We start from the raw sequence: 115343 nt of genomic DNA, 5'->3' as shown, positions 1-115343 counted from the left end.
TCCGGTCTGCATCGCCAGATTTTCAAGCTTGCGTAATGTGCCTGTAACAGAGGCATAGAAAATAGATTTTGGTCACGTTTGTCAAAAAGTGTTGCAGTTTGATTCACTGGAAATGTGATCGATATCACATTAACCCCGTGTAGCGAACGGAACCCCGCAACCGTTTACGTGTCGCGTTCAGCAGGGAAAGTTATTGATGTAGGGAAAGGATGTAGCGGCGCGATTTATCGCGTTGTTTTGATGTCGCACCGTGCCCACAGCAACTTTGCGCACTACATTGCGCCGCTACGGCACGGTGAAGTTTATGGCAATGTCACGCGCACCTGCAGGCCGGCAATCTGGCCCTGCGGATCGTGGCGGTTCGACAGCGCAACCTGCATCTGATGTTTCTGCGCTACGCTGCGCACAATCGACAAGCCCAGTCCGCTGCCTTGCGCCTGCACATCCGGCGAACGGGTGAAGCGGTCAAAGGCGCGCTCGATAAAGGATTCCGCCATGCCGGGACCGTTATCGACGATATCCACCACGGTGTGATTGCCGACGCGATGCAGCAGCACATCGACCAAACTGCCTTCCGGCGTATGCAGCATCGCATTGCCAATCAGGTTATCGAACAGGCTGCGCAGATCGGAGCGGCTGGCGTGCAGGCGATAGTGTGTGGTGCCGTTGAAGCCGATATCGATGCCGCGCTTATCCGCCACCACCATCAGCTGCTCAATGCTCTCTTTTAGCAGGTCGTCCAGTTCGATGCTTTCCACTGTGGCGACCACCGATTGATCTTCCTGACGCGAGATATTCAGCAGCTGCGTCACCAGATGGCGCGTACGTGTCACGCCCGCTTCCAGCTGGTCAAACTGGCGGCTGGCTTCACCGGGTTGAATATGTTGCCGCAGATTCTCCAGTTGCAAAGTCACGGCGGTGACCGGCGTGCGCAGCTCATGCGCCGCATCTTCAAGGAACTGGCGCTGCGATGACCATGCCGCGCGCAGTCTATCCAGCAAGGCGTTGTAAGCTGCCACCAGCGGCAGCACTTCATCCGGTAAACCATCAGGTGAAACGCTATGCGGATGCAGGGTTTCCTGCGCTGCGATATGGCGCGATGCCACGCGTAAATCGCGCGTAATAGCGCGCACCACCAGCCATATCACAATCAGTGAGAGCGGCATCATCAGCACCAGCGGAATGATGGCGGAGAGCGCTCGCTTGACCATGATACTTTTCATGTAGCCGATATTGTGTAGTACCTGAATGTTGCCAATTTCACTGCCCAGCTCGCCGGGTCGCGTATAGACACGCCATTCGCAGTCGTCGCCACAGTCTCCGACTTTCAAATCGGTCCAGCCTTTTTTCAACTGCAATGGCGCATGCAGGCCCGGCCAGGAGCTGGCGCGCAGATGATTGCTTTCGTCCCAAAGCTGGACGATATAGGTGCTTTTCAGTTTCTCTTCATGCATCACCATCGGCATTAGGGCCGGCATACGTTGGCTGCTGGCCCACGCATCGGCGATCTTGGCGAGCTGGTCGTCTTTCATGGTGCCCATCATGTCGCCGTAGCAGTGATAGAAATACCAGGTGACGCCGCCAATCATCGCCAGATGCAGAATCACCAGCGTGGCGAGCAGCTTGTTACGCAGCGAGCGCATAAAGGTGAAAGGTTTCATATTGCCGGTACCCGCCAGCCAAGTCCGCGTACGTTGCGGATCACTTCGTTATCCAGTTTGCGACGCATTCCGTGGATCAGCACATCCACCGCGTTGCTGCTGACCTCTTCGCCCCAGCCGTAAATGCGGTTTTCTAACTGTTCGCGCGAAAGAATGGCGCCCGGCCGCTCCAGCAAGGCGTAGAGCAGGGCATATTCACGTGCGGTGAGCTGTTCGCGCTGGCCTTTGTACAGCACCTCGCGCGTCATGATGTCGATCTGCACATCGCCGCTGCCGAGCAGAGAATCTGCTGCACCGTGGCGACGGCGGGTAATGGCGCGCATACGCGCCAGCACTTCTTGCAGATCAAAGGGTTTCAGCAAATAGTCGTCGGCGCCGCTGTCCAATCCCTGAATGCGTTGCTGCACGGTATCGCGGGCGGTGAGCACCAGCACTGGCGTCATGTCGCCGCGCGTGCGCGCACGACGCAGCACCTGCAGGCCATCTTCACGCGGTAAGCCCAGATCCAGTAACACGCAGGTATAGCCGCCTTCGGCCCAGGCATTGCTGGCATACACGCCGTCGCGTACCCAATCCACCGACCAACCTGCCGCTTCCAGCGCTTGCTGCAGATTGGCGCCAATCATTTCGTCATCTTCTACCAGCAGCACACGCATGATGCCCTCCAACTTAACTGAACGCAGTGTAGCGACAGATAATTAGGCCAGAATTATACCCGTTTTCCCGCTTGCTAATTCTGCGCTAATTTTCTGCTAATTAAGGGATAAATTTAACGCGCTATTGTGGCGGCACTGGACATATTGCCAACGCAGGAGAATCCCATGAATCAGCGCGAATTTATCCGTAGTTTGCTGGACTGGATAGAGAATAACTTAGGGCACGATCTGCATCTGGATGAAGTCGCACGCCGCTCGGGATACTCCCGCTGGCATCTGCAACGTCTGTTCCGTCAGCACACCGGCTTTTCACTGGCCGAGTACATTCGCCAGCGCCGGTTAACCGAATCTGCGCTGACGCTGATTAACAGCGATGAGGCGATTTTGCAGGTGGCGATGAGTTACGGCTTCGATACGCAGCAGGCTTATACTCGCACCTTCAAAAACTACTTCATGGTGACGCCAGGCCAGCTGCGCCGCCAGCGTCGCGTTGAGCCGGATCGTTTATTGTTCCCATTGGCGATGGCGAGTTGATGTATGCCTATGCGCATCATTCGTAGCGGCGCAATTTATTGCGCAATATCTGGATGGGCTCGTTGCCATCATTGATAAGCGCGATGAATCGCGCCGCTACGAAATGTACGCTGATGGACTAATGACGCCTTTTGCTTTTAAGCTGCTGTTCTCACTCTCTTAACTGCCAGAGAACATGGATAACAGCGACAATCTCTCCGCCATGATGCTGTTTGCACGCGTCGTGGAACGGCAAAGCTTTAGCGAAGCCGCACGCACCCTAGGCGTCTCCAAATCCCACGTCAGCCGTGAAGTGGCGCGGCTGGAAGTGCGCCTCGGCATCAAGCTGTTGCAGCGCACCACGCGCAAAGTGGTGCTGACGGAGCTCGGCCAGGCTTACTATCCGTTCTGCGTGCGCATGCTGGAAGAGATGCATCGCGCCGACGCCTTTGTGCAGCAGGTACATCAACTTCCCGCAGGCAACGTGCGCTTGCAGGCGCCGATCACCTACGGCTGTCAGTGCGTGGTGCCGACGCTGAATGACTTTATTCGCCGCCATATTCACATCAACGTCGATCTCGACCTCACCACCAGCGATGACCCGCAACCCAGCGCCGACGTGGCGATTGTGATCCGCGCGCGTGCGCCCGACGCGGCCAACTATCGTGAACTCGCTAGCATTGATTGGGGCTTGTACGCCACGCCAGATTATCTGGCGGCGCATGCGCCCATCGATCATCCCGACCGCCTGATGCGCCACGACTTGCTGCTGTTTCACGGCCCCGCGCACACCGCCGCGCTGCCGTTTCGCCGTGATAAACAGCGCCTGGCGCTGGATGTGCACAGCCGTTTCCGCGCCAACAACAGCATGGCGCTGCTTAATGCCGCACTGGCAGGCACCGGCATCGCTTATCTGCCCGCTTATATGACGCAAGATGCCTTAGCGCGCGGCGAAATCCAGCAGGTGCTATCAGATTGGCAAATGGATCGCCTGCACAGCTATCTGTTGCTGAAAGAGCAGCCGCAACCCTCTTCGCCGGTCACCATGCTGTGCGATGCGTTAATCAACACCCTTGGCACAGCGTAATTGTTGTTATCTGGCAACAATGCTGCGCCGCCTGGCAATTATCCGCGCTAATCTGTTTTCTGCGCAACGTCACTGTTAGCCTGCTAAAAAAGCAAAAAACAGGGATATCACCATGCAGCAACCTCCACTCGCGTTAGCGCCCGAACAGCAACACTGGAAGCGAAATTTGTGTGTCTGCGTGCTGGGTTCGTTCAGCACCATTGTGGCGATGACGCTGCTGTTGCCGTTTCTGCCGCTCTATGTGCAGCAACTTGGCGTGCAGGAACCGGCGGCGATTGCGCGCTGGTCGGGTGCGGCCTACGGCGCCACCTTCCTCAGCGCCGCCCTGACCGCGCCGTTATGGGGCAAACTGGCCGATCGCTATGGCCGCAAACTGATGCTGATCCGCGCCAGCCTCGGCATGGCGATTGCCATGTCGCTGATTGGTATGGCCACCGCGCCGTGGCAGCTGGTGGCGCTGCGTTTGCTGGCGGGTTTGCTCGGCGGCTACGCCTCGGGATCGACCATTCTGGTGGCGGCGCAAACGCCGAAAGAACAAACCGGCTGGGCGCTCGGCGTGTTGTCATCCGGCATTATGGCCGGCAACGTGGTGGGGCCGCTGCTGGGCGGCGTATTGCCGCCGCTGATTGGCATTCGTCACACCTTCTGGCTGACCGGCGCGGTGATTTTCCTCGCCTTCCTCGCAACCACCTTTTTGCTGAAAGAGGTGCCGCGCTCCTCTGGCAAGAAAACCCCACAGAAGATTGCTGACGATGCGAAGTCACTCAATTTGCCGGTGGTGCGGCTAATGTGGCTGTCGGGCATGCTGCTGATTTTCGCCAATATGTCGATTGAGCCGATCATCACGCTGTATATCGGCCAGTTTGTTAACGGCGATCACGCCATCACCGTCACCGCCGGATTGGTGATGGCCGCCGCCGCGCTCGGCAGTATTATTTCCGCGCCACGTCTGGGACGGCTGGCCGATCGCGTCGGGCATGGTCGTGTGCTGGTGTATGGGCTGATAGTCTGCGCGCTGCTGCTGATCCCGCAGGCGTTTATCCGCGAAGCGTGGCAATTAGTGGTGCTGCGTTTTCTGATGGGTATGGCGCTGGGTGGATTGATGCCGTGCGTCACCGCGCTGATTCGTCACAGCGTGCCGCAGTCGCAGGTGGGCAAGATGCTGGGTTATTCAACCTCGGCGCAGTATGTCGGTCAGGTTTCAGGTCCGCTGTTCGGCGGCTTTATTGGCGGCGCGTTTGGTATGCGTCCGGTGTTTCTGGCGACCTGTGTGATCATGGCGCTGTGCGCGCTGTTAAATGCCCGGGTGCTGCGCAAGCGTTAAAGTTAAAACCCGCACATACCGTAGCGGCGCAATTTATTGCGCAATGCCTGGATGGGCGTCGAGCCGCCATTGGTATGCGCGATGAATCGCGCCGCTACGAAGTGTGCAATAACGAAACATCGAGCATAAAAAAGGCGGACTTCACAGTCCGCCTTTTCATTACTTCAACACCTCAACGCGAAAACTTACTTCGCATCAGGCAGTGCATAAGCAATCACATAATCGCCCAGCTTGGTGCCAAACGAACCGTGACCACCGGCAGCGATAACAACGTACTGCTTGCCATCCACTTCATAGGTCATCGGCGTTGCCTGGCCGCCTGCTGGCAGACGTGCCTGCCACAGCATTTCACCGGTGTTGGTGTCGAACGCACGCAGGTAGTTATCTGCGGTAGCACCAATGAAGAACACGTTACCGGCGGTGGTGATTGGGCCGCCCAGCATTGGCATACCCATTTTGAACGGCAGCGGCACTGGCGCGCTATCGCGAACCGTACCAATGCGTTTTTTCCACACGGTTTCGTTGGTCTTCAGATCAACTGCGGAGACATAGCCCCACGCCGGTTGTTTACATGGCAGACCAAACGGTGACAGGAACGGATTCAGCTCCACGCCGTACGGTACGCCGTACTGTGGCTGGATACCGGTTTCGGTACCTGAACCGCCTTTGTCGTCAGCCGGTGGCTCGATCGGGTTGCCCGGACCGCGCGGAACCAGCTTGGACACAAACGGCAGCGCCATTGGGTTAGCAATCGCAATCTGACGATGTGGGTCAACTGCGATACCGCCCCATTCGAACATGCCAAGGTTGCCTGGGAACACCAGCGTTCCTTGCTCAGACGGCGGGGTGAACGGACCTTCATAGCGCAGACGCTTGAAGATCACGCGGCACACCAGCTGGTCGTACAGGGTCGCGCCCCACATGTCCTTGTCCGTCAGATTCTGTTTCGGACGGAAGGTCAGTTCGGAGTACGGCTGAGTAGGCGCAACGTGGTCACCTTTGGCGGCGCCCTGTGGAACCGGAGTTTCCGGCGCAGGGACAACCGGCTCACCGGTACGACGATCCAGAACAAAGATGTTACCGGTTTTCGCCGGTGCATAAATCACCGGTACGGTTTTGCCATCTTTAGTCGTGATATCGGCCAGCGTCGGCTGCGACGGCAGGTCCATATCCCACAGATCGTGATGCACGGTCTGATACGACCACACCAGTTTACCGGTGGTGGCGTTCAGCGCCAGTACGCTGCTTGCATAACGCTCCTGCTCTGGTGTGCGGTTGCCGCCCCAGATATCTGGCGTTGACACACCCATCGGCAGGTAAACGATATCCAGTTTCGGATCGTACACCGCCGGTGCCCATGAGTTCGGTGAATTCATGGTGAAGCTGTGTTCGTCCGCTGGAATCGCGTTTGGATCTTTGGCACCCGGATCGAACACCCACAGCAGTTTACCGGTGTTAACGTCGAAGCCACGGATGGCGCCTGACGGCTCACGGGTAGAGTAGTTATCGGTGACCGCACCCGCGACCACGATGGTGGTGTCGGTGATGACCGGCGGCGACGTCGGCTCATACTGGCCTGGCGTCAATACCGGCTGCTTGTGCTGCAGATCCAGTTCACCGTTGTTGCCAAAGGCAGCACAACGTTCACCGGTTTCCGCATCCAGCGCGAACATGCGGCCATCATTCACCGGCAGGTAAATGCGGCGTGAGCACAGCGCAGGTTGAGCATTGGCCGCATCGGCCGCAGCAGGCACTTCGTGGTAAGAAACGCCACGGCAGGTCACGTGCTGGAAGGTTGGATTCGGCTTCAGGCCCGGATCAAATTTCCACTTCTGCTTACCGGTTTTGGCATCCAGCGCAAACAGAATCTGGTGCGGTGAGCAGAGATACAGGGTGTCACGGATTTTGATTGGCGTGACTTCATCGGTGATTTCGCCCGGATCGTTTGGCGTCTTCAAATCGCCGGTCTGGAACTGCCAGGCAACCTGCAGCTCTTTAACGTTACCGGTGTTGATCTGCTTCAGCGGGGAGAAGCGGGTGCCTTGCTGGTCACGCGCATACGCCGGCCAGTCAGCATCAGCGATGTTGCTTAGCGGCTGTGCCTGCGGAGCATTGGCTGCTGCCGCTGGAATTTCACCGTTCAGCTCTTGCGGATCGTGGAATACCGCCCACGCCAGCACCAGCACGCTGGCAAGCAGCGCCACTGACAGCAGCGCCAGAGCGCCTTTGCCGGCATTATTCAGACCGCGATATACAAACGGCAGAATCAGCCAGATGCCGAAGATCACCAGCACATCGGTACGCGGTGCCAGCGCCCAGAAGTCGAAACCGACTTCCCACACGCCCCACACCAGCGTTGCCAACAGCAGCAATGCGTACAGCAGTAATGCTGAGCCGCTACGGCGCCACAGCAGAATAGCGGTGATCAACATGACCACACCGCCAATAACGTAGTACCAGGAACCACCAATGGCGGCTAACCAAACGCCACCAACCAGCATAAACGCGCCCGTCAGCAGTGCAAACAGCACTGTGAGAAAACGGATTACGCCAAAAGATGAGGAAGCTTTCCCCATAATATTGACCTCTTTCTTTGCCATTAAAAACTAAAAAGGAAACAACGCGTTGGGTTGCTTCCCGACATAGAGTACGAAATAACGAAACGGTTCGAGCGACGCTTTCCGTGCGGCGAGATGTTCCCTTTGCGTTAAATTTTATCTTAAAAACGTTAAAGGGTTTGATATTTTTAGTGCTTTGCACTCGTTGAAGGGAAGTACTGCGACATTTTATGAGGGAATAAAGGTGTTATGTCCGGTTAGATCGGGCCACAACACCTAAGAGCAACACATTGTGTAAACGTTTACCCTTCAAACAGCGTGCTGCTGGTGCGTTGTTCCTGCCAGCCGCTCAAATTAAGTTGCGCATAGTGCTCAGCGGGCAACGTTAACTGTGGCGTGCGTAATATTACTTCCACTTCTCTTTCACGACAGGATTCCAGCAGAAAAGGAAAGCTGAACTTGAGATAATTATCGTGAAAAAACTCGTCGGTCAGCGCAATACCGCAAAATGGAAACGCAGCGATATTCTTCCAGCAGGTGCCGGGCGGTGCCAAATCATAGAGCCAAAATGAGAAACGCTCTGCGGCCCTACGTAAAGCACTATCTTGCTGAACTAAATCGGCATAATTGATTGCCAGCTGTACATTCTCATCCTGCAGGCTGGAATAAATTTCCGGATCCTGTAAAAAACGCACAAGGTTATTTCCCGTTAACGGGATGATTATTAATTCGGGTGTATCCGGCAACTGATTATGCAGCGAAATTATGTTGCGTCCATTAAGTATTGCTGTGTTTTCCTGTTCGCAATGCATAAAGGGGGCTGAATAACACACGCCAGCTAGCGCCCCGTCGAAGCGATGGATGCGCTCAGTAACATAAGGATTATAAGAACTGTTTTCCATTTATCTCTGTGAATAAATTAATTAACTGGAGCGTCTTAATTATTATAAGGACGGCGGGATAATGAAATCTAAACACAGTCAATATAGATCGTTTTGTTTATCAAGATCACCTTTTTTTAACTGTCACTGATAGAGAGATATTAGGCGCTGAGCAGGATGAATTAATCGGCTATTGCCATATTGGGAAACTTTTGGATATTTTCATCTCATAACCATCAGCCTGCTAATATTAAGAGCTCCATGCTTAGCTAATTTTTGGATAAGCTTCTGTTTTTAAACAGCACGGCTAGCCATTGCCTGGCTCAGTAAGATGCCGCACTCTGTGGCCTGAAAAAATAAAGCGGAAGCCGCAACGTGGCTTTTCACCAGGTTAGTGCAACGACGCTAACCGATGTAATTGTTTAGGATGGGATAAAACTATGGGTTCTCCAGTCTCCGCAGCAGAGGATTCATTGCTGCGGCACAGGTCGTTTGTCGCCTTTTGGCTGGCGCGCACCTGTTCATCGTTTGGTTTTCAAATGTTTTCGGTCGCGGTCAGCTGGCAAATCTACGCGCTGACCCACAGCGCGATGGCGCTCGGCATGATCGGTCTGATGCAGTTTCTGCCTTCTGTACTGCTGGCGCTGCCCGCCGGGCATCTGGCCGATCAGCTTGACCGTCGTCGTATCGTATTGCTCGGACAATTTATTGAGTGGCTGGCGCTGCTGGGGCTGGTTGCGCTCACGCTGATGAACTGGGCGGGCAAGATCGAGATTTGGGGATTGGTGTTTCTAATCTCCGTCGCCAAGGCGCTTGAGTGGCCAGCGATTACCTCGATGCTGCCGGCGCTGGTGCCGCCGCCGATTCTGGCGCGCGCCATGGCCGCCAGTTCGGTGGGCGGACAGGCGGCGGTGATTATCGGCCCAACGCTCGGTGGCTTCCTTTATGTCGCCGGTCCGGAAGTGGTGTATGGCGTCTCGGCGCTGTTCTATCTGTTCTCCATCGTGCTGGTGAGCCGACTGCGCTATGAGCGGCCGCCGCAGGCGCGCTTGCCGATGAATCTGCCGAACCTGTTTGCCGGCGTGCGCTTTATCCGCGATCGCAAAGATGTGCTCGGCGTGATTTCACTCGATCTGTTTGCCGTGCTGCTGGGCGGCGCCACCGCGCTGCTGCCGATCTTCGCGCAAGATATCCTGCATACCGGGCCGTGGGGCTTGGGCATCCTGCGCGGCGCGCCGTCGGTCGGTGCGCTGCTGGTTGGCGTGTGGCTGAGTCGTCACAAGCTGGAAAAGAACGTCGGCATGATCATGTTCGGCTCGGTGGCCGGTTTTGGCGTGGCGACGCTGGTGTTCGCGCTCTCCACGCAGCTGTGGCTGTCGGTGATCGCGCTGGCGGCATTGGGCGGCTTCGATATGGTCAGTATGGTGATTCGCGGCGCGCTGGTGCAACTCGATACGCCGGATGACATGCGTGGCCGCGTGAATGCGGTCAACGCCATCTTCATTAATACCTCGAATCAGCTCGGCGAGTTTGAGTCAGGTTTACTGGCGGCATGGATGGGCGCAGTGCCCGCGGCGGCGATTGGTGGCATCGGCACGCTGATCGTGGTGGGCGTGTGGATGACGATTTTCCCGCATCTGCGTAAGCGGCAGAAGCTGGAAAACGAAACCGTTACCTAACTTCAACATCGCGCGATGAATCGCGCCGCTACGGATTGTAGCGGCGCAATTTATTGCGCGTGTCTTACGCGGTTGCTGCTTTCCCCAGGTTGGCGTCAAATTTTTTCCAACTCTCCGTCATATCCACCACGGTTTTCGATTTTCGCGCTTCATCGATTTTGATCGCAGTGAGGCCCGCTTCCAATGCGTCCACCACTGAAACCTTCAGCGGCGTTCCCTGTGTAATGTGTTTCACAATCTCTTCGGCCATCAGCGCATCTGCGCCGTAATGGCCGTCATAGGCATTGCCGTCATACTCGGTATCCACTTCGCGCGCACCGGTGCGCGCGTTGTGCACGCGGAAGTAGTTACGCACGAAGTCACCTTCGGCCATGCCATCGGTGCCCATCACGCAGAAGCGGCGGAACTCATCCGGTACATTAAGGTTGGCGTGGAAGGCGAGGGTCGCGCCACCGGCATACTCAATCAGCGCGGTTTGGTAATCGACGATGTCGGCATCGCCGTCAAACACCGCATCGGTACTCGACCAGCCGCTCGGTTTAACGTGATACACCTCTGACTGCGCTGTTACCGCACCTTTAGGCGCGTGCTGCGGGGTGAAGTTTTTGCGTCCGCCAAAGCTGGCAACACGTACCGGACGCTCGCCGACCAAACCCTGGTAAAGATCGATATCGTGGCAGCATTTTTCCAGAATATACGGGCCGGCGTACTTCTCCAGACGACGCCAGTCGCGCTGGAAGAACGCACCGTGATACGGCTTGATGTGTTCGGTGGCTTCAATTGAGGTGATTTCGCCGAGGCGATTTTCATCACGCGCGGTGAGCAGGTCGCGATAGAGCGGCGAGTAGCGCAATACCAAGCCGACCAGAATGCGCTCGTGACCATATTGCTGCACCAGCTGCGCCATCGCCATGGTTTGCTCTTCGTTGATCACCACCGGCTTCTCGGTGAACACCGTGTAGCCCGCCGCTAAGCCCTGACGAATGTGTTCAAGGTGCATAAAGTTCGGCGAACCCACCAGCAGCAGATCAAAGCCGCCGTGTTGCAGCAGCGCATCCACGCTAGCAAACGTGGTGCCCGCGTCGATGCCAAAGCTGTGCAGATTCGGTAATCCCGCCGGAGCCGGATCGACATAACCCACCACGGAAAACGCTGTGTCGGCTTTGTTGAACTCTTTCACCACATGGGAAAGCCGAAAGCCCAGACCAATAATGCCCACTTTCATGTTGTACCCCTGAAGCCCGTTGCCTTTGAGCCGCCCGACCTGTCAGGCTGCTGATAATCTGACCGCTAACTTATTACGACAGAAAAACTAATGTCAATCCGTGTGGCGGATCTCAATTGGTGAAAAAAATGTTATTTATATGATTTATATCTATTTTAATTAACTATACGGATTGCCTATTTATTTATTATTGCGATTTAAGTTTTTTTCCCCTATCTTTCGCACATCTATAAGCGTCATACCGTTTCGGGCTGGCAGGAGGAAGCGCGTGCAATCACTAATGCTGGGGATTGATGGCGGTGGTACGCACTGTCGTGGACGCCTGACCGACAGCGCCGGACGCCTGCTGGCGGAAGCCAAAGGCGGTCCCGCTAACGTCTGGTCGCAGTTTGATGCCGCCATCGTGGCCATTGAGCAGGTCATTAACGATCTATTTACGCAGGCGAATTTACCCGCTGAAGCGCGCGACCGCACGGTGATCGTCGCCGGTTTGGCGGGCGCGAACGTCGCCTCGGTGCAAAGCCGTCTCGCCAGCTGGCAGCCACGCTGTCAGGCGCGCTATCTGTTTACCGATGTCGAAATCGCCTGTGCCGGTGCGCACGCCGGTGCGCCAGGCGCGGTGTTTATTATTGGCACTGGCAGCCAGGGCGCGGCCTGGGATGGCACGCACTTCACGCTGCTCGGCGGCTGGGGTTTTGCCCTGTCAGATGCCGGTTCGGGTGCGATTCTCGGCCAACGCGCGCTACGGCTGGCGCTGCTGGCGCACGAAGAGATTGTGCCCGCCTCGGCGTTAACGCAGCGCATCATGGCAAGCTATCAAAACAGTCCGGAACAGCTGCTGATGTGGTCGAAACAGGCGACACCCGCTGATTGGGGCCGCGTGGTGCCTGAGGTGTTCGCTGCCGCGCAGCAGGGCGATGTGCACGGCACAGCGCTGGTGCAGCAATCCGCCGCGGATATCGTGCAGATGGTGCAGCCGCTGCTGGCGCGCAGCCACGGCAAGCTGGCTTTGATGGGCGGATTAGCCGCGCCCATTCAGGCGTGGCTACCGGCGGATATCGCCGCGCTGCTGGTGCCGCCGCAGGGCGATGCGCTGAGCGGTGCGCTTCGCCTTGCCACGCAGTTTAGCCTGACACTTCCCGCTTAACTTCAGATAAAGAGGCTCATGAGCGCTCCCAACGTAACCGCGCGCATTCTGCGGCTGATTGTCGAAAATGCGCCTATTAGTCAATCCGATCTCAAAGTGCGCAGCGGCCTGAGCATGTCGACGGTATCGCAAGCCACCAATCGTCTGCTGACCGGCGGCATCGTGCAGGAGCTGGGGCTACGTCGCGTCTCGATGGGACGGCCCAAAACGCTGCTCGGCCTCAATCCGGATCACGCCAGCGTGGTGGGGATTCAGCTTAATGCCGAACGTAACCTGATGGTGCTGACCGATCTCAGCGGCAACATCATCGGCGAGCAGCAAATTCCTTCCGGCGCGATGACGCCCAAACAGCTCGGCGATGCGCTGGCGAAGTTTTTGCGTGGCGTTGAGGGCAAAAAGGTTGGGGCGATTGGTCTGGCGCTGTCGGGTTTGGTCGATGCCAGCAATGGCGTTTGCGTGCTGTCACGCGCGCTGGGCTGGGATAACGTGCCGATTGCCCGTCTGCTGGAAGAGCGCTTCTCGCTGCCGGTATTTATTGAAAATGACGCCAACGCGCTGGCGATGGCGGCGCTGGTGTTTGGTCAGCTCGGTCATGCGCAGTCGGCGGTGATAGCTACGTTCGGCAAAGGCATCGGCGCGGGGATTCTGCTCGATCGCCAGCTTTATCGTGGTCGTCACGGCAAAGCAGGGGAGATTGGCGTGTCGCTGCTGGGCGATGGTTCTGAGCGTCTGCTGGAGGATGTGGCGTCGTCGCAGGCGATTCTGCAGCGCGTGGCGGCCACCACCAAAGAAGAGGTGCCGCATACGCTGCGCGATCTCGATGCACGTCCAACGGCGGAGGTGCTGAGCGCGCTGGCCGAGGCCGGGCAGCATTTGGGGATGTCGCTGGCGAATCTGTCGGTGGCTTACGATCCGGACGTGGTGTATCTGGCGATGGAGCCGCAAATGGCTTCGCGCATTCTGCTCGACCACGTTACGCAGAGTTTTCAGACCTACCGTTTGAAGCTGACGCCGCACATGACGCCGCTGCAGTTCCTTACGGAATCCAACCGCATGTGGGCGCAGGGCGCTGCCGGGTTTGCGGTGAATAAGCTGCTGGATTTGTTGGCCGCACAGGCTGATGAAGAGATCGCACCGCAATAATGAATAACGCGATAAATCCCCGCCCATTCTGTCGCGGCGCGATTTATCGCGCCGCGACGAAAAGATGCGGCTTTTACCTTATCTGAGTCGCAAACCCTGCTCATCAAACAATAAACAGTGCTCGGCACGCAGCTGATAACTTAGCCGCTCGCCCATCGCGTGTTCCGCCACGTTACGCTCCTCAATCACCAGCAGCTTCTCTTCGCCGATGTCGAGATAGAGATAATTGGTGTGTCCCAGCATCTCGCTAAACGACAACTCGCCACTGAAACTCAGGACATCCTCATTGCTGCTCACTGGCTGGAAATGCTCTGGACGTACGCCCAGCGTGATTTTCTGCCCTTCGCGGCACGACGCGGCGATCGGCAGCGTAAGCTGATTAATGCCCAACGCCGGCACCCGCAGTTGCACCGCGCCCGGCGCGATCGCGGCCACTTCGGCAGTGAGGAAATTCATCTTCGGCGAGCCAATAAACCCGGCGACAAACAGGTTGTCGGGATCGCGATACAGCGCCATCGGTGCGCCGACTTGCTCAATGCGGCCCTGACGCAGCACCACGATGCGATCCGCCAGCGTCATCGCCTCCAGCTGATCGTGCGTCACGTAGATCATGGTGTTGCCCAGCGAAGCGTGCAGGCGAGCAATCTCAATGCGCATCTGCAAACGCAGCTCGGCATCGAGGTTCGACAGCGGCTCATCAAACAGAAAAATGCGCGGATGGCGGATTATCGCGCGGCCAATCGCCACACGTTGCCGCTGTCCGCCGGACAGCGCGCGCGGTAAGCGGTCAAGAAATTCTGTCAGATGCAGGCGCGCCGCAGTCTGTTTGATCGCCTGCTCAATTTCCGCTTTCGGGCGCTTCATCACTTCCAGCGGATAGGCCAGATTGCCGCGCACCGTCATGTTCGGGTAGAGCGCATAGGACTGAAACACCATGGCGATGCCGCGCTCGGTGGCGTGCTGATCGGTCATATCGGCGCCTTCAATCAGCAACTTACCGTCGGTGATCTCCTCCAGCCCGGCAATCATGCGCAGCAGCGTAGATTTCCCGCAGCCGGAAGGACCGACAAACACCACGAATTCGCCGCTGTTAATGGTGAGATCGATGCCATGAATCACGTTTACATTTTCGTAGGACTTTTTAACGTTTTGCAGATGCAGGCTGGTCATGCGATGCCTCGACTCAGAGAAGTTGGCCCATATAAATGGCGTTGCTGCGCACAATCGGCGTGAAGCCAAGGCGCTGATAAAAGCCGCACACCTGCTCGTTCTGCAGGCTGACGCCGAGATAAACGCCCGGCACGCCCGCGGCACGCAGATCGTGTAGCAGCTGTTCAATCAGCTTGCGCCCCCAGCCACCTTGCTGCGCGGCGGGTAACAAATTGATGTGCAGATGCGCAGGCCATTGCGTCACCAGCTGATCCGCTGCCGCATCGGGCTGATGAATCGCTTCCAGCACTTTGCTGTCGAGCGGCGCCTGCGGCGCGTAATCGCGATACTGCTGTTGCAGCTGTGGCCACCAATCAGTATTCAACTTTGCTTCGAAGGCGCGCGTATCGGGCGCGGCGACCACGTAGCCGACTACCTCGCCGTGCTGTTCCAGCACATAAGCAAATTCGGGCGCAAAGCGCGCGTAGGGAATGACAAAGCGCAGGCCGGGCAGCACGGGATCGGAGTAGAGCGCGCTGGCATCGGTGCCGGCATTGGCGGTCTCTAAGCAGATGCGCGACAAGGCGGGAAAATCTGCCTCGCTGGCGCGACGAATAACACCTTCAGCCGTCATGGTGGAGCCTCTGTGGTCAGGAGATGAACAGATTTTACGGTAAAGAAAGCCGACTTAGTTTTCAAGGTGTAATAATTGCGCTGGCGCACAAAGCTGATGCGAACTATAACCACAAAGCATGACTGGGCGGCTGACAAACTCACGCGCAACGCCGGTATGAGCGCTGGTTGAAAGCACATTGCCTTTCGCTTATCTATTGCTGTGATGATAACTATAGGATTTTCGTATGCTCTATCAGTGAGTTAATGCGTCTCTCTTGGCTGAGTGATTTATACCGATGCTCAGGCTTTACTGTGCGGCGCTGTCCGGTTTGCGCGCTGAATCGCAGCATCCTCTGCTGTTCTGGCGGCTTTTCTTCTTACTCTTTGCACTGTATCACAGAGCAAAAATTCCGCAGGGGTGATGTTTGACTTTCTTTTGTGCATAAAGTAAGTATGAATTATGTGCGTTGTCGCTGCTGAATCAACCTGCCGGGAATCGCAGGTGTCGAGATGAAGGGATGCCAGTCATCTGTTGGAGAAACCGAGCATGATGTGTGATTCAACCAATCGTCCTTCCCGTTTGCAAAGTTCACTGCGCACGGTGTCGCGTCTGGTCTCCGCCGGGATTCTGCTCGGTGCGACCATGGCAGCCGCGCAGGCCGTTACCCTGAATGAGTGGGACATTTACAACTATCCGCAGCAGACCGAAGCGGTGGATGAAGCGGTAAAAGCGTTCCAGCAAAAGAATCCGGGCATTGTGATTCAGCGTTCGGTGCACTCCTTCGAAGACACGCGCATTCCGCTTAAGCTGGCGCTGACCGCCGGTGACGGCCCGCAAATCGCCCAGGTGAATCAGGGCGGCGGCGATATGGGCTCGCTGGTGAAAGACAAGCTGCTGTGGCCGCTGGATGATTACGCCAAAACTTACGGCTGGACCACGCGCTTCCCGGATTCGATCCTGAAGCGTAACCGTTGGTCAGATAAACAAGATTTCGGCAGCGGCAAACTCTACGGCGTAGCGAGCCTCGGCGAGATGGTGGGTTTGTACTACAACAAAGCGCTGCTGGATAAAGCCGGTGTCGCGGTACCTAAAACCCTGCCGGAACTCGAACAGGCGATGGAGAAACTCAAAGCCGCCGGCACACCGCCGATGATGCTCGGCCTGCTCGACGGCAACATGGGCCAGCAGCTGCTCAGCACCTTGTGGGAAGCGCAGATTGAGAGCAGTGACCGGAAAAAACTCGACGATCTGATTTACGACGTGGGCGGCACGTTTAAAGACGACAAGCTGGTGAAAGCCGCCAACCTGATGAAAGGCTGGAACGACAAAGGCTATCTGTTCCCCGGCTTCCAGGGCATTGGGCACGACGATGCGGCGACCCTGTTCCAGAATGGTCAGGCAGCGTTTCTGGTGAGCGGAACCTGGTATCTCGGCCAGTTTAAAGACAACAAAGATCTGCACTTCGCTGCGATGCCAGCGGGCGAGGGCGTGCAGCATCCGCTGATGGTGGGTGGCACCGATCTGGCGTTCTCTATCACCAGCACCGCCAAAGACAAAGCGCAGCAGGATGCCGCAGCGAAGTTCATCGATTACATCGTCTCAGATGAGATGGCGAACCGCTGGCTAAAAGTGGGCTTCCTGCCGGCCGGCACCAGCAAAAATGCGCAGATTCCGGCGGATAACCCGCTGCTGGCAGAAGCGTATCAGGTGTGGGTGACGCTAAATGACAACGATGGTCTCGGCCATTATCTCGACTGGGCCACGCCAACCATGAACGCCGAGCTGAATCAGAATGTGCAGCTGCTGCTGGCGGGACGTCAAACCGCCGACCAGATGGTGATCAACTTCGATAACAACTATCAACGTTACCTGAAAACCCTCAAGCACTGATGACGTACGGCCCGGCATAAGTGGCCGGGCCGCGAACAGGCCCGCAAGCGAGTACGGTTATGCTGAATAAATCTGCCTGGCGCAATGCGCTCTATCTTCTGCCCGCGGTGCTGGTGTATGCGGTGTTTCTGCTGATGCCGCTGTTGGCCTCGTTAGGGATCAGCTTCACCGAATGGGACGGCACCTCGTGGCCGATTTTCATCGGCATGGGTAACTATCTGCGCATGTTCCAGGATCCGGTGTTCTGGGTGGCGCTCGGCAATAATGCCTTGCTGATGCTGTTCTACACGCTGTTTCCGATTGGCGTTGGACTGCTGCTGTGCAGCTTCCTGTATGAGACGCGTAATAACAAAGAGCGCAGCGTGCTGCGTATTCTCTTCTTCCTGCCGTACATCATGCCGATGGCGGTGCTTGGCGTGGTGTGGCGCTGGCTGTATAACCCGGCGTTTGGCCCTATCGATCAGTTCCTGCGCGCCGTGGGTTTGCCGCAGCTGGCGAAGTCGTGGCTGGGCGATTTTACCTGGGCGCTACCCGCGGTCGGCTTTGTCGCCACCTGGTACTTCTTCGGTTTCTGCCTGGTGCTGTTTATGGCGGGCTTGCAACGCATGGATCCGTCGCTGTTGGAAGCGGCCGATCTCGATGGTTCATCACGCCGCCAGAAATTTATGCGCATTACGCTGCCGTCGCTGCGTCCGGAACTGCGTATCGCGCTGCTGCTGACGGTGATCGCCAGCTTGAAAGCTTTCGATCTGGTTTACGTGATGACGCAAGGCGGGCCGGGCACGTCCACTATGGTGACCAACATCTTTATGTATAAGCAGGGCTTTGACCTGCACTACTTCGGCTATGCCTCCGCCGTGGCGGTGTTCAGTATGCTGATTGTGTTAATGATCAACGGCTTAATTCATCTATGTCTACGGGAGCGTCACTGATGCGCGGCACGCCAACTGTCTCACGCGCGCTGATCTGGATTGTCGCGCTGATGACCATCCTGCCGTTTTTAATGGCGCTGATGACCTCGTTCAAAACCCAGATGGAGCTATTTCAGGGCGTGTTTACCTTGCCCTCGTCGCTCAATTTCAAAAACTACATCACCGCGTGGCAGCAGGGACATTTCAACGTCTACTTCATGAATTCGGTGCTGGTGGTGATTCCGGTAGTGATCTGCAGCATCCTGCTCGGCATTCTGGCGGGATTCGGTTTTGCCTGGCTGAAGATCCCCGGCAAAACGGTGGTTGCCGCGCTGCTGGGCCTTGGCATGGTGCTACCAAGTGAAGCCTTTATTATTCCGCTCTATCACGAGCTGCGCTGGATGGGCCTCACCAACACCTATCTGGCGCTGATTCTGCCGCAAATTGCCTTGTCGCTGCCGTTTACCACGCTGATGATTGCCACCGCGTTGCAGCAGGTGCCGCGCGAGCTGGTGGAAGCGGCGGTGATGGATGGTGCATCACGCCGCAAAATTCTCTGGGGCCTGCTGGTGCCGGCGATTTGGCCAACGCTGTCCACGCTGGCGCTGCTGCTGTTTATCTGGACGTGGAACGAGTTCCTTATCCCGCTGATTCTGGTGAATAAAGATGAGCTGCGCACCTTGCCGATCGGCATGATGTTTTTCCAGAATAAAAACACCATCGATATTCCGGTGCTGATGGCGGGCGCGATGATTGTCATCCTGCCGCTGGTGGCGGTGTTCCTGGTGTTCCAGCGCAAATTTATCAGCGGCGTCACCGAAGGCGCGGTGAAATAACCATCTTGTCCACCAGCAAAAGGTTTTGGTCATGCGGCGCGTGCTGCAATAGCGCATCGCCGCTATTCAGGAGAACCGCATGCACGTTTCACTGGCTGATTTCTATCCCATCGCCGATGGCGAAACGCTGGATACACACTGCTTCCAGCGTGCACTCAATCATCTGGCAACGCGCGGCGGCGGCACCTTATCAGTGCCGCCTGGCCGCTATCATCTCGGCACGCTAACGCTGGGTTCCAACATTAATCTGCATCTCGAAGCGGGCGCCACGTTGCTCGCCAGCTCACGCGTTGAGGATTATCAGCAGCAGCTGGCACAGAGCCAGGCTGAACTGTCGCAGCATGTGCTGCTGTACGCCGTCGGGCAGCGCAATATCAGCATCAGTGGCAAAGGGGTGATCGACGGTAACGGCGATACGTGGTTTGCTGCGGAAAAGGACGAGCAGGGTTATCGCCTGCCGCGTGCGCAGCGCCCGCGCATCGTGGTGTTTGAGGATTGCGAGCAGGTGACGCTGCAAGATTTCACCATCATCCAGGCGCCGATGTGGACGGTACATCTGGTGAGTTGCCTCCATGTACATGTCGACCATCTCACCATCAATAACAGCATGAGCATGCCGAACACCGATGCGCTGGATATCGACAGCTGTGAAGCGGTGTTTGTCAGCAACAGCTACCTGAGCGCGGCCGATGATGCCATCTGCATCAAAACCAGCCAAAAACCCGCGCATCTGCGACGTGCCGCGCGACAAATCATGATCAGCAACTGCCTGCTGCGCTCATACAGCTGCGCGTTCAAAATCGGCACCGAAACCTTCGATGATGTGGAAGATGTCACCGTCTCCGGCTGCACCCTCTTTGATTCCAACCGCGCGATTGGCTTGCTGTCGCGCGATGGCGGCCAGTTCCGCCGTTTGCTGTTCAGCAATATCACGCTGGCCTGCCGTCACGCGCCGCCGTGCCATTGGGGTAAAGCCGATGCGCTGTTTGTTTCAGTGCGCGCACGCGATCCGGCGATAGCGCCGGGCAGCATTGAGCAACTGCAATTCAGCAACGTCAGCGGTGTGATGGAAGGAGCAATTAACCTGCATGCGGAACAACCGGGACAGATTCGTGATGTGATGCTGGCGAATGTGCAGCTGCGGCAAGTGCTAGCAGCAGCTGCGGATCAAGGGCATTACGATGTGCGCCCGCCGTGTAATCCCGAATCGCCGACCGGCATGGGTTTGGACAATGCGTACAAACTGGATAGCGCATCGGGCTTAGCGTACGGTGTTGCCGCCTATCCGGATGGCTTGCCGGGCGTGTTTGCGCGCGGCGTGGAGAATCTGCAGTTGCATAACGTGGTGATTACGCGCCCGCAGCCGTTGCCCCACGGCTGGCATGCGGAAACAGTGCAGATTCTTTAGGGCACGCCTGGATGTTACAACGCAGCAGCGATAGCCGCGCCCAGCTCCTCGATTGACGCGCGGCCGTCGAGGTCGCGCGTCAGGCTGTTGCCCGCCGCCAGCGTAAGCTCGATGGCATCCAACACCGCTGCGCCCGCTTCGGCGTAATCGAGGTGCTCCAGCATCATCGCGCCACTCCAAATCTGACCAATCGGGTTGTTCACGCCTTTACCGGCGATGTCGGGTGCCGATTCAAAGGCGCTGTAATTAATGCGTTGATTTTGATTATTTGTAATCATATTTGATGCTTTGTGAGCAACTTCAAACAAATTAAGCCCTGTTTAGCCTATAAAACGCCTCTAATATGCGTAAATTCATTCTTATTTGAGCGAAATGAATCATAAGCATAAGTGGGGTGGCGAAGTGCGTAGACACGGTGAATAACAACATCGGCCACCTCATCAACGGGACGCGTGAAGCCCAGCGCGTTCCACGACCCTACGTTATCGATGAGGCTGAAATGAAACAATTTTCTACAGAAGGGATGGTGATTATTGTCGGGATTGTCATTGCGTACATCCTGTTCACCACCTGGCTCACCTGGCGTCTGCGCAGTAAAAACAGCGGCGACTTTATGGCTGGCTCCAATGTGATGCCGGCATTTGTGGTGGGCGTGATGCTGATGTCGGAATACATCGGCGCCAAATCCACCATCGGTACGGCTCAGGCAGCTTTCGAAGATGGCTTTGCCGCTTCATGGTCGGTGATTGGTGCCGCTATCGGTTTCCCGCTGTTTGGTTTTTTGCTGGTAAAGCGCATCTACAATACCGGCAAAATCACCATCTCTGCGGCGATCGCTGAACGTTATGGCAACTCCACCAAAAACATCATCTCGCTAATCATGATCTATGCGCTATTGCTGGTTAACGTCGGTAACTACGTGAGCGGTGCGGCGGCGATCTCCACGGTGCTCAACCTCGATCTCACTACCGCTGCGGTGATCACCGCGATCGTCAGTACGTTCTATTTTATGTTCGGCGGCATGAAAGGCATCGCCTGGGTCACGCTGCTGCACAGCGGACTGAAATATATCGGTATTCTGATCATTCTCGGCGTGGCCCTGCACATGACCGGCGGCGTCAGCCCAATGATTAAAGAGATGCCGCATTTCTACTGGACGTGGGACGGCAACGTTGGCGGCAGCACTATTTTCGCCTGGATGATCGGTACTATCGGCTCGATCTTCTGTACTCAGTTTGTGATTCAGGCGATTGCCTCGACCAAAAGTGCCGAGTCCGCCAAACGTGCAACCTGGGTGGCGTTCTTCTTCTGCATGCCGATTGCCATTGCTATCGCGCTGATTGGCGTGGCGGCGAAATACCTGCATCCCGATATTAAAAGTCTCTACGCGCTGCCGGTGTTCCTGCAGGACATGAGTCCCTGGCTGGCGGGGATTGTCACCACCTCACTCGTGGCGTCGATCTTTGTCAGCGTCAGCACCGTAGCGCTGGCGATTGCCTCGCTGGTGGTAAAAGATTTCTACGTGCCCTATCGCAATCCGACGCCGGAGCGTGAGTTCCGCATGACGCGCTGGCTGTCGCTGCTGATCGGTTTCCTGCCGCTGATTTTCGTGCTGTTCGTGCCGGAAGTGTTGAAGCTCTCCTTCTTCACCCGCGCTATTCGGCTGTCGATTTCAGTGGTGGCAATCATCGCCTTTTACCTGCCGTTCTTTAAAAGCACGCGCGGCGCCAATGCAGGCCTGATTGGTGCGTGCGTCATGACGTCAGTGTGGTATCTGCTCGGCGATCCTTTAGGTATCAACAACATGTACGTGGCGTTGATCACGCCTGCGGTCATCATGGTGATTGACCGCCTGATCCCTTCAAGCCAAACCCATGAGAAAAAAGCCCCGAAATCTTCAATGCAAAACAGTGGAGCCTGAAATGAGTGATTTAACCTTTACCGTTGAACGCAGCGGTAACCTCCATCCGCACGCGCAGGATGCGCAACAGCTCACGGCGATGCTGCCTTCGGTCTGCCCGCAGAACCATGCGGCGAATCTGCTGCCGCTACCCAATGGCGACTTGCTGTGTGTGTGGTTTGGCGGCACGCAGGAAGGGATCGCCGATATTTCTGTGTGGTGCTCGCGGCTGAAAAGCGGCAGCACACAGTGGAGCGAGGCGGAAAAACTCTCTGACGATCCCACGCGATCGGAGCAAAATCCGCTGCTGTTCCTCGATCCCGAACAGGTGCTTTGGCTGCTGTGGACGGCGCAGAAATCCGGCAATCAGGACACAGCGATTGTGCGCTATCGTCAGTCACGCGATTTTGGCCGCAGCTGGGGGGCAATCGACACCTTGCTCGATCAGCCCGGCACCTTTATTCGCCAGCCGATTGTGGTGCTGCCAAATGGTAACTGGCTGCTGCCGGTGTTTTATTGCCGAACTCATCCTGGCGTGAAATGGGTAGGTAACGATGATATCAGCGCGGTGAAAATCTCCAGTGATAAAGGCCAAAGCTGGCGCGATGTGGCGGTGCCAGACAGCCTGGGCTGCGTGCATATGAACATCACGTTGCTGCAGGATGGCAGCTTACTGGCGCTGTATCGCAGCCGCTGGGCCGATTTCATCTATCAAAGTCGTTCGATCGACGGCGGCGAAAGCTGGAGTGCGCCGCTGGCGACTGACTTGCCAAACAACAACTCGTCGATTCAGGTCACGACATTGCACAACGGCCATCTGGCGCTGGTGTTTAATGCCATGAGCGCCAGAGATGCCAGCGAGCGCCGCTTATCGCTGTATGACGAAATCGAAGATGAAGAGGATGACGGCGATGTGGCGGTGGCGGCAGAGCCGCTGGTGCACAGCGGACGCAGCGCGTTTTGGGGCGCACCCCGCGCGCCAATGACGCTGGCGATTTCCGCCGATGGCGGCAAAAGCTGGCCATGGCAGCGTAATTTCGACGAGGGCGACGGCTACTGCATGACCAATAATTCGCAGCAAAAGCTTAACCGCGAGTTCTCCTATCCGAGCATCAAACAAAGTGACGATGGCGCGCTGCATGTGGCTTACACCTATTTTCGTCAGGCGATTAAATATGTGCGCGTCGATGAAAGCTGGGTGAAAGGATGAGCAGGCAGCGACACGCGCTGGTAACTGGCGTCAGCTCTGGCATAGGCGCCGCCATCGCCGATCATCTGTTGCAACAAGGTTGGCAGGTGACCGGTTTTAGCCGCACGTCGGTGCAGAACGATCATCCAGCGTTCACCTCGGTCAGCGTGGATCTGTTGGATGCCAATCTGCTGAAGCAGGCGCTACTGGCGCTGCCGAAGGTGGATGCGCTGGTGCATGCCGCAGGCATGATGGCGGCTGCGCCGCTCGGTGAGCTGGATGAGAAGCAGAGCGCGCGTTTGTGGTACCTGCACGTGCAGGTGGCGGAGATAATGGCAAATGTCTTGCAGCCGCAGATGACACAGGGCGATCGTATCTTGCTGGTTGGCAGCCGCACGTCACGCGGCGCGGCGAATCGCAGCCAGTACGTGAGCACCAAGGCGGCAATGGTGGGCATGGCACGCAGCTGGGCGGCGGAACTGGCACCCAAAGGCATCACGGTGAATGTGATTGCGCCGGGGGCGACGGAGACGCCCATGCTGCTGCAGCCCGGCCGCGCCAGTTCACCCCCAAAGCTGCCGCCGATGGGGCGCTATATCAAGCCACAGGAAGTGGCGGCGCTGGCAGGGTTTGTGCTGTCGCCTGCCGCCGATGCGATTACCGGGCAGGAGTTGGTGATCTGTGGTGGGGCGTCGTTGTAGTTTTTTCCCTCACCCTAACCCTCTCCCACAGGGAGAGGGAATTGAATAGTGCACCGACTAGCTCCCTCTCCCAGTGGGAGAAGGAATGGAATAGTGCACCGACTAACTCCCTCTCCCAGTGGGAGAGGGCTGGGGTGAGGGCAATAAGTCGCACCTAACCGCGCCGCAATCCCGCCACATCCACCTGCCACTGATGCAGCTTGTTATACAGCGCGGTGCGTGAAATCCCCAGCAGCTGCGCGGACTGGCGCAGGTTACCTTTTTGCTCACGCACCACCTGCATCAAATGCTGGCGCTCATTCTCCTGCAGCGAGGTCAATTCGCTGGCGACAGGCGCGTTACGCTGCACCATCTCTTCCGGCAGATCGTGGCGCTCAATCTCCAACCCTTCACACAAATTCACCATGCGCTCGACCAGATTCTCCAGCTCACGCACGTTGCCGGGCCAGTGCCACGCCTGCAAACAGCGCATTGCCTCGGCGGAGAGCTGCGGCGCGATGCGCTTCAGCCGGGTGCAGAGCGCCTGAATAAAGGTATTCACCAGGCCGGGAATATCCTCCTGACGCTCGCGCAGCGGCGGGATCTCCAGCGAAATCACATTCAGGCGATAGTAGAGGTCGCGGCGGAACGCGCCTTTTTCCACCGCATCCAGCAGATTGCAGTGGGTAGCGGCGATGATGCGCACGTTGACCTTGATGGGATGGGCCGCGCCGATTCGCACCACTTCGCCCTCCTGCAGCACGCGCAGCAGGCTGGTTTGCGCCTCGAGCGGCATCTCGCCAATCTCATCAAGGAACAAGGTGCCGCCATCGGCCAGCTCAAATTTGCCTGCCGAGCCGCCGCGTCGCGATCCGGTAAAAGCGCCGTCGACATAGCCAAACAGTTCGCTCTGCACTAAATCACGTGGCAATGCGCCGCAGTTCAGCGCGATAAAGGCTTCCTGCTGGCGCGGGCTGGCGTTGTGAATCGCCTGTGCGAACAGCTCTTTACCGGTGCCGCTTTCGCCGGTTAATAATACCGTGCTGTCGCTGCGGCTGCTGGCGCGCGCTTTCTGAATCGCTTGCAGCACGCGCGGCGCGTGCCCGCGAATCATCTCAAAGGTGTAGCTGGCGCCGACGCCCATCACGCGGCGCGTAATGGCGCGGATACGTTGATTCTCGCGCAGCGACAGCACGCGGCCGCCGTCTGGCGCGGGCATCAGCGAAATCAGGCAGGAAAGGGGATGCACGCCATCCGGCATAAATTGCAGCTCGCGGTCATTGCAGAACGGCATGGTGAGCAGCGATCCGCCTTGCGGTTGCAGCAGCACGTCGATCGGTCCGGCGCTGGGATCGAGGCCGCTAAAGATCTGGCGCGCATAGCGATTCAGCGTTTTGATGCGACCGTGACGATCGCAGACGATTACGCCTTCGTTCAGGGTTTCGAGGATCGACTGCTGCTCGGCCAGCAAACGGCGCAGCATCAGCTGCTGACCAACCGCTTCCGCTGCCGCCTGCACCGTGCCGAGCGTATGCGCATTAAAGTTGTCAGGCGTGGCGGTCAGCGTGAGTACGCCCAGCAGCTGGCCGCTGGCATCGCGCACAGGTGCGGCAGCACATTGGCGATGGCGTTTGCGCAGATCCAGCTTCCAGTTTTCGCCGCTCAACACGTACACCAGCCGCTGCTCAATCAGGCAGCGCGCGGTGCAATTGGTGCCGAGCACTTCTTCGCGCAGGATGCTGCCGACCGGCGTCAGATCCGCGCCGCAGAAGTGCAGCGTCACGCCTTGCGCATCGGTCAGATTGATGTGGCCATCCGGGTTATACGCCAGCAGGTTTTCCATGATGCTGCGCGCCGCGAGGATCAACTCGGCATTGTGCTCAAGGATCGCCGCCAGTTCCGCAGCGGGTGGCGAGACATAGGCAAAGGTGGCGGGATCGATCGCGCGCTGCTGCGATCGCCGCCACGACTGCAAAATGCTGTGCCGCATCCAGCCGGGCTGTTCACCGCGTTCGAAGCTGTGCCAGCCCTGCCACAACAACGTATCCCATTCGCCCACCTCCGCGCTGTCCGGCAAGCTGAAGATCGGATCGCTTTCATCTTTAAACGGCAAACGCTCACTGGCACGCATGTGACACTCCTGAACAAGATGGAATGTCCATTTTATTGACATGTGAAGTTGACATGTAAATTTTGTTGCCAAATTGTGAGCAATATCTGTGTCATGCCTCACACAAAGCGGCGAATTGCAGTTGGCATCGCCTTTGCACTACCGATTGCACATCCCTACGCTCGAATGAGCATATCCAAAACAATAAGGAATAGGTCATGACATTTCATCTTAAGCCAGTACGCGTCGGCCTGATTGGCGCCGGTCGCATGGGCAGCTTCCACGCGGAAAATCTGGCCTGGCGCGTGCCGGGTGCGATCCTCGCAGCGGTGGCCGATCCGCAACCGGGCGCGGCCGACGCGCTGACTAATAAGCTCGGCGTCGCTAAAGCGTACAGCGATCTGCATGCGCTGCTGCAGGATCCCGAAATTGAGGCGGTGGCGATTGCCGCGCCAGCGCGCACGCACGCCGAATGGGTGATCGCTGCCGCCGAGGCGGGCAAACATGTGTTCTGTGAGAAGCCGATGGCGGTAACGCTGGAAGAGGCGGATCGTGCAATTGCTGCCGCAAAAGCGGCCGGCGTGGTGTTGCAGGTCGGTTTTAACCGCCGCTTTGATTCCGGCTTTGCTGCAGCGATCGCGGCGGTGAAAGCGGGTGAAAATGGCACCACGCAGCTGAGCCGATCGCTGACGCGCGATCCGGGCCTGCACGATCCTTCGCGCATCCCACAGTGGACGATCTTCCTTGAAACGCTGATCCACGATTTCGACACGCTGCTGCACTTTAACCCTGGCGCGAAGCCGGTGGAAGTCTATGCGCTGGCCGATGCGCTGGTGCGTCCGGATTTTAAAGACAAAGGCTTGCTCGACACATCGGTGGTTACCATCCGCTTTGATAACGGCGCGATCGCCACCGCTGAAGCCAACTTCCAGGCGGTATACGGCTACGATGTGCGCGGCGAAGTGTTCGGCAGCAAAGGCATGCTGCAGGCGGGCCACATCAACGTTAACAACTGTGTGCGCTATCACCAGGATGGCATCACGATTGAAACCTCACGCATGGATTCAGACCTGCTGCGCGAAGCCTATGTGGCGGAGATGGCCGAGTTTGCCCGCTGCATTCGCAGTGGCGAAACGCCGCGCGCTACCGGTGAAGATGCACGCAACGCGCTGGTAATCGCGCTGGCCTGTATCGACTCGGTGCAGCAGCAGCAACCCATCAAATTGGGAGGTCGCTAATGGCCAGTTATCAGCTGTCGGTATGTGCCGAAATGGTGTTTCTCGATCTGCCTTTTGTCGAGCGCGTGAAACGCATTCATGAACTGGGCTTTGGCGTCGAAATCTGGGGCTGGGCCAATAAAGATATCGATGCGCTGGCGGCAACCGGCGCGCGTTTCACCTCGATGACCGGCTACCTCAGCGGCAACCTGACCGATGATGATGAGATTCAGCAACTGCTGCAAAGTGCTGAAGCATCGCTGGCGGTGGCCGAGCGGCTCAACTGTCCGGCGTTGAACCTGCACGGTACCGGACTGGATGACAAAGGTTTGCCGGTTAAACCGGTTGACGTGGTGACCGGCGCGATGTGGCTGAAAGCGGCTGATACGCTGCGCAAAGTGGCGCAGCTGGGCGAGCGCGCCGGACGCGTCTTCACGCTGGAGAACCTTAACTTGCCGGTTGATCATCCCGGTACGCCGTTCGCGCTGGCGGCCGACACGCTGGCGCTGGTGGAAGCGGTTAACAGCCCGGCGCTAAAGATGAACCTCGACCTGTATCACGCGCAGATTGGCGAAGGCAATTTGATCGAACTGATTCGCCGCTGTGGTTCGGCGATAGGTGAAATTCAGGTGGCCGATGTGCCGGGGCGTCAGCAGCCGGGCACCGGCGAGATTAACTATCGCGCCATCGCCCGTGCGCTACACGATGTTGGCTATCAGGGCACCGTGGCGCTGGAAGGCTGGGCCAGCGGCGAAAGTGGCGCCGCGCTGCAGCAGTTCCGCGATCACTTCACGCTTTAACGGTTCCACCGCCGGGTATTCGCCTGTTGCCCGGCGTTAACTTCATGAAATGAATAATAATATCTTAACCCTACAGGACTAACCCATGAACATCAGAAATGTGATGCTTTGCCTCTGCGCGCTGCTGCTCAGCCTGAGCGTGAGCGCTAAAACCTTCACCGTCGGCGTCGCGCTGGCGAACTTCGATCTCAACTTCGTCTCGATTCTGCGCACCCAGATGCAGGCAGAGCTGAAAGCTAACCAGCTCAATAGCCAGTTTGTGGATGCCAAAGGCGATGTCGCGCTGCAAGTGCAGCAGGTGGATGATTTTGTTAATCAGGGTGTCGATGCCATCATCCTCAATCCGGTGGACACTCAAGGCGTATTGCCAATGATTACCGCGGCGAAAAATGCCGGCATTCCGCTGATCTTCGTCAATCGTAAGCCAGAAGTGAAACTGCCAAGCGACATGGCGTATGTTGGTTCAGACTCGGCGTTGGGCGGAGAAATGCAGATGGAAGCGCTGGCGAAGAAGATGAATTACAAAGGTAACGTGGCGATTTTGATGGGCGCGCTGTCGAATGAGGAAGCGCGTGAACGCACCCGCGCGGTGGAAGCCGTGATTGCCAAATACAAAGATATGAAGGTGATTGAAAAGCAGAGCGCCAAATGGCAGCGCAACGAAGCGGTGGATGTGGTATCGAGCTGGCTGCTGAATCAGCGCCCGATTGACGCTATCGCGGCGAATAATGATGAAATGGCGATTGGTGCCATCATGGCGCTCAACCAGGCGAAAAATGAGAAGATTTTGGTCGCCGGTATCGACGGCACGCCGGATGGTCAGCAGTTCGTGAAGAACGGCAAAATGACGCTGACCATTTTCCAGGACGCGAAAGGGCAGGCGACCGGCGCGGTGCAGGTGACTAAAGCGCTGCTGGAGAAGCAGAAAGTGCAGGAGTTCAACTGGATTCCGTATCAAACCATCACGCCTGAGAACTATGCGCAGTTCGCGGCGAAATAACATTTTTATTTACCAAAACTCTCCTGCTCGCAGGAGAGTTTTACGCTGGAAACCCGATTTATTCCTCTTCCACTTCGCTTTATTTGCCTAACTCTGACTGATAAACTCCGGCTGCAACCAGAATTGTCTCTGGTTAATGATTGCTCAGGCATGATGCATTAACAGAACGCATGCTTTCGACCGGAGAGAAGTGCAGGATGGATAAAGAGATTCTCAACACCATAAATTCTCAGCACCTTTTTCCCGCGCACAGCGACCGGCATATTTTTTTTGGTGTTGATGGTAAATTCATTGGCCACTCGCTGATTACCATCATGTCGATAATCAAGCATGCCAATGATGTTCGTTATCACTTTCATCTTATCTCTTCGGAAATATCTGCAGTTGATACTGCGCGTCTGGAAAAAATATTCGCTGGATCGCCACATGGGTTAACGCTGCATCATATTCAGGATAGTTTGTTTAGCGCGTTCCCTACCACAGAGTTGTTCACTCGCGCGACCTATTATCGTTTTCTCGCTCCGCTTATCTTGCCGCATGCCACTAAATTGCTTTATCTCGATGCCGATATGGTGTGTCTGAATCCTCTTGATGAATTATGGCAGATTGCCATGCCAGCTGACGTTATTGCCTTGGTGGTTGGCGAGATTCAGGCATTGCAACCGCAGTTGGCTGAAAAGGTGGGCTTGCGTGGAAAGCGCTATTTTAATGCCGGCATGATGCTGATTGATGTTCAAAAGTGGAACCGCGAGCAGATCAGTGAACGCGCTTTTAATTTGCTTAGCGAAAAGGGAAAACAATTCCAGTATCTCGATCAGGATGCGTTGAATACGTTGCTTGAGGATCGTGTGATATTTACGGAAACGCGCTTTAACACCATTAATATGCTCTCACACGATGATAGCGGTTATACACAGGATGTGCCGAAAAATACCTGCTTATTGCATTATGCGGGTGCCGATAAACCCTGGCAGCGGTGGAATCAACAGCACGTTGGCCATTACTATCGCGATCTTTATCAGATTTCGCCATTAGCCGACGTCTCTTTTGAAACACCGAAAAACGCGCAACAAGCGAAGAGAATGTATAAATTTTTGTTCCGTAGTCATCAATGGATGCCGGCACTCTATTGGCGCATTAAGTATTTTAAAATGAGGTATTTTTGAGTGCAGACTTTACGTTTGAAGCCGCTGTTAACCGAAAGTAATATTTATCAGCTGTGCTTTTTGCTGTTAACCCTGGCATTTGCGACCTCGTTAGTTATCCCCGCATATCCTAAGAAAACATTTTATCTGGTGGGTTATTTAACGCTATTTTTTCTGCTGGCCCAGGGAATAAAAAGAAAATTCATTATCGATAAGAGTGCTTTCATCGTCGCTATTCCCATTCTATTATTGGGAATAGTCAGGGTAATATGGTCGCGTGTTTATGCCGATGCCTATTTTAGCGATGTAGTGGATAACTATTTTCAGGGCGGTAAACTTTTCATTATCTCCGCTTTTGTCAGCTATTTTTTCATTGCGTGGCGTCACTGTTTGTCAGCGAAAGTCCTGCGCATTAGCGTGTGCTTGTTAATTTTTGGCTTGCTGCTGACGCTGGGCGCCGGCTTGTACGAACATGCTCAGACGCAGCAACGCATCAAATTACTCACAGATTCAGCCGGTACCGTTTCATACCTGATGACGGCGTTAGCATTAACTGCCCTGTTTATTGTGAATAAGGTGATAGTTCGCCGCCTTAATCAAATTCTGCTGTTCACCGCTATCTTTGTGGTGAATATGCTGCTGATGTTCCTCACTGAGTCACGTGCGGCGGTGTTGGTGCTGCCCGTTTTATACTTGCTCTGTTTTTATCTGGTTCATCGCTGGGCAGGAAAATATTCGCTGGTGATTTTAGTTCTTTGCATTGCGGGGGGGCTGTTCTTCATGCCCAGCTCCATTATGCATCGGTTGGACAACATCCAGAACGAAATAGACAGCTATCAGAAAAATAATGATACCTCAATTGGTGCGCGCTTCTCGATCTGGAAAAGTGGCTATCACAGCGTTTCCTGGTCGCTGCTGGGGCAAAGTCCGGATGACAGAACGGATAAAGCGCGCGTTTATATTAAAACCTATGAACGCGCTAATCCTGAGGCTTATAAAAATGTGATGTATCACTTGCACGATGATTTTTTAGAAACGCTTTCGCTGCAAGGTATCGCGGGTGCTGTCACCCTGATTCTTTTTTATGTGGGTTTAATTGTGGCGGCAATGCGTCGTCGGGCATGGGATGTCGCGCTGCTTCCTGTTTCCATTTTTATATTCGGTTTGACCGATACCGTATGGATTCAAAGCAGTTCAGTGTTTATTCTGATGGCATCGATTATTATGGGCTATGCGCTGATGCAGCATAAGCCCCGAACGCATCTCTAATATTTGTCAGGTCGCCATTGAAGGCGACCGATTTTCTCAACGCTTCAGCCCATTCTCCGCAATTTCATTCTCAGATATTTTTTCTTCAAACTAAACCTGACTTTACTGTCCAGCAAAAATGAAACGAAAGAGACGTTTTCAATCGCCTGCTTCACCACCTGTTTCTCATGTTCATCGTTAATCAGCGGATAAAACTTATGCGCCAGATTGATCCAGTGACAAGCGAGCAGGTTGCGGTAGCTTTCACCGAGCACATTATCCATCTGTTGCGTGGCTTTGATCAGCATCGATATTTTATCGGCATCCAGCGCGCTGGAGAGACTTTTTTCTCGTTTGAAATAGAGATACGGGCTCTGCTTCGCTAAAAATATCGTCTGACTGGCTTTCAGAATCGAGGGGAATAAATACGCATCTTCGTAGCAACTGAAGTCAGGGAAATGGTTATCTTCCAACAGCGAGCGTTTAATAAACTGACCGATAAAATGCGCCTGAATATCACGATGGATGAGGAATTTTTCAATCACCTGATGTTGCGACAAGGCGTTGACCTGCAAACCTTTCCACTGCTGTAGTTTGGTCTTCTTTTCATAAATTTCATTCAGCGGCGCCAGCAGAATATCGGGTTGTTGCGCCTGCAAAAATTGCACGATGTCAGCAAAAGAGTTCGGCAAAAGCTGATCGTCACCATCCAGCATCGTGACGAAGTGGCCGCTGCATTTGCTGACGCCAAAATTTCTCACTTTGCCGATGTTACGGAACATCACGTCAAAAATTTTCACCTGGCTGAATGAAGCGGCAAAGCTGTGCAGCAACGCGCTGGTGTTATCTGTGGATGCGTCATTCACCAATACAACCTCGACCGCATCCTCAACGCCAGAGCAGGCCTTTTTGAGGCTGTTTAACGTCTCAACAATGTATTTTTCGCAATTGTGAGCCGTGACCAGGACGCTGAGAGTGCAAGGTGAATCCATAGTTAGCATCTATCCGTTAATGTTCTGAGAGCATTCATTGCTAACAAGTCTATCGCTTTCTACGCTGAAGGGAATGAAATTGTGTTGCATGGTTTAGGTAATCATACTCACAGCTCTGCGCGTCGTTAATCAGCACAACTAAACTTTCCTCCCGCCTTGCCGATGTTTTTTACCACTGAGTCCGTGCGCTTTGCTCCACGATTTTGGGGCTCTACGATCAACTTCTGGTGTGGAAAAATGTCATGATCGCAACGCCCTTGTCAGGCCCGGCGGCTTCGCCGGTGGAGATGGTTTCGCTCAAACGTATCGCACAGCGCGCGGATAGCCTGGCGGTGTTCCTCAGTTGGGCGCTGTTGCCGATTGCACTTGGCGTTGGCTGGCTAAATGACAGCGTGCTGGTGGCGCTAATTGCGGGTTTGGTATTGGCGCTGCTGGCGACGTTTTTCGGCACCGCGCTGCGCGGTACGCTTACGTCGCGGCTGGTCTTATCCGCGCTGTTAATCGGCTGGGCTGGGCTGCTTATTCAGGTTGGCGGTGGCGCAACCGAATACCACTTCTCGGTGTTTGTGTTGATGTCGGCGCTGCTGGCGTGGCGAGATGTGCGCCCGTTATTGATGGGCGCTGCGGCGGCAGCCACGCATCATGTGTTATTCAATTATCTGCAGGAAAATGATCTGTTTGGCGTGGTGGTGTTTCATCATCCCGGCTGGGACATGGTGTTTTTCCACGCGCTGTTTGTCGTGGTGCAAACCGCGATGCTGCTGGTGATTGCACGCCAGATGGCAGCGGATGCGCGCTCGGCCAGCGAAGTGGCGCAACTGGCGGCACACATTAATCAGCAAGCCGGTTATCTCACGCTGCGTGCCGATACTCAGCAGAGTGAAACGCCGTTCGCGCGCACCTTCAGTACTACGCTTGGGACCCTACACGGCACTTTGCATCAGGTCAGCGACGGCGTCGGTCAACTGCTGGCGGAATCCGACAGCATTCTGGAGCGCAACGCCGCGCTCTCGACGCGTACCGACGAGCAGGCGCAAGCGCTGGAAGTGGCGGCCAGCGCCATGAGCGAAATCAGTATCGCTGCCAGCTTAACCCGGGACAAAGCGCAAAGCGCGTGCGAGCTGGCGAGTGAAACCCGCGCGGTGGCGACGCGTGGTGAAGAGAATATCCAGTCGGCGATTCGCTCGATGGAGAAAATCAGCGAAGAGTCGAGAAGGGTGAAGATCATCCTGGAGCTGATCGACGGCATTGCGTTTCAAACCAACATTCTGTCGCTGAACGCCTCGGTGGAAGCGGCGCGTGCCGGTAATCAGGGACGCGGTTTTGCCGTGGTCGCCAGCGAAGTGCGTAATCTGGCGATGCGCAGCGAAAGTGCGGCACGCGAAATCCGTCAACTGATGGATGCCAGTTCCACCAGCACCGAACAAGGCACCGTGCAGGTGGAGCATGCGGCGCAAACCATGCGCGAGATTCACAGCAGTATTAGCGGGTTATCGCAGCTGGTGACGGAACTGTCGGCGATGAGTGAGCAGCAGAATTTGAGCATTGAGCAGATTCAGCAGAGCATCAATAGCATTGATCACAGCGTGCATCATAACGTGCAGCACGTGGCCGAAACGCTGCAAGTGGCGCAGCAGCAACAGCAGCAGGCCAATGCGCTGAAGCAGGCGATTTCGTTATTTAAGTTGGGATAAGCGTGACCTTTGCAAAGGTCGCCATGAATGGCGACCTTGCGTTAGTTACTCTACGCCATTAACCAGCAGCACGCGGTATTTCGCGCCTTTCAGGCGATGCGCTTTGGCTTCCTGATACGCCGGGCTGAAATACCAGCCTTTCGCCGCCTCAGCATCCGGGAATTCGAGCACCACCACGCCTTCCGCTTCCGGGCCTTCCAGCGTTTCCAGGGCGCCATAAAACGCCAGCGGGGTGATGGGATGGTCGCCGCGCGCCTGTCCGGCTTTCTCGGCATACGTCGTCAGCTCGTCCTGGTCTAAGGTTTCGTCCTTAATAAACACCACATATGCAGCCATTATTTCTCTCCTCTCGCCTGGCGTTTGTCTTCAGTGTTGTTATCGAAATCGGCGGCATCATGGCGCTCCAGCAGCTGATCCTGCGGCTCGGCACCAAAAGCGCGATTCACTTTACGCCCGCGAATCACCGCCGGACGCTCGGCAATCTCTTTTGCCCAGCGCACCACATTTTTGTACGACTGCACATCAAGGAATTCGCTGCCGCCATATTGGTTGTTCAGCACCAGATTGCCGTACCACGGCCAGGTGGCGATATCGGCGATGGTGTATTCGTCACCGGCGAGGAAGCGATGGTCGGCCAACTGACGATCCAGCACGTCCAACTGACGCTTGGCTTCCAGCGTGAAGCGGTTGATGGCGTATTCGATTTTCTCGGGCGCGTAGTGATAGAAGTGACCAAAGCCGCCGCCGAGATACGGCGCAGAACCTTGCAGCCAGAACAGCCAGTTCAGGGTTTCGGTGCGGCCTGCCAGCGAGGTCGGCAGGAAGTGACCGAACTTCTCGGCCAGATAGAGCAGGATATTGCCGGATTCAAATACGCGCTGCGGTGGCGTGACGGAATGGTCGCTCAGGGCCGGGATTTTCGAGTTCGGGTTTACATCGACAAAACCGCTGGAGAACTGATCGCCATCGCCGATACGGATCAGCCAGGCATCGTACTCGGCGTCTTTGGCACCCACCGCCAGTAACTCTTCCAGCAGGATAGTAATTTTCTGGCCGTTTGGCGTGCCGAGCGAGTATAGCTGCAGCGGATGTTTGCCGACCGGCAAGGTTTTGTCATGCGTCGGCCCGGCGGTTGGACGGTTGGTTTTCGCGCCGTTACCTTTGGCTTCCGGGTCCCAGGTCCAGACTTTCGCGGGCTGATACTGATGTTCCGACATAGTGGTTTCGCCTTGTTGTGATTGTATTTTTGCTGCTACTGAGTGTAGCAGCGCGTGATACAGGCGATTTAACCGCGCTGGCGGTGGGACGCAAAGTCCGATTATGTAAAGTTCTCTTGCGTAAACAGCATAAAGTCCACTCTACCAGGCTGATAGGTGTCGGGGATGTCGCCCTCTTCCAGATGCCGCAGCATCAGCGTTAAGGCAAGCTGAGCATGGCGCAGGGTGTTTTGATCGAGGGTGAGGTTCAGCACGCGATCCTGCAACAGTCGGCGTGTGGTGCTGTACAACTCGTGCGTGACGTACAGCACTTTACCGTCGAGACGATGACGCGCCAGCGCTTCGTGCACCTGTGTGTTGCCAATGCCGGTGTTATACAGCCCGACAATCGGCGGCGAGGCGGCCAGCGTTTTTTCTAACAGGCGGCTAATGCGTTCGCGCTCATCCTGACCGGCAAGAATCTCGCGCAGGCGCAGCTGCGGAAAGCGTTCGGCCAGCACCGCCTGAAAGCCCTCAATGCGCAGGCGGTGGGCAGCGTAATCCGCGCGTCCGCTCATCAACACCACTTCACCCGGCTGCGGCAGCATGCTGCCGAGCATCAAACCGGCGGTGCGCCCGGCTTTGTATTGATCGATACCGACGTGGCACAGCCGCGCGGCATCGGGCAGATCGGCGACCAGCGTGATCACCGGCACGCCGCGCGCTTTACAGGCGGCGAGCGCATCGTAGATCAGCGGGTTTTGATGGGCGAAGACGATCAGCGCATCCATCTTTTTACTGCTGGCGGTGATGTGTGCGGCGAGTTTTTCCGGTGCATTTTCCGGGATCAGCGTGCGATGCAGACGCAGGCGGCGATAACCGAGCTGGTCGGCGAGTTTGGCAAAGTCTTGCGCTAATTGCTGAAAGAAGAAGGAGGCGTTGCCGCTGAGCAGCACTTCGATCTGCCACGGATGGCGATGCTCCTCGGGCAGAATGCGTTTTAAACCGGCGTCACGCGCTGCCTGCAGGATTTTTTTGCTCATGGCGGGCGATACGCCACCGCGATCGTTGAGTACCCGGTCAACCGTGGCGACACCGACGCCCAGTTGTTTTGCCAGCTCGGCCAGCGTCACTGCTTTCATGTTGCGTGCATTCCAATAGAGCGGGCCCTCATCCTAACCTTCTCCCGCCAGCGGGAGAAGGGACCGATCGAGCAAGCCGCACCATCCCGTTCCCTCTCCCGGTGGGAGAGGGTTAGGGTGAGGGCATCAGCGCGCACTCAACTATCCCAACAGCTCACGCTCAATCAGCTCGCGGGTTTCCACCGCCTGATACTTCATCTTCTCCGGATAACCGAACAGCGCCGCCGAGATGATCGACTCGCCGCCAACCTTAAAGGTGCGGTTGGCAAAATTCATCTCGCGCAGTGCTTCAAACAGCGCATCGAAATTCACTTCGCCTTCACCGACCGCCACGTGCTGGTGGATGGTGGCATCCACGCCTGGCGGGTTGACGATATAACGGCAGTGCTTGGTGTGGTTCATGGTATCGGCGATCAACATATGCGAAAGATCGTCGCCGGCGTAATGCAGCATGTTCTTCACATCGCCCACACCTTTGTCGTAATAGAAGGTGTGCGGTGCGCTGTAGATATACTTCACGTTTTCGCTACGGAACGACTTCACAATGTCTGCAGTTTCGTTGCTCTGCTCACAGAAATCCCACGGATGCGCCTGAATTTCGACGCGGATGCCTTCACGTTCGATGATCGGCAGCAGCTCTTCCATCGAACGATAGAACATCTCTTCACAAATTTCTGGCTCGTTGGGATTGCCCGAAAGCTCGGTGTTGATCACCTGCACACCCATTTCGACGGCAATCTCGATCATGCGTTTCCAGTTCTTCACCGCCGCCTGACGACGCAGTTCATCCGGGCCAGACCAGCGATATACGGTGATGAACGAGGAGATCTCCAGCCCGGTGGCATTCAGCGCGTTTTTGTATTCGCGCATGATTTCACGGCTGGCTTTCGGATGTTTATAAAACGGGTTGATCTGCGGGTGCGGCGACTGCTCGATGTACTTGTAGCCCCATTCCGCCACCTGATGCACCATGCGCGTAATGCCGAGATCCCTGATTACATCCACATCAAAAGCGATTTTCATTGTTTTCTCCTGAGCGTTAAGCGGTGCGGACTTTGATGATGACCATACTGATCTTGTTCCGCGCTTCATCACGTATTCTGATGTGAAACCATCAGCCGGACCGCTTTGAATACGCACATGAATATCAAACATTTATTCTGAATGGTATTAAGATGAAATGAATTATTTCATTTTTGCGAGAGCGATCAAAATAATGAGAGATTCTCTATCACTCGAAGCCAATTAATGATGATTTCTGTGCGGGATTATTGGTGATTTACCGCAGGTTAAGGCATTATTTTTGATAATTTATTATCATTTCATTCAGGGAAGTAGCGCATGAGTAAAATCACCATGACCGCGATTGCCGCCGCCGCAGGTGTTGGCGTGGCGACCGTCGATCGCGTGTTAAACCGTCGTGCACCGGTGCGCGCCGCAACGGAGCAGAAGGTGCTGGAAGCCGCTAATCGCCTCGGTTATCGCATCGGCAATGTGCCGCTGCTGAGCGGCACCGCGCCCGCCGCCAGCGTGACGCTGCGCATGGGCTTTATCCTGCTGTCAAAATCCTACTCGTTCTATCATTCCCTCACTGATGCGCTACGCCAGCATACGCAGCCGTTTCATCCGGCAGGCAGCGAACCGCTTTTTACCTGGCACGACATTGATGATGTGGAAGCGGTGGTGGCCTCGCTGTATGCGCTGGCCGGGCAGGTGGATGCGATTGGCTTAGTCGCGCTGGACCACCCGCTGATTCGCCATGCGATAGAAAACATATCGCGTCAGGGCGTGCGGGTTTATGCGCTGTTTTCCAACTTTTCGCCGTGCGGTCACGCCGGTTATGTCGGTCTGGATAACCAGAAAGCCGGACGCACCGCCGCGTGGATTGCCACGCACCTGTTGCATCAGCCGGGTTCGGTCGGCGTGCTGGTGGGCGACCATCGCTTTATCTGTCAGGAGAGCAATGAGATCAGTTTCCGCTCCTATCTGCGTGAGCAGGACAGCGCGCGACGCGTGCTGGAGCCGCTGAAAACCAATGAATCGATTGATGGCGGCTACCGTTCCACGCGTCAGTTACTGGAAGAACATGCCGATTTGGCACTGATCTTCGCGCCTTGCGGCGGCATTGAGGGCGTGATTCATGCGTTGCGCCAGCAGCCGCAGCGTAAGGTGGCGTTGATATGTCATGGTCCGGTGAAAGAGGGCGAGCTGGCGCTGATTGATGGCACCATTACGGTGATGATCCGCAACCGCATCGACGAAATGGCCATGCGCCTGGCGCAGATGGTGCAGCAGCATCATGCGCAGCCGGGCGATCATTTCTCCCAGATCATCCTGCCGTTTGATATCGTCACGCGTGAAAACCTGTAGGCCGCGTCGTTGCTGTATTTGATAAATTTTCTATCATTATAATGATGCGAAATACTATGATCGCTATCAAAAAATGAATGTTTCATGGTTGTTGATGATGAAATATTTATTTGATACTTGCGCCATCCACTACCGCAAGGAACGATCATGACTATCCATATTGCTAACGCGCCCTGTAGCTGGGGCGTTGATGACCCGAAAAATCCCTTCCTGCCGCCGTGGCAGAAAGTCCTGAGTGAAGCGTCGCAGGCCGGTTATAAAAGCATTGAGCTGGGCCCATGGAGCTATCTGCCGGTTGAGCCTGCCGAACTGCGTCAGCAGCTGGAAGCGCACGACTTGTCGCTGGTGGCGGGCACCATTTTTGATGATTTGGTGAGTGAAGCCAATTTCCCGGCGATGGTTGAACTGACGCACAACATCTGTCGTAACCTGTCTCTGGTACCGACCGCGACCAAAACCCATGCGGACAACAAGCCCGCACCTTATCTGGTGATTATCGACTTCGGTAATCCAGAACGCGCCAAATACGCCGGTCAATCCGCCAAGGCGCCGCGCCTGTCAGCTGAAGCGTGGCAGCGCATGATGCAGCACATCACCACGCTGAGCCAGATTGCCTGGAACGAATACGGCGTGCGTGCGGTGATCCATCCGCATGCCGGCGGATGCATTGAGTTCGCCGACGAGCTGCAACAGCTGGTGGAAGACATTCCGCATGAAGTCGCTGGTTTATGCCTCGACACCGGCCATCTGTACTACTCCGGCATGGATCCGATTCCTTACCTCAGCCGCTACTGGGATCGCATCGATTATCTGCACTTCAAAGACGTTAACGATGCGGTATGGCGCGACGTGATTGCGCGCGGCGTCGATTTCTTTGCCGCCTGCGCAGAAGGCGTGATGTGCCCGATTGGCAAAGGGGCAATTGATTATCCAGCGGTGCGCGCCTTCCTGGCGGAGCGCAATTATCAGGGCTGGATCACCGTCGAGCAGGAGCGCGATCCGCGTGATGCCGACACCAGCCTGCGTGACGTCACCGCCAGCCTGCACTATTTGCAATCGGTCGGATTCTGAGGAGAACAACATGATCAACGGCATTAAGGCTCTGGATCGCTCGCTGCGCTGGGGCATGGTTGGCGGTGGCGGCACCAGCCAGATTGGTTACATTCACCGTTCGGCGGCCACGCGTGATAACAACTTCACGCTGCTGGCAGGCGCATTCGATATCAACGCCGAGCGCGGCCGCGCCTTTGGCACTTCGCTAGGTATCGAAGCCGATCGCTGCTACGCAGATTACGAAACCCTGTTTGCGGCAGAAGCGGCGCGCGCCGACGGCATCGAAGCGGTGTCGATCGCCACACCCAATAACACGCATTTCGCCATCTGCCGCGCCGCACTGAATGCGGGTCTCCATGTGGTGTGTGAGAAGCCGCTGTGCTTCACCGCTGCCGAGGCCGATGAGCTGGAACAGCTGTGTGCTGAGAAGAAGAAAATCATCGGTGTGACTTATGGTTACGCCGGACATCAGCTGATTCATCAGGCACGCGAAATGATTGCCGCAGGTTTGCTGGGTGAGATCCGCATCATCAACATGCAGTTCGCGCACGGCTTCCATAACGAAGCGGTTGAATTGCAGAACGAAAGCACCAAGTGGCGCGTCGATCCGCGCTTCGTCGGGCCGAGCTATGTGCTGGGCGATTTGGCGACGCATCCGCTGTTTATCGCCGAAACCATGGTGCCGCATCTGCAGATCAAACGCCTGCTGTGCAGCCGCCAGAGCTTTGTCAAAACCCGCGCGCCGCTGGAGGATAACGCCTTCGTGATGATGGAGTACGACAACGGCGCAGTCGGCACTATGTGGGCATCGGCGGTGAACTGCGGTTCGATGCACGGTCAGAAGGTGCGGGTGATCGGCGAGAAAGCCAGCCTGGAGTGGTGGGATGAGCAGCCGAATCAGCTGCGCTATGAAGTGCAGGGCGAGCCGGTGCAGATTCTCGAGCGCGGCATGGGTTATCTGCATCCGAGTGCGCTGGCTGACGACCGTATTGGCGGCGGACATCCGGAAGGATTGTTTGAAGCCTGGTCCAATCTCTATCGCCGTTTTGCGCTGGCAATGGATGCCACCGATCGTGGCGATCAGGCATTCCTGAAAGACTTCTGGTATCCGGGCGCGCATGCCGGTTTGATGGGCGTGCGATGGGTGGAGCAGTGCGTGAAGTCTGCGGATGCGGGAGCCATATGGATAGCGTGTTGAATGGGCCTTGCTCATGTGCGGAGCAAGAGGGCGTTAATGACTCAATCTTCCGCGGTCGCTTTTAGACCCTCGAAATTGCAGAATTCACTGCCAATTTAAATAAAAGTTAACTCGATTTTTTGAATGATTTTTCACCCCTCTACGCGCTCTTTATCAAGAGCGCAAATTCATTCTCCCCAGATTAAATAATCACTAAACGTGCAATTAACGCAACGTAATATAACAGTTTTATTTCTGTAATAGTTAAGCCGGCGTTATAAGAAGCGTATAAATAATAACCGTCTTTGTTTTGATGGTGTAAACATCATCTCGCGTTTTTTAGCCTTTCCGGCGGCAATTGCAGACATATCTTGAGGATACTGAGTTTTGTCTTGATCGAACAAAATACTGTCTTAGGTGTTTTTTTAGATCTTTAGATCGTTAAAATACAAATGTTAAGTTTTTTATTCTAAAAAAAGATCTTAAAAAAGATCAAAGATCTGTAAATTTACCCTCGCGCTAATTTTTTTAGGGTTATATTTCAAATTGAGCACGAATAATCAAAAAAACTTTCAATAGGTTAAAAGTTGTCATTTACTTAAAGCGGTCGAAGGGCTCCAACATTACTTCGATTAATGTTTTTTTCTGCTATGGAAATGAAAGTTCATTGCTTTAGCAGAGACATTTTTGATGACGATTTTTGAGGCTTAATCATGAAAAGCAAGTTCGCAGTATTGGTTGCAATTACGGCTTCTCTTGGATTTATTGGCACGACAACTGCTGCTGATGGCACGATTAATTTTACGGGTACAATTACCGATAACGCTTGCACGGTAGATACTGGCTCTGCCAACCAAACCGTGAATCTGGGCACCGTTTCGAGCAAAACCTTCACCGGAGCCGGTGTCACCGCGGCACCGACTCGCTTCAACATTAATCTGACAAGTTGTCCTGCTGCGGTAACCTCGGCCAGCGTACGTTTCGATGGCGCAACCTCTGCGGGAAATAACCAAATCCTCGCTCTGAACTCAGGGCAAACTGCCACCAATGTGGGTGTCGCGCTGTATGAGCAAGACAGTTCCACTCTCATCCCTATCGCCAGCAAATCGGCTGATCGTCCGATCACGGCAGCCGGCCCTAATGTACTGACCTACATAGCGAAATATTACGCTACGGCCACGCCAGTTACTGCGGGTACAGCAAACTCCACGGCGACCTTCACCATTGCTTACAACTAAGTAGTTTCAGAGCCGCGTCATGCGGCTCTTTCTTTCGTCACGGAGAGAGATGGATGTTTAAAAAAAGTCTTTGGCCATTGGCCATGGCACTTTTGTGCCTGTCGCCTATGGCTCAGTCTGGTGTGCAGATTGGCGGCACACGTCTGGTTTATGACGGTAAAAACAAGCTGGCCGCGATAAGTGTGACTAATCCAGACGATCGTCCCTATTTGATTCAATCCTGGGTTAGCGGTCAGGAAGAGAGTGATACCGCTGATGACACTTTCATCACCACGCCCCCGCTCTTCCGCCTTGAGCCTCATAGCCAGAATTCGGTGCGCGTTATCTACAGTGGTCACACGTTGCCAGACGATCAGGAATCCGTGCACTGGTTGAATATCAAGATTATCCCGACGGTCAATCGTCAGGCCACTAACGATCTCGTTATCACCATTAAAAACAAGATGAAGTTATTTTACCGGCCCGCAGAGTTAAGCGGCGATCCCGCATTGGCTTTTACCAGGCTCAAATTTCGCCAGCGTGAGGGCAAACTCGCCGTGTTTAATCCCACGCCTTACAGCGTTTCGCTCTACGACCTGACCGTAAACGGTTCAACTATGACCAAACCGCCGATGGTGTTGCCTTCACAGGAAATCGTTCTTGGCCAAAAAGTGCACGTTGGCAATCCGGTGAGCTGGCGAGCGATTAATGATTTCGGCGGCATTACAGCAGAACAAACATTAAAAGTGGGCACCGATTAAAGGAGAGGGCCATGTCGATGAGACAAAATATACCTTTAACGCTGAGGCCTGCTTTTCAGCGCACCTTACTTAACATGTTAATACTGGCTGCAATATCCATTAATGATGTGGTTGCAGAGGATTATTTTGATCCTGACACGGTGGAACGACACAGCGGCCAGCGTGCAAATCTGGATCTTTCCACTTTTAGCCACAGTGGAGGCCAGGCGGCGGGCGTTTACAACGCCGACGTTTACCTGAACGACAATTTTGTTGGATCAAAAAGCATACGCTTTGAACCCGGTGCGAAGGGTCTGCAGCCCCTATTAATAAAAGCTGATTTTATGCGGTGGGGCGTGAAAGAGAATGCCACACCCGCTTTCGTGAAAATCTCACCTGCGCAGGAAGTGACGAATATCGCTGCCATCATCCCGCAGGCGCAAACCCGCTTTGATTTAAGCCAGCAACGCTTAAACGTCTCCATTCCACAAGAATATGTACGACATAACGCACAAGGGTATGTTGGCCCAGATGAGTGGGACGATGGTGTCAACGCGCTATTTATGAATTATGGCTATTCAGGTGCCAATAACTGGAGTGATTATCGTCAGGGAAGTGATAACAACGCGTATCTCAATTTGCGTAGCGGTATTAATCTCGGGGCCTGGCGCGCGCGCAATTACACCACCTATAGCCATAGTCAGGGTGATGATAAGTGGAACAGTATTAATACCTACGTTCAGCGTGACATCAAACCCTGGAAAAGCCAGCTGGTATTGGGAGAGAGCTATACGCCATCAGAGGTATTCGATAGCTTCCCCTTTCGCGGAGCTCAGCTCTACTCAGACGACAATATGCAGCCCGAGAGCTTACGAGGATTCGCACCCGTTGTACGAGGCATTGCGCAGAGCAATGCGCAAGTTACCATTCGTCAGGACGGTAACATCATTTGGCAAGCCTATGTGCCACCCGGACCTTTCGCCATAAACGATCTTTATCCTACCTCGGCCAGTGGCGATCTTGAGGTGGTAATAAAAGAAGCGAATGGCAGCGTCCGACAGTTTGTTCAGCCATTTTCTGCGGTGCCTATCATGCAGCGTGAAGGGCGTTTCAAATATGCTTTCACGGCCGGACAATATCGTTCAACCGGGGGATCGGCAAAAAAGCCGGGCTTTATACAAGGCACAGGTATCTATGGTTTGCCTTATAGCTCAACCGTTTATGGTGGATCAATTCTGTCGGGTGATTACACGTCAGCATCGGTTGGTGTGGGGAAAGGTCTGGGGTTATTGGGTTCGATTTCGCTGGACGGGACATTCGCCAATGCCCGTTTAATGGAAGAAACTCATCGCGGTGGCTCATTTCGTTTTCAATATGCAAAAGATGTCGCAATGAGCGGCACCACTTTTACTCTGGCAGGCTACCGTTATTCCACCTCTGGTTATTACGATTTTAATGAAGCCAATGGCTATTACGCGAATACACTGCCGCCGGGTTTCCGGGGTAATCCCAACAACCGCAATGAAGTTGAACAAGCCCGACGCGAATGGCGAAACTGGCGTTATAGCCATAACAGACGCAGTAAATCCCAACTCAACGTTAATCAATCGTTGGGTGATTATGGCAGTCTTTTTCTCTCCGCTTACCAGCAACAATATTGGGGCGTGACAGACAAGGAGCGCAGTTTGACGCTGGGCTATAACACCAGCTTCAACGCCATCAATTACTCCTTTAACTACAGCTATTCACAGACGCCGTTCTACACCAAACACGATCAAATTTTTTCGCTGGCGGTGCAGATTCCCTTTGACCGATTTTTACCCAAAAGCTGGCTGAACTTCTCGGGCAGCACCGACAATCGCGATAAAACCACTGGCGCGGTGGGGTTGTCAGGCACTGCACTGGCAGACAATAACCTGAGCTATAGCGTGCAACAGGGTTACACCAATCAAGGGGTTGGCGCCAATGGCAATGCGTCAGTCAACTATAAAGCACGCTTTGGCGAATACCAGGCTGGCTATAACTACTCGCGGAATACCCGACAACTGAATTACGGCGCAACGGGCGGCATTGTGGTGCATCCCTATGGTGTGACTCTGAGCCAGCCGTTAGGTGACACCATGGCGTTAGTGCGCGCTGAAGACGCGGAGGCAGTTCGCGTGCTCAACCAAACCGGCGTGCTGACTGATGGCAGAGGTTATGCCGTCGTACCCAACGTAACACCTTATCGCCGCACCTCGCTTTCGCTTGATGCCAATTCGCTCGGCGATAACGTCGATCTGCTGAGTGACAGCCAAACAGTGGTGCCTACGCAGGGGGCCGTAGCATTAGCCAATTATCCCACGGTATCGGGGGCAAAAATGGTCGTTACCTTGCGTGGGCGTCAAGTGCCGTTCGGCGCACGTGCCAGCGTTGCCAACGGCGAAACCCTTTCGCATGGCATCGTTGATGACAAACAACATGTTTACCTCAGCGGCGTGCCCGCAGCGGGCGTGGTTAAGGTGAACTGGAAGGGCGGCGAATGTCAGGCTCCGTTTACGTTAGGAAAGGCTCAGTTTGGTGTCAATTCTGTGACGGCACAATGCCGCTAAAGGAAGCATTTATGCGTTTATTTCTTTTATTATCGAGCATATTTTTTATTGGGTTGTACGTTAACTTTGCGCAGGCTTATACCTGTACCACCACCACAGCCGCGACGACAGTTTCTCCTCCTGCGATAGTGATTCAACGCGATTTACCGGTGGGATCGTTGATTGGCAGCCAGATCACCTCGGGTGCGGTGAACACGTTTAACTGTACTAACACGGCCCCCGCGTTGACTTACCAAAGTGTGGGCGTAAAAGGCACCGGTAACTATGTCACGACCATTGGAGGCAGACGAATTTACAGCACCAATATTGCGGGGATTGGCTTTGCTATCGGTGGCATTTCAGTGAACAACTGCAATAACTTTAGTGGCTGGGTTGATGGAACCAGTACGGGAGATGGTAATGCGAACAATAGGTTGCTGTGTTCGGTCAATGGCTTAATGGCGGGACAACCTCTGCGCGAGCAAGCGTTGCTGCAGTTCTATAAAACCGGACCAACCGGATCGGGGATGGTCACCGCGCAGCAGGCAGGATCGTTTATTTTGCATAACAACCAGGCGTTCTGGCATTCACCGGAATCAACTATTCATATGAATGGTTTTAGTGTCACAACGCTGGCGTGTTCAGTCAGTAATACTGCCATCGCCGTAAATATGGGCAATGTGGATAAGCGTGCGTTCAGTGGGACGGGCAGTTCACCCGATGCCAGCTTTACGCGTAATTTTACCCTTCCGCTTAACTGTAATGCCGGCACCCGCATCAATGTGAAGATTGATGGAAATGCCCAAAACTCCGCCAATGGGGTATTAAATCTGACATCAGGTGCCAATACGGCAAGTGGAGTGGGCGTGCAGCTGCTGTTTAACAATGCGCCTGTGCAACTGGGCGCTAATATTGTTGCCGGAACTTCGGCCAGCGCGGGGAATTATAATATTCCGCTTCAGGCGCGTTATTACCAAACGACCGCAACCATTACACCTGGCACAGCTAACAGTTCCGCGACTTTCACTCTGACCTATCAATAAATAATTTTCCCCCTGGCGGGGGAAAATTGTCAGTGATGACTTACCGATAGATCACTTCAACAGCTTTAATATGACCCGATGATTGCACGCTGACATTGCCGAGTTGAAACGGCAGCGTCTGCTGTTGCTTATTGAATCTAATCTGACGCACTTTATCGACACCATTCTGGCTACATTGCACTGCGGCATGCTGGCTATTGGTCGTCGTCGTACAGGCAGGCTCAACTATCGCACCGGTAAAAGAAACGGTACCGCCCTCAGCCAGAACGGCTTGGGCAAATAGCAAACCAGAAAATAATACGAATGCTGTTTTCATCGGTCTTCTCCTGGTGGTGGCATAAAGAAGAACGACAAGTTAGGACCAAACTTTAATTAAAAATGGCGATACTGAAAAAATATCCCCCTTAATGCGATCGCAGGTCGCTGAGGAAGCGCTGCGCGCGCGGGTGCTGCGGCTGGGTGAAGAACTGTTCTGGCTGTGATTTCTCCAGAATCTGTCCCTGGTCCATAAACCAGATGGTATCAGCCACCTCACGGGCAAAGTTCATTTCGTGGGTCACGCACATCATCGTCATCCCTTCCTGCGCCAGACCGCGCATCACCGATAACACTTCGCCGACCATCTCCGGATCGAGCGCCGAGGTCGGTTCATCGAACAGCATCACCGGCGGCTTCATCGCCAGCGCGCGGGCAATCGCCACGCGCTGCTGCTGGCCGCCGGAAAGCTGCGCCGGATAAGCATCGGCTTTATGCGCTAAGCCCACACGCTCCAGCAATTCACCCGCCTGACGACGCGCTTCGCTGCGCTTCACGCCCAGCACTTTCATCGGCGACATCATGATGTTCTCGGCCACCGTCACATGCGGGAACAGGTTGAAGCTCTGAAACACAAAGCCGATGCGCGTGCGCAGCTGATTGAGGCGCGTGCTGCTGCCGTGAATATCGGTGCCATCGAATACGATTTGGCCGTCATCGATCGGTTCTAAACGGTTAACGGTGCGGATCAGCGTCGATTTGCCCGAGCCGGAAGGGCCGCACACCACCACCACTTCACCGGGGTTAATTTCGGCGCTCAGGTTGGTCAGCGCCTGATACGCGCCGTACCATTTATTAACCTGATTAAACATGATCATCGGTCCCATGCGGTTTCCTTATTGCGAAGAGGTTTTAGTCAGCATCACCGCGGGCGCCATGCTGGGCGTTGGCTGCGGTGCTTGACGACGTTTCTGCGCAATGTGCGCTTCGAGTTTATTAGCCAGCCAGGTGAGGCTGAAGCAGATGAGGTAGTAGCTCAGCGCCACAATGGCGAACACCTGAAACGGTTTGGTCAGCAGCTGATTGCTCACCTGATTGGCGGCAAAGGTCAGCTCCGGCACGTTAATCACGTAACCCAGCGTACTGTCTTTGATGATCGATACCAGCTGGCTGACCAGGCTGGGCAAGGTGTTGAACAGCGCTTGAGGCAGGATCACCAGACGCAAAGTTTTCAGGTGGCTCATGCCGAGCGCGCGTGAGGCTTCGTATTGGCCGTGCGGCAGCGCCTGAATGCCACCGCGCACGATCTCGGCGATATAGGCACTCTCATAAATCACCAGCGTACACAGCATGGTGGCGAAACCGCTGATGTTGTGGCCAATCAGCAGCGGCACACAGAAGTAGGTCCAGAACACCACCATCATTAGCGGGATGCCGCGCAGCAGATAAACCCAGCCGGTGGCGGGCCAGCTCAGCCAGCGCCACGGCGACAGACGCGCCAGGCCCAGCAGCACACCAATCGGAAACGCCAGCAGCACCGCCAGCACCGAGATCAGCAGCGTACAGAGCACGCCGCCAATCGGACCGTTAGGGTATTGCCCCATCAACAGCAGCATGCCGTTATCATGCAAAATGGTGAACATCTCAAACATCGCCATTACCTCGCATAGACGCGCTGGAAGCGGCGGGCCAGCAGTGCGCCAAGGCCCATCAGCAGCAGGGAGAAGAACAGATAGCCCACGGTCGCCACGATGTAAGATTCGAAGGTGCGGAACGTTTGGTTCTCAATATCGCGCGTTACATAGGTGAGATCCGCCACACCAATCACCATCGCCAGGCTGGTGTTTTTAAACAGCAGCACCGTGTGGTTGATCATCGCGGGCATCGCATTGCGAATGCCCTGCGGCAGAATCACGCCGTGCATGGCGCGCACGTAGCTCATGCCGAGTGCGCGCGCAGCTTCGTTCTGCCCGTCGGGAATGGCGCGCAGGCCGCTGCGGATATCTTCGGAGAAGTACGCCGCCTGACACAGGCCCAGCGCGGTGAGGGAGAACAGGAACTCGGCGTTGTAGTTGTTGATCCACATCTGCAGCGCTTCCGGCAGCAGTGTAGGAATGGCGAAGTACCACATCATCAACTGGATCAGCGTCGGCACATTGCGGTGATAAGAGACATAGGCTTTGACCAGCCCAACCGCGATGCGGTTTTCAGTCAGGCGAATCACCACCAGCAGCAGCGCCAGCACCATCGCCAGCAGCCAGGCACCCAACGCCAGTTCAAGGGTGATCACCGTTCCGTCAACGATCATCTGGCCGTATTGGCCGGTTATCACACTGCTGAAATCGAGAGCCATTCTGTTACCTCATCATCGCCTGCTACGCGCTGTGGTCGCCCGGTCGCATGGTGGAAAGACCGCCCGGCACCTGTAATGTCGGGGTGATTTCGATGTTGCCGATATTTACCGCCAGCGGTGCCGCGAGCGCGAAAGCAACGCAGTCGGCGATATCTTTGGCCTGCGGCAGTTCAAAGCCATCAATGAAGCGGCGGCGCGCCTCTTCGTGATCGCCTGACACGTTGCCGAAGATATCGGTGGCGACGCGGCCCGGACAGATTTCGGTGATGCGCACGCGCGCGCCGTAGCAATCGACGCGCAGCTGGCGCGAAAGGGCATGCACGCCGGCTTTGGTGGCGTGATACACCGAGTTGCCGTTGAAGTTGTAGATGGCAGCAATCGAGGTGATGTTGAAGACGTGGCCACGATCGCGCGCCACCATGCCCGGCACTAGCAAACGGCACAGATGCAGCACCGCGCGCAGATTGACGTCCACCTGGGTTTCAATCACGTTCTCGTCTGCATTGAGGATCGAGCCCGGATGCGACAGGCCAGCGTTATTCACCAGAATGTCGATTTCGAGATCCTGGCACAGCGCGGTCAGCGCCTTTATGTCACTGACATCCACCGCATGCGGAATACAGCCGGTACGATCGGCCAGCGCTGCCAGCTGCTCTTTACGGCGCGCCACCGCGTGCACGGTGATGCCCTCCTGGCACAAGCGCTCAACAATCGCTTCGCCCATTCCCGCCGATGCGCCGGTCACCAGCGCGGTTTTGTAATCTGAAAATGGCATCTGCCTCTCCTCGTTATGGCGTCTTTTGACTGTATGCAGTTATGCCGCAAGGGCATAAGACATAAAAATTTTGAGGCAATAAGCGCCCCTTATAACGCTTGCCTGCTGCACTTCACCCGTTCCAACATTGCGCAATAAATTGCGCCGCTACGACATGTGCGGTGATTGAGATCGACCTACAAAATGCACGTATTTGTAGCGGCGCGATTTATCGCGCGGTATTGATCTTATGCGCTTGACGGCGCAAATGTCAGAATGTCCTCGTCATATTCCACCGCCGAAAGATGCTCAGCCATGAGCGATCGGATCGTGCCGCTATCCGGGCTAATCACCGGCACATACAGCGGGCCAACCTGCACCAGCGCCACCACCGCACCGGCATCGATGTGCTGGCCGGGCGCGACAAAATCCTGCGGGCTATGCGGATGGCGGCGCAGCAGCGTGCCGGGCATCGGTGCGCCGATGCGTTGCGGGATGAGGGGGATTTCAGCGGCGGGAAGCGTGACAGGCGCGGGCGTGGCTGGCGTGGCGGCGAAGGTCAACCGCACTGACCAGTGCTTGCCATCGAGCGCCAGGCTGTTCAGCCCGGAGGATTGCATCTTGCGCGCCAGCGCACGCAGCGTCGGCAGCGGTATTGCGGTTTTATCCATGGAATTCCCGTCAAAGCGAAACACGCCCGCCTGAGCGGGCAAAATCGTAATCTAGCGCGTTCGCAATACGGGCAGTAAGAGGGTTTCGCTTTGCGGCAATAAGCGGGACTTATCCCACCAACGTCAGAGGATGATTCTCAACGTTGCGGCGCGACATCAGCGACAGCAGGATCGATTTCACCGCTTCGGCCGGCTGTGACAGCGGCAAGTGATCCGACATGCAGAACGACAGCGACACCTGTACATCCGGATCGACGATCTTCGCCATCCACGCATCGCCGCTTTTCAGCATCGCGCGCGCGGCGGATTCCGGCATGATGGTGGTGCCGAGACCGGCGCTCAGGGCGGCATTCAGCGTGGTTTGCGACTCGATCTCGCATTTCACGCGGTACTGCAGATTGTTGTGTACGAAGGCATCGTCGAGCACTTTGCGCATGATGTTGTAGACGCGCGGCAGGAACAGATCGTATTGCGCCACCTGCGCCAGCGGGATCTCTTTCACCGGTTGCGCGAGGCTGAACGGACAGACGAAGTAGAGATCCTCTTTCATCAGCGGCATAAAGCGCAGGCCGTGAATGGTGCGGTGATCGTAAATTACCGCCATATCCATGCGGCCATTCATGATCAGTTCGCTCAGCGTGGTGCCGAAGTTCTCATTGAAGTAGAGCACGATGCCGGGATGCTGCTGCTGCACTTCCATCATCAGCGGTAATGCGAGGTTTTGTGCCGCGGTGCCCGGCGCTAAGCCCACTGAGACGCTGCCGCTCAGTGACGCGCCGACCAGCTCGATGGCGCTTTGTGCCTGCTCGCACTGGCGTAAAATCGCCTGCGCGTGGGAATAGAGCGTTTTCCCGGCTTCGGTCGGCGTCACGCCGCGCTTGGTACGAATGAGCAGTTGCTGATTCACTTCCCCCTCCAGCGTAGCCAGCTGCTGGCTCAGCGCGGGCTGGGCAATATGCAAAATATCGGCGGCCTGGGTCAGGCTGCCCACATCAACAATTTTAACAAAGTACTTCAGGCGACGAAGATTCATGAACGCTTCCTCCAACAGAACGCATAGCGGGTATCAAGCAAAGTTGATGCCAAATAAGCTTTCGCGAATGAACTCAGACAGGAGGGTAGAGCCACAGTGCCTCCTACGGCAGGTGCTGAGTTGGACAGTTGCCGAGACGGCGAGGGTAAAACAGCGAACTTTGCACTGGTATGGTGCGATTCACTCATTAGATTTGGCGATGATGGGAGTGAGTAAACCGACGTTGCGCGCTGTTAACCGGCACTCAAAGTAACACTCTATTAACATTGCGTCAGGCGCTGGCGCGTGACCTGCCGCGCATTTCCACATCAGGCTCGCCATCTTTATGGCGAAAGTGTGCGGTCGGTTCAGTCATCGCTTTGTGTTATATCACCACAACAAAGCACTATTAACCGCCGCTTCGGGCAAAAACCTATCCTCTGATAAACGTCGTGTTTGCAGCTTGCTGCAAACCGTTCATGCTGACACTGAGCCAGGATTAACCCATGCCCGAGATAGCCGATCGATTAAAAAATGTGACCGTTTCTGCCTCCGTTGCCATGACCCAAAAGGCCCGCGATCTCGCGGCGCAGGGCATTGATGTGGTGGCGCTTTCTACCGGTGAACCCGATTTCCCCACGCCACCTCACGCGATTGAAGCCGCTTATGCCGCTGCGCGCGCCGGGGATACGCGCTATCCGCCCACCGACGGCACGCCGGCGCTGCGCAAAGCGATCCAGCTGAAGTTCAAACGCGATAATCAGCTCGATTACGACGTCAGCCAGATCCTCACCGCTGGCGGCGCTAAGCAGATCATTTTTAACGCGATCCTCGCGACCATCAATCCTGGCGATGAAGTGGTGATCCCGACGCCGTCGTGGATCAGCTATGCCGATATCGTCAAATTCGCTGGTGGCGTGCCGGTGGCGCTACCCTGCACGCAGGAGAACGGCTTCAAACCGCTGCCGGCCGATTTAGACGCCGCCATCACCGATAAAACCAAATGGTTGCTGCTCAATTACCCGAGCAATCCCACCGGTTCGGTGGCGAGCCAAGCGGAGCTGCACGCGCTGGGCGAGGTGCTACTGCGCCATCCGCAGGTGTGGATCATGACCGACGATATCTATGAACACCTGATTTATGACGATGTGCGTTTCTACACGCTGGCGCAGGTTGAGCCGCGCCTTTTTGACCGCGTGCTGACGGTGAACGGCGTGTCGAAAGCCTGGTCCATGACGGGCTGGCGAATGGGCTTCTGCGGCGGCCCGGCGCCGTTGATCAAAGCGATGAGCAACGTGAATACGCAGAACAGCGGCGGCGTTTGCACCTTAACGCAGGCCGCGGCGGTAGCGGTGCTGGAGGGCCCGCAGGATCTGCTGCAAGAGCGCGCGCGCATCTATCGCCAGCGCCGTGATTATGTACTGGAGCGCCTGACGTCGATTGATGGCCTGCGCTGTCACAAACCGCAGGGCGCATTTTATCTGTTTGTGAATATCGCGGGCTACATCGGCAAAACCAGCGCCGGTGGCCGGTTGATCACCAATGATGCCGATTTTGTGCTGGCGCTGATTGAGGAGCAGCACGTGGTGACGGTGCAGGGCGCGGCGTACGGCATGAGTCCGTTTATCCGCTTGTCGTATGCCACGAGCATGGAGCGGTTAGAGACGGGATGCGATCGCATTGCGGCGTTTTGTGGTGGATGTGTTTGATTCATTGAAATAATTATCGCGCCGTTGCGGAGAGATGCAAAAACTGTAGCGGCGCAATTTATTGCGCGATAAATCGCGCCGCTACGTATCGGTGCGATGGATAAGCAGGCCGCTAATCAATGACCACCTCCGCCGCCGGGGCGACCTGATGACCGCTGGCTTCGATTTCGCTGCGCACAATGGTGGCGAGCGCCAGGGAGCCTGGCGTGTCGCTGTGAACCAGAATCGAGCGCGCACGCACCGCAATCTCTTCACCTTCAATCGTCGTCACCGTGCCGTGCTGCAAAAACTGGCGCACGCGGGCGCGCAGCGCGCTTTCCTCGTTGATCACCGCACCGGCAATGCCGCGCGGCACCAGACGGCCTTGCGCGTCATAGGCGCGGTCGGCCAGGAACAGCGTCAGCGTTTTCAGGCCAGCCGCCTGCGCCGCGACTTCAATGATCGTATCGGGCTGGGCGAAGATGATCAGCTCGCTATTGATGCGCGCCACTAACTCCATCACCTTTTGCGCCAGGGTGGCATCGCGGTTGACGATGTTGCCCATCGCGGCGTGGAAACTGAAGTGGGAAACGTGGGTGCCTTCCGCGCGGGCAATCGCCGTCAGCGCGCCGAGCTGATAGGCCACCTGCTGACAAATCTCTTCGGCGCTAAACGGCAGTTCGCGGCGGCCAAAACCCTGGCGATCCGGCAAGCCGGGATGCGCGCCAATGCCCACGCCATGTGCCTTCGCCAGCCGCACCATGTTGGTCATGATCGCCGGATCGCCAGCGTGGAAACCACAGGCGATATTGGCGGATGACACCACTTTCATTAGCGCGGCGTCATCGCACAACTGGTAAACGCCGAAGCCTTCGCCCATATCGGAATTCACATCAATCTTCATGTCTGGTTTCCTTGTGCGGATTAAACGGTAAGCGCTTTACGCAGTGGCTGGCAGCTGAAGCGCAAACGGCTCAGCCAGCGCGCCACTTCCTGTTCGATGGCGATCGCTTCACGCACATCGCTGTGGATCAGCTGGATCGATTGGCCCGGCAGCACTTGCCCAAGCCGCCACAGATCCTGCTCGATCACGCCAGCGATCTTCGGATAACCGCCGGCGGTATTGGCATCGCTTAGCTGGATGATCGGTTCACCACCCGGCGGCACCTGCACAATGCCGGGGATCAGCCCGTACGATCGCATCTCAATGGTTTCAGAGGGGAAGATCGGATCGCCTGAAAGCCGATAGCCGGTGCGATTGCTTTGATTTGATACCTGCCAGGATTGCTGCCAGAAGCGCGCGGCATCGGCGGCAAACAGCGGGTATTCGCCGGAGGGAATGGCGCGCAGCTGAATGTCTCCGGCGCTGTTGCGGGGAAAACTGGCGTGTAATGCGCTGTCTGGCGGTTCAATACCGATGCCGCTGTGCGGAAGTGCCGGGCCGCGATTTTCGCCGAGCGCCAGCCGATCGCCACGCTGCAGCGGACGTCCTTCAACGCCGCCGAAGCCACCTCGCAGCGCGGTACTGCGCGAGCCAAGCACCAGCGGCACATCGATGCCGCCAGCAACACACAGATAGCCACGCGCGCCGCTGCGCGGATAACGCAGCTCCAGCACTTGCCCGGCACGCACGCTGCAGCCCCACCACGGCGGCAGCGGCGTGCCATCCAGCGTGGCGCGGCAATCCGCGCCGGTCACCGCGATGCTTCTGTTTTGCAAAAATCGCACGCGGAACGGGAACAGCTGCACTTCAATTGCCGCCGCATTTTCGTCGTTGCCGAGGAGTAAATTACCGGCACGCAGCGCCAGCGGATCCATCGCGCCGCTCACCGACACGCCGATGTGGCGATAGTTGAAGCGACCTAAATCCTGCACCGTGTTGAGCGCACCGCTCTGTTCGATCTCAATCACAGCTCAATCCTCTGCGGCAGAAAACGGATGCGATCGCCCGGAGCCATCAGCGCGGGCGATGCGGCCAGCGGGTCAAACACCGCCAGCTCGGCAAAACCAATCGCATTCCAGCCGTTCGGGCCGGTCAGCGCCGAAACGCCCGCCTGCGCGCCACCGATGGTGACGGTGCCTTTCAACATGCTGAGCGACGGCACTTTCTTGCGCGGTGTCGCCAGCAGCGGATCCAAGCCGTGCAGATAGCCGAAGCCCGGCGCGCTGCCCAATGCAAACACCGTGTATTCACTTTGATGATGCAGGCGCACCACTTCGCGGGGGCTCAAACCGGTATGGCGGCACACCGCCTCGAGATCCGTGGCGTGTTCACCGCCGTAATGCACCGGGATTTCAATCAGTTTGCCCTGCGGACTGATCGCCTGCGCCTGATCCCATGCGGCATGCAGCTGCATGCGCACGGCAATTTCATCAGCTGGAATATGGCGGAACAGTACCAGCAGATTGGTGACGCCGGGGATCAGCGCTTCAATCGCTTCATCGGCATGCAGCAGGCGCGCCAGCGACCAGATGCGGCGCTGCGCCGGGAGATCGAAACCGCCTGGCGCTTCCACCAGCCACGCGCGTGCGCCGATGGTGGAGAGCTTGATAGCAGAGGAGCAAGCCAGCGCGGGAACGCTGGCAGGCTGGAGAGCAGAGTGCGACTTCACGGGCATGGTTATTCCAGCGGTTCAAATTTCAGACTGGAGAGCGGCTGTACGCGCTCTTCGCGCACCATTTTGTATTCGGTGTTGGGCCCAATCCACGTATCCCAGATTTTGTCGATGGTGCCGTCATCGTCCATCGCCTTCAGGCTGCTGTTGACGCTGGCCAGCAACGCCGGTTCATCACGCTTCATGCCGACACCAATCGGCTCCAGCGCCATCGGTTCTTTGATCATCGCCAGATTGATGCCCTCTTTTTTTGCCTGCGAAATGGTTTTGATGCCGGTCATGGTGTTGGTGACGAAGCCCACCGATTTGTTCTGCTCCAGCGCGAGGAACGCGGAGGCTGAATCCTGGAAGGTCACCGCTTTGCCGCCTTTGATATGGATTGATTGCTCAGAAGTGGTGCCTTTGGTGGCGCTGATGCGTTTGCCCTGGAAATAGCTCAGCGGCTTGTCGGCCAGCGGTGCTTTGACCAGCAGCATCTCCCTGGCGACGTAATAGGGATCGCTGAATTGAATCTGGTTGCCGCGGGTTTTGGTGTAGGCCAGATTGGCGATCAGTACGTCGGCGCGGCCGGTAGCAATCACCGCAATACGCGCTTCCACCGAGGTGGGCACCAGCGTCAGTTTGACGTTCATCTGCTTCGCCAGCGCGTTACATAGATCGATATCCATGCCCGCCAACTGACGTGTTTTCGGATCCGGAGAAGAGAAGGGCGGCACGTCCGAATAGACCGCGCACTTTAGCTCGCCGCTGGATTTGATGTTGGCCATCATGTCGGCATGCGCAGCCGAAATAGCCAGCAGCGGCAGCAGTGCCAGCCCGATGGTGGTAGGTCTTTTCATGGTCATGTGAACTTCCTCAATGATGAATACCACGGCGTCACCGGGACGGAGCGCCTGCGTTCTCGCTTTTCTGGACTATATCGGCTTTGTTTTCAGGCGAAAAAGAGGGAAACCCTGTTGTGCAATAGCAAAAAAATATGGCTAAGCGGCGCATAAGTTCTTTCTATTCGGGCAGAGCAAAAAAGTGTTATCCAGCGCACACTTTTCTCGCCAGGCTGATTGCATGTCCTCTCGGCAGTCCCGCCGATTGCATGTGGTAGAGAGAAGTGAAAAAGCATGAATGCCCGATTAGGCGTGTTACTGAAGATACTGGCCGCGCTGTGCGCCACCTTGATGCTGGCTTGTGTGAAGGGGCTGAACGGCACCCTTCCCACCGGCGAAGTGATTTTTTTCCGCAGTTTTATCGCGCTGTTGCCGCTGCTGATTTGGTTGAAAATGCAGGGCGACGTGCTGGAAAATCTCAAGACGCGTAACCTATCCGGTCACATTATTCGTGGCTTCTCCGGCACCGGCGGCATGTATTTTAACTATCTGGCGCTGGTCTATATTTCGCTGGCCGATGCTACCGCGCTGAGCTATGCGGCGCCGCTGTTTACCGTGATCATGGCGGCGATGCTGCTGAAAGAGCGGGTGCGGGTGTCGCGTTGGGTCGCGGTGGTGGTGGGATTATCCGGCATTTTGATCATGCTCTCTTCCAGCCTGAGCACCAGCGGCGCGCTGTTTTCCCATGGGGCCAGCAACGCGACGACGAGTATTGGTGTGGCATGTGCGTTGCTGGCGGCGCTGTGCTCCGCGACCTCTAACGTGCAAATCCGCTTCCTCAACGGCATCGAGAAGCCGGGCGCGATAGTGTTTTACTTCTCACTGATGACTACCGTAATTGGCCTGGCGACGGCGCTGTTTGGCTGGAGCAAACCCAGCGCGATACAGCTGCTGTTGCTGGTGGGCTGCGGCCTGTTTGGGGGGCTGGCGCAGATTCTGGTGACGCTGAGCCTGCGTCACGCCGATGCGTCACTGCTGGCACCGTTCGATTACACCACGCTGGTGTGGTCGATGCTGATTGGTTATTTGTTCCTGAACAGCCTGCCGGGCAGCACCACCTTGCTGGGCGCATCGATTGTAGCGCTGGCCGGGATATTTGCGGTGTGGCGTGAGAATCGCCAGCGCAAACTGGCGATGGTGAGCAGTACGCCTTAGCGTTGCGCAATAATTTGCGCTGCGACAAATAGGTGTACGCATCCGTAGCGGCGCGATTTATCGCGCAATGAATTGCGCCGCTACACATAGGTGCACGCATCGGTAGCGGCGCGATTTATCGCGCGGTTTTGTTTCTAACGAAACACATCATCAATGATTTCAACCTGCTTGGTGCGCAGCGTCTCATCCAGCCAGCTGCGTTCGAGTGAGCCGGTTTTCGCCAGCTCGAAGTTGTGTTCATCAACGATTAAATACGCCTGCGCCGCTTCGAGAATGCGTGCGGCATCCTGGCGAGGAATCACAATCACACCATCCGCATCGCCCAGCACGATATCGCCCGGTGAAACGTGAATTTTACCGCAGGCAATTGGCACGTTGATCTCGCCCGGACCATCCTTGAACGGGCCGCCCGGCGTGTGACCGGCGGCGTAGATGGGGAAGTCCATGCGTGACAACCCTTCGATATCGCGGACCGGTCCGTCCAGCACAATGCCTTCCATACCGCGCTGTCTGGCATAGGTCGCCATCACTTCGCCCATCAGCGACTGGCTGCGATCGCCCTCGTTCGACAGAATAATCACATCGTTTCGGCCCGCCATATCCAGCGCTTTGTGCAACATCAGGTTGTCACCGGAACGCGCTTTAACCGTCACCGCCAGGCCACACATGATCGGTTGGCGCGGCGCGGTTTTCAGGCTGATCTCGGCCGACAAGGCGGGCAAACGGCTCATGCAATCCGCCACCACCGCAGCCGGTAACCGGCGAAAAGCTTCCAACAGCGGTTCGGCATCGGCGGGACGACGTAAATAGATTCGGTTTCCTGCGCTCATGGTTATTTTCCTGTAGGGAGTGATTTAATTAATCGCGTTGTGTTCCTGGATAAATAATTAAATGTAAAAGTAAGCGTTTTTATTTTTGGTTGTGATGAGTCATTACTTCATTTAATAGGGTGTTCAGCTAACAAGCTGAATCATCGGATGATTACTGGAACGTGATTAAGCTTACGCGATTACGCAGATGTTACGCAGGGGATGTTACGGCTAACCGAGACAGGATCACGAATTACTATTTCGGATGAATTTAACTCACTGATAATTAATTTTATTGGATTTTATTATGGGGAGATAGATTAAAAGTATTAGCTGGAGATAAATATATTGGCATCGATCAATGCTGGATAATCAGCATGTATAGAGGGAAGGGAGGCAGTAGCTGAGATGAGCAAACGCAGAAAAGCAAAAACCCAGCCATAAGCTGGGTTTTCAGAATGTTGGTGCCCGGACGCGGAATCGAACCACGGACACGGGGATTTTCAATCCCCTGCTCTACCGACTGAGCTATCCGGGCAACGGGGCGCATTAAACCCTAATGGCTTACAGCCGTCAACGGCTTTCGTCAAAAAAGCGGTGCAATCGTGATTGATTGCTTGCTTTTCAGACAAGGTGAACAAAAAGGCTACGCCAGCGCACCATTTTTACGGCACAGCGCGATACCAAGTACATCTTCCGCCAGACGGCGCGCCGTCGCGACATCCTGTACGTTGCGTTTCACCAGCAGTTTGCTCAGGCAACCTTCCAAAATCAATTCCATCTGATCGGCCACCATGCTGGGATTATCCAGCGCTAGATCGACCAGAATTTCATGGGTGAATTGCCAGGAACTGCGCTTTTGCTGTTCGGCTAGCTGATGCACCGGCTGATCGGGTTGCGGATAGAAGCTGCAGGCGGCGATAAACAGGCAGCCGGGAAAACGGCCTTTGCTGACGTGCTCACTCAGCACTTCGTAGCGGGCTAACAACTTTTGTTCGGCGCTGAGGTGTTCATCAAGCTGCACCTGACGACGCCAGCTGTCAATCTGCTGGCCGTGATAGCGCAGCGCGTCATACAGCAAGGCATCACGATCGGGCCAGAAACGCGTGAGTTGTTCGGCTTCAAGACCGGTTGCGCCAGCCAGCTGAGTTAGGGAAGTGGTGGCGGCCAGGCCACTTTGTTCGAGCACATTCAACGCATGCTCGAGTATTTGTTCACGTTGCAAGTGACTCTCCTCTGGAATGCGGGCCCGCTCGCGGACGAACGGGCAGTGTCCTGCTGACAGTGTCGTTTAACGTGACACATTCTGCAAATGCGCGCGGAAATCGGCGGCGTTGAGGAAGCCGGTGACGCGCGAATCGGGGATCTCTTTGCCTTGCGCATCGAAGAACAGAATGGTGGGCAAACCTAAAACCTGCAGATGCTGCAACAGCGCGTTGTCCTGCGCGTTATTGGCGGTGACATTGGCTTGCAGCAGTTGTACCTGACTTAGCGCGTTACGCACGCCCTCATCGCTGAAGGTGTATTTCTCGAACTCTTTGCAGGCCACACACCAGTCGGCGTAGAGATCGATCATGGTGATACGGCCTTGCGCCTGCTGCAGCGCGCTGTCGAGCTGCTCGCTGCTATTGATGGTGTGGAACGGCAGATGCGCCACGGCTTGCGCGCTGTTGCTGCTGCCAAACGCCCAATCCTGTAGCGGGCGCGCACTGACCAGCGCGGCAGCAAGCATGATGACTTGCAGCACGCGCCATTTGCCGCTGGCGCGCAGGCTGAGGCTGAATGCCCAGGCAAAAAATGCCACGCCAAGCAGGCTCCACAGACGGATGCCCCACAGATCGCCAATCACGCGTTCCAGCAGGAATACCGGTAGCGCCAGAATCACAAAGCCAAAACCCTCTTTGACGGTTTGCATCCACGGCCCACTTTTTGGCAGCAGCTTGTTGCCAAACATCGTCACGGCAATCAGCGGCAGGCCCATGCCGAAGGCATACAGCCACAGCGTGCCGGCTCCGGCCCACAGATTACCGCTCTGCGCGATGTACAGCAGAATGGCGCTGAGCGGTGCGGTGGTGCAGGGCGAGCAGATCAATCCGGCCAGTGCGCCCATCATAAATACGCCCGGCAGCGAGCCACCTTGCTGGCGATTACTCCACAGCGTGAGGCGCGTTTGCAGGCTGGCAGGCAATTGCAGCGAGAACAGGCCAAACATCGACAGCGCCAGCACGATAAACAGCGCCGATAAGCCAATCAGCACGTAAGGATGTTGCAGCGCCGCCTGGAAGCGTAATCCGGCCGCTGCCACAACCATGCCGAGCACGGTGTACGTCAGCGCCATACCTTGCACATACACCATCGCCAGCGCGAACAATCGCCCCATCGAATAGCGGCGCGGGCCTCCTAAAATGATGCTGGAGATCAGCGGATACATCGGCAGCACACACGGCGTGAAAGCGACGCCAATACCAATCAGCAGCGCCCAAAGCGGTGAAAACGGCAGCGGCGTGCTGTGATTGGCGGGCTGCGCGCTGACCGCAGGCGCAGCCTGATTGACGGCAACCGCGCTCAGCGGCACCGCGCGGGTTTCCGGCGGATAGCAGAAGCCCGCAGCCGCACAGCCCTGATAGGTCACGGTGACGGTCGCGCCGGCAGCGGCCTGGCGCAGCGTGATCGGCAGTTGCAGATCCTGCGGATAGATTTCACTTTTGCCGTAGAACTCATCTTCATGCGGCTGGCCCGGCGGCAGCGTGAGTGGAGCAATTTGCGCTTTTTGCGGCGTGACGTGGATTTGCTGGCGATAGAGGTAGTAGCCATCCTTCACTTTCCAGCTGAGCGTCAGCTGATTGCCTTGCTGAGTGAAGTCGAAGCCAAACGCCTGATCAACCGGCACAAAGCGGCTGTTGTTGTTCGGGGAGAAGAGTGAGGCTTGTGCCGAAAGGCAGAAAACCAGCGCCAGGCAAAAGCCGGCAAGGCGAAAGAGTCGTGCAGCCATAGCGAATGAGTGAGCTCCGGTGGCGAATAGGCCGCGATAATAACACGACCGCTTCGCCACGAGGTTTTCAGGATGTAACCGCGCTACAGAATCAGGCTGCCAAACAGGAAGCCAAACGCCACCGAGAAGGCAATCGCCAACACGCCGGGAATAATAAAGGAGTGATTAAACACAAACTTGCCGATACGCGTTGAACCGGTGTCATCCATTTCTACCGCGGCCAGCAGCGTAGGATAGGTTGGCAGCACAAACAGCGCGGAAACCGCCGCAAAGGACGCGACGGCGGCCAGCGGCGAGACGCCCAGCATCAACGCGGCAGGCATCAACGCTTTGGTGGTGGCGGCTTGCGAATAGAGCAGCGTGGCGGCGAAGAACAGCACCAGCGCCAGCATCCACGGATAACCTTGCAGCATGTCACCGGCTAACGCCTGGATATCGTTGAGGTGCGCTTTGACAAAGGTATCGCCCAGCCACGCAACGCCCATCACGCAGATGCAGGCGCTCATGCCCGATTTAAAGGTGCTGGCGCTGAGGATTTCACCGGTATCGACTTTACAGGTCAGGCAGATCAGCGTGGCAACGGTCAGCATAAACACCACGATGGCTTCGTTGCGTGGCAGCACGGGATTGCTGATCAGGCCAACGCTGTCGCTAATTGCGGTGGCGTAGAGCACCACGGCGGCGATGCCGATCAGGAACAGCAATACGGCACGCTTCGCGCCCGGTTTGATGTCATAAACCTGCTCACCGCGCAGTTTCACTTCACCTTTCGCTAAACGCGCCTGATATTTCTCATCATCCCTGAGCTCCTTGCCGAGAAAACTGGTGATGATGGCGGCGCAGAAGATCGCTGCCATGGTAGAGGGAATCGCCACACCCAGCAGCGCCAGATAACTCACGCCATGCGGTTCCAGGATTGAAGCAAAGAATACCACCGCCGCCGAGAGCGGCGAGGCGGTAATGGCAATCTGCGAGGCGACGACCGCAATCGACAACGGACGCGACGGGCGCACGCCTTGCTCTTTCGCCACTTCGGCAATCACCGGCAAGGTGGAGAACGCGGTGTGACCGGTGCCGGCCAGCAGCGTCATGACATAGGTGACCAGCGGCGCAAGGAAGGTGACATAGCGTGGATGGCGGCGCAGCAGGCGTTCTGCTAATCCCACCAGATAATCGAGACCGCCGGCGATCTGCATCGCGGCAATTGCGGCAATCACCGCCATGATAATTTCGATTACATCAAAGGGAATCGCGCCGGGTTTCAAGCCGCACATCAGCGTCAACGCCAGCACACCTAAACCGCCCGCGAAACCAATACCGATGCCGCCCAGACGCGCACCGAGCCAGATCGCCAGCAGGACAATAACCAACTCCACTACTACCATTCGTTCCACTCCCTGAGCCGCGGAGAAATCCCGACTCTTAAAGTTGTAGCCGCCAAAATGAAAAAAGCACGCCGCATTGTATATGGGCGTGCTGTTGGCAACTTGATCCGGAACGGATTACTGTTCGTTTTCGTCGGTGTAGCGTTTGGCTTTGTACGCCGGATGCATCAGGTTCTGAATGGAGAAAATGTCATCCAGTTCGGTTTCCGTCAGCAGGCCACGCTCCAGCACCACTTCACGTACGCTCTTACCGGTTTCGGCGCAAATCTTACCGACGATATCGCCGTTGTGATGGCCGATGTACGGGTTGAGGTAAGTGACGATACCAATCGAGTTGAACACGTAAGCTTCACACACCGCTTTGTTGGCGGTGATGCCGTTGACGCATTTTTCCAGCAGGTTGAAGCAGGCGTTAGTCAGGATGCTGATCGATTCAAACAGCGCCTGGCCAATCACTGGCTCCATCACGTTGAGCTGCAGCTGACCCGCTTCTGACGCCATGGTGACGGTGATGTCATTGCCGATCACTTTGAAGCACACCTGGTTCACCACTTCTGGCACCACCGGATTGACTTTGGCGGGCATGATTGATGAACCGGCCTGCAGTTCAGGCAGGTTGATCTCATTCAGGCCGGCGCGCGGACCGGAGGAGAGCAGGCGCAGGTCGTTACAGATTTTCGATAGTTTCACGGCCAGGCGTTTCAGCGCCGAGTGCACCATCACGTACGCGCCGCAGTCGGAGGTGGCTTCAATCAAATCTTCTGCAGGCACCACCGGCAGATTACTCACTTCCGCCAAACGCTGTACCGCCAGCTGCTGATAGCCATCCGGCGTATTGAGACGTGTGCCGATGGCGGTGGCGCCGAGGTTCACTTCCAGCAGCAGTTCAGCGGTGCGCAGAATGCTGCGAGTCTCTTCATTCAGCAGCACGTTAAACGCGTGGAACTCCTGGCCAAGCGTCATCGGCACCGCATCCTGCAGCTGAGTACGGCCCATTTTCAGAATGCTTTCGAATTCAACCGCTTTGCGCTGGAAACCTTCGCTCAGCTGATTGATGCCGTCGAGCAGCTTCAGGATCGAAGCGTACACCGCGATACGAAAACCGGTTGGATAAGCATCGTTGGTGGACTGACACTTGTTCACGTGATCGTTGGGATTGAGGTACTGATATTCACCTTTCTGGTGGCCCATCAGCTCCAGGCCGATGTTGGCCAGCACTTCATTGGTGTTCATGTTGACCGAGGTGCCCGCGCCGCCCTGATAGACGTCAACCGGGAACTGATCCATGCATTTACCGTTATTCAGCACTTCATCACAGGCCTGAATAATGGTGTTGGCGATATTGCGGGGAATGGTCTGCAACTCTTTGTTGGCGAGCGCGGCTGCTTTCTTCACCATCACCATACCGCGGACAAACTCCGGTATGTCGCTGATTTTATTGTTACTAATGTAGAAGTTTTCAATCGCACGCAGAGTATGAACACCGTAGTAAGCGTCTGCCGGAACTTCGCGCATGCCTAACAGGTCTTCTTCGATACGAATGTTGTTCGCCATGATTACCTTCTTGTTATTGCTGCCTGGTTACTGCCGGGCGTCGGGATGGACGGGCGGCAAACAACGTGCAGGTGAAGCGATTATATTGTCGTGGAATGTCAGCGCCGACATATTATCCATCTTCGCACTGACGGGCACGATCATATTCTGATGTTACAGAATTGTTTGTGCACAGATCACTTTACGGGCTTTTGCAGGCCCAGCGGTAATAACGATATGTGATGTACTTCGCAATTTTAAGTCAGTGGGAAAAAAATGGCAGGATCGGTTGAAAATGCCGGTGCAAATGCCCATCTCTATCAATACGGTCGTAAAGACCCTCCCTTTTTGCTGCCTGGCCATTTGCGGGGCAGCTTCAACTCACAGGAGAACTCGGTGCGCTGGTTACCGTTCGTGATTTTTTTTGTTTTGGCCTGGATTGAGATCTCAATCTTCATTCAGGTCGCGCATGCGCTGGGCGTGCTGCTCACCATGCTATTGGTGATCTTCACCTCGTGTATTGGTGTGTCGCTGGTGAAAAATCAGGGCATGAAGAACTTCCGTTTGATGCAGGAGAAGCTGGCGCGTAACGAAAGCCCGGCGGCTGAGATGACCAAAAGCGTTTCGCTGATTATCTCTGGCTTCCTGCTGCTGTTGCCCGGTTTCTTCACCGACTTCCTCGGTTTACTGCTGCTGTTGCCGCCGGTGCAGAAGCATCTGACGTTGAAGTTGATGCCGCACTTGCGCGTATGGCGAGGTCCGGGCGCCGGTCCGGATGCGGGTTTCACCGTGGACGGTGAATATGAGCGCAAAGATCAGGACCAAATAGGTCATGACAAAGACCATTAGATAATAAAGGCGGCGCAAGCCGCCTTTTTGTTGCTTTTTTCGCCGTCTGTTGCAGAAACGAAAATATTTATATTTTTTGCCCTTGAAAGCCCACTTATTGCCCCTATCTCTTCCAGCACGAGGCTGGAAGCCCTGCTGTCCGGCTCAACCCCAAAAATGAATGATTGGACTTTCTAAAGGAGAGCTATCAAATGAAAATTCGTCCATTGCACGATCGCGTTATCGTCAAGCGTAAAGAAGTCGAAGCTAAATCAGCGGGCGGCATCGTGCTGACCGGTTCAGCTGCCGGTAAATCTACCCGCGGTGAAATCCTGGCTGTTGGCAAAGGCCGCATCCTGGAAAACGGTGAAGTTAAGCCACTGGACGTAAAAGTGGGTGATCTGGTGATTTTCAGCGAAGGCTACGGTGCTAAAACCGAGAAAATCGACAACGAAGAAGTTCTGATCATCTCCGAAAGCGACATCCTGGCAGTTGTTGAAGCGTAATTTACGCGCAATTCACTGAACGAAACGAATTTAAGGGATATTTGAAATGGCAGCTAAAGACGTAAAATTCGGTAATGACGCACGCGTAAAAATGCTGCGTGGCGTAAACGTACTGGCAGATGCAGTAAAAGTTACCCTGGGCCCGAAAGGCCGTAACGTGGTTCTGGATAAATCTTTTGGTGCACCGACCATCACCAAAGATGGTGTTTCTGTTGCGCGTGAAATCGAGCTGGAAGACAAGTTCGAAAACATGGGCGCACAGATGGTGAAAGAAGTGGCCTCTAAAGCGAACGACGCAGCAGGCGACGGCACCACCACCGCAACTGTACTGGCTCAGGCCATCATCACCGAAGGCCTGAAAGCCGTCGCTGCGGGCATGAACCCGATGGATCTGAAGCGCGGTATCGATAAAGCCGTTATCGCCGCCGTTGAAGAACTGAAAACCCTGTCTGTGCCTTGCCAGGATTCACGCGCGATTGCACAGGTTGGTACCATCTCTGCTAACTCCGATGAAACCGTGGGCAAACTGATTGCCGACGCGATGGACAAAGTGGGCAAAGAAGGCGTTATCACCGTTGAAGAAGGCACCGGCCTGCAAGACGAGCTGGACGTGGTTGAAGGTATGCAGTTTGACCGCGGCTACCTGTCTCCGTACTTCATCAACAAGCCAGAAACAGGCGCAGTTGAGCTGGAAACCCCGTTCATCCTGCTGGCTGACAAGAAAATCTCTAACATCCGCGAAATGCTGCCAGTGCTGGAAGCCGTTGCGAAAGCCGGTAAGCCACTGCTGATCATTGCAGAAGACGTGGAAGGTGAAGCTCTGGCAACGCTGGTGGTGAACACCATGCGCGGTATCGTCAAAGTGGCTGCGGTTAAAGCACCTGGCTTCGGCGACCGTCGTAAAGCGATGCTGCAGGATATCGCTATCCTGACCGGCGGTACCGTGATCTCTGAAGAGATCGGTATGGAGCTGGAGAAAGCCACCCTGGAAGATCTGGGTCAGGCAAAACGCGTTGTGATCAACAAAGACACCACCACCATCATCGATGGCGTGGGTGATCAAGGCGCTATCTCTGGCCGCGTAACGCAGATTCGTCAGCAGATCGAAGAAGCAACCTCTGATTACGACAAAGAGAAACTGCAGGAGCGCGTAGCGAAACTGGCAGGCGGCGTAGCCGTGCTGAAAGTGGGCGCAGCAACTGAAGTTGAAATGAAAGAGAAGAAAGCACGCGTTGAAGATGCCCTGCACGCGACACGTGCTGCGGTTGAAGAAGGCGTGGTTGCCGGTGGTGGTGTGGCGCTGGTTCGCGTTGCAGCGAAAATCGCCGCATCTGGCCTGAAAGGCGATAACGAAGATCAGAACGTGGGTATCAAAGTTGCGCTGCGCGCAATGGAAGCACCACTGCGTCAGATCGTTTCCAACGCCGGCGAAGAGCCTTCAGTTGTTGCTAACAACGTGAAAGCAGGCGACGGTAACTACGGTTACAACGCGCAGACTGAAGAGTACGGCAACATGATCGACTTCGGTATCCTGGACCCAACCAAAGTGACCCGTTCTGCGCTGCAGTACGCTTCATCGGTTGCGGGCCTGATGATCACCACCGAAGCGATGGTGACTGACCTGCCAAAAAGCGACGCACCTGACTTAGGCGGCGCTGGCGGTATGGGTGGCATGGGCGGAATGGGCGGCATGATGTAATTGCCCCTGACTGCTTAAGTCATCTGGAAAACCCCCGATCGGAAACGGTCGGGGGTTTTTCTTTTGCTGGGGAACAAGGTATAAGTAAGGGCGCAATACTTCGGCTTTACGGGTTTAGGGCAATGAATGTTCAGAAAAAAAGTGCGCTTTTCTGCTACGCTGCCGCCCGACACTGATGATAATAAATGGGGATTACAATGCGGATTAACCTCTTGCTCGGTCTGGCAGTCGGAACTTTACTGCTGGCGGGCTGTAGCAGCTCCAATCAACTGAGTGCTGGCGGCGAACGTGTGACCTTCGTCGACCAACAACCCGCAAGTCAATGTCAGCTGCTGGGAACGCTTACCGGCTCTCAGAGCAACTGGCTGAGCGGTTCAGGCGGTGAAGGCAGTTCACTGCGTGGCGCAGCTAACGACCTACGCAACCGCGCGGCAGAAATGGGCGGCAACGTGATTTATGGCGCCACCAGCCCGACGCAGAATCTGCTGTCAGCTTTCGCACCGCTCGACAGCAAAATGACCGGCCAGGTGTATAAGTGCCCGTAAGTTGCAGTTGTAAAAAAAGCCGCTGATGCGGCTTTTTTTATGCCTGACGCAGCTGCAAATCCAGCGGCGTCTTGCTTGGCTCGCCGCCAATCTCACGCGCCAGTTTCGGCACCATATAACCGGAAACCATCGGCAGCAGCTGGCGCATCAGCCCACGTGCTTCCTCATCTGACACAAAGAAGTGCGCCGCGCCTTGCACCTTATCCAGCACGTGCAGGTAGTAGGGCAGAATGCCAGCATCAAACAGCGCATTACTGAGATCCGCTAGCGTCTGCGCATCATCATTCACATCACGCAGCAACACGCTCTGATTGAGCAGCGTCACGCCGGCACGCTTCAGCATCTGCATGCCGTAACGCAGCTCATCATCAATTTCCTGCGCATGGTTGATATGGCTCACCATCAATACCTGCAGGCGCGTGTCCGCCAGAATCTGACACAAGCTTTCGGTGATACGCGACGGGATCACCACCGGCAAGCGGCTGTGAATACGCAGGCGTTTGAGATGCGGGATTTTCTCCAGCGCGCCCACCAGCCATGCCAGTTCATGATCTTTCGCCATCAGCGGATCGCCGCCGGAGAAGATGATCTCGTCCAGTTCCGGATGCGTGGCGATGTAGTCAATCGCTGCCTGCCAGTTGCGCTTGTTGCCCTGATTATCCTGATAGGGGAAATGGCGGCGGAAACAGTAGCGGCAGTTGACCGCACAGCCGCCTTTTACCAGCAGCAGCGCTCGGTTTCTATACTTATGCAGTAAACCCGGCACCACGCTGCTTTGTTCATCCAGCGGATCGGTGCTATAACCTGGCGCATCGATAAATTCCTGACGGCTGGTGAGCACTTGCAGCAGCAGCGGGTCGGTCGCGTCGCCTTTTTTCATGCGTGCGATGAAGGCGCGCGGTACGCGCAGGGCGAAAAGCTTGCGCGCATCCGCGCCTGCAGCCAGATCAGCATGCTGATCAAGAGATAAAAGTTGCAGTAATTCAGCAGGTTCGGTGACAACATCAGCTAGTTGCTGCAACCAATCTTCTCTGACGGGGGGATTTAGGGTTACAATGTGTGCCATTTTTTTGGCTATTTACCAGTTCAATATTTACAGAGGGCCTTTATGGCGACTTATCTTAGCAACGATTTCCGTCCCGGTCTTAAAATCATGTTCGAAGGCGAGCCATATGCCATCGAAGCCAGTGAGTTCGTTAAGCCGGGTAAAGGCCAGGCATTTGCGCGCGTTAAAATGCGTCGTCTGCTGACCGGTTCTCGCGTTGAGAAGACCTTCAAATCTACTGACTCTGCCGAAGGCGCAGACGTTCGTGATATGACGCTGCAATACTCTTACAACGACGGCGACTTCTACTACTTCATGCACCCAGAATCTTTCGAGCAGTATCAGATCGAATCTAAAGTGCTGGATGACGTGACCAAGTGGCTGCAGGACAATGCGGATTGTATCGTTACCCTGTGGAACGATAAAGCGATCGCTGTTCAGCCACCGAACTTCATCGAAGCGGAAGTTATCGAAACCGATCCAGGCCTGAAGGGTGATACCGCAGGTACCGGCGGTAAGCCCGCTACGCTGTCGACTGGCGCAGTAATCAAAGTGCCACTGTTCGTGCAGATTGGCGAAGTGGTAAAAGTAGATACCCGCTCTGGCGAATACGTTTCTCGCGTAAAATAATCGTCAAATCAGGCGCATCATTGATGCGCCTTTTTTCTCACTGTGTGTTTCCCTTCTCTTTTTTCATCCGTCCAATCCGCAGTTTTACAGATCAAGACTATGCTTTAAGAGCTGTACTTTTACTGCAACCAAAAAGGATATGGCTATGTTAAAGAAAAGTATTGTCGCGATTTTTTCCGTGCTGGTGCTCTCATCCGTTCTGACCGCTTGTAACACCACGCGTGGTGTTGGCGAAGACGTTTCGGCGGGCGGCAAGGCAATCCAGCGCAGCGCACAGTAAGATAGTCCGGTGCGAAAGCGACTTTCGCACCGGTCCTCCTTATTTCTGCTCCACCCAAATCAGCTCATCCACCGGGAATCCGGCACTTCTGGCCTGTTCAACCAGGCGTTGCTTAACATTTTCATCCAGCTGCGGCGTACGTGACAGAATCCACAGGTAGCTACGATTCGGCCCGCACACCAGCGCATAGCGATAGTCAGGATCCAGTGCGATCACGTTGTAGCCGCCATAGAACGGGCCAAAGAACGACACTTTCAGCGCGGCGCGCTGTTTATCGCCGGTGAAATAGGCTTTGCCAACGCTCTCTTGCCAGCGCTGTTTCTGCTGATTGTAGCCGCGGTTGATCACCTTCAAGCCGCCGTCCTCGCGCGGACTATAATTAGCGGTAACCTGTTGTAATCCGCGCTCAAAGCGGTGATCGAGGCGGGCGATTTCATACCATTGGCCGAGATAGCGCTGACTGTCGAAACCTTCTACTACCGTGACACCTTTAGGCGGCGCGGTTGAGCAGGCAACGGAGAGAAACGCGCTCAGGCTGGCAAGCAGGGTTTTCCATGGGGACATTGTGGGATTCCTCTACGATTTTAATGGGTTAAGTATAGCTGCCCGCTAGCAAATTGCTGCCTGCGCCCGCTGCCGTTGTTTGCCATCGGCATTGCGGGTAGACTTCCACCCCTTATCTGTATGAGGAGTCATCAACATGAGCGAAACGGCAAGCTGGCAGCCGAGCGCACCCATTGCCAATTTGTTGAAACGCGCCGCTATCATGGCGGAAATACGTCGTTTCTTTGCCGATCGCGGCGTGCTGGAGGTCGATACCCCGGCGATGAGCCAGGCGACCATCACTGACATCCATCTGGTGCCGTTCCAGACGCGTTTTGTTGGGCCAGGCGCAGCCGAAGGGCGCGATCTGTGGCTGATGACCAGTCCGGAATATCACATGAAGCGCCTGCTCGCGGCCGGAAGTGGTCCGATTTACCAGATGGGTCGCAGCTTCCGTAATGAGGAGGCCGGGCGTCACCACAATCCCGAGTTCACCATGCTGGAGTGGTATCGTCCGCACTACGACATGTACCGCCTCATGAACGAGGTGGACGATTTGATGCAGCAGGTGCTGGAGTGCGACAGCGCGGAATCCCTGTCGTACCAGCAGGCGTTTATCCGCCATCTGGAAGTCGATCCGTTATCGGCTGATAAAGCGCAGCTACGCGAAGTGGCGGAGAAGCTGGGCGAGGGCGAGTTGGCCAATCGTGAAGAAGACCGCGATACGCTGCTGCAGCTGCTGTTTATGCTGGGCGTTGAGCCGAAGATTGGTAACGATAAGCCGTGCTTCGTCTACCATTTCCCGGCGACGCAGGCCGCGCTGGCGGAGATCAGTACAGAAGATCACCGCGTCGCCGAGCGCTTTGAGGTCTATTACAAAGGGATTGAGCTGGCGAACGGTTTCCGTGAGTTAACCGATAGTCGCGAGCAGCGTCAGCGCTTTGAGCAGGACAATCGTCGTCGAGCCGCGCGTGGCCTGCCGCAACATCCTATCGATACCTATCTGCTGGATGCGCTGGCGCACGGTATGCCCGCCTGTTCTGGCGTGGCGTTGGGCGTGGATCGTTTGATCATGCTGGCGCTGAAAGCCAGCTCGCTAAGCGAAGTGATCGCCTTCCCGGTAGATCGCAGCTAAATCATCAGGGCGCGCAAGCGCCCTTATGGCGTGGTGGTGGCGGGCGCGGTCACTTCCGGGAATTCCTGAATCGTCACCGGCAAGGTCATTTTCTTTTCATTACGCAAGATCTGCACGTCAATCACCGAGCCCGGCCGAATTTCTGCCACCTGATCCATGGTTTCCTGCGCCGAGAGCGCCGGTTTACCATTCACTTCCAGCAGCACGTCATTGGCCTGAATGCCGGCGCTATCGGCGGGGCCGCCAGGCGTGACGTCGCTAACGATAATGCCCTGCACGCGATCAAGATTACTTCCCTGGCCGTGCAGCGGCGGCAGTTCGCGCCCGGTGATGCCGATGTAGCCGCGAATCACCCGACCATCACGAATCAGCTTATCCATGATTTTGCTCGCCAGCGCGGTGGGAATGGCGAAACCAATCCCTTCCGGCGTTTCGCCATCGCTGCTTTTATCAAACGTCAAGGTATTAATGCCCATCAGTTCACCCAGCGAGTTAATCAATGCGCCGCCCGAGTTACCCTGATTGATCGAGGCATCGGTCTGCAGGAAGTTTTGTCGTCCGGATGAGCTCAGACCCACGCGTCCGGTGGCGCTGATAATGCCTTGCGTCACGGTTTGGCCGAGGTTGTATGGGTTGCCGATCGCCATGACGACGTCGCCGATGTGCGCGATACGTTTGGCGTTGATGGGGATAACCGGCAAGTTGGAGGCGCTGATTTTCAGCACCGCTAAATCGGTCATGGCATCGGAACCCACTAAGGTGGCTTCGAAGAAGCGTCCATCCTGCAGCGCGACGATGATTTGGTCGGCGTTATTAATCACGTGTTTGTTAGTGAGGATGTAGCCTTTGCCGTTCATGATGACGCCGGAACCCAGCGTCGTGATGCCGCGATTATTGTTGCCGTGGGCACTGCGGTTATAGACGTTAACGACCGCGGGCACGGCACGTCGCACACCCTGATTAAAACTAACGGGTGCTTCATCGTCGCTGTTGTCTTGATCAAAGGTGACGTTGCTGCCCATACGCAGCGCAGGGATCGCGACGAGCAGTAAGCCAGCCACGATCAGGCCCATCACCACAGAACGCAAAAGTTTAAGAAACATGGTGTTATTTCAAGCCAGGTGAGATCGCAGGGCAGAATAGCATGAGAAAGGCGGACAAACACCTGCTTGTCCGCCTGTTGCGAGGATTATCGCAGAAGCAGGTAAATCGTCTCTTCGCCGCGCACCACGTTCAGTGCCAGCACCGGCGGTTTGCCTTCCAGCACTTTGCGCATTTCGGCAATAGAAGCGACGCGATTGCGGTTTACGCCGATGATCACATCATCTTTCTGCAAACCGACTTGCTCCGCTGGCGTGCCTTTTTCAATGGCATCGACTTTCACGCCTTTATCACCGGTTTTGGTCGCGCCGTCGCTCAGCGTTGCGCCTTGCAGTGCAGGCGACATCAGCTGCGCGCTGGCGGTGGTTTGCGCGCTCTGTTCCAGCGTGACAGTGACGTTGACCGGTTTGCCTTCACGCAGCAGGCCGATTTTCACATCCTGGCCCGGCGGCGTGGTGCCGACTTTCACACGCAGCTCAGCAAAGCTGGTGATTGGCTTATCATTGATGGAGGTGATGATATCGCCGGCTTTGATGCCCGCTTTTTCGGCGGCTGACTTCGGCAGCACTTCTGAAACAAAGGCGCCGCGCTGCGCATCAACGTTAAACGCTTTGGCGATATCGGCGGTCATTTCCGTGCCTTTGATACCAAGCTGACCGCGCTTCACTTCGCCGAACTGAATCAGCTGCTGCGCCAGGTTCATGGCCATATTGGCGGGAATGGCGAAGCCAATGCCGATGTTGCCGCCGCTTGACGCCAGAATCGCGGTGTTGATACCAATCAACTCACCATTCAGGTTCACCAGCGCACCACCGGAGTTACCGCGGTTAATCGCGGCATCGGTCTGAATGAAGTTTTCCAGTCCTTCCAGATTCAGGCCGCTACGACCGAGCGCAGAGATGATGCCCGACGTGGCGGTTTGACCCAGACCAAACGGATTACCGATGGCCACGGCAAAATCACCCACTTTCAGCGAATCAGAGTCGGCGATTTTCACCTGTGTCAGGTTTTTCGCGCCTTCAACCTGGATCAATGCGATGTCGGTTTGTTCATCGTGACCAATTAACTTAGCGTCATATTCGTTGCCGTCACCCAGCTGCACGCTGATTTTATCGGCGTTGCTGACCACATGGTTATTGGTGAGGATATAGCCTTTAGCGGCATCAATGATCACGCCAGAACCCAGACCTTCAAAAGGCTGCGGCTGCGATTGTCCCGGTGCCTGACCAAAAAAGCGTTTCAGTGGTTCAGGAATATCCTGCGCCTGCTGACCGCTGTCGGTACCTTCAACACGCACGCTCACTACTGCGGGCAGAACTTTTTCCAGCATCGGTGCCAGGCTTGGCAATGCTTGTCCCTGAATCTGGGCGGGAAGAGTTGCCAGCGCACTCGGCGCCGCAGCCAAACTCATCCCGATACCTAAGGCTAATGCGCTTAACAGACGTGCTTGTTTTTTCATTGCTACAACGCTCTCGCTGCGAAAGGGATAAAAGAAGTGTGACAGTAGTTTGTGGTTTGTGTTCGAAAACAAAAAGGGCACAGCTAAGCTGTGCCCCAAAAGGATTAATTACGCGGAGCGCGGTCGCTGCCACGTAACAGGCCGGATGCGCCTTCAGAGTAATCACGCGGCATCTGCACCGGCGCCTGATCGTTATCCGCTTCGGCTTCCGTTAACTGGTAGGCAAACGGATTTTTCTCGCCGGGCAGATTTGGCAGCAGGTCGTTAGACCCTTTCGCCATGTGCTGATACAGCTGGCGATAATCATGCGCCATATTGTCCAGCAGCTCGGCGCTGCGGGCGAAGTGGTTGGTGAGCTCCTCGCGGTAATCCGCCAGCTCAGCCTTCGATTTTTCCAGTTCATACTGCATGCTACGCTGCTCACGCAGCTTCTTGTTGCCAAAACGCATGACGACTGCGCCGACAATAATGCCAATCACTAAACCAATCAGCCCGTATTCCCAGGTCATAATGACTCCCGTGTAATTTCCGTTGTTTCGTAGGGCATTGCTTCTGTTGCAACATCAACTTCAATAGCAGCCACTATACCCAATAATCTATTGGAAGTGGAACTATCGGGCTGCATCGCTTAGTGTAGAGCGGCCTAATTTTCGTCAACCGACCCGTGAATCGGACTTTTTCAGGGATTCTGAGAGAACCATGCAAACCTCATCTCCGCTTGCACGCTACGAGCAGGCGCTGTCGCAGGGCGAATTTCGCCCGGATGACGTACAACGAGAAGCGATTACCCGCTTAGATACCATCCAGCAAGGATTGATTGCTCGCCAGCAACAGGTTGAACCGGCTGCCAAAGGTCTGTTGGGCCGCTTGTCTAAGATAATGAATAAAGAGAAAAGCACCCGCGAAGCGCCAGTGCGCGGCCTGTATATGTGGGGCGGTGTGGGACGCGGTAAAACCTGGGTGATGGATCTGTTTTTTCAGTCAATTCCTGGTGATCGTAAGCTGCGCCTGCATTTCCACCGCTTTATGCTGCGTGTCCATCAGGAACTGACGCAGCTGCAAGGCCACAGCGATCCGCTGCTAATTGTCGCCGATCGCTTTAAAGCGGAAACCGACATTCTCTGTTTCGATGAGTTTTTTGTCTCGGATATCACCGACGCCATGCTGCTGGGCACGCTGATGGAAGCGCTGTTTGCGCGCGGCATCTCGCTGGTAGCCACCTCGAACATTCCGCCGGATGAGCTCTATCGCAACGGCCTGCAGCGCCCGCGTTTCCTGCCTGCTATCGAACAAATCAAGCGTCATTGTGAAGTGATCAATGTGGACGCGGGTATCGATTACCGTTTGCGCACACTAACGTCGGCGCATTTGTGGAACTTCCCGCTCAACGATGCCACGCATAGCGAAATGGAGCGCATGTTCCGCGCGCTGTCCGGCAAAGCGCGTGAAGACGCGCCGGTGCTGGAAATCAACCATCGCCAGATGCCCACGCTGGGCGTGCATGAAGGCGTGCTGGCGATCAATTTCCTGACGCTGTGCGGCGAAGGGCGCAGTCAGCACGACTATATTGAGCTCTCGCGCCGTTTTCACAGCGTCTTGCTGTATGATGTGCCGGTGATGATTTATAAGACCGAAGATCAGGCGCGCCGCTTCCTTGCGTTGGTCGATGAGTTCTACGAACGCCACGTGAAACTGGTTGTCGCGGCTGAAACATCACTGTTTGAAATTTATCAGGGCACACGCTTGAAGTTTGAGTATCAGCGCTGCTTGTCGCGTTTGCAGGAGATGCAGAGCGAAGAGTATTTGCGTCTGCCGCATCTGCCCTGATGACGTGGCATAAATCGTAGGTTTTAGATGCAAAAAGGTTCGATCTTTGAGTTCGACTTCTCTATAATCTTGCGACCCCACGTTACAGCATCGGTTTTCTTTCCCAAGAACTCGATGTGATCCGGTAACTCACTTGAAGGGGTGGCTTGCTGGGCAAAATGGTCGTGTGAGCCTCAATCGTTTACTTAGCGTTTGGGATTTCACCAACGTGTAACTTTTTATTTGGGTAAGCTTTTCAATGAAAACTTTTACAGCTAAACCAGAAACCGTACAGCGTGACTGGTATGTTGTTGACGCAACGGGCAAAACCTTGGGTCGCCTGGCGACTGAACTGGCGCGCCGTCTGCGTGGTAAGCACAAAGCGGAATACACTCCGCACGTTGATACCGGTGATTACATCATCGTTCTGAACGCAGAAAAAGTTGCTGTAACCGGCAACAAGCGTACTGACAAGATTTACTATCACCACACTGGCCACATCGGTGGTATCAAGCAAGCGACCTTTGCAGAGATGATCGAGCGCCGTCCTGAGCGTGTGATTGAAATCGCGGTTAAAGGCATGCTGCCGAAAGGCCCACTGGGTCGTGCTATGTACCGTAAACTGAAAGTTTACGCAGGCAACGAGCACAACCACGCGGCGCAGCAACCGCAAGTTCTTGACATTTAATCGGGATTATAGGCAATGGCTGAAACTCAAAACTACGGCACTGGTCGCCGCAAAAGCTCTGCCGCTCGCGTCTTCATCAAGCCGGGTAGCGGTAACATCGTAATTAACCAGCGCTCTTTGGAGCAGTACTTCGGTCGCGAGACTGCACGCATGGTCGTGCGTCAGCCGCTGGAGCTGGTTGATATGGTTGGTAAATTTGACCTGTACATCACCGTTAAAGGTGGTGGTATTTCTGGTCAGGCTGGTGCGATCCGTCACGGTATCACACGCGCTCTGATGGAGTACGACGAGTCTCTGCGTTCTGAACTGCGTAAAGCGGGCTTCGTTACCCGTGATGCGCGTGAAGTTGAACGTAAGAAAGTCGGCCTGCGTAAAGCACGTCGTCGTCCGCAGTTCTCCAAGCGTTAATTGTTTGCTGCTTCGGCAGCGGCAGTTGGCTCAAAAAACCCGCTTCGGCGGGTTTTTTATTGCCTGCATTAATGATTTTTTCCCACGAAAAACGCGAGCTTTACCCGCATTTTGCCCGCAAATCATCACGCCCGCCCCACAAGCTGCTTAAAATCTGGTAAACTCACTGTCACTTTGCGCCTGCAAGACGCAGCGTTGTGCATGTCGTTCCTGTCCGGAAGACCGGTCGATGCTCCTGACGCTGACGGTAGGCGAATCTGATGAGCCGGTGAGTCGCCGCGTGGTTGGCTATTCGCAGTATCTTTTTGTGAACAAACTTGGAGGTTTTCATGGCTGTCGCTGCCAACAAACGTTCGGTAATGACGCTGTTTTCTGGTCCGACTGACATTTTCAGCCATCAGGTACGTATTGTACTGGCTGAGAAGGGCGTCAGCGTGGAGATCGAGCAGGTTGAAACGGATAACCTGCCGCAGGATCTGATTGACCTCAACCCGTATCGCACCGTACCGACGCTGGTCGACCGTGAACTGACGCTGTATGAATCACGCATCATCATGGAATACCTCGATGAGCGTTTCCCGCATCCACCGCTGATGCCGGTTTACCCGGTAGCGCGCGGTGAAAGCCGTCTGATGATGCACCGCATTGAGCAGGATTGGTACAGCCTGATGCGCACCATCGAAACCGCCAACGGTGCCGAAGCCGATGCAGCGCGCAAGCAACTGCGCGAAGAGCTGCTGGCGATTGCACCACTGTTCGCACGCACACCGTTCTTCATGAGCGAAGAGTTCAGCCTGGTGGATTGCTATCTGGCGCCGCTGCTGTGGCGTCTGCCGCAGATGGGCGTTGACCTGTCTGGCGCCGGTTCTAAAGAGCTGAAAGGCTATATGACGCGTGTGTTTGAACGTGACTCTTTCCTTGCGTCACTGACGGAAGCAGAACGTGAAATGCGCCTGCAAGCTCGGGGCTAATGTATGGAAATGTCGCAACTAACGGCGCGTCGTCCTTACCTGTTGCGGGCGTTCTACGACTGGTTGCTGGATAACCAGTTGACGCCGCATTTGGTGGTCGACATCAATCTGCCTGGTGTGCAGGTGCCGCTGGAATATGCGCGTGATGGACAGATCGTTCTGAACATCGCGCCGCGTGCGGTAGGCAATCTTGACCTCGCCAATGATGAAGTGCGTTTCAACGCGCGTTTCGGTGGCGTACCGCGTCAGGTTTCTGTGCCGATGGCTGCAGTTCTGGCGATTTATGCCCGTGAAAACGGCGCTGGCACCATGTTCGAGCCGGAACCGGCTTACGAGCTGGCGACGGACGAGCAGGAAGGTAGCGGTCAGGAAGAGACAATGATGTCTGTGATTGATGGCGATCGTCCGGATGATGCGACTGACGACGATCATTCGCCAGATGATGAGCCGCCGCCGCGTGGCGGACGACCTTCACTGCGTGTGGTGAAGTAAAACGTGCAATAAAAAACGGGCCGATTGGCCCGTTTTTTTTATGCCTGCGCGTCTTAGTAGACGTCGCGCAGGTAGCGTTTATCTTTCTTCAGCTGATCAACGTAAGCCGCCGCGCGCTCGCTGGACAAGCCACCGAACTGACGAACCACTTCATACAGCGCCGCATCAACGTCTTTTGCCATGCGAGATGCGTCGCCACACACGTAGAAGTAAGCGCCATCCTGCAGCCAGGCGTAAAGCTCAGCGCCTTTCTCCAGCATGCGGTTCTGCACGTAGATCTTCTCTTCCTGATCGCGCGAGAAGGCCAGATCCAGATTAGTCAGCAGACCTTTCTCCTGCCATGCCTGCAACTCTTCCTCGTAGATATAATCATGTGCCTGATGCTGGTCACCGAAGAACAGCCAGTTTTTACCTTCTGCGCCCGTTGCCTGACGTTCCTGCAGGAAGGCGCGGAACGGTGCGATACCGGTGCCTGGCCCAACCATGATCAGCGGCGCATTGCCGTTTGACGGTACACGGAACGCTTTGTTTGGTGAGATGAAGATCGCCGGCTTTTCGCCGCGACGTACACGTTCAGCCAGATAAGTTGAGCACACGCCTTTACGCTCGCGGCCGCTGCTGTGATAGCGCACGGAAGCAATGGTCAGATGTACCTGATTTGGGTGGGCTTTCGAGCTCGACGAGATGGAGTAAGCGCGATGCTGTAACGGACGCAGCATGGCAACGAATTCCGGCACCGACAGGCTGCGCGTCAGCTCGAGCTGCAGCAGATCCAGCGTGTCTTTGCCCCACAGCCAAACGGCAAGGGTATCTTTATCGTCGTGCTGCAGGACGTGACGCAGTTCCTGGTTGGTGGTGTGCTGGCCAACCCACTCAATCAGTTTGCGTGACGGCTCGGAGATTTCGAACTGATAAGTCAGCAGATCGCCGAGGTTGCGATCAAAGCTGGGAACTGGCGTTTCGTAATCTGCTTTCAGCTGAGTCAGCAGCAGTGAAACCAGTGCTGCGTCGTTCACCGGGATCACACCCAGCGCATCGCCCGCTTCATATTTCAAACCGCTGTCGGTGAGATCAAACTCGAAGTGACGAATATCTTTCGCCGACTCTTCTGCCGAAAGACGCTTGTTAGTCACCAACGCAGCCGCATATGGGTTTTGCTTATTGCTGCCCGGAATGACCGGCGCTTCTGGCGCGCTTTCTAATGCTGTACCGCTGCTGCCTGCACTGGCGGCGAATTGCGGCATCGCCGTACCAATCCACGCGCTGGATGGCTCTTCGAAGTCGATATCGCAGTCGATACGATCGGCGACGCGTTTTGCACCGAGCTGCTCAAGACGCATATCGATGAATTTACCTGCCTGGCAGAAACCGTCGTAGCCGGTGTCGCCAATCGCCAATACCGCAAAGTGCATCTGCTCCAGACGCGGCGCGGTGCTGGCTGAAATCGCGTTCCAGAACAGCTGGGCGTTGTCCGGCATTTCGCCTTCGCCGTAGGTCGAGGTGACGATCAGCACGTGACGCATGGTAGCGAACACATCCAGATCCACTTCGCCCAGCGCTTGAACCACCGGCACCAAACCTTTGGCGCGTGCGGCTTTAGCGGCCGTTTGCGACAGCGCTTCAGCGTTGCCGGTCTGTGAACCGAACAGGATGTGCAGCTGCGTATTGGTGCTGGCACCTGCAGCCGGTGCGCTCTGCTTGTCTTCTAATACCAGCAGGCGCGAATGGAGACCGGCGAGGAAGCCCGCCAGCCAGTATTTCTGCTCACCGTTAAACGGTGCATCTTCAGGAATGTAAGGAATTTTCATCGGTAAGGCTCAATCCTGTTCAAAATTTTATCCCTGTCATACTTCAGGTTGCAGATGCGTTTGCCGCCTTTCTGCACCTTGAAGTAGTGAGGGAAAGGTCAAAATTACACTTGTTCATTGGCGCTGTAATCAGGAAAGTTTCCCGACCGCAGCAGCGATTTCTGGCAGTGCAGCACGCGCAAACAGCTCTTCAAAATCAGGTAGATGACCAAGCACTTCACGGTTGCAGGCATCCTGATAGATGATCCAGCCGTAAGTCGCCAGGCTGTCCATCGAGCGAATGTTGCGCTGCGTTAATGCCGCTTTGTAATCTGACATTCGTTTCGCGGCGATCAGGCTTGCCAGCTCGTCATCACTGTAACTCTCAATCGCCGAGCGTGCATGACGTTGCAGCTTGCTGATGAGCGTGAAATCTTCGGTCATCAGAAGATTACGTACCGCTTTTTCTACTGCTGGATCTTCCACCGCCGTGCCTTTCGGCAGCTTGCCCAGCGCCAGCTGCTGCGCGAGGCTGAGAACGGTGTAGTTGTTCAGCAGAACAAACATCTCTAGCGTATCGGTCGCGCCATAAGCCGGAACTGCGCCGTTGGCAATGGTTTTACCGTCACGCCACGCTGATTTGAACTTCGCAACCTGATGCGCAGCCAGCGAGGTTGACAGCTCTTCAAGCAGGTCTTTACGTGATTTGGCTTTCAGGATTTCGGTGCCATCCTGATACAGCAGCAGCGAACGCGGCATCACATAAACAAAGTGGTGGCACTCGGTTTCCCAGTTATCCAGCAGCCAGGCCGCGCGTGGCGATTGGGTTGCTTCCAGATGCCAGTTCAGCATGGTCAGCACCGCTTGTTTGTGCACCTGCGCCATTTCATCTTCATCGGCGATAGAACCAAACAGCACCGAATCACCTGCTGCGTGGGCTGCCAGCGATCCATACGGATCGTACTGGTAAGCGAAACCGCCGCTCATGCCGTTGCCAAAGCCTTTACCAAAGGTGCCAAGGTTGAGGATGGCGCCGTTGGTCATGTATTCGCAGCAGAAGTCACCAACGCCTTCCACTACCGCGGTTGCGCCGGAGTTACGCACGGCGAAGCGGTCACCCGCCTGGCCCTGAACGAACAGACGGCCGCCGGTGGCGCCAAACAGCGCGAAGTTTCCGATCAACACGTTGCCATCGCTATCCTGTGCGCCGCCGCCTGGTGACATCACCACCAACTCGCCACCACACTGGCCTTTGCCGACACCGTCGTTACAGGTGCCGTAATGCTTCATCTGCATGCCGTCGTTGCAGAACGCGCCGAACGACTGGCCGGCAGAACCGCTGGTGTTAATCAGCACGGTGGCTGGCGCCAGATAGTGACGACCGCGATCGTCTTTCAGCACCGCTGGCAATGCAGCCAGCTGCTCTGTCGAGAGTTCATGGTTCAGCATGCGTTCGATATCGATCGCCAGCTGACCACCGACGCTTTTGTTACGGTTGTTCAGCGTGATGCCCGCGCCCAGCGCGATTTCACGGCTTGCCGCGCCAACCAGCTGCGTTTTCAGCTCGCTGACCCAGCCATCATCCAGCTCAAAGTCTTTTTCCAGATACACCGGCTTGGCAATTTTCTGCTCTGGCACCACGGTCAACATCGCACGCAGATCCAGTTTGCCGACTTCCAGCGGGTGATCCATCAAGTGCAGCAGATCCGAACGGCCACGCGCTTCACGCAGAGAACGCAGACCGAGGCGGGCGAGGAACTCACGCACTTCCTGCGCCACGTTGATGAAGTACTGCGCCAGCTGACGCGGATCACCATCAAAGGCTTCGGCGTTGGTGGTTAAACCGGCCGGGCATTTGACGTTACAGTTTTTCGCCATCACGCATTTCAGCATCATCAGCGCGGTGGTGCCGAACTCGAAGCTATCGCCGCCGAGCAGGGCAGATTTGATCACATCGCTGCCGGTTTGCTGCGCGCCGGAGCAGCGCAGCTGCACTTTGTCGCGCAGGCCGTTGGCACACAGCGCCTGATGCACTTCAGCGATGCCGATTTCCGCGACGCGGCCGGTATATTTCAGGCTGGTAACGGACGCTGCGCCGGTGCCGCCGGTGTTACCCGCGACGTTAATGACATCCGCGCCGGCTTTCGCCACGCCGACGGCGATGGTGCCGATACCTTCAGATGAAACCAGTTTGACGATGACACGCACGCGCGCGGCTTTACAGTCGTGGATCAGCTGCGCCAAATCCTCGATGGAGTAAGTGTCGTGGTGCGGCGGCGGTGAAACCAGCTCAACGCCCGGCGTACCGCCACGCGCTGCGGCAATCTCAACGGTCACTTTTGGTGCCGGCAGCTGGCCGCCTTCACCGGGCTTCGCGCCCTGACCGATTTTGATCTCCAGCTCTTCCAGCATTGGATCAGCAAGATAAGCCGCCCACACGCCGAAACGCCCGGATGCCAACTGCTTGATACGTGACGCGCGGATGGTGCCGTGACGAGAATAGTGCTCGCCACCTTCACCACAGTTACTCATGCCGCCAACCATGTTAGTACCGTGCGCGACAGCTTCGTGCGCCGGCGCAACCAACGCACCGTGGCTCATCGCACCGGAAGCAAAGGTACGGGTGATTTCGTGGGCTGGCTGAATCTCTTCCAGCGGCAGCGATGGCAGCGCGGTGAAGATCAGCGACAGATAATCGGCTGCTTTGCCGTAAGCGGTGATGTGCAGCACGCCATCCGCTACGTTGCTGCTTTCAATATCGTCGGTGAAACGGGTTTTCAGTGCCCGTGCCAGCGCTTCCAGGCGCTCGCTTTCTGGTTTCAGGCCAGCAATTGCATCGATCAGACGCAGCTCGAACTGGTTCAGGCTGCCGTTCACTGCTTCACATTTCAGGCCACGCGTAGCGAAGCCGTTGTTCACCAGCGAGTAGCGGCCCAGTTTGCGGCCGAATTCGGCTTCGCTGTCCACGTGGGTCAAATCGCACGGCAGCGCGAGGATGTCACGTAGCGCCGCCGGACGGCGTTTACGCTCGGCATGCATCAGGCTGGAGAACTGACGATAATCTGGCGTGATGGCAAAGCTGTCGATCACATCATTTGGGATGCGCTCGAAGCTGCTGTCTTTAAAGGCTTCCGCTTTGATGTTGAACGCATTATCCAGTTTGGCCAGCGTCATCAAACGAATAAAGTTGTCCTCTTCGCGCTCTTTGTTAGCAAAGCGAATCGGTTGTTCCGTCATATCAATGAAGGTACGCACCGCGATGGTGCCGTATGAGTGGCCCGCGCCTTCAGCACGCTCTTTGAACAGGCCGAGCAACGGCACTTCCGCTTCGCCCTGAATTTTTAATGCGCTTTGATGCCAGTCTACCGCCATCTGGGCGATCGCCGGGAAGCCCGCGCCGCCAACCGGCGTTTTAATATTCGGGAAATACTTTTTCAATACCGGATCGTCGGTATTCAGGAAGTTCGGCTCGAAGAACTCGCCGCAGCTGTAGCTCTCAACGGTACACAGGCCGACTTTACCCATGGTTTTCATCAGCGCTTTTTCGGCTGCTTTGGCATAGCGTTTAAAGGCTTTATTGCCTTCTTCGCCTTCACCGAATTTCTCTTCCGCACGCATCTGCACGCCGAGTGGGTAAACGGCAGAAGCACCGAAGCCCAGCGTCGCCGCGATATGGTGTGAAGAGATGCTTTGACCACTTTCGACCACCAGCGAAACATCCAGACGCAGACCTTCCTGCACCAGACGTTGGTTGATCGCCGACACCATCAGCAGCATCGGGATCGCTGCGTGAGTTGAAGAGATATGACGATCGGTGATCACCGCGATGCCGCCTTGCTGGCGTGCGAAATCCACTACCTGCTGGGCTAAGTCATCAATGGCTTTTTCCAGCGCGTTGGCGTTGGCCGCACGGCTGACGATATCTTTGCCGACCACCGGCTCATACAGCATCTCGAAACGCGCATAAGGAGCGACGGTTTGCTCGCGCAGGCGCAGCATGTCGAGGTGCGTCAGGATTGGCGTCGGAACAATGATTTGCTGACCTTTGCTGCGGCCGAGATGCGGCTTCGCACCCAGCGCAACACGCAGCGTCATGCCGTCCGCTTCACGAATGGAGTCGAGCGGCGGGTTGGTAACCTGGGCAAATCGTTGTGAGAAGTAGTGCGCCATGCCGCCTTCGTGGTCAGACAGGCCGTTGATGGCGTTGCCGTAACCCATGGCTGAGATCTTCTCAGCGCCGGTTTGCAGCATCGGATCCATCATGAATTTGAAGCTTTCCTGGTTGTAGTAGTAGGCGACAAAACGTTGATAGGTTTTGAGGTCACCACGATAACGCAGCGGCGAGCCGAGCTGCTCTGCCTGAATTTCTGGCAGGTCGGCGAGATCGATACGCGCTTTGCTCAGGAGTGACAGATAATCTTTTTCAGCGGCCAGTTTTTCCAGCGCTTCAACCGTGGTGTAAGAGCGTTTCTCTTTGTGATCGTAATAGAGCATGCCGCCCGCTTCGATACGGCCACGACGCAGCACGCTTTCCGGTGGGAAGGCGATCTGGCCCGCTTCAGACATCGCTCCGATGTACTCCGCGGTTTCAACGGAACGCAGCGGACGCAGACCGAGGCGGTCAAGTCGCGCGCCGATCACTTCACCGTTACCGAAGATAAGCGCAGCTGGGCCATCGTTCTTCTCTTCATATAAAGAGAAGTACTCGAGCATGGCGCGCACTTCGTTCGAGAGCGAGGTATCGTTCTCCCACGCTGGCGGCATCATCGAAACTACTGCGTTGATCAGATCGAGGTTATCTTCCATCAAACGGCTATGGATGCTCTGGTCGAGACGCGAACTGTCGGACTGACCTTTTGGACGCACGATTTTTTTACCGCGCGCCAGCATCAGTGCCGCTTCGGCAATGCGGTTTTTACGATCGGTGTTCAGCTCGCCGTTGTGCGCCATTAAGCGGAATGGCTGCGCCATGGTGGTATGCGGATCGGTGTTGGTCGAGAAACGGGTGTGGAAGAACAGCCCGCGCACCTGATGATCGGCATCGGTCAAATCTTTGAAGTAAGGAATCACTTCGTTGGAGTTCAGACGCGCTTTAAATACCTGCGTGCGCGAAGAGAGCGACAGCGGATAGAGGCCGCCGAATTCGCTTTCGGTAAAGGCGCGCGCTTCGATATCCAGCAGCGCGCGATAAATCTGGCGCTCGAATTCGAGTTGTTCAGTCACTTCCTGCGGCGCGGCAAAAATCCACTGCACAATCGGCAGCTGGAATTGCAGGGCGGCCGGGCGCGTCACGCTGCCGTCCAGCGGCATATCGCGTTTCACTAATACCGGGAAGTTATGCGCCGCCAGCGTTTCTTCAACCAGACGCTCAGCATTTGCACGCAGCTCTGCGTCTTTTGGTACAAAGAAGTTACCGACGCCAAAACGGCCGGCTTCCAGCGCCAGACCGGTGACCTTGCGGAAGAAGTTCAGGGAGAGATCGACGTTCACACCCGCGCCATCGCCCACGCCTTCGGCAGACATGCCGCCTCGGTGCGGAACCGTGCACAGCGCGCTATGGGCCATCCGCAGAATCTCATGAGTCTGCTCGCCGTCCTTACGGGTAATGAAACCTACACCACAGCTGTCACTGCCAGCTGATGGGTCATACAAACCATAGGGATTCGGTTTTTGCGTGGACATTGAGAGTCTCCTTAAACTTCTTTTGACATTACCTGCATTATTTCGTGTACCGCAGCGTGACAATGTAAGCCAGCGCGGCGGTATCAATTCTTGTGCCGCTCAGTAAAGAGCAGGCGTCGCAGCACCGAGCAAGGGCTCTCAAGACACTGTTGTCACGTCCTTAATGAGCTGCTCTTTTTATTCCGGTCTCTTTCGGGAGATAGCTTGCATCCAGAGGGAGGCTTCTTGCTGCATAGATATGCCGAGACACAGGCCCACCAGGAAAGCTTCCAGTGGAATTCCAACTTATCGGGAAAGCGAACTCAGGTCAAATAGCCAGCTTTGATGCGGGTAATAGGCTTTCTTGTCACTTAATTAAATGATTAATAAGAATTTATTGCGTAAATTTATGTCAATATCCCGCTGCGCATTCCCCCAGGAAGTGTGAGCCGTCTCACTGTGACCCAGCCCTCTAATATCCAAACAATGCTGGCAGAAAGGGTTATAACAGCATTTAATGCTGTTAGGGGCAGTTGATACACAGCATGTATCTGTTTTTCTTATGGCGTCATATTTGAATCAAAATGGCGCTGCCATTAGTAAAATTAATCACGCAAAGCATGCGTAGAAAGTCATTTAAATTGAATAGGTATGCAATAAAGAGGTGCAACCATCAGGATGAATGGCTGCCAGGGTGCTGATTAGCACCGGATGTTGAGGAAAGGTTCGCAAAAGCGCGGCCCTCCAGATTATTCAGTTGGCAGAATTAGTCAAGCGCTTTGCGCATATAGAAGGGAACGTCGGCGAAATCACGCTGCGATGCACCATTACAGGGCATAACCTGCGCGATATGGCCGGGTGAAGCGGGGCAGCGCAGCGATAATTACGCTATCATGAGCCAGATTTCGTTCAGGGAGCTCGTAATGAAACAGATTCGTCTTTTAGCGCAGTACTACGTTGATTTGATGGTCAAACTCGGCCTGGTACGCTTTTCGCTGCTGTTAGCCTCAGCGCTGGTGGTGCTGGCGATGGTGGTACAGATGGCCGTCACCATGGTATTGCGTGGGCATGTGGAGAGCATCGACGTCGTCCGCTCCATCTTCTTCGGTCTGTTGATTACGCCCTGGGCGGTCTATTTCCTCTCAGTGGTGGTCGATCAGCTGGAAGAGTCGCGCCAGCGCCTGTCGAAACTGGTAGATAAGCTGGAAGAGATGCGTACGCGCGATCTCGAGCTGAACCAGCAGATGAAAGAGACCATCACCCAGCTTAATCAGGAAATTAACGACCGTATCAAAGCCGAGCAGGCGCGCGAGCAGGTGATGGATAAGCTGCGCGAAGAGATGGCACGACGCGAGCAGGCGCAAATCGAGCTGGAACAGCAATCCTCCTTCCTGCGCTCCTTCCTTGATGCGTCACCGGATTTGGTGTTCTACCGCAACATTGATAAGCAGTTCTCCGGCTGTAATCGCGCCATGGAACTGCTAACCGGCATGAGCGAAAAGCAGCTGATTGGCCTGACACCACGCGATATCTACGATGACGAAGCCGCGACCAAAGTGCTGGAAACCGATGAGAAGGTGTTCCGCCACAATGTGTCGCTAACCTACGAACAGTGGCTGCAATATCCCGACGGGCGCAAAGCCTGTTTCGAAATCCGTAAAGTGCCCTATTACGACCGTGTCGGAAAACGCAGTGGCCTGATGGGCTTTGGCCGCGACATTACCGAGCGTAAGCGCTATCAGGACGCGCTGGAGAACGCCAGCCGTGAGAAGACTACCTTTATTTCGACTATCAGCCATGAGCTGCGTACGCCGCTGAATGGCATCGTCGGACTGAGCCGCATCCTGCTGGATACCGATCTCAATCAGGAGCAGCTGAAGTACCTCAAAACCATCCACGTGTCGGCCATCACGCTGGGCAACATCTTCAATGATGTAATTGAAGTGGACAAAATCGAACGCCGCAAAGTGCAGCTGGATAATCAGCCGCTGGATTTCACCGGTTTCCTCGCCGATCTGGAAAACCTCTCCGGTCTGCTGGCGCAGCCAAAAGGGCTGAAATTTGTCATGGCGCCGGAGCTGCCGCTGCCCCATAAAATTTCGGCGGATGGCACGCGTCTGCGTCAGATTCTGTGGAACCTGATCGGCAATGCCGTGAAATTTACTCAGCAGGGCGAGATTGTGGTGCGCGTTGCCTATCGTCAGGATGAAACGCTGCACTTTGAAGTGCAGGATTCCGGCATGGGCATTCCGCAGGAAGAGCAGGATAAGATCTTCGCCATGTATTACCAGGTGAAAGATCAGCACGGCGGCAAGCCGGCGACGGGCACCGGCATTGGTTTAGCGGTCTCGCGTCGTTTAGCCCAGGCAATGGGCGGTGATATCAGCGTGAGTAGCGTCGCGGGGCAGGGTTCCTGCTTCACCGTGGAGATCAACGCGCCGCGCGTCGCTGAGGAAGTGGAAGACGACAATCTGGATGACAGCATGCCGTTACCGGCGCTGCACGTATTACTGGTGGAAGATATTGAACTCAACGTGATTGTTGCGCGCTCGGTACTGGAGAAGCTGGGTTGCAGCGTCGAGGTCGCGATGACCGGTACGGATGCGCTGGCGATGTTTGATCCGCAGGAGTTCGATCTGGTGCTGCTCGATATTCAGCTTCCGGATATGACGGGCCTCGACGTGTCGCGTGCCATCCATCAGCGTTACGCAGATGTGGCGCTGCCGCCGCTGGTGGCATTGACCGCCAATGTGCTGAAAGACAAAAAAGAGTATCTCGATGCCGGCATGGATGATGTGTTGAGCAAACCGCTTGCTGTGCCAGCGCTTACGGCGGTGATCAAGAAGTTCTGGGATTATCAGCCGGAGCTGGAAGAGATCGCCACCGAATCATCAGACGTGCAGTCGCGCACGCTGCTAGATGTGGCGATGCTGGAGCAATACATTGAACTGGTTGGCCCTGGATTGATTACCCAAAGCCTGACCATGTTTGAGCAGATGATGCCGGGCTATCTCGAGGTGCTGGATTCCAACATGATGGCGCGCGATCAAAAAGGCATTGCTGAAGAAGGGCACAAGATCAAAGGTGCGGCAGGTTCGGTTGGCTTACTGCATATACAGCAGTTGGCGAAGCAGATTCAGTCGCCGGAATTGCCAGCGTGGTGGGACAACGTGCAAGAGTGGGTCGATGAGTTAAAACAAGAGTGGCAGAAAGACGTGAACGTGTTACGTGAATGGGTAGCGGAGCGGGAAAAATTACAGGACGTTAGAAAAAAATGACCCCAGTCGAAACTGGGGTGCGCGAATACTGCGCCAACACCAGGGAAATGGGCACTGCTGCTATTATTAGAAATCGAATAAGAAAGCAGCAGTTCGGTATTGGTTAACGCTTCCAAATCACCTTAACAAATTCGCCAATGCTTGTGACAAGATTCATTAAATTGTGTGATGTTGAGCAGCGATTAAATACAGAAAACATTAATTTGCTGACACAGTCAAGCAAGGAATTAATTTCTTTGCCATATTGCACCTTTTTTGACCAATTGTTCTGCTTTTTGCCTGGTTTTGCTTCAGTCGTTAGCCGGAAAAGCCTGACTCGAGCATGGAAAATGTGATTCTGACAAAAAATTGAAGTTAAGTTAGATTAACATGCTGATATTGATGGATAAAGTCAGGTTTTCTTACGGCTTATCCAAAACGTTTTGGAAACCTTAAACGGAAAGTTCCAGTTTATAGTTTATTGAATAATGTAAACCAATTGTGCGGTAGATCGCTTTACCATCAATGAGGCCGAATGCAGGCAGGATCAGACAATTTTGGTCGCATTTTTCAGAATGGTCTCTGTAATCAATGAACAAGTTCGAACATCATAAAAAGTGATAGTTAAGCTTCATGAAAGCTTTTGCGTGAGCGATATCACATTCAGTTAAGTGTTCATGCACGCAGCGCCTGGTGCATTTAACATCATGGAACCGATTCCTTTTTGGCGGAAGTGCTTGATGTGATTGGCTCTAATAGAGGAACGTTGATTGCGCAGGCAACAATTTCACTGACGTTTTTGCCAATCAGAGGATAAAATTTAGTGGTTAATCGTTGGTATTAGCTATTGTGACTTGGGTGATTGATTAATACAGGGAACAGGTAAGAGAAAATTGCATGAGCAAGAGTAAAGGGACGCTGGGAAAACGTATTAAAGTGCTGATTGCTAAAGTGCTGCTGGCCTGGCTCGGCATCTGGTTAGCGGGCATTCTGCTGTTTGCTTTTTTACCGGTACCGTTCTCGGCGGTAATGGTGGAGCGGCAAATCGGTGCCTGGTTTACAGGGCGTTTTGATTATGTGGCGCACTCGGATTGGGTCGGCATGGATGAGATCTCGCCGTGGATGGCTTTAGCGGTTATCGCTTCTGAAGATCAAAAGTTTCCCGAGCATTGGGGCTTTGATGTTGATGCCATTCAATCAGTGCTGGATAACGATGGCAATGAACGCATGCGCGGAGCTTCAACCTTGTCTCAGCAGACGGCGAAAAACCTGTTTCTATGGGATGGCCGCAGCTGGGTACGTAAAGGGCTGGAAGCGGGACTCACGGTGGGAATCGAAACCGTGTGGACCAAGCGGCGCATCCTGACGGTTTATCTCAATATTGCAGAATTTGGCGATGGCGTATTTGGCGTGGAAGAGGCCTCACAGCGCTATTTCCATAAACCCGCCAGCCGCCTGACGATGTCTGAAGCCGCGTTACTGGCGGCGGTTCTACCCAATCCGATCCGCTTCCGTGCCGATGCGCCTTCAGGCTACACGCGACAGCGCCAGCAGTGGATTATGCGGCAGATGCGCCAGTTAGGCGGCGAGGGTTTCCTGAATCGTTACAAGCTGCATTGAAAGGCTTAATCTTCGTCAAAGCCCGCTTCAAACAGTTCGATGACCGCTGCCAGCGCCTGCTCTTCCTGCGGGCCGCTGGCTTCGATTTCAATATGACCGCCTTTCGCTGAGTCGAGCATCAGCAACGCAATCACGCTGCTGGCTTCCGCTTCGGTGCCCGATTCGTTACGCAGCAACACTTCAGCATCAAAACTCTGCACCAGCTCGAACAGCTTCATCGCTGGGCGCGCGTGCATGCCCAGCTTATTACGAATTTCAACGGTTTGCTTCACGGTCATGATTTGCGTTTTTCCAGAGTGCGATGACGAGACTGCACGTTTTTACCGCGTGAACGGAAATAATCCGCCAGTTGTTCCGCGATATACACCGAACGATGCTTACCGCCGGTACAGCCAATGGCGACGGTGAGATAGCTGCGGTTATTGGTTTCCAGCATCGGCAGCCACAGTTCCAGATAGCTGCGCGTTTGATAGATAAAATTGTGCACTTCGGTGTGACGATCGAGGAAGGCGGCCACTGGACGATCCAGACCGGTCATCGGACGCAGCTTAGGATCCCAGTGCGGGTTTGGCAGGAAGCGCACATCGAAAACATAATCGGCGTCGATCGGAATGCCGTGTTTGAAGCCGAATGACTCAAACACCATGGTCAGTTCACGCTCACGCTTGCCTAACAGGCGGGTACGCAGCATCTCCGCCAGCTCATGAACCGACATCTCAGAGGTATCGATAATCAGATCGGCGCGTGAGCGCAGTGGCTCCAGCAGATCGTTCTCTTCATCGATAGCACTCTCCAGCGACAAGTTTTTGCTGGAGAGCGGATGCAGGCGACGCGTATCGCTGTAGCGGCGAATCAACGTGTTGCGATCGGTATCAAGAAACAGCAGCTGCGGCGAAAAGGCATCGGGCAGATTGTTGAGCGCCGCTTCAAAGACTTCCGGTGATTCCGGCATGTTACGCACATCAATGCTGACTGCCGCAGAAATATTGCGTTCGGTTAAGGTATTCGCCAGCTCCGGTAGCAGGACTACCGGCAAGTTGTCGACACAGTAAAAGCCCATATCTTCGAGGGCACGCAGCGCGACTGATTTTCCTGAGCCTGACCGACCGCTAACGATCATCAGCACCATCACATTTCTCCCGTTTTAAACCGGCGAATACGCCGGTAAAAGTGTTTCTCGCTTAAGAGTGTGCTTCCTGAGCTTCTGTGATAATGGCGTAGAGCTCTTGGTCGCTCTGTGCCGCGCGCAAACGACGACAGACGGTTTTATCTGCGAGGCGTTTGGCAACCAGCGAAAGCGTGTGTAAGTGGGTTTTACACTGGTCCGCGGGTACCAGCAGGGCAAACAGCAGGTCAACCGGCTGATTATCTACCGCATCAAAAGCGATAGGCTGATCGAGGCTAATAAACACGCCGACAGCGCGTAAGGTGTCCTCTTCCAGCTTGCCATGTGGAATGGCGATGCCGTTACCAATACCGGTACTGCCCATGCGTTCGCGGGTCAGGATGGCTTCGAAAAGCGTCTGGTGCGGCAGATTGAGCTGCTTCGCTGCCAGCTCGCTGATAATCTCCAGCGCGCGTTTTTTACTCTGGCAGTGTACGCCGCTACGGGTACAGTCCAGTGATAGGACCGAGCTCAATTCCAGTGTTAGATCGTTGTTCATCATCGTTTCACTTGCGAGTTCACATAGCCGCGAGTTTCAGGCAATTGATTTCATTACCGTTCACCCGCTGGCGCTTGCGCAGATGACAAAACGGGGCGGTAAGTTCCGCCCCATTTATGCTCTAAGTGCCGAATCAGTCAGCACTCTGCAAGCGTGAAGGTTAGTGTTTTTTCAGTTTGTCTTTGTGTTTGGTCAGCTGACGGGAAAGTTTATCGATTAACCCGTCGATGGCCGCGTACATGTCTTCCGCTTCCGATGTGGCATGCAGCTCTCCGCCGTTAACGTGCAGTGTTGCATCCGCAACCTGCGTCACCTTCTCTACCTTCAGAACAATATAAACCTGATTGATACGATCAAAATAATGTTCCAGTTTGGCAAATTTGGTATTTACAAATTCACGCAGAGGTTCGGTAATTTCAACATTAAGTCCGGTAAGGTTTAGCTGCATAGGTCTTCCTTCTTCGTTCGGTCAAACCAATTGCTTGCGCTGGTTTGATGGCGGTATAGATAAAGACTCGCGATATTTAGCAACCGTACGTCGCGCAACCATGATGCCCTGTTCAGACAACATGGAGGTCAGTTTGCTGTCGCTCAAGGGTTTTGCGGGGTTTTCCGCCGAGATTAATTTTTTCACTAATGCACGAATCGCCGTGGAAGAGGCTTCGCCGCCGCCTTCGGTGTTGACGTGACTGGAGAAAAAATACTTCAGTTCAAAGATGCCACGCGGGCTGTGTAAATACTTTTGCGTGGTCACGCGGGAAATGGTGGATTCATGCATATCAACAGCTTGAGCGATATCCGCCAACACCATCGGACGCATGTACTCCTCACCCTGCTCAAAAAACGCCTGCTGCTGTTCAACGATACAGCGTGTCACTTTCAGCAGCGTGTCGTTGCGGCTCTCCAGGCTCTTAATCAGCCACTTGGCTTCCTGTAAGTTGCTGCGAATAAACTGGTTATCGCTTTCATTACGGCCAGCTCCGCCCATCGCCGCATACTGCTGATTGATTTTCAGGCGCGGCATGCTGTCCGAATTGAGTTCAACCGTCCAGCGCTTGCTGATTTTGCGCACCAGAACATCGGGAATGACATATTCCGGTTCGCTGGTGTTAATTGACTGGCCTGGGCGCGGATCGAGTGACTGAATCAGCAGCATCGCCTCTTTCAGCACTTCTTCCTTCAGACGGGTTACGCGCATTAGGCTGCGGAAATCATGGTTGGCCAGCAGATCGAGATGTTCGCTAACAATCAGGCGTGCTTCCGCCAGCATGGGCGTGTCGGCAGCATATTGCGACAGCTGGACTAACAGGCAATCACGCAAATCACGTGCACCGACGCCGATTGGATCAAAACGCTGCACGCGCTTGAGCACGGCTTCGACTTCTTCCAGCGCCAGCTCTTCATCACCAATGCTGTCATAAATGTCTTGTAAGCTGACGGTGAGGTAGCCGGTGTCATCAATGGCATCAACAATTGACGTGGCAATCGCGCGATCGGTATCAGTGAACGGCGTTAACTCAACCTGCCACATCAGGTAATCCTGCAGCGATTGGGTGGTTTCGCCTTGGTAGATCGGCAGTTCGTCATCCTGGTAATCGGTGCCGGTGCCTGACGGTGTGCCTGCGGTGTAGATTTCGTCCCAGGTAGCGTCGAGCGGAAGCTCTTCAGGCATATCTTTCTGCTCAAGCGCTTCGCGCGTGTCTAACGAATCACTTTCCTGATCCTGAAATTCACGTGCGTCAACTTCTTCGTGCAGTTCGGTTTGTTCAAGCAGCGGATTGCTTTCCAGCGCCAGTTGCAGTTCTTGCTGGAGTTCAAGCGTAGAGAGTTGCAGCAAGCGAATGGCTTGCTGCAACTGTGGAGTCATCGCCAGCTGTTGGCTGAGCCTGAGTTGCAAACCTTGCTTCATAATTCGGTAAGAATTTCCTAAGCAAACGTAGGGTGTTACAACACCTTATCAGAGTCTGAACTCTTCGCCCAAATAAACACGCTTAACCTGCTCATCTACAAGAATTTCATCAGGCGTGCCATGGGCAATTAAATGTCCCTGGCTGACGATATAAGCGCGTTCACACACCGCGAGGGTTTCACGCACGTTGTGGTCGGTAATCAGCACGCCAAGGCCGCTGTCACGCAGATGCTCGATGATTTTCTTGATGTCGATAACCGAGATCGGGTCAACACCGGCAAAAGGTTCGTCCAGCAGGATGAATTTCGGATTAGCCGCCAGCGCGCGGGCAATTTCCACACGACGGCGTTCACCACCCGACAGCGCCTGGCCCATGCTGTCGCGCAGATGGCCAATATGGAACTCTTCCATCAGCTCGTTGGCCCGATCCTGACGCTGTTCTTCGGTTAAATCATCACGGATCTGCAGCACAGCCATCAGGTTGTCGTACACGCTCAGGCGACGGAAGATCGAGGCTTCCTGCGGCAGATAGCCGATGCCGCGACGGGCGCGCGCATGCAGCGGCAGAATGCTGATGTCTTCATCATCAATCACGATGCGGCCGGCATCGCGCGGCACAATACCCACCACCATGTAAAAGGTGGTGGTTTTACCGGCACCGTTTGGGCCCAGCAGGCCGACAATCTCGCCGGATTTTACCTGCAGGCTAACATCTTCCACCACGCGGCGGCCTTTGTAGGCTTTCGCCAGGTTTTCAGCGATTAGTGTAGCCATAGCAATCAGTTACTCTTTTTAGGGCTCGCGGACGAACCGTTTTTGTCCTGCAGCTGCGACGGTACCAAAACGGTAGTCACGCGCTTGCTGTCGCCCTGGCTGAACGCCTGCATCTTCTGCTCTTTCACCAGGTAAGTGATGCGGTCGCCTTTGATGTTGCTGTCCTGCTGCTGAATGAAGGCATTGCCGGTCAGCTCAACAAAATCGTTCGCCAATTCATAGTGCAGTTTACTTGCGTGGCCTTGCACCGGCTTACCGTTATCCTGCATCTGATAGAAGGTGGCTGGCGTGCCGTAAGCATCAACAATGGTTTTTTTGCTATCGCCGCCCGGACGAGTGACCACCACTTTATCGGCGGTAATCTTGATGGAACCCTGCGTCACAATTACGTTGCCGGTAAAGGTCGCGACGTTGCCCTGCAGATCCAACGCCTGGTTAACGGAGTCGATATTTACCGGTTTGTCTGAGTCGCCGGTTAATGCCAGCGCAGGCAGGCTCGTTGCCAGCAGCGTACTCACCAGCAATAACTTAAGGCTATTTTTGTTCATTTTGAATTTCATAGGAAGTTTTGACCTTTTCAAGCAGCTCAGCATGTTTCGTCCGTAAATTGCCGCGCATTTTCATGCCAGTGGAATTAAAACTGCGGCCAAAAAGGGTGACTTGATCGTCAGATGTCACATCCTGGGTGACCAAATTAACCTGAGCGTTATCGGTAAGGATGCGCTCAAGCTGTGAATCCTGAGTCAAAGAATTGACTACAACGTTGCCGTAAAGATAAAGCATACGATCTTTGGTCAGCTTTGCCTTATCGGCGCGCACCGACCATGTCGCCACTTTATTAACGTCATAGGTGGTCATCACCGGATTATCGAACCAACTTATCTCATCGGCAGCAAAGTAGGTCACTTTATCGGAGACCAGCTTATAGCCCAGCGCGCCTGTGGGGTTATACACCACCGTGTTCGATTTCTCGCTGGTGTAGGTTGGCGCTTGATCGTTGGTTGCCACCGGCGTTCTGTCGTCATCCTGGTTGGTGAGATTCCAGCCGATCAGCACTAAGGCGATCAAGGCCAGGATCAGCGTCATCCAACGCCTGCTCTTACTCATATTGATTGCCCTTTGGCATCCTCAAATTTGTTCTGCGCCATCAAAATCAGATCGCACAACTCACGTACCGCACCGCGGCCACCGGCAATGCGGGTCACATAATGCGCGCGCGGCAGTAAAATCGGGTGAGCATCAGCAACGGCAACGCTCAAACCCGCCTGCGCCATTACCGGCCAGTCGATCAGGTCATCGCCAATGTAGGCGACCTGATCGGCCGTTAATGACAGTTTATCCAGGAGTTCCCGCCAGGCCAAAAGCTTATCCGATTGTCCCTGGTAAAGATGCGTAATGCCGAGCGTCTTACAGCGATCTTCCAGCAGTTTTGCTTTGCGGCCGGTAATAATAGCCACTTCGACGCCGGAGGTCAGCAGGCAACGCACGCCATAACCATCACGCACGTTAAAAGCTTTCAGCTCTTCACCGCTGTTGCCCATATAAATGACGCCATCGGACATCACGCCATCAACGTCACAAATCAGCAGGCGAATCTTCGCAGCACGCGCCATGACGTCCGCGCTCACCGGACCGTAGCAAGTCTCGACCATCGCCGTTTCAGCACTCATTATTTCTTCCTGTTAGACCACGCCAGCGCGCAGCATGTCATGCATATGTACCACACCGAGCAGGCGATCGTCATCGGCCACCAGCAGGGCGGTGATGTTTTTGTTTTGCATCAAATTAAGGGCGTCAACGGCCAGCATATTGGGGCGCACGCGAATGCCGCCGCTGGTCATCACTTCCTGAATGGTGGCTTTCTGGAAATCGATGCCCATATCAAACACGCGACGCAAGTCACCATCGGTGAAGATGCCTTCGATTTTCATTAGGTCATCGACGATCACCGTCAAACCGAGATTCTTACGGGTAATTTCCAGCAGCGCATCCCGCATCGACGCATCACGGCTTACGTGCGGGATCTCATCGCCGCTGTGCATGATATCGCTAACGTGTAGCAGCAGTTTGCGGCCCAGCGCACCGCCGGGATGCGACAGCGCAAAATCTTCCTGGGTAAATCCGCGCGCTTCCAATAACGCCACGGCCAGCGCATCGCCCATCACTAAAGTCGCGGTGGTGCTGGTGGTTGGTGCCAGGCCGAGCGGACAAGCCTCCTGCGGCACTTTCACGCACAGATGCACATCTGCAGCGCGGCCCATCGCGCTCTCAGGACGGCCGGTGATACAAATCAGCTGCACTTTCTGACGCTTTAACACCGGCACCAACGCAAGGATTTCTCCGGATTCACCGCTGTTAGAAATCGCGATAACCACATCATTGGTGCTGACCATCCCGAGATCGCCGTGGCTGGCTTCGCCGGGATGCACAAAGAACGAGGGTGTACCGGTGCTGGCAAAAGTCGCGGCCATTTTTTTCCCGATATGCCCGGATTTGCCCATGCCCATCACCACCACTTTGCCGCGGCAGGCAAAGATCATCGCGCAGGCGCGATCGAAATCATCATTGATATATTGATCAAGCTGCTCCAGCCCTTCGCGTTCGATGCGCAGCACCGCTTTGCCTGCTTGCTGAAAATCGAAATCCGGTTGCTGATGTGACATGGTCAGTCCGTCCTTAATAGCTTGTGATAAGCATGGGGCTCAGCCATAGCCACAGCACCCACGCGATAAAACCACCTAATAATAGTGTGCCTGCGATACGACCAATACGGCGTTTGCGCAGCAGGCAGAGCAGGGCGAACAGTACGCTCACTGCCAGCATCACCCAGTAATCACGTGCGAAGGCATGCGCATCAACGCTGCCGGGATGAATCAGCGCCGGCAGGCCGAGAACAATCGCCAGATTGAAAATATTGGCGCCGATCAGGTTACCGATCGCGATATCGTCCTCACCTTTCAGCGCGCCAGCCACCACGGTGGCCAGTTCGGGCAAACTGGTGCCGACGGCGATTAGCGTCAGGCCCATCACCAGTTCGCTCACACCAAAGTAGTCGGCAAAGACGGTAGCGTTGTCGATCACCATACGCGTCGACATCGGCAAAATAATCAGTGCAACCGCCAGCCACAGAAAGGCCACGGTGTTGCCTGCCTCATCGCGCGGCAGCTCCGCCAGCTGTTCGCGGGTTAGCGTGTCGTTGTTATCGCGTTCAGCACGGCGAGCAATGCGAATCACCACCAGCAGATAACCCAATGCAATCAGCAGTAACGCTATGCCGTCGAGTCGACTTAAATAGTTATCAAACAGCATGATGCCGCTGAGCAGTGAGACTAGCAGCATTAATGGCAATTCGCGCCGAATCAGATTGGAGTGTACTGTCAATGGGTGGAGCAGTGCCGCGCCGCCCAGAATTAATAGAATATTGGTGATGTTCGAGCCCAACGCGGTGCCAACCGCTAAATCCATCTGCCCATGCTGTGCGGCCGAAAACGAGACGATCAATTCCGGTAATGATGTGCCAATGCTCACCACCGTCATACCAATGATCAGCGGTGGGATGCCAAAGGATCGACAGAGGATCGCGGCGCTAAATACCAAACGGTCGGCACCGTAAACCAGTAATATCAATCCGATAAACAGCAAGGCAGAGGCTACGAACATTAAAAATCCTTGATGGATGGAGGTGTCGGCGAACCTTGTCCGACGGGTAAAAACATTCTGCACGCACTAACAGGCGCTGATTTTGACTGTCTGAGAGGCAAAAGTAAATTTTAAGGCCGTTTTCGCCACACTAAGTGGGTAAGTTTCTGTAAAACTATCGTGCATTCGAGGCTACCAGGCTACCATCCACAGCTTTGATAGCGCCCGATCCGCATAAAGAGGTAAAGATGATCCAGCAGCAAACGAATCTGGTTGAGGTTCGTGGCGTCAGTTTCACGCGCGGAGATCGTACTATCTTCGACGACATCTCGTTAACGGTACCTGCCGGTAAAGTCACCGCGATTATGGGCCCGTCTGGAATTGGCAAAACCACATTATTGCGTCTGATCGGTGGGCAATTACAGCCCGATAAAGGCGAGATTTGGTTCCGCGATCAAAATATCCCGATGCTTTCCCGCACCAAATTGTACGAAGCGCGTAAAAAAATGAGCATGCTGTTTCAGTCCGGCGCGCTGTTTACCGATCTCAACGTGTATGAAAACGTTGCCTGGCCGTTGCGTGAACATACGCAGCTGCCGCCAGAGCTGTTGCACAGCACCGTATTGATGAAGCTGGAAGCGGTGGGTTTGCGTGGAGCCGCTAAACTAATGCCTGCCGAACTTTCTGGCGGTATGGCCCGCCGTGCGGCGCTGGCGCGCGCTATCGCGCTGGAACCCGAACTGATCATGTTCGATGAGCCTTTTGTCGGCCAAGATCCGATTACCATGGGCGTGCTGGTGAAGTTAATTGACGAACTGAATCATGCCCTGGGCCTGACCTGCATCGTGGTTTCACACGATGTGCCTGAGGTCTTGAGCATTGCCGATCATGCCTATATTGTTGCCGGACAAAAAATCATTGCTCAGGGTAGCGCGCCGGAACTGCGGGAAAATCCCGATCCGCGTGTGCGCCAGTTTATCGAGGGTCATGCGGATGGTCCGGTGCCTTTCCGCTTTGCCGCTGGCGATTATCTCAGCGACTTGACCCGCTCAGGGAGAACGTAAACTGATGTTGTTACAGGCGCTAGCGTCATTTGGACGTCAGGGAATCAATACCTGTGCCGCTTTTGGCCGCGCAGGCCTCATGTTATTTCATGCGTTAGTCGGTAAGCCGGCGTTTCGTCGCCATGCGCCGCTGCTGGTGAAACAGCTGTATAGCGTGGGCGTGTTATCGTTACTGATCATCGTGGTATCTGGCTTGTTTATTGGCATGGTGCTGGGGCTGCAAGGCTATCTGGTGCTCACCACTTACAATGCGGAAACCAGCCTTGGCATGCTGGTGGCGCTCTCGCTGCTGCGTGAGCTCGGTCCGGTCGTCACGGCGTTGCTGTTTGCAGGCCGTGCGGGTTCAGCGTTAACCGCTGAAATCGGGCTGATGAAAGCCACCGAACAGCTCTCCAGCATGGAGATGATGGCCGTCGATCCGCTACGTCGCGTGGTATCACCGCGCTTCTGGGCCGGATTTATCAGCATGCCGTTGCTGGCGTTGATCTTTACCGCCGTTGGTATTGCCGGTGGCGCGCTGGTTGGCGTGAGCTGGAAAGGGATCGATCCCGGTTTCTTCTGGTCGGCGATGCAGAACGCGGTAGATTTCCGCACTGATGTCGTTAACTGCATGATCAAAAGCGCAGTCTTTGCCGTCACGGTAACCTGGATCGCGCTGTTTAATGGCTATGATGCCATCCCGACCTCGGAAGGGATCAGTCGTGCGACAACGCGTACCGTGGTGCATGCTTCACTGGCGGTACTCGGTTTGGATTTTGTGCTGACAGCACTGATGTTTGGGAATTGATGCAATGCAAAGCAAGAAAAACGAAATCTGGGTTGGCGTCTTCATGCTGGCTGCGCTGCTGGCGCTGTTATTCCTCGGCCTGCGCGTTGCCGATCTCAAAACTATCGGCACCGAACCAACGTGGAAGATGTATGCCACCTTCGATAATATCGGCGGACTGAAAGTCAGTTCTCCGGTGAAAATTGGCGGCGTGTTGATTGGCCGGGTGTCAGATATTGCGCTGGATGAGAAAACCCTCTCACCGCGTGTGACCATGGATATTAGCGATAAATACGCTGATAAAATTCCCGACACCAGCTCATTAGCCATCCGCACTCAAGGCCTGCTCGGTGAGCAGTTCCTGGCGCTGAATTTAGGTTTTGACGATCCCGAGCTTGGCTCTTCTATGCTGAAAGATGGCGGCACGCTGCGTGACACCAAGTCGGCGCTGGTGCTGGAAGACCTGATCGGTCAATTCCTCTATAAAAGCGGCGATAATAAATCTGACGATAAATCACAGGGTGCGCAGAGTGCACCGGCAGCACCTGCAACAACGGAATAACCTACGAGGTAAAACATGATGTTTAAACGTTTACTGATGATTGCCCTGTTGGCAATCGCACCGCTGGCAGCCAACGCCGCAGCGGATCAAACTAATCCTTACAAGCTGATGAACGAAGCGGCGGAAAAGACCTTCACCCGCCTGAAAAACGAACAGCCGAAGATTAAGCAGGATCCGAACTATCTGCGCGAAGTGGTACGTCAGGAACTGATGCCGTACGTACAGATAAAATATGCCGGTGCGTTGGTTCTTGGTCGCTATTATCGCGATGCGACACCGGCGCAACGTGATGCCTACTTTGCCGCGTTCGGTGATTATCTGGCACAGGCTTACGGCCAGGCGCTGGCGCTGTACAATGGTCAAACCTACCAGATTCAGCCGGAGCAGCCGATTGGCGATGCCAATATCGTGGCGATTCGCGTCACCATCATCGATCCTAATGGGCGTCCGCCTGTGCGTCTCGATTTCCAGTGGCGTAAGAACAGCCAAACCGGCAACTGGCAGGCGTATGATATGGTGGCCGAAGGCATCAGCATGATCACCACGAAACAGAATGAGTGGGGCGATCTGCTGCGTACCAAAGGCATTGATGGCTTGACGGCTCAGCTGAAAACCTATGCCGCACAGCCGATCACCCTGGATAAAAAGCAATAATGAGTGAACCGTTAAGCTGGCAGCGCACTGCCAGCACGCTGGCCTTAAGCGGCAAATTAGATCGTGATACTTTGCTGACCTTGTGGCAGGAACGTGACACTGCGGTGGCGGATATCACCACCATTGATGTCGCCGGGCTGGAAAGGGTGGATTCAGCAGGTTTAGCGCTGCTGGTGCATCTGAGTGAAATTGCGCGTGCCCAAGGCAGCGCGCCACTTTTCTCTGGAATCTCCGATAAACTCCAGTCGCTGATCACACTGTATAACCTGCAGCAGATTATTGTTTCTGCGGAAAAAATCGCCTGATCTGCGGATGTCGATGCTAAGCCCCTGATTTTTTCAGGGGCTTTTGCGTATTTAAGAGTCAGGCGCTTTCCTCTAAGATGGCAGCCTTATTATTATTAAGTGAAGTAACGAGCGATGGAAAATAGTGAAGTTCAGGCCGTGCTGATGCAGGCGCTGGCATTAGAAGAAGTACACGTACTCAGCAACGATGGCAGCCATTTTCAGGTCATCGCGGTGGGCGAAATGTTCGGCGAACTGAGCCGCGTGAAGAAGCAGCAGGCTGTGTACGCGCCGCTGATGGAATATATTGCGGATAACCGTATTCATGCGGTTTCCATCAAAACTTATACCCCAGCCGAGTGGGCGCGCGACCGTAAACTCAACGGTTTTTAAGTGCCTCACCGGTTGTTTTATTGATAGATAATTGAGAGCGGTGTTAATGGACAAATTTCGTGTGCAAGGCCCCACCCGTTTAAGTGGTGAAGTGACCATTTCCGGGGCGAAGAATGCTGCGTTGCCGATTCTGTTTGCTGCGCTGCTGGCTGAAGAGCCGGTAGAGATTCAGAACGTACCGAAGCTGCGTGATATCGATACCACCATGAAGCTGCTGAATCTGCTGGGTGCGCGCGTTGAGCGCAATGGTTCGGTCCACGTTGATGCTCGCGAAGTTAATGTTTTCAGTGCGCCATACGATTTAGTGAAAACCATGCGTGCTTCGATCTGGGCGCTGGGTCCGCTGGTGGCGCGTTTTGGTCAGGGCCAGGTTTCACTGCCGGGCGGCTGCGCTATCGGTGCACGCCCAGTCGATCTGCACATTACTGGCCTGGAACAGCTGGGTGCGGAAATTAAGCTGGAAGAGGGCTACGTTAAAGCTTCTGTCAATGGCCGTCTGAAGGGCGCGCATATCGTGATGGATAAAGTGTCTGTCGGCGCTACCGTTACCATCATGAGCGCGGCCACGCTGGCCACCGGCATCACCATCATTGAGAACGCCGCGCGTGAGCCGGAGATTGTCGATACGGCAAACTTCCTCAACACGCTGGGTGCGAAAATCACCGGCGCGGGCACAGACAAAATCACCATTGAAGGTGTTGAGCGTCTGGGCGGCGGCGTTTATCGCGTGCTGCCAGATCGTATCGAAACCGGTACATTCCTGGTCGCAGCAGCCATTTCACGGGGCAAAGTTGTTTGCCACAACACGAAGCCAGATACGCTGGATGCCGTGCTGTCTAAATTGCGTGAGGCTGGTGCAGAGATCGAAGTGGGCGAAGATTGGATCAGCCTGGATATGCACGGTAAGCGTCCAAAAGCGGTGAATATCCGTACCGCGCCGCATCCTGGCTTCCCTACTGACATGCAGGCGCAGTTCACACTGTTGAACCTGGTGGCAGAAGGTACCGGTGTGATTACCGAAACCATCTTCGAAAACCGCTTTATGCATATCCCTGAGCTGATTCGTATGGGCGCGCACGCGGAAATTGAGAGCAATACAGCGATTTGTCATGGCGTAGAAACCTTGTCGGGCGCGCAGGTGATGGCCACCGATCTGCGTGCATCAGCGAGTCTGGTGCTGGCGGGTTGTATCGCGGAAGGCACCACGATAGTGGATCGTATCTATCACATCGACCGTGGCTACGAGCACATCGAAGATAAGTTGAAAGCGATGGGTGCAAATATCGAGCGCGTAAGCGGCGAATAATTTCTGCTTCGTAGATCAAAAAAACCAGTCACGGCAACGCGGCTGGTTTTTTTTCATTGGTATTACAGTCAGATCTTTTTACGATCCTTCGGCGATCGTATGCACTTCTTGCGATCCAATAACTGGCCGGTAACAGGATCGTAATATCGGCTTGGCCAGATGTCTGCCGGATGAACCTTGATCGCATTGGCGATTAGCCACTCACCTTTGGGCCAGGGACGCGACAGCGCATTGGCCAGCGTTGAGGAGCTGAGCCCTGATTCGCGTGACAGCGCTGCCAGTGATGTGCCTTTCTTACGTAATGCAGCAATGATATCTGCCGGGTGCCAATCCGCTTTCCTTGTGTACATAACTCTCTTCTCCGTGTCCGTGTTATTACTTCATCTCCGCTGTAAAAAGGCTCTCCCGTGGCAGAGATATCTGGAAAAAACCCGCGTTTTTATAGCAAATGTTTCCCGTAATTTTCCAGTAAATGTTTGGCCGGCGCACGAAACTGCGTCGCTTTTCGCAAAAGCGATGCAAGAGATGTAAGTAAAAAGGGAGAAGAGTGAGGAAGGAAACGGGGCCAGAGAAGGCCCCCGTTGAAATCAGAAATCGCGCTGTACTGACATGTGCGCCAGCGCTTCGAGGGCGCTGCGCCACGGGCTTTCGGGTAATACCTGCAGTGCTGCGATGGCTTTATCTGCCTCTTCTTCAGCGCGTTTGCGCGTCCACTCCAGCGAGCCAGTCTGTTGCATCGCTGCCAGCACCGGTTCCAGCAGATGACGACCGTTACCTTCTTCAATGGCTTTACGGATCATCTGTGCCTGCTCAAGCGTTCCGTTGTGCATCGCGTGCAGCAATGGCAGCGTCGGTTTACCTTCGCTCAGGTCATCACCGGTATTTTTGCCCAGCGTTTCACCATCTGCGCTGTAATCCAGCAAATCATCAATTAACTGGAAAGCGGTTCCAAGGTAGCGACCATAATCCTGTAACGCCTTTTCCTGCGCGGGCGTCGCCTCAGCTAAAATCGCCGACGCTTGCGAAGCAGCTTCGAACAGGCGAGCGGTTTTGCTGTAGATCACCCGCATATAGCTCTCTTCAGTGATATCGGGATCGTTGCAGTTCATTAACTGCAGCACTTCTCCTTCGGCGATCACGTTGACCGCTTCCGACATCAGCGCAAGGATCTTTAAGGATCCCATGCTGGTCATCATCTGGAATGAGCGCGTATAGATAAAATCGCCCACCAGCACGCTTGCCGCATTACCGAACGCGGCGTTAGCGGTGGCTTTGCCACGGCGCATATCGGATTCATCCACCACATCATCGTGCAGCAGCGTCGCCGTATGGATAAATTCGATCAGCGCCGCATTAGTGATGTGCAACGATCCCTGATAATTCAGCGCGCGTGCCGACAGCACAGCGATCATCGGACGGATGCGTTTGCCCCCGCCGCTGATGATGTAATAGCCCAACTGGTTAATCAGTGAGACTTCTGAATTCAGCTGCTCGAGGATGGTCTGGTTGACGGCCGCCATGTCCTGCGCGGTTAATTCATTAATCTGTTCTAAGTTCATTCGTCTTTTCAGCTTTACTCGTTTTTTGCATGGTAAGCGCTTTACACAGCGTGAGTTCAGGTAATCTGTTACTGATTGTACTTGAAAAATCGGGTTGCGAAACGTTTGCATTCGCCTTGCGCTTTTTTTCTGCAAGAGAGTGCAAAGTGCTCTTGTCTTCTGCTGGAGTATTGCGTAGAATTCGCGCCCTATTGTGAATATTTATCGCGCCGCCTGATGAATAGAAAGGCACGCGCAGAAGCGGAGTTTTATATGTACGCGGTTTTCCAAAGTGGTGGTAAACAACACCGAGTAAGCGAAGGTCAGACCGTTCGCCTGGAAAAGCTGGACATCGCAACCGGTGAAACCATTGAGTTTGACCAGGTTCTGATGATCGCAAATGGCGAAGACGTGAAAATCGGCGCGCCACTGGTTTCAGGCGGTGTGATCAAGGCAGAAGTTGTTGCTCACGGTCGTGGCGAGAAAATTAAAATCGTTAAGTTTCGTCGTCGTAAACACTACCGTAAGCAAGCTGGTCACCGTCAGTGGTTCACAGATGTGAAAATCACTGTGATCGGCGCGTAAGAGGAGATCTGACAAATGGCACATAAGAAGGCTGGTGGCTCGACCCGTAACGGTCGCGACTCCAACGCAAAACGTCTGGGTGTAAAACGTTTCGGTGGCGAATCTGTTCTGGCAGGTAGCATCATCGTTCGTCAGCGTGGCACTAAATTCCACGCAGGTAGCAACGTAGGTTGTGGTCGTGACCACACCCTGTTTGCAACCGCAGACGGCAAAGTAAAATTCGAGATTAAAGGCCCGAACAACCGTAAATATATCAGCATCGTTGCTGAGTAAGGTTGTCGTGCTGCAGACGTCTAACGTCTGAATACACGAATGAAAGGCCCCGCAGCTTTGCGGGGCTTTTTACATTCTGCTACTGAGCTTGCTGGATAACAGTTACGCTTTAGCACAGTTGTTGTACAATTTATGTACTCCTGGCTTTGCCAGTCTTGTATTATCCGCCGTCGGTCAGCGCAGAAGACCCTGGCGGACCCGTTTGCGGCCTGCAAGCTGCCGTGAACGACAGCGTGACGGAGAAATAAAATGAAGTTTGTAGATGAAGCGACGATCCTTGCGGTCGCGGGTGATGGTGGCAATGGTTGCGTAAGCTTCCGCCGTGAAAAATATATTCCAAGAGGCGGCCCGGATGGCGGCGACGGCGGCGACGGCGGCGACGTGTATTTGTTGGCGGATGAAAACCTCAACACCCTGATCGATTATCGCTTTGAAAAGTCTTTCCGTGCCGAACGTGGCCAGAATGGCCAAAGCCGTGATTGCACCGGTAAACGTGGTAAAGACATTATCGTTAAAGTGCCCGTTGGTACCCGCGTAATTGACCAGGGTACCGGCGAAACGCTGGGCGACATGACGCGTCATGAGCAGAAGCTGATGGTGGCGAAAGGCGGCTGGCATGGCCTTGGTAACACGCGCTTTAAATCCTCAGTTAACCGTTCCCCGCGTCAAAAAACCATGGGAACACCGGGCGAGAAGCGTGATCTGCAACTGGAACTGATGCTGCTGGCTGACGTTGGTATGTTGGGTCTGCCGAATGCCGGTAAATCGACCTTTATTCGCTCGGTATCCGCAGCGAAACCCAAAGTTGCGGATTATCCGTTCACTACGCTGGTGCCAAGCCTTGGCGTGGTGCGTATGGACAATGAAAAGAGCTTTGTTGTCGCCGACATTCCGGGCCTGATTGAAGGCGCAGCGGATGGCGCAGGTCTGGGTATTCGCTTCCTGAAGCACCTTGAGCGCTGCCGCGTGCTGTTGCACCTGATCGATCTTGCCCCTATCGATGAATCTGATCCGGTAGAAAATGCCCGCATCATTCTCGGCGAACTGGAGAAATACAGCGATAAACTGTTCCAGAAGCCGCGCTGGTTAGTATTCAACAAATGTGACCTGCTGAGCCGCGAAGAAGCGGAAAGCCGTGCCAAAGCGGTAGTGGAAGCATTAGGCTGGGAAGAAAAATATTACCTAATCTCTGCGGCTAGCCATGATGGCGTGAAAGATCTTTGCTGGGATGTGATGAGCTTTATCATCGAAAATCCAAAAGAAGCCGAAGAAGAAGCTAAAGAGCCAGAGAAAGTGGCCTTCATGTGGGATGATTATCACCGTGAAGCCATGGAAACGGCGCAGGAAGTGGAAGAAAACGACGACTGGGATGACGACTGGGACGAAGAGGACGACGAAGGCGTCGAAATCATTTACCAGCGTTAATCGTACAAAAAAGCGGCCCGAAGGCCGCTTTTTTTATGTCTTAACCCAGCACCGCCACCGTCAATCTCGAGGTGCAGCACAGCTGATTGCGGGCGTTACGAATCTCAATCTGCCAGCTTTGATTACGCGCACCAAGGTGTAACGGGCGGCAAATACCGCGCACTTCACCGCTGCTTACTGCACGATGGTGGCTGGCGCTCACCTCAATCCCCACCACGCTTTTACCTTCTTCGATGCTGAGATAACCGGCAATCGATCCCATCGACTCCGCCAGCACCACAGAAGCGCCGCCGTGCAGCAGGCCAAACGGCTGATGCGTGCGGGCATCCACCGGCATGGTGGCTTCGAGATAATCTTCACCGATGGTGGTAAACACAATGCCAACGTGTGCCACCAGCGAGTTTTCACCCATCTTATTCAACGTTTCAACATCGACCGAACGTTTCCAGATTGCCATAACTTAGGATCCCAGCGTTGCGCCACCGTCGACCACAATATCCTGCAGCACCACGTGGCTGGCAAGATCCGACGCGAGGAACATCACGTTAGCAACGATCTCCTGCGGTTTAGCAATCTTACGCAGCGGGATCCCCAGCTTGTACTGATCCGGGAAACCATTGATCATCTCCTGCTCGGCTTCTGGCGTATGCCACAGGCTGCGTTGCATATCGGTATCGGTGGAACCCGGAGAAACGATATTGCAGCGCACGCCGTAAGGCGCCATCTCTAAACCCACGGTCAGACACAAGCTGCGCAACGCCGCTTTGGAAGCGCCATAAGCGGACATACCAAGGCGCGGCGCATGTGCCGCATTAGAGGCGATAGTCACAATCGCACCCGCACGCTGCTGGCGAAACACCGGCAAGGTTTGCTGGAACAGGTTGAACGCGCCGCCGGCATTCACCGCCAGACACGCCTGCCAATCGTCGAACGACAGTTCGTCGGTGCTGCCAATACGCAGGATGCCGGCACCGTTCACCAGCACATCGAGACGTGGCTGATCTGCCAGCAAACGCTGACAAACTGCTTTCACCTCGGCGGCGTTCGCCACATCCAGCACCTGCGTGGCGAAAGGATAGTCGGCCTGATCGAAACGCAGATCGAAGCCGATAACCTGCGCGCCCGCCTGATGGAAGCTCAGCGCGGTGTGGTAACCAATCCCTTTGCCTGCGCCAGTTACCCAGACGATTTTTCCACTGAAATCGAAAGTTGCACTCATTTAGCTGGCACCCGTGATAACAGCGCCCACCAGCCATCGATGGTCGGATTTTTTGCCAGACTGACGAAATCGATGTCGCTGTGCACCTGACGCCAGCGCGCCGCCAGCGCCATCACGCGTACTGAATCCAGACCGTAATCGATCAGGTTCTCGTCATCTGCAGGTACATCGTCATCTTCCAGCAGCGGCAGAATCAGCGCACGCAGATCGTCTTTGCTCAACGGCAGCGGCATCAGGTCGGCGGTCATCACTACTTTACCGCTGCGACCTGCGGTGTAAGTCAGCGCCATCATGTGCTCTTCGCGCGTGAAGTCGGCCAGCGCATCCGCCACCATAAACGGCTGGATATTACGCATAAAGGCGTCAGTCGCGGTGGTCAGGCAACCGATATGCGCGTACACGCCGGTGATGATCAACTGATCGCGGCCCATCTCCTGCAGGATCGATTCCAGCGGTGAGCGCACGAAGGCGCTGTATCGCCATTTGGTCAGTACCTGATCGTCCTGATCCGGCGCCAGCGCATCCACGATCTTCTGCTGATCCGGATGTTTGTTCAGGCCCGGTCCCCACATGTCGTTGAGGAGTGCGCGATCGGCATCGCTCTGTTCGTTCGGCTGAGCGGTATAGAACACCGGTATGCCCTGCGCTTTGCAGTAAGCACGCAGACGAGCGATGTTTTCCACCACCTGATTAACCAGCGGGCTGTTTTCGCCCCAGAAATTAAGGAAGTAAGCCTGCATATCGTGAATCAGCAGCGCGGCACGCTGAGGCTCAAGCGTCCACTTTACTTTATTGGTTGGCAGTTCAGTCGCTGCGGGCAGCGCGTAAGCGTTCAGTTTTGGAATAGCCATTACAATCTCCGGAACAGGTCAGGCTTGCGCTTGTTGGTCGGCAAGCTGTTGGCGTAAACGTTTTTTATCCACCTTGCCGACAGGCGTCAGCGGCAGGGCATCGACGCAGGTAATACGGTCAGGTAATTTGAACTCGGCCACGCCCAGTTCTCGCAGGTGACGACGCAACGCCACCGCTTTGATCGGTTGGCTGGCAACGATAAAGGCGCAGCTCTTTTCACCCATCAATTCGTCGTTCATCGACACCAGCGCGGCGTGGATCACATCCGGATGGCGTTGCAGCAAGTTTTCGATCTCTTCCGCGGCGATCTTCTCGCCACCGCGATTGATCTGATCCTTTTCGCGCCCTTGCACGGTGATGTAGCCCTGCGCGTCGATCTCAATCAGATCGCCCGAACAGTAAAACCCGTTGGCGTCGAAGCTGGCGGCGTTATGTTCCGGGCTCTTGTAATAGCCACGGAAGGTGTAGGGGCCGCGCGTCATCAGGCGACCGATGGTGCCGGTTGGCAGCGCGTTGCCGTGCTCGTCAGCGACCCACACTTCGTCATCTTCAGAGATCGGGCGGCCTTGCGTGGTGAGAATGATGTTCTCATCATCGCCAAAGCGCGTGTAGTTCACCAGACCTTCGGCCATGCCGAAAACCTGCTGCAGCTGACAGCCAATTTCACGCTGAATACGTGCCGCAAGGGTTTCGCCCAGCTTGGCGCCGCCCACCTGAATGCGTTGCAGCGAAGCCAGCTGTTTATTACTGCCCCATTCCTGAATCGCCTGTAGCCACAAACTCACCGCCGGCGGCACCAAACCGGTATCGGTGACCTGATGCTTCTCAATCAGCGGGAAGCAGAGCGTGGCGCTGGGATCGGCAGCCAGAATCACCTGACCACCGGCATAAAACACACCGAGCGAACCCGGGGAGCTCATGGCAAAGTTATGCGGCGCGGGCAGGGCGATGAGATAACGCGTATCGGCGGTCACCTGACAAATCTCATCACTGGCGCGAATGCTGTAGTAATAGTCGTTGTGGGTGCGCGGAATCAGCTTCGGCGTGCCGGTGCTGCCGCCGGAGAGCTGGAAAAACGCCACTTCATCAGCGGCGGTTGGTGTGGCGAGGTAATCACCCGCAGCTTCCGCCATCAGCGCTTCCAGCGTATTTTCCGGCTGGTTGTCATTACGCAGAATCACCTGCTGCAGCGAAGGCTGCGCGGCGCACAGCGCGTTGATAAAGCTATCATCAGCAAACAGCGTGTGAGTGCGATCGGCAATCAGCAGTTTAGGTTCGATCTGCGCCGCATAGGCGCTTAGTTCGGTGCGCTGATGGCTGAACAGCGCAAATACTGACGCTACGCCGAGCTTAAACAGCGCAAATGCCGTGACATAAAAATCGGCCACGTTGCCAAGCTGCACCAGCGCAGTATCGCCATTTTGCAGGCCACGACGCTGCAGCGCGGCGGCCAGGTTGCTGCTCAGCACGTCCATTTCGCGATAGCTGATCTGACGATCGCCATCAATCACCGCGATGGCATCATTATGCTGATGACGCGTCAGAATGTCGGTCATCGGCACATCCAGCCAGTAACCTTTTTCGCGATAGCGCGCAGCCAGGTCGTCCGGCCAGCGAGTATAGGGAATGCTCATGTTCTTTCCTTTATTGCAGTCCAAAGGCGCGCAACATGGTGTCCAGCTTCACGCCGGTTTCACGCCATTCTGATTCGGGTTGTGAGTCGGCCACGATGCCCGCACCGGCAAACAGGCGCACCCGCGTGCCATGCACGGTGCCGCAGCGGATGGTGACCACCCATTCGCCATTGCCCTGGCTATCGCACCAGCCGACGATGCCGCCAAACAGTTGGCGATCAAAAGGTTCCAGCTGCTGAATAAGCTGCTGCGCGCGCTGATGGGGGAAACCGCTCAACGCAGGCGTCGGGTGCAGCAGGCAGGCCAGCGACAGCGCATTTTCGCGCTCATCCTGCACTTCGCCGTCGATTTGCGTGGCGAGATGCCACAGCGTGGCGGTGGTAATCAGCGACGGAATGGTCGGCACCGACAGCAAACGGCTGCGCGGCTGCAAGGTGTCGCGCATCGCGTCGGTCACCAGTTTGTGCTCATGACGATCTTTGCCGGAATCCATCAGCGTATCGCCAGCGGCACGATCCTGCTGGGCATCGTCGTGATTGCGCCGCGCTGAGCCCGCCAGCGGACAAGAGCTAAAATCGCGCCCCTGTTTGCGCAGCATCAGCTCCGGACTGGCACCAATCAGCGCACCGCCTTGCGGCAGCGGCAGATGGAAATGGTAGCTGTTGGGGTTCTGCGCAATCACGCGCTGCATCAGCGCTGCGGTATCAACCGGCTGTTCGGTAACGATATCCATCAGACGCGACAGCACCACTTTATCCAGATCGCCGCGCTGCGTGGCCGCCACCGCATCTGCCACCATCGTGGTAAACACATCGTGATCCGGCACTGCGGTGCGACGTCGCACCTGCGGCAGATCGCTGACGTTTTCCGGCAACGCGTTTTGCAGGTCAGCGCGATTAAACGTCTGATAGGATTCAGGAATAAACAGCGCGGCGGGCTGGCTGACGTCAAACGGGATCGCCCCGACCAGAATCGGATTGTCGATGCCCTGTTTTTTCGCCGCGGCAAAATGCTGACGTAACTGTTGTTGGAAATCACCGTCCAGCGACGCGGCGTCATCTACCGGCGCGGTAACGGTGGTATAGCATCCTTGCGTTGCCAAACTACGCCACGGCGAGGTAAAGAGGAAACCACGGCTTAGCGCGGAATAATCCTTCAGCCAGGCATTTTCAAACGTGGAAGATTCCACCATAATTTTCACCTATAAATGATAAGATTATTAAGAATGATTATCATTTTTATTATGGGCCTGTAACCTACGTCGATTGGGCAAAAGTGTCAATCCATTCGCGGGATTTCAGCTGCGTTTAGCCGTAATCAGGCGCTGACGCTCAGCAGGGCAATATGCTAAAAAGTGGACCAAAACTTATGAATAAATGCGGTTTTTGGGGCATTGCAGCCCTTATAGGTGTTTTCCAGATTTTCACTAGCGTCGCTCATGCGGAACAGGGTTGGCCGCGCACCGTTCAGGGTGCCAACGGATCGATTACGCTCAATCACGCGCCGCAGCGCATTGTCTCGACCAGCGTCACGCTGACCGGATCGCTGCTGGCCATTGATGCGCCGGTGATTGCTTCCGGCGCGACTGCGCCGAACAGTCGCCTGGCCGACGATCAGGGCTTCTTCCGCCAGTGGAGCGACGTTGCTAAAAAGCAGCATCTTCAACGCCTGTACATCGGTGAGCCGAATGCCGAAGCGGTTGCCGCGCAAGCGCCGGATCTGATTATCGTCAGCGCCACCGGCAACGATTCTGCCATCAAGCTCGCCGAACAGTTTTCGGCTATTGCACCGACGCTGGTGGTCAATTACGACGACAAAAGCTGGCAGGATGTCGTCACGCAGTTAGGCCAGGCGACCGGGCATGAAGCGCAGGCGGCGCAACGTATTAAAGCTTTCGACGATCGTGAAGCGGCGCTGAAAAAAGCCATCACGCTGCCACCGCAGCCGGTCTCCGCCATGGTATGGAACGGCGGCGGACGCGCAGTCAATGTGTGGACCGCGGCTTCGGCGCAGGGCAAGCTGCTGGAACAACTTGGCTTCACCCTGGCAACGCCACCGGCGACGGTTGAGCAGGGACACAGCATGGGACAGCGCAAAGACATCATTCAGCTGTCGGGCGAAAACGTTGCCAGCGGCCTGACCGGTAAAACCTTCCTGCTGTTCGCCGCTGACGATAAAACCACGCAATCGGTGATGAGCAATCCGTTCCTTGCGCAAAACGCGGCGGTGCAGGGCAAGCAGGTTTACGAGCTGGGCGTCGATTCCTTCCGTCTTGATTACTACAGCGCCAGCAATCTGCTGGCGCGCCTGGAGAAGCTGTTCGTTAAATCATGATGCCTGTTCCGTCAGCTCCGGTGCTGGCGGATGGTAACGACGTAAACGGCCCATCACCCACCACATCACGATGCCGAGCAGCGCCGCCGTAAAGCCAAATACCGCGGCGGCCTGCGGTGGCAGCAACCATGAACCCATCGCACCAATCACCGCCGCACCAATCGCATCGCCGGTCACGTTCTGCGCGGTCCACAAGCCGTTGATGCGGCCTAACAGATGATCTGGCGTTAATGCCTGAATCATCGCGTACTGCACCAGGCTGTTGATGGCGCTGAAGTAACCGAAAGCGACTAAGCAGGCCAACGCCAACGGCAGGTTCGGCATCAGGCTAAACAAACCCAGCGCGACAAACGCTGCAATCGCACTGCCGAGCACCAGCTGTCCGGGACGCGCGGCGTGTTTCAGTTTACCGCTGGTGAACGCGCCGATAGCTGCGCCGAGCGGCACGGCGGCATACATCAGGCCAAGCTGGTCAGCGCTCACAGACCAATGCGGCGCGAGCGACGGATAGAGCACGCGCACCGCGCTGGCCAGCGTGACTAATGCGCCAATCAGCGCCACCATGCCGACAATCGGACTGGCGAAAAGAAACTGCACGCCAGCCGCGAGGGATTTCAGCGGATGTTCACGCGGTTGTGGCGGCGGCGGCAAAGTGGGCAATTTCAGCAGCGTTAACACGGTAAGTAAGGTGCCAAAGGCAGCGAGTGCGTAGTTCCACGTCACGCCGCCGTGAGCAA

108 protein-coding genes, 1 tRNA gene and 1 pseudogene (1 of these 110 only partly in view) are annotated in these 115343 nt (G+C 55.3%); 53 read left to right on the top strand and 57 right to left on the bottom strand.

All coding sequences use genetic code 11. The annotated features are described in order from the left end of the window. Nucleotides 1-302: 302 nt before the first annotated feature. Nucleotides 303-1661, bottom strand: a complete 1359-nt coding sequence (locus IB226_RS13885) for a HAMP domain-containing sensor histidine kinase (protein ID WP_137384992.1) — start codon at nt 1659-1661, stop codon at nt 303-305. Next, nucleotides 1658-2317: a response regulator transcription factor gene (locus IB226_RS13880; protein ID WP_008105599.1), complete on the bottom strand. Its 660-nt coding sequence runs from the start codon at nt 2315-2317 to the stop codon at nt 1658-1660. Before IB226_RS13880 ends, IB226_RS13885 begins: the two co-directional genes overlap by 4 nt. A 165-nt stretch (nt 2318-2482) precedes the next feature. Between IB226_RS13880 and IB226_RS13875 the strand changes: the two genes are divergently transcribed. The 3 genes from IB226_RS13875 (at nt 2483) to IB226_RS13865 (ending at nt 5241) form a co-directional block, all read left to right on the top strand. Next, a complete protein-coding gene (locus tag IB226_RS13875) occupies nt 2483-2851 on the top strand; it encodes a helix-turn-helix domain-containing protein (RefSeq protein ID WP_101762352.1) in 369 nt (122 codons plus the stop codon). A 175-nt stretch (nt 2852-3026) separates the two neighbouring features. Continuing rightward, entirely contained in the window at nt 3027-3917 is an 891-nt protein-coding gene (locus IB226_RS13870; protein ID WP_192235958.1) for a LysR family transcriptional regulator, read from the top strand. Between the two features lie 112 nt (nt 3918-4029). Beyond that, nucleotides 4030-5241, top strand: a complete 1212-nt coding sequence (locus IB226_RS13865; protein WP_192235956.1) for an MFS transporter — start codon at nt 4030-4032, stop codon at nt 5239-5241. Between the two features lie 185 nt (nt 5242-5426). Here IB226_RS13865 and IB226_RS13860 read toward each other — a convergent pair whose 3' ends face one another. Both IB226_RS13860 and IB226_RS13855 read right to left on the bottom strand, forming a co-directional pair. Continuing rightward, complete coding sequence (locus IB226_RS13860) at nt 5427-7817, bottom strand: glucose/quinate/shikimate family membrane-bound PQQ-dependent dehydrogenase (protein WP_192235954.1); 2391 nt, start codon at nt 7815-7817, stop codon at nt 5427-5429. Between the two features lie 284 nt (nt 7818-8101). Next, a complete protein-coding gene (locus IB226_RS13855; protein ID WP_192235952.1) occupies nt 8102-8701 on the bottom strand; it encodes a hypothetical protein in 600 nt (199 codons plus the stop codon). A gap of 419 nt (nt 8702-9120) precedes the next feature. Between IB226_RS13855 and IB226_RS13850 the strand changes: the two genes are divergently transcribed. Beyond that, a complete protein-coding gene (locus IB226_RS13850; protein ID WP_101762348.1) occupies nt 9121-10359 on the top strand; it encodes an MFS transporter in 1239 nt (412 codons plus the stop codon). 64 nt (nt 10360-10423) lie between these two features. Here IB226_RS13850 and IB226_RS13845 read toward each other — a convergent pair whose 3' ends face one another. After that, complete coding sequence (locus IB226_RS13845; RefSeq protein ID WP_192235950.1) at nt 10424-11584, bottom strand: Gfo/Idh/MocA family protein; 1161 nt, start codon at nt 11582-11584, stop codon at nt 10424-10426. Nucleotides 11585-11852: 268 nt separating this feature from the next. Between IB226_RS13845 and IB226_RS13840 the strand changes: the two genes are divergently transcribed. Both IB226_RS13840 and IB226_RS13835 read left to right on the top strand, forming a co-directional pair. Continuing rightward, on the top strand, nt 11853-12731 hold the full coding sequence (locus IB226_RS13840) for a BadF/BadG/BcrA/BcrD ATPase family protein (RefSeq protein ID WP_192235947.1): 879 nt from the start codon (nt 11853-11855) through the stop codon (nt 12729-12731). Nucleotides 12732-12749: 18 nt separating this feature from the next. Beyond that, on the top strand, nt 12750-13874 hold the full coding sequence (locus tag IB226_RS13835; RefSeq protein ID WP_192235945.1) for an ROK family transcriptional regulator: 1125 nt from the start codon (nt 12750-12752) through the stop codon (nt 13872-13874). 78 nt (nt 13875-13952) lie between these two features. Here IB226_RS13835 and IB226_RS13830 read toward each other — a convergent pair whose 3' ends face one another. Together IB226_RS13830 and IB226_RS13825 are read right to left on the bottom strand one after the other, a co-directional pair. After that, the gene (locus IB226_RS13830) at nt 13953-15044 is read right to left on the bottom strand and encodes an ABC transporter ATP-binding protein (RefSeq protein ID WP_192235944.1); all 1092 of its coding nucleotides are present in this window, start codon (nt 15042-15044) and stop codon (nt 13953-13955) included. A gap of 13 nt (nt 15045-15057) precedes the next feature. After that, nucleotides 15058-15657 (bottom strand): GNAT family N-acetyltransferase, encoded by a 600-nt coding sequence (locus IB226_RS13825; RefSeq protein ID WP_192235942.1) that lies wholly within the window; start codon nt 15655-15657, stop codon nt 15058-15060. 528 nt (nt 15658-16185) lie between these two features. On the opposite strand from IB226_RS13825, the gene IB226_RS13820 reads away from it, so the two are divergent. The 4 genes from IB226_RS13820 (at nt 16186) to IB226_RS13805 (ending at nt 20684) form a co-directional block, all read left to right on the top strand. Continuing rightward, entirely contained in the window at nt 16186-17529 is a 1344-nt protein-coding gene (locus tag IB226_RS13820) for an ABC transporter substrate-binding protein (protein WP_008105576.1), read from the top strand. A 59-nt stretch (nt 17530-17588) separates the two neighbouring features. After that, complete coding sequence (locus IB226_RS13815; RefSeq protein ID WP_101762375.1) at nt 17589-18461, top strand: carbohydrate ABC transporter permease; 873 nt, start codon at nt 17589-17591, stop codon at nt 18459-18461. Beyond that, the gene (locus IB226_RS13810) at nt 18461-19276 is read left to right on the top strand and encodes a carbohydrate ABC transporter permease (protein WP_101762341.1); all 816 of its coding nucleotides are present in this window, start codon (nt 18461-18463) and stop codon (nt 19274-19276) included. The genes IB226_RS13815 and IB226_RS13810 overlap by 1 nt, the downstream gene beginning before the upstream one ends. A 79-nt stretch (nt 19277-19355) precedes the next feature. After that, nucleotides 19356-20684 (top strand): glycoside hydrolase family 28 protein, encoded by a 1329-nt coding sequence (locus tag IB226_RS13805; RefSeq protein ID WP_192235940.1) that lies wholly within the window; start codon nt 19356-19358, stop codon nt 20682-20684. A 14-nt stretch (nt 20685-20698) separates the two neighbouring features. Here IB226_RS13805 and IB226_RS13800 read toward each other — a convergent pair. Beyond that, nucleotides 20699-20914: pseudogene (locus tag IB226_RS13800) on the bottom strand (isocitrate/isopropylmalate family dehydrogenase); the annotation flags it as partial. Between the two features lie 269 nt (nt 20915-21183). Between IB226_RS13800 and IB226_RS13795 the strand changes: the two are divergent. The 3 genes from IB226_RS13795 to IB226_RS13785 are packed head-to-tail and all read left to right on the top strand — an operon-like array spanning nt 21184 to nt 24474. Then, complete coding sequence (locus IB226_RS13795) at nt 21184-22605, top strand: sodium:solute symporter family protein (RefSeq protein WP_137385003.1); 1422 nt, start codon at nt 21184-21186, stop codon at nt 22603-22605. 1 nt (nt 22606) lies between these two features. Beyond that, a complete protein-coding gene (locus tag IB226_RS13790) occupies nt 22607-23794 on the top strand; it encodes an exo-alpha-sialidase (protein WP_192235938.1) in 1188 nt (395 codons plus the stop codon). Continuing rightward, the gene (locus tag IB226_RS13785) at nt 23791-24474 is read left to right on the top strand and encodes an SDR family NAD(P)-dependent oxidoreductase (RefSeq protein WP_192235936.1); all 684 of its coding nucleotides are present in this window, start codon (nt 23791-23793) and stop codon (nt 24472-24474) included. Before IB226_RS13790 ends, IB226_RS13785 begins: the two co-directional genes overlap by 4 nt. A 154-nt stretch (nt 24475-24628) precedes the next feature. Here IB226_RS13785 and IB226_RS13780 read toward each other — a convergent pair whose 3' ends face one another. Next, nucleotides 24629-26584 (bottom strand): sigma-54-dependent Fis family transcriptional regulator, encoded by a 1956-nt coding sequence (locus tag IB226_RS13780; RefSeq protein ID WP_192235934.1) that lies wholly within the window; start codon nt 26582-26584, stop codon nt 24629-24631. A 197-nt stretch (nt 26585-26781) separates the two neighbouring features. Here IB226_RS13780 and IB226_RS13775 point away from each other — a divergent pair, with 197 nt between their 5' ends. The 5 genes from IB226_RS13775 to IB226_RS13755 all read left to right on the top strand — a co-directional run bounded on the left by IB226_RS13775 (nt 26782) and on the right by IB226_RS13755 (nt 31994). Continuing rightward, nucleotides 26782-27801, top strand: a complete 1020-nt coding sequence (locus IB226_RS13775; protein ID WP_192235932.1) for a Gfo/Idh/MocA family oxidoreductase — start codon at nt 26782-26784, stop codon at nt 27799-27801. After that, entirely contained in the window at nt 27801-28580 is a 780-nt protein-coding gene (locus tag IB226_RS13770) for a TIM barrel protein (RefSeq protein WP_192235930.1), read from the top strand. Before IB226_RS13775 ends, IB226_RS13770 begins: the two co-directional genes overlap by 1 nt. An 85-nt stretch (nt 28581-28665) precedes the next feature. Beyond that, a complete protein-coding gene (locus IB226_RS13765) occupies nt 28666-29580 on the top strand; it encodes a substrate-binding domain-containing protein (RefSeq protein WP_137385009.1) in 915 nt (304 codons plus the stop codon). Between the two features lie 197 nt (nt 29581-29777). After that, complete coding sequence (locus IB226_RS13760) at nt 29778-30746, top strand: glycosyltransferase family 8 protein (protein ID WP_101762332.1); 969 nt, start codon at nt 29778-29780, stop codon at nt 30744-30746. After that, a complete protein-coding gene (locus tag IB226_RS13755; RefSeq protein WP_192235928.1) occupies nt 30747-31994 on the top strand; it encodes an O-antigen ligase family protein in 1248 nt (415 codons plus the stop codon). It abuts the gene before it with no gap. A 44-nt stretch (nt 31995-32038) separates the two neighbouring features. Here IB226_RS13755 and IB226_RS13750 read toward each other — a convergent pair whose 3' ends face one another. Further along, a complete protein-coding gene (locus IB226_RS13750; protein WP_192235926.1) occupies nt 32039-32965 on the bottom strand; it encodes a glycosyltransferase family 2 protein in 927 nt (308 codons plus the stop codon). A 242-nt stretch (nt 32966-33207) separates the two neighbouring features. Between IB226_RS13750 and IB226_RS13745 the strand changes: the two genes are divergently transcribed. Next, a complete protein-coding gene (locus tag IB226_RS13745; RefSeq protein ID WP_192235924.1) occupies nt 33208-34659 on the top strand; it encodes a methyl-accepting chemotaxis protein in 1452 nt (483 codons plus the stop codon). Nucleotides 34660-34704: 45 nt separating this feature from the next. Here the strand turns inward: IB226_RS13745 and IB226_RS13740 are convergent, their stop codons facing one another. From IB226_RS13740 to IB226_RS13725, 4 genes are all read right to left on the bottom strand, one after another. Continuing rightward, entirely contained in the window at nt 34705-34995 is a 291-nt protein-coding gene (locus tag IB226_RS13740) for a DUF1330 domain-containing protein (protein WP_192235922.1), read from the bottom strand. Further along, nucleotides 34995-35876 carry a glutathione-dependent disulfide-bond oxidoreductase gene (gene yghU, locus IB226_RS13735; protein ID WP_137385013.1) on the bottom strand — a complete coding sequence of 294 codons (882 nt, stop codon included), beginning with the start codon at nt 35874-35876 and terminating at the stop codon, nt 34995-34997. Before yghU ends, IB226_RS13740 begins: the two co-directional genes overlap by 1 nt. Nucleotides 35877-35977: 101 nt before the next feature. Beyond that, entirely contained in the window at nt 35978-36997 is a 1020-nt protein-coding gene (locus tag IB226_RS13730; RefSeq protein WP_192235920.1) for a LacI family DNA-binding transcriptional regulator, read from the bottom strand. Between the two features lie 141 nt (nt 36998-37138). Then, nucleotides 37139-38020, bottom strand: a complete 882-nt coding sequence (locus IB226_RS13725) for a sugar phosphate isomerase/epimerase family protein (RefSeq protein ID WP_007888450.1) — start codon at nt 38018-38020, stop codon at nt 37139-37141. Nucleotides 38021-38338: 318 nt separating this feature from the next. Here IB226_RS13725 and IB226_RS13720 point away from each other — a divergent pair, with 318 nt between their 5' ends. From IB226_RS13720 to IB226_RS13690, 7 genes are all read left to right on the top strand, one after another. After that, on the top strand, nt 38339-39367 hold the full coding sequence (locus IB226_RS13720) for a LacI family DNA-binding transcriptional regulator (protein ID WP_101762324.1): 1029 nt from the start codon (nt 38339-38341) through the stop codon (nt 39365-39367). A gap of 147 nt (nt 39368-39514) precedes the next feature. Next, complete coding sequence (locus IB226_RS13715) at nt 39515-40438, top strand: TIM barrel protein (RefSeq protein WP_110868105.1); 924 nt, start codon at nt 39515-39517, stop codon at nt 40436-40438. 10 nt (nt 40439-40448) lie between these two features. Then, nucleotides 40449-41618 carry a Gfo/Idh/MocA family protein gene (locus IB226_RS13710; protein WP_192235918.1) on the top strand — a complete coding sequence of 390 codons (1170 nt, stop codon included), beginning with the start codon at nt 40449-40451 and terminating at the stop codon, nt 41616-41618. A 692-nt stretch (nt 41619-42310) separates the two neighbouring features. Beyond that, on the top strand, nt 42311-42835 hold the full coding sequence (locus tag IB226_RS13705) for a fimbrial protein (protein WP_101762319.1): 525 nt from the start codon (nt 42311-42313) through the stop codon (nt 42833-42835). Between the two features lie 53 nt (nt 42836-42888). Continuing rightward, nucleotides 42889-43575, top strand: coding sequence for a molecular chaperone (locus IB226_RS13700; protein ID WP_137385018.1), 687 nt, complete (start codon nt 42889-42891; stop codon nt 43573-43575). A gap of 11 nt (nt 43576-43586) precedes the next feature. Continuing rightward, on the top strand, nt 43587-46145 hold the full coding sequence (locus IB226_RS13695; protein WP_192235916.1) for a fimbria/pilus outer membrane usher protein: 2559 nt from the start codon (nt 43587-43589) through the stop codon (nt 46143-46145). An 11-nt stretch (nt 46146-46156) separates the two neighbouring features. Then, nucleotides 46157-47167 carry a fimbrial protein gene (locus tag IB226_RS13690; protein ID WP_192235914.1) on the top strand — a complete coding sequence of 337 codons (1011 nt, stop codon included), beginning with the start codon at nt 46157-46159 and terminating at the stop codon, nt 47165-47167. Nucleotides 47168-47207: 40 nt separating this feature from the next. Here the strand turns inward: IB226_RS13690 and IB226_RS13685 are convergent, their stop codons facing one another. From IB226_RS13685 to nac, 7 genes are all read right to left on the bottom strand, one after another. Next, nucleotides 47208-47483, bottom strand: coding sequence for a hypothetical protein (locus IB226_RS13685; protein WP_101762315.1), 276 nt, complete (start codon nt 47481-47483; stop codon nt 47208-47210). Nucleotides 47484-47571: 88 nt separating this feature from the next. Continuing rightward, nucleotides 47572-48309, bottom strand: coding sequence for an amino acid ABC transporter ATP-binding protein (locus IB226_RS13680; RefSeq protein WP_101762314.1), 738 nt, complete (start codon nt 48307-48309; stop codon nt 47572-47574). Nucleotides 48310-48318: 9 nt separating this feature from the next. Next, nucleotides 48319-49074 carry an amino acid ABC transporter permease gene (locus tag IB226_RS13675; RefSeq protein WP_101762313.1) on the bottom strand — a complete coding sequence of 252 codons (756 nt, stop codon included), beginning with the start codon at nt 49072-49074 and terminating at the stop codon, nt 48319-48321. A gap of 5 nt (nt 49075-49079) precedes the next feature. After that, nucleotides 49080-49775: an amino acid ABC transporter permease gene (locus tag IB226_RS13670; protein WP_061718311.1), complete on the bottom strand. Its 696-nt coding sequence runs from the start codon at nt 49773-49775 to the stop codon at nt 49080-49082. A gap of 22 nt (nt 49776-49797) precedes the next feature. Beyond that, the gene (locus tag IB226_RS13665; RefSeq protein WP_192235912.1) at nt 49798-50550 is read right to left on the bottom strand and encodes an SDR family oxidoreductase; all 753 of its coding nucleotides are present in this window, start codon (nt 50548-50550) and stop codon (nt 49798-49800) included. 227 nt (nt 50551-50777) lie between these two features. Continuing rightward, nucleotides 50778-51200 (bottom strand): acetyl-CoA carboxylase biotin carboxyl carrier protein subunit, encoded by a 423-nt coding sequence (locus IB226_RS13660; protein ID WP_110868100.1) that lies wholly within the window; start codon nt 51198-51200, stop codon nt 50778-50780. Between the two features lie 109 nt (nt 51201-51309). Beyond that, on the bottom strand, nt 51310-52233 hold the full coding sequence (nac, locus tag IB226_RS13655) for a nitrogen assimilation transcriptional regulator NAC (RefSeq protein ID WP_049851333.1): 924 nt from the start codon (nt 52231-52233) through the stop codon (nt 51310-51312). A 485-nt stretch (nt 52234-52718) separates the two neighbouring features. On the opposite strand from nac, the gene IB226_RS13650 reads away from it, so the two are divergent. Next, the gene (locus IB226_RS13650; RefSeq protein ID WP_192235910.1) at nt 52719-53921 is read left to right on the top strand and encodes a pyridoxal phosphate-dependent aminotransferase; all 1203 of its coding nucleotides are present in this window, start codon (nt 52719-52721) and stop codon (nt 53919-53921) included. Between the two features lie 112 nt (nt 53922-54033). Here IB226_RS13650 and IB226_RS13645 read toward each other — a convergent pair whose 3' ends face one another. Genes IB226_RS13645 through IB226_RS13630 form a run of 4 tightly spaced genes read right to left on the bottom strand, consistent with a single transcriptional unit; the run spans nt 54034 to nt 57360 of the window. Continuing rightward, the gene (locus tag IB226_RS13645; RefSeq protein ID WP_192235908.1) at nt 54034-54804 is read right to left on the bottom strand and encodes a 5-oxoprolinase subunit PxpA; all 771 of its coding nucleotides are present in this window, start codon (nt 54802-54804) and stop codon (nt 54034-54036) included. A gap of 20 nt (nt 54805-54824) precedes the next feature. Beyond that, a complete protein-coding gene (locus IB226_RS13640; protein ID WP_192235906.1) occupies nt 54825-55811 on the bottom strand; it encodes a biotin-dependent carboxyltransferase family protein in 987 nt (328 codons plus the stop codon). Next, nucleotides 55808-56518 carry a 5-oxoprolinase subunit PxpB gene (gene pxpB, locus IB226_RS13635; RefSeq protein ID WP_101762307.1) on the bottom strand — a complete coding sequence of 237 codons (711 nt, stop codon included), beginning with the start codon at nt 56516-56518 and terminating at the stop codon, nt 55808-55810. Before pxpB ends, IB226_RS13640 begins: the two co-directional genes overlap by 4 nt. 2 nt (nt 56519-56520) lie before the next feature. Beyond that, a complete protein-coding gene (locus tag IB226_RS13630; RefSeq protein WP_192235904.1) occupies nt 56521-57360 on the bottom strand; it encodes a transporter substrate-binding domain-containing protein in 840 nt (279 codons plus the stop codon). A gap of 270 nt (nt 57361-57630) precedes the next feature. On the opposite strand from IB226_RS13630, the gene IB226_RS13625 reads away from it, so the two are divergent. After that, complete coding sequence (locus tag IB226_RS13625; protein WP_192235902.1) at nt 57631-58551, top strand: DMT family transporter; 921 nt, start codon at nt 57631-57633, stop codon at nt 58549-58551. A gap of 134 nt (nt 58552-58685) precedes the next feature. Here IB226_RS13625 and IB226_RS13620 read toward each other — a convergent pair whose 3' ends face one another. The 6 genes from IB226_RS13620 to aspA all read right to left on the bottom strand — a co-directional run bounded on the left by IB226_RS13620 (nt 58686) and on the right by aspA (nt 65291). Beyond that, on the bottom strand, nt 58686-59381 hold the full coding sequence (locus tag IB226_RS13620) for an RraA family protein (protein ID WP_101762304.1): 696 nt from the start codon (nt 59379-59381) through the stop codon (nt 58686-58688). Between the two features lie 441 nt (nt 59382-59822). Further along, nucleotides 59823-59898 (bottom strand) — tRNA-Phe (locus IB226_RS13615). Between the two features lie 108 nt (nt 59899-60006). Further along, on the bottom strand, nt 60007-60585 hold the full coding sequence (locus tag IB226_RS13610) for a transcriptional regulator (protein WP_101762303.1): 579 nt from the start codon (nt 60583-60585) through the stop codon (nt 60007-60009). A 66-nt stretch (nt 60586-60651) separates the two neighbouring features. Then, entirely contained in the window at nt 60652-62352 is a 1701-nt protein-coding gene (locus IB226_RS13605) for a protein-disulfide reductase DsbD (protein WP_192235900.1), read from the bottom strand. 83 nt (nt 62353-62435) lie between these two features. Beyond that, a complete protein-coding gene (locus IB226_RS13600) occupies nt 62436-63737 on the bottom strand; it encodes an anaerobic C4-dicarboxylate transporter (RefSeq protein ID WP_192235898.1) in 1302 nt (433 codons plus the stop codon). 117 nt (nt 63738-63854) lie between these two features. Then, nucleotides 63855-65291: an aspartate ammonia-lyase gene (gene aspA, locus IB226_RS13595; RefSeq protein WP_101762300.1), complete on the bottom strand. Its 1437-nt coding sequence runs from the start codon at nt 65289-65291 to the stop codon at nt 63855-63857. 375 nt (nt 65292-65666) lie between these two features. On the opposite strand from aspA, the gene IB226_RS13590 reads away from it, so the two are divergent. The 4 genes from IB226_RS13590 (at nt 65667) to IB226_RS13575 (ending at nt 68848) form a co-directional block, all read left to right on the top strand. Continuing rightward, nucleotides 65667-66119 (top strand): FxsA family protein, encoded by a 453-nt coding sequence (locus tag IB226_RS13590; RefSeq protein WP_192236087.1) that lies wholly within the window; start codon nt 65667-65669, stop codon nt 66117-66119. 191 nt (nt 66120-66310) lie between these two features. Then, entirely contained in the window at nt 66311-66604 is a 294-nt protein-coding gene (locus IB226_RS13585; RefSeq protein ID WP_101762298.1) for a co-chaperone GroES, read from the top strand. Between the two features lie 46 nt (nt 66605-66650). Further along, nucleotides 66651-68303 (top strand): chaperonin GroEL, encoded by a 1653-nt coding sequence (gene groL / locus IB226_RS13580; RefSeq protein ID WP_101762297.1) that lies wholly within the window; start codon nt 66651-66653, stop codon nt 68301-68303. Between the two features lie 197 nt (nt 68304-68500). After that, nucleotides 68501-68848 carry a DUF4156 domain-containing protein gene (locus IB226_RS13575; RefSeq protein ID WP_008104416.1) on the top strand — a complete coding sequence of 116 codons (348 nt, stop codon included), beginning with the start codon at nt 68501-68503 and terminating at the stop codon, nt 68846-68848. A gap of 37 nt (nt 68849-68885) precedes the next feature. On the opposite strand, the gene epmB is transcribed toward IB226_RS13575, so the two are convergent. Continuing rightward, nucleotides 68886-69914 (bottom strand): EF-P beta-lysylation protein EpmB, encoded by a 1029-nt coding sequence (epmB, locus tag IB226_RS13570; protein ID WP_192235896.1) that lies wholly within the window; start codon nt 69912-69914, stop codon nt 68886-68888. Nucleotides 69915-69956: 42 nt separating this feature from the next. Between epmB and efp the strand changes: the two genes are divergently transcribed. Further along, entirely contained in the window at nt 69957-70523 is a 567-nt protein-coding gene (gene efp / locus IB226_RS13565; RefSeq protein ID WP_034826669.1) for an elongation factor P, read from the top strand. A gap of 145 nt (nt 70524-70668) precedes the next feature. Beyond that, a complete protein-coding gene (locus IB226_RS13560; RefSeq protein ID WP_007886592.1) occupies nt 70669-70803 on the top strand; it encodes an entericidin A/B family lipoprotein in 135 nt (44 codons plus the stop codon). A 39-nt stretch (nt 70804-70842) separates the two neighbouring features. Here the strand turns inward: IB226_RS13560 and IB226_RS13555 are convergent, their stop codons facing one another. After that, entirely contained in the window at nt 70843-71367 is a 525-nt protein-coding gene (locus IB226_RS13555) for a lipocalin family protein (protein WP_101762294.1), read from the bottom strand. Nucleotides 71368-71503: 136 nt separating this feature from the next. On the opposite strand from IB226_RS13555, the gene epmA reads away from it, so the two are divergent. Further along, nucleotides 71504-72481 carry an elongation factor P--(R)-beta-lysine ligase gene (epmA, locus tag IB226_RS13550; protein WP_101762293.1) on the top strand — a complete coding sequence of 326 codons (978 nt, stop codon included), beginning with the start codon at nt 71504-71506 and terminating at the stop codon, nt 72479-72481. 23 nt (nt 72482-72504) lie between these two features. On the opposite strand, the gene degS is transcribed toward epmA, so the two are convergent. The 3 genes from degS to zapG all read right to left on the bottom strand — a co-directional run bounded on the left by degS (nt 72505) and on the right by zapG (nt 75550). Next, entirely contained in the window at nt 72505-73584 is a 1080-nt protein-coding gene (degS, locus tag IB226_RS13545; protein ID WP_110868088.1) for an outer membrane-stress sensor serine endopeptidase DegS, read from the bottom strand. A gap of 86 nt (nt 73585-73670) precedes the next feature. Continuing rightward, nucleotides 73671-75041, bottom strand: coding sequence for a serine endoprotease DegQ (gene degQ, locus IB226_RS13540; RefSeq protein WP_101762291.1), 1371 nt, complete (start codon nt 75039-75041; stop codon nt 73671-73673). 104 nt (nt 75042-75145) lie between these two features. Beyond that, nucleotides 75146-75550, bottom strand: a complete 405-nt coding sequence (zapG, locus tag IB226_RS13535) for a Z-ring associated protein ZapG (RefSeq protein WP_064737767.1) — start codon at nt 75548-75550, stop codon at nt 75146-75148. 190 nt (nt 75551-75740) lie between these two features. Here zapG and zapE point away from each other — a divergent pair, with 190 nt between their 5' ends. The 5 genes from zapE to sspB all read left to right on the top strand — a co-directional run bounded on the left by zapE (nt 75741) and on the right by sspB (nt 79406). Then, nucleotides 75741-76868, top strand: a complete 1128-nt coding sequence (gene zapE / locus IB226_RS13530; RefSeq protein ID WP_192235894.1) for a cell division protein ZapE — start codon at nt 75741-75743, stop codon at nt 76866-76868. A 238-nt stretch (nt 76869-77106) separates the two neighbouring features. Continuing rightward, nucleotides 77107-77535: a 50S ribosomal protein L13 gene (gene rplM / locus IB226_RS13525; RefSeq protein WP_007886599.1), complete on the top strand. Its 429-nt coding sequence runs from the start codon at nt 77107-77109 to the stop codon at nt 77533-77535. Between the two features lie 15 nt (nt 77536-77550). Then, nucleotides 77551-77943: a 30S ribosomal protein S9 gene (gene rpsI / locus IB226_RS13520; protein ID WP_007886600.1), complete on the top strand. Its 393-nt coding sequence runs from the start codon at nt 77551-77553 to the stop codon at nt 77941-77943. A 329-nt stretch (nt 77944-78272) separates the two neighbouring features. Further along, nucleotides 78273-78914 (top strand): stringent starvation protein SspA, encoded by a 642-nt coding sequence (sspA, locus tag IB226_RS13515; RefSeq protein ID WP_008104394.1) that lies wholly within the window; start codon nt 78273-78275, stop codon nt 78912-78914. A 3-nt stretch (nt 78915-78917) separates the two neighbouring features. Then, complete coding sequence (gene sspB / locus IB226_RS13510) at nt 78918-79406, top strand: ClpXP protease specificity-enhancing factor (RefSeq protein WP_064737765.1); 489 nt, start codon at nt 78918-78920, stop codon at nt 79404-79406. A gap of 53 nt (nt 79407-79459) precedes the next feature. On the opposite strand, the gene IB226_RS13505 is transcribed toward sspB, so the two are convergent. Both IB226_RS13505 and IB226_RS13500 read right to left on the bottom strand, forming a co-directional pair. Further along, the gene (locus tag IB226_RS13505; protein WP_101762289.1) at nt 79460-81214 is read right to left on the bottom strand and encodes a sulfite reductase subunit alpha; all 1755 of its coding nucleotides are present in this window, start codon (nt 81212-81214) and stop codon (nt 79460-79462) included. A 129-nt stretch (nt 81215-81343) separates the two neighbouring features. After that, complete coding sequence (locus tag IB226_RS13500; RefSeq protein WP_192235892.1) at nt 81344-86875, bottom strand: glutamate synthase-related protein; 5532 nt, start codon at nt 86873-86875, stop codon at nt 81344-81346. A gap of 902 nt (nt 86876-87777) precedes the next feature. On the opposite strand from IB226_RS13500, the gene arcB reads away from it, so the two are divergent. Beyond that, on the top strand, nt 87778-90132 hold the full coding sequence (arcB, locus tag IB226_RS13495) for an aerobic respiration two-component sensor histidine kinase ArcB (protein ID WP_192235890.1): 2355 nt from the start codon (nt 87778-87780) through the stop codon (nt 90130-90132). 876 nt (nt 90133-91008) lie between these two features. Continuing rightward, complete coding sequence (mtgA, locus tag IB226_RS13490) at nt 91009-91731, top strand: monofunctional biosynthetic peptidoglycan transglycosylase (protein WP_110868084.1); 723 nt, start codon at nt 91009-91011, stop codon at nt 91729-91731. Between the two features lie 5 nt (nt 91732-91736). Here mtgA and npr read toward each other — a convergent pair whose 3' ends face one another. From npr to IB226_RS13435, 11 genes are all read right to left on the bottom strand, one after another. Next, nucleotides 91737-92009: a PTS phosphocarrier protein NPr gene (npr, locus tag IB226_RS13485; protein WP_008104379.1), complete on the bottom strand. Its 273-nt coding sequence runs from the start codon at nt 92007-92009 to the stop codon at nt 91737-91739. Further along, nucleotides 92006-92860, bottom strand: a complete 855-nt coding sequence (gene rapZ / locus IB226_RS13480; protein ID WP_101762285.1) for an RNase adapter RapZ — start codon at nt 92858-92860, stop codon at nt 92006-92008. The genes npr and rapZ overlap by 4 nt, the downstream gene beginning before the upstream one ends. Nucleotides 92861-92912: 52 nt before the next feature. Then, the gene (gene ptsN, locus IB226_RS13475; RefSeq protein ID WP_176970221.1) at nt 92913-93395 is read right to left on the bottom strand and encodes a PTS IIA-like nitrogen regulatory protein PtsN; all 483 of its coding nucleotides are present in this window, start codon (nt 93393-93395) and stop codon (nt 92913-92915) included. 160 nt (nt 93396-93555) lie between these two features. Beyond that, on the bottom strand, nt 93556-93843 hold the full coding sequence (gene hpf, locus IB226_RS13470; RefSeq protein ID WP_101762283.1) for a ribosome hibernation promoting factor: 288 nt from the start codon (nt 93841-93843) through the stop codon (nt 93556-93558). 21 nt (nt 93844-93864) lie between these two features. Beyond that, complete coding sequence (gene rpoN, locus IB226_RS13465; protein WP_101762282.1) at nt 93865-95304, bottom strand: RNA polymerase factor sigma-54; 1440 nt, start codon at nt 95302-95304, stop codon at nt 93865-93867. Between the two features lie 48 nt (nt 95305-95352). After that, nucleotides 95353-96078, bottom strand: coding sequence for an LPS export ABC transporter ATP-binding protein (gene lptB / locus IB226_RS13460; protein WP_008104371.1), 726 nt, complete (start codon nt 96076-96078; stop codon nt 95353-95355). A 5-nt stretch (nt 96079-96083) separates the two neighbouring features. After that, nucleotides 96084-96638 carry a lipopolysaccharide ABC transporter substrate-binding protein LptA gene (gene lptA, locus IB226_RS13455; RefSeq protein WP_036648348.1) on the bottom strand — a complete coding sequence of 185 codons (555 nt, stop codon included), beginning with the start codon at nt 96636-96638 and terminating at the stop codon, nt 96084-96086. Then, complete coding sequence (gene lptC, locus IB226_RS13450; RefSeq protein ID WP_101762281.1) at nt 96613-97185, bottom strand: LPS export ABC transporter periplasmic protein LptC; 573 nt, start codon at nt 97183-97185, stop codon at nt 96613-96615. The genes lptA and lptC overlap by 26 nt, the downstream gene beginning before the upstream one ends. Beyond that, nucleotides 97182-97748, bottom strand: coding sequence for a 3-deoxy-manno-octulosonate-8-phosphatase KdsC (gene kdsC / locus IB226_RS13445; protein ID WP_101762280.1), 567 nt, complete (start codon nt 97746-97748; stop codon nt 97182-97184). The genes lptC and kdsC overlap by 4 nt, the downstream gene beginning before the upstream one ends. Before the next feature lie 12 nt (nt 97749-97760). After that, entirely contained in the window at nt 97761-98741 is a 981-nt protein-coding gene (gene kdsD / locus IB226_RS13440; protein ID WP_110868082.1) for an arabinose-5-phosphate isomerase KdsD, read from the bottom strand. A gap of 13 nt (nt 98742-98754) precedes the next feature. Further along, nucleotides 98755-99738 (bottom strand): calcium/sodium antiporter, encoded by a 984-nt coding sequence (locus IB226_RS13435; RefSeq protein ID WP_101762278.1) that lies wholly within the window; start codon nt 99736-99738, stop codon nt 98755-98757. A 227-nt stretch (nt 99739-99965) separates the two neighbouring features. Between IB226_RS13435 and mlaF the strand changes: the two genes are divergently transcribed. The 7 genes from mlaF (at nt 99966) to murA (ending at nt 104746) form a co-directional block, all read left to right on the top strand. After that, the gene (gene mlaF / locus IB226_RS13430; RefSeq protein WP_192235888.1) at nt 99966-100781 is read left to right on the top strand and encodes a phospholipid ABC transporter ATP-binding protein MlaF; all 816 of its coding nucleotides are present in this window, start codon (nt 99966-99968) and stop codon (nt 100779-100781) included. A gap of 4 nt (nt 100782-100785) precedes the next feature. Beyond that, on the top strand, nt 100786-101568 hold the full coding sequence (gene mlaE / locus IB226_RS13425; RefSeq protein ID WP_007886633.1) for a lipid asymmetry maintenance ABC transporter permease subunit MlaE: 783 nt from the start codon (nt 100786-100788) through the stop codon (nt 101566-101568). Between the two features lie 4 nt (nt 101569-101572). After that, nucleotides 101573-102109, top strand: a complete 537-nt coding sequence (gene mlaD / locus IB226_RS13420) for an outer membrane lipid asymmetry maintenance protein MlaD (protein WP_137385047.1) — start codon at nt 101573-101575, stop codon at nt 102107-102109. Between the two features lie 18 nt (nt 102110-102127). Further along, on the top strand, nt 102128-102763 hold the full coding sequence (gene mlaC, locus IB226_RS13415; RefSeq protein WP_101762276.1) for a phospholipid-binding protein MlaC: 636 nt from the start codon (nt 102128-102130) through the stop codon (nt 102761-102763). Continuing rightward, nucleotides 102763-103068: a lipid asymmetry maintenance protein MlaB gene (gene mlaB / locus IB226_RS13410; RefSeq protein ID WP_192235886.1), complete on the top strand. Its 306-nt coding sequence runs from the start codon at nt 102763-102765 to the stop codon at nt 103066-103068. The genes mlaC and mlaB overlap by 1 nt, the downstream gene beginning before the upstream one ends. Before the next feature lie 114 nt (nt 103069-103182). Continuing rightward, the gene (gene ibaG / locus IB226_RS13405) at nt 103183-103440 is read left to right on the top strand and encodes a BolA family iron metabolism protein IbaG (RefSeq protein ID WP_008104351.1); all 258 of its coding nucleotides are present in this window, start codon (nt 103183-103185) and stop codon (nt 103438-103440) included. Between the two features lie 46 nt (nt 103441-103486). Further along, complete coding sequence (gene murA / locus IB226_RS13400; RefSeq protein WP_110868080.1) at nt 103487-104746, top strand: UDP-N-acetylglucosamine 1-carboxyvinyltransferase; 1260 nt, start codon at nt 103487-103489, stop codon at nt 104744-104746. A gap of 68 nt (nt 104747-104814) precedes the next feature. On the opposite strand, the gene IB226_RS13395 is transcribed toward murA, so the two are convergent. Further along, a complete protein-coding gene (locus IB226_RS13395; RefSeq protein WP_101762273.1) occupies nt 104815-105096 on the bottom strand; it encodes a helix-turn-helix domain-containing protein in 282 nt (93 codons plus the stop codon). A 237-nt stretch (nt 105097-105333) separates the two neighbouring features. After that, nucleotides 105334-106305, bottom strand: a complete 972-nt coding sequence (gene ispB, locus IB226_RS13390) for an octaprenyl diphosphate synthase (protein WP_101762272.1) — start codon at nt 106303-106305, stop codon at nt 105334-105336. Nucleotides 106306-106557: 252 nt separating this feature from the next. Between ispB and rplU the strand changes: the two genes are divergently transcribed. The 3 genes from rplU (at nt 106558) to cgtA (ending at nt 108567) form a co-directional block, all read left to right on the top strand. After that, the gene (gene rplU, locus IB226_RS13385) at nt 106558-106869 is read left to right on the top strand and encodes a 50S ribosomal protein L21 (RefSeq protein WP_007886644.1); all 312 of its coding nucleotides are present in this window, start codon (nt 106558-106560) and stop codon (nt 106867-106869) included. Between the two features lie 15 nt (nt 106870-106884). After that, the gene (rpmA, locus tag IB226_RS13380) at nt 106885-107142 is read left to right on the top strand and encodes a 50S ribosomal protein L27 (protein ID WP_007886647.1); all 258 of its coding nucleotides are present in this window, start codon (nt 106885-106887) and stop codon (nt 107140-107142) included. 249 nt (nt 107143-107391) lie between these two features. Continuing rightward, nucleotides 107392-108567: an Obg family GTPase CgtA gene (gene cgtA / locus IB226_RS13375; protein ID WP_192235884.1), complete on the top strand. Its 1176-nt coding sequence runs from the start codon at nt 107392-107394 to the stop codon at nt 108565-108567. A gap of 40 nt (nt 108568-108607) precedes the next feature. On the opposite strand, the gene IB226_RS13370 is transcribed toward cgtA, so the two are convergent. From IB226_RS13370 to IB226_RS13350, 5 genes are read right to left on the bottom strand one after another with little or no spacing between them, the layout of a single operon-like run. Next, nucleotides 108608-109024, bottom strand: coding sequence for a hotdog fold thioesterase (locus IB226_RS13370; protein ID WP_192235882.1), 417 nt, complete (start codon nt 109022-109024; stop codon nt 108608-108610). Nucleotides 109025-109027: 3 nt separating this feature from the next. Further along, nucleotides 109028-109786, bottom strand: a complete 759-nt coding sequence (gene dhbA / locus IB226_RS13365; RefSeq protein WP_192235880.1) for a 2,3-dihydro-2,3-dihydroxybenzoate dehydrogenase — start codon at nt 109784-109786, stop codon at nt 109028-109030. Then, a complete protein-coding gene (locus IB226_RS13360) occupies nt 109783-110637 on the bottom strand; it encodes an isochorismatase (protein WP_192235878.1) in 855 nt (284 codons plus the stop codon). The genes dhbA and IB226_RS13360 overlap by 4 nt, the downstream gene beginning before the upstream one ends. An 18-nt stretch (nt 110638-110655) precedes the next feature. Further along, nucleotides 110656-112272 (bottom strand): (2,3-dihydroxybenzoyl)adenylate synthase, encoded by a 1617-nt coding sequence (locus IB226_RS13355; protein ID WP_192235876.1) that lies wholly within the window; start codon nt 112270-112272, stop codon nt 110656-110658. A gap of 10 nt (nt 112273-112282) precedes the next feature. Continuing rightward, on the bottom strand, nt 112283-113464 hold the full coding sequence (locus IB226_RS13350) for an isochorismate synthase (RefSeq protein WP_137385051.1): 1182 nt from the start codon (nt 113462-113464) through the stop codon (nt 112283-112285). A 176-nt stretch (nt 113465-113640) separates the two neighbouring features. On the opposite strand from IB226_RS13350, the gene fepB reads away from it, so the two are divergent. Further along, nucleotides 113641-114606: a Fe2+-enterobactin ABC transporter substrate-binding protein gene (gene fepB, locus IB226_RS13345; protein WP_192235874.1), complete on the top strand. Its 966-nt coding sequence runs from the start codon at nt 113641-113643 to the stop codon at nt 114604-114606. On the opposite strand, the gene entS is transcribed toward fepB, so the two are convergent. Further along, nucleotides 114601-115343 carry the 3' portion of an enterobactin transporter EntS gene (gene entS / locus IB226_RS13340; protein ID WP_192235872.1) on the bottom strand. Its footprint extends 508 nt past the window's final position, so 743 of the gene's 1251 nt are visible here — the last part of the coding sequence; the start codon falls outside the window, past its right edge — the gene reads right to left on this strand; it ends in the stop codon at nt 114601-114603. The genes fepB and entS overlap by 6 nt on opposite strands.

This window comes from Pantoea sp. PNT03, assembly GCF_014852515.1.
In the GTDB taxonomy this organism is placed as follows: Bacteria; Pseudomonadota; Gammaproteobacteria; order Enterobacterales; family Enterobacteriaceae; genus Pantoea; species Pantoea leporis.
The sequence above is the reverse complement of the archived record's forward strand: the minus strand, read 5'-3'. Positions and strand labels throughout refer to the sequence as shown.

Bases quoted from the DNA above. Each gene is read 5' to 3' on its own strand.
- IB226_RS13785 (WP_192235936.1), top strand. From the start codon at position 23,791: ATGAGCAGGCAGCGACACGCGCTGGTAACTGGCGTCAGCTCTGGCATA.
- IB226_RS13505 (WP_101762289.1), bottom strand. From the start codon at position 81,214: ATGAAAATTCCTTACATTCCTGAAGATGCACCGTTTAACGGTGAGCAG.
- hpf (WP_101762283.1), bottom strand. From the start codon at position 93,843: ATGCAGCTAAACCTTACCGGACTTAATGTTGAAATTACCGAACCTCTG.
- IB226_RS13575 (WP_008104416.1), top strand. From the start codon at position 68,501: ATGCGGATTAACCTCTTGCTCGGTCTGGCAGTCGGAACTTTACTGCTG.
- IB226_RS13435 (WP_101762278.1), bottom strand. From the start codon at position 99,738: ATGTTCGTAGCCTCTGCCTTGCTGTTTATCGGATTGATATTACTGGTT.
- ibaG (WP_008104351.1), top strand. From the start codon at position 103,183: ATGGAAAATAGTGAAGTTCAGGCCGTGCTGATGCAGGCGCTGGCATTA.
- IB226_RS13740 (WP_192235922.1), bottom strand. From the start codon at position 34,995: ATGGCTGCATATGTGGTGTTTATTAAGGACGAAACCTTAGACCAGGAC.
- IB226_RS13760 (WP_101762332.1), top strand. From the start codon at position 29,778: ATGGATAAAGAGATTCTCAACACCATAAATTCTCAGCACCTTTTTCCC.
- IB226_RS13795 (WP_137385003.1), top strand. From the start codon at position 21,184: ATGAAACAATTTTCTACAGAAGGGATGGTGATTATTGTCGGGATTGTC.
- IB226_RS13660 (WP_110868100.1), bottom strand. From the start codon at position 51,200: ATGGATAAAACCGCAATACCGCTGCCGACGCTGCGTGCGCTGGCGCGC.
- mlaF (WP_192235888.1), top strand. From the start codon at position 99,966: ATGATCCAGCAGCAAACGAATCTGGTTGAGGTTCGTGGCGTCAGTTTC.
- zapE (WP_192235894.1), top strand. From the start codon at position 75,741: ATGCAAACCTCATCTCCGCTTGCACGCTACGAGCAGGCGCTGTCGCAG.
- IB226_RS13680 (WP_101762314.1), bottom strand. From the start codon at position 48,309: ATGGGACCGATGATCATGTTTAATCAGGTTAATAAATGGTACGGCGCG.
- rplM (WP_007886599.1), top strand. From the start codon at position 77,107: ATGAAAACTTTTACAGCTAAACCAGAAACCGTACAGCGTGACTGGTAT.
- IB226_RS13745 (WP_192235924.1), top strand. From the start codon at position 33,208: ATGATCGCAACGCCCTTGTCAGGCCCGGCGGCTTCGCCGGTGGAGATG.
- IB226_RS13775 (WP_192235932.1), top strand. From the start codon at position 26,782: ATGACATTTCATCTTAAGCCAGTACGCGTCGGCCTGATTGGCGCCGGT.
- fepB (WP_192235874.1), top strand. From the start codon at position 113,641: ATGAATAAATGCGGTTTTTGGGGCATTGCAGCCCTTATAGGTGTTTTC.
- IB226_RS13805 (WP_192235940.1), top strand. From the start codon at position 19,356: ATGCACGTTTCACTGGCTGATTTCTATCCCATCGCCGATGGCGAAACG.
- IB226_RS13700 (WP_137385018.1), top strand. From the start codon at position 42,889: ATGTTTAAAAAAAGTCTTTGGCCATTGGCCATGGCACTTTTGTGCCTG.
- IB226_RS13885 (WP_137384992.1), bottom strand. From the start codon at position 1,661: ATGAAACCTTTCACCTTTATGCGCTCGCTGCGTAACAAGCTGCTCGCC.
- IB226_RS13770 (WP_192235930.1), top strand. From the start codon at position 27,801: ATGGCCAGTTATCAGCTGTCGGTATGTGCCGAAATGGTGTTTCTCGAT.
- IB226_RS13820 (WP_008105576.1), top strand. From the start codon at position 16,186: ATGATGTGTGATTCAACCAATCGTCCTTCCCGTTTGCAAAGTTCACTG.
- ispB (WP_101762272.1), bottom strand. From the start codon at position 106,305: ATGAACTTAGAACAGATTAATGAATTAACCGCGCAGGACATGGCGGCC.
- IB226_RS13715 (WP_110868105.1), top strand. From the start codon at position 39,515: ATGACTATCCATATTGCTAACGCGCCCTGTAGCTGGGGCGTTGATGAC.
- IB226_RS13830 (WP_192235944.1), bottom strand. From the start codon at position 15,044: ATGACCAGCCTGCATCTGCAAAACGTTAAAAAGTCCTACGAAAATGTA.
- epmB (WP_192235896.1), bottom strand. From the start codon at position 69,914: ATGGCACACATTGTAACCCTAAATCCCCCCGTCAGAGAAGATTGGTTG.
- arcB (WP_192235890.1), top strand. From the start codon at position 87,778: ATGAAACAGATTCGTCTTTTAGCGCAGTACTACGTTGATTTGATGGTC.
- IB226_RS13825 (WP_192235942.1), bottom strand. From the start codon at position 15,657: ATGACGGCTGAAGGTGTTATTCGTCGCGCCAGCGAGGCAGATTTTCCC.
- sspB (WP_064737765.1), top strand. From the start codon at position 78,918: ATGGAAATGTCGCAACTAACGGCGCGTCGTCCTTACCTGTTGCGGGCG.
- kdsD (WP_110868082.1), bottom strand. From the start codon at position 98,741: ATGTCACATCAGCAACCGGATTTCGATTTTCAGCAAGCAGGCAAAGCG.
- dhbA (WP_192235880.1), bottom strand. From the start codon at position 109,786: ATGAGTGCAACTTTCGATTTCAGTGGAAAAATCGTCTGGGTAACTGGC.
- IB226_RS13355 (WP_192235876.1), bottom strand. From the start codon at position 112,272: ATGAGCATTCCCTATACTCGCTGGCCGGACGACCTGGCTGCGCGCTAT.
- IB226_RS13860 (WP_192235954.1), bottom strand. From the start codon at position 7,817: ATGGGGAAAGCTTCCTCATCTTTTGGCGTAATCCGTTTTCTCACAGTG.
- IB226_RS13855 (WP_192235952.1), bottom strand. From the start codon at position 8,701: ATGGAAAACAGTTCTTATAATCCTTATGTTACTGAGCGCATCCATCGC.
- IB226_RS13865 (WP_192235956.1), top strand. From the start codon at position 4,030: ATGCAGCAACCTCCACTCGCGTTAGCGCCCGAACAGCAACACTGGAAG.
- lptC (WP_101762281.1), bottom strand. From the start codon at position 97,185: ATGAGTAAGAGCAGGCGTTGGATGACGCTGATCCTGGCCTTGATCGCC.
- pxpB (WP_101762307.1), bottom strand. From the start codon at position 56,518: ATGCCCGTGAAGTCGCACTCTGCTCTCCAGCCTGCCAGCGTTCCCGCG.
- IB226_RS13725 (WP_007888450.1), bottom strand. From the start codon at position 38,020: ATGAAAATCGCTTTTGATGTGGATGTAATCAGGGATCTCGGCATTACG.
- npr (WP_008104379.1), bottom strand. From the start codon at position 92,009: ATGACCGTGAAGCAAACCGTTGAAATTCGTAATAAGCTGGGCATGCAC.
- epmA (WP_101762293.1), top strand. From the start codon at position 71,504: ATGAGCGAAACGGCAAGCTGGCAGCCGAGCGCACCCATTGCCAATTTG.
- IB226_RS13710 (WP_192235918.1), top strand. From the start codon at position 40,449: ATGATCAACGGCATTAAGGCTCTGGATCGCTCGCTGCGCTGGGGCATG.
- rpoN (WP_101762282.1), bottom strand. From the start codon at position 95,304: ATGAAGCAAGGTTTGCAACTCAGGCTCAGCCAACAGCTGGCGATGACT.
- IB226_RS13810 (WP_101762341.1), top strand. From the start codon at position 18,461: ATGCGCGGCACGCCAACTGTCTCACGCGCGCTGATCTGGATTGTCGCG.
- kdsC (WP_101762280.1), bottom strand. From the start codon at position 97,748: ATGAGTGCTGAAACGGCGATGGTCGAGACTTGCTACGGTCCGGTGAGC.
- efp (WP_034826669.1), top strand. From the start codon at position 69,957: ATGGCGACTTATCTTAGCAACGATTTCCGTCCCGGTCTTAAAATCATG.
- sspA (WP_008104394.1), top strand. From the start codon at position 78,273: ATGGCTGTCGCTGCCAACAAACGTTCGGTAATGACGCTGTTTTCTGGT.
- mtgA (WP_110868084.1), top strand. From the start codon at position 91,009: ATGAGCAAGAGTAAAGGGACGCTGGGAAAACGTATTAAAGTGCTGATT.
- IB226_RS13730 (WP_192235920.1), bottom strand. From the start codon at position 36,997: ATGAAAGCAGTGACGCTGGCCGAGCTGGCAAAACAACTGGGCGTCGGT.
- degS (WP_110868088.1), bottom strand. From the start codon at position 73,584: ATGTTTCTTAAACTTTTGCGTTCTGTGGTGATGGGCCTGATCGTGGCT.
- mlaE (WP_007886633.1), top strand. From the start codon at position 100,786: ATGTTGTTACAGGCGCTAGCGTCATTTGGACGTCAGGGAATCAATACC.
- ptsN (WP_176970221.1), bottom strand. From the start codon at position 93,395: ATGAACAACGATCTAACACTGGAATTGAGCTCGGTCCTATCACTGGAC.
- IB226_RS13850 (WP_101762348.1), top strand. From the start codon at position 9,121: ATGGGTTCTCCAGTCTCCGCAGCAGAGGATTCATTGCTGCGGCACAGG.
- IB226_RS13560 (WP_007886592.1), top strand. From the start codon at position 70,669: ATGTTAAAGAAAAGTATTGTCGCGATTTTTTCCGTGCTGGTGCTCTCA.
- rapZ (WP_101762285.1), bottom strand. From the start codon at position 92,860: ATGGTGCTGATGATCGTTAGCGGTCGGTCAGGCTCAGGAAAATCAGTC.
- IB226_RS13835 (WP_192235945.1), top strand. From the start codon at position 12,750: ATGAGCGCTCCCAACGTAACCGCGCGCATTCTGCGGCTGATTGTCGAA.
- IB226_RS13690 (WP_192235914.1), top strand. From the start codon at position 46,157: ATGCGTTTATTTCTTTTATTATCGAGCATATTTTTTATTGGGTTGTAC.
- rplU (WP_007886644.1), top strand. From the start codon at position 106,558: ATGTACGCGGTTTTCCAAAGTGGTGGTAAACAACACCGAGTAAGCGAA.
- rpmA (WP_007886647.1), top strand. From the start codon at position 106,885: ATGGCACATAAGAAGGCTGGTGGCTCGACCCGTAACGGTCGCGACTCC.
- IB226_RS13650 (WP_192235910.1), top strand. From the start codon at position 52,719: ATGCCCGAGATAGCCGATCGATTAAAAAATGTGACCGTTTCTGCCTCC.
- mlaB (WP_192235886.1), top strand. From the start codon at position 102,763: ATGAGTGAACCGTTAAGCTGGCAGCGCACTGCCAGCACGCTGGCCTTA.
- IB226_RS13685 (WP_101762315.1), bottom strand. From the start codon at position 47,483: ATGAAAACAGCATTCGTATTATTTTCTGGTTTGCTATTTGCCCAAGCC.
- rpsI (WP_007886600.1), top strand. From the start codon at position 77,551: ATGGCTGAAACTCAAAACTACGGCACTGGTCGCCGCAAAAGCTCTGCC.
- IB226_RS13670 (WP_061718311.1), bottom strand. From the start codon at position 49,775: ATGGCTCTCGATTTCAGCAGTGTGATAACCGGCCAATACGGCCAGATG.
- IB226_RS13665 (WP_192235912.1), bottom strand. From the start codon at position 50,550: ATGCCATTTTCAGATTACAAAACCGCGCTGGTGACCGGCGCATCGGCG.
- IB226_RS13370 (WP_192235882.1), bottom strand. From the start codon at position 109,024: ATGGCAATCTGGAAACGTTCGGTCGATGTTGAAACGTTGAATAAGATG.
- IB226_RS13645 (WP_192235908.1), bottom strand. From the start codon at position 54,804: ATGAAGATTGATGTGAATTCCGATATGGGCGAAGGCTTCGGCGTTTAC.
- IB226_RS13630 (WP_192235904.1), bottom strand. From the start codon at position 57,360: ATGACCATGAAAAGACCTACCACCATCGGGCTGGCACTGCTGCCGCTG.
- IB226_RS13870 (WP_192235958.1), top strand. From the start codon at position 3,027: ATGGATAACAGCGACAATCTCTCCGCCATGATGCTGTTTGCACGCGTC.
- cgtA (WP_192235884.1), top strand. From the start codon at position 107,392: ATGAAGTTTGTAGATGAAGCGACGATCCTTGCGGTCGCGGGTGATGGT.
- IB226_RS13695 (WP_192235916.1), top strand. From the start codon at position 43,587: ATGTCGATGAGACAAAATATACCTTTAACGCTGAGGCCTGCTTTTCAG.
- IB226_RS13360 (WP_192235878.1), bottom strand. From the start codon at position 110,637: ATGGCTATTCCAAAACTGAACGCTTACGCGCTGCCCGCAGCGACTGAA.
- mlaD (WP_137385047.1), top strand. From the start codon at position 101,573: ATGCAAAGCAAGAAAAACGAAATCTGGGTTGGCGTCTTCATGCTGGCT.
- IB226_RS13815 (WP_101762375.1), top strand. From the start codon at position 17,589: ATGCTGAATAAATCTGCCTGGCGCAATGCGCTCTATCTTCTGCCCGCG.
- degQ (WP_101762291.1), bottom strand. From the start codon at position 75,041: ATGAAAAAACAAGCACGTCTGTTAAGCGCATTAGCCTTAGGTATCGGG.
- IB226_RS13605 (WP_192235900.1), bottom strand. From the start codon at position 62,352: ATGGCTGCACGACTCTTTCGCCTTGCCGGCTTTTGCCTGGCGCTGGTT.
- IB226_RS13705 (WP_101762319.1), top strand. From the start codon at position 42,311: ATGAAAAGCAAGTTCGCAGTATTGGTTGCAATTACGGCTTCTCTTGGA.
- IB226_RS13780 (WP_192235934.1), bottom strand. From the start codon at position 26,584: ATGCGTGCCAGTGAGCGTTTGCCGTTTAAAGATGAAAGCGATCCGATC.
- IB226_RS13875 (WP_101762352.1), top strand. From the start codon at position 2,483: ATGAATCAGCGCGAATTTATCCGTAGTTTGCTGGACTGGATAGAGAAT.
- IB226_RS13600 (WP_192235898.1), bottom strand. From the start codon at position 63,737: ATGGTAGTAGTGGAGTTGGTTATTGTCCTGCTGGCGATCTGGCTCGGT.
- IB226_RS13845 (WP_192235950.1), bottom strand. From the start codon at position 11,584: ATGAAAGTGGGCATTATTGGTCTGGGCTTTCGGCTTTCCCATGTGGTG.
- IB226_RS13720 (WP_101762324.1), top strand. From the start codon at position 38,339: ATGAGTAAAATCACCATGACCGCGATTGCCGCCGCCGCAGGTGTTGGC.
- IB226_RS13500 (WP_192235892.1), bottom strand. From the start codon at position 86,875: ATGTCCACGCAAAAACCGAATCCCTATGGTTTGTATGACCCATCAGCT.
- IB226_RS13350 (WP_137385051.1), bottom strand. From the start codon at position 113,464: ATGGTGGAATCTTCCACGTTTGAAAATGCCTGGCTGAAGGATTATTCC.
- nac (WP_049851333.1), bottom strand. From the start codon at position 52,233: ATGAATCTTCGTCGCCTGAAGTACTTTGTTAAAATTGTTGATGTGGGC.
- IB226_RS13625 (WP_192235902.1), top strand. From the start codon at position 57,631: ATGAATGCCCGATTAGGCGTGTTACTGAAGATACTGGCCGCGCTGTGC.
- groL (WP_101762297.1), top strand. From the start codon at position 66,651: ATGGCAGCTAAAGACGTAAAATTCGGTAATGACGCACGCGTAAAAATG.
- IB226_RS13620 (WP_101762304.1), bottom strand. From the start codon at position 59,381: ATGAGCGCAGGAAACCGAATCTATTTACGTCGTCCCGCCGATGCCGAA.
- IB226_RS13750 (WP_192235926.1), bottom strand. From the start codon at position 32,965: ATGGATTCACCTTGCACTCTCAGCGTCCTGGTCACGGCTCACAATTGC.
- aspA (WP_101762300.1), bottom strand. From the start codon at position 65,291: ATGGCGAACAACATTCGTATCGAAGAAGACCTGTTAGGCATGCGCGAA.
- IB226_RS13765 (WP_137385009.1), top strand. From the start codon at position 28,666: ATGAACATCAGAAATGTGATGCTTTGCCTCTGCGCGCTGCTGCTCAGC.
- IB226_RS13880 (WP_008105599.1), bottom strand. From the start codon at position 2,317: ATGCGTGTGCTGCTGGTAGAAGATGACGAAATGATTGGCGCCAATCTG.
- IB226_RS13555 (WP_101762294.1), bottom strand. From the start codon at position 71,367: ATGTCCCCATGGAAAACCCTGCTTGCCAGCCTGAGCGCGTTTCTCTCC.
- IB226_RS13790 (WP_192235938.1), top strand. From the start codon at position 22,607: ATGAGTGATTTAACCTTTACCGTTGAACGCAGCGGTAACCTCCATCCG.
- IB226_RS13675 (WP_101762313.1), bottom strand. From the start codon at position 49,074: ATGTTTGAGATGTTCACCATTTTGCATGATAACGGCATGCTGCTGTTG.
- zapG (WP_064737767.1), bottom strand. From the start codon at position 75,550: ATGACCTGGGAATACGGGCTGATTGGTTTAGTGATTGGCATTATTGTC.
- yghU (WP_137385013.1), bottom strand. From the start codon at position 35,876: ATGTCGGAACATCAGTATCAGCCCGCGAAAGTCTGGACCTGGGACCCG.
- IB226_RS13395 (WP_101762273.1), bottom strand. From the start codon at position 105,096: ATGTACACAAGGAAAGCGGATTGGCACCCGGCAGATATCATTGCTGCA.
- IB226_RS13585 (WP_101762298.1), top strand. From the start codon at position 66,311: ATGAAAATTCGTCCATTGCACGATCGCGTTATCGTCAAGCGTAAAGAA.
- mlaC (WP_101762276.1), top strand. From the start codon at position 102,128: ATGTTTAAACGTTTACTGATGATTGCCCTGTTGGCAATCGCACCGCTG.
- lptA (WP_036648348.1), bottom strand. From the start codon at position 96,638: ATGAAATTCAAAATGAACAAAAATAGCCTTAAGTTATTGCTGGTGAGT.
- lptB (WP_008104371.1), bottom strand. From the start codon at position 96,078: ATGGCTACACTAATCGCTGAAAACCTGGCGAAAGCCTACAAAGGCCGC.
- murA (WP_110868080.1), top strand. From the start codon at position 103,487: ATGGACAAATTTCGTGTGCAAGGCCCCACCCGTTTAAGTGGTGAAGTG.